The 111,324-nt window shown below is 65.3% G+C and carries 108 protein-coding genes, 1 tRNA gene and 1 pseudogene (1 of these 110 only partly in view); 54 read left to right on the plus strand and 56 right to left on the minus strand.

Features of this window, described 5'->3' with window-relative positions:
- Positions 1-167: 167 nt before the first annotated feature.
- The 4 genes and pseudogenes from P0645_RS04480 to P0645_RS04495 form a co-directional block, all read right to left on the minus strand.
- On the minus strand, positions 168-902 hold the full coding sequence (locus P0645_RS04480) for a TylF/MycF/NovP-related O-methyltransferase (RefSeq protein WP_284163374.1): 735 nt from the start codon (positions 900-902) through the stop codon (positions 168-170).
- Between the two features lie 199 nt (positions 903-1,101).
- Positions 1,102-1,314: pseudogene (locus P0645_RS04485) on the minus strand (integrase core domain-containing protein); the annotation flags it as partial.
- 204 nt (positions 1,315-1,518) lie between these two features.
- A complete protein-coding gene (locus P0645_RS04490; protein ID WP_284163375.1) occupies positions 1,519-2,919 on the minus strand; it encodes an aminotransferase in 1,401 nt (466 codons plus the stop codon).
- 120 nt (positions 2,920-3,039) lie between these two features.
- Complete coding sequence (locus P0645_RS04495) at positions 3,040-4,605, minus strand: helicase HerA-like domain-containing protein (protein ID WP_284163376.1); 1,566 nt, start codon at positions 4,603-4,605, stop codon at positions 3,040-3,042.
- A gap of 474 nt (positions 4,606-5,079) precedes the next feature.
- On the opposite strand from P0645_RS04495, the gene P0645_RS04500 reads away from it, so the two are divergent.
- Entirely contained in the window at positions 5,080-5,709 is a 630-nt protein-coding gene (locus tag P0645_RS04500; RefSeq protein WP_284163377.1) for an invasion associated locus B family protein, read from the plus strand.
- 52 nt (positions 5,710-5,761) lie between these two features.
- On the opposite strand, the gene P0645_RS04505 is transcribed toward P0645_RS04500, so the two are convergent.
- Genes P0645_RS04505 through P0645_RS04520 form a run of 4 tightly spaced genes read right to left on the minus strand, consistent with a single transcriptional unit; the run spans position 5,762 to position 9,983 of the window.
- Positions 5,762-6,952: a beta-ketoacyl-[acyl-carrier-protein] synthase family protein gene (locus tag P0645_RS04505; RefSeq protein ID WP_284163378.1), complete on the minus strand. Its 1,191-nt coding sequence runs from the start codon at positions 6,950-6,952 to the stop codon at positions 5,762-5,764.
- Positions 6,953-6,958: 6 nt separating this feature from the next.
- Positions 6,959-7,222: an acyl carrier protein gene (locus tag P0645_RS04510; RefSeq protein WP_284163379.1), complete on the minus strand. Its 264-nt coding sequence runs from the start codon at positions 7,220-7,222 to the stop codon at positions 6,959-6,961.
- A complete protein-coding gene (locus tag P0645_RS04515) occupies positions 7,212-8,318 on the minus strand; it encodes a UDP-3-O-(3-hydroxymyristoyl)glucosamine N-acyltransferase (RefSeq protein WP_284163380.1) in 1,107 nt (368 codons plus the stop codon). Before P0645_RS04515 ends, P0645_RS04510 begins: the two co-directional genes overlap by 11 nt.
- A 30-nt stretch (positions 8,319-8,348) precedes the next feature.
- Complete coding sequence (locus tag P0645_RS04520) at positions 8,349-9,983, minus strand: L,D-transpeptidase family protein (protein ID WP_284163381.1); 1,635 nt, start codon at positions 9,981-9,983, stop codon at positions 8,349-8,351.
- A 301-nt stretch (positions 9,984-10,284) separates the two neighbouring features.
- Between P0645_RS04520 and mepK the strand changes: the two genes are divergently transcribed.
- Complete coding sequence (mepK, locus tag P0645_RS04525; protein WP_284163382.1) at positions 10,285-10,848, plus strand: peptidoglycan L,D-endopeptidase MepK; 564 nt, start codon at positions 10,285-10,287, stop codon at positions 10,846-10,848.
- Between the two features lie 89 nt (positions 10,849-10,937).
- Here mepK and P0645_RS04530 read toward each other — a convergent pair whose 3' ends face one another.
- Complete coding sequence (locus P0645_RS04530) at positions 10,938-13,025, minus strand: oxidoreductase (RefSeq protein ID WP_284163383.1); 2,088 nt, start codon at positions 13,023-13,025, stop codon at positions 10,938-10,940.
- 147 nt (positions 13,026-13,172) lie between these two features.
- The gene (locus tag P0645_RS04535) at positions 13,173-15,320 is read right to left on the minus strand and encodes a malate synthase G (protein WP_284163384.1); all 2,148 of its coding nucleotides are present in this window, start codon (positions 15,318-15,320) and stop codon (positions 13,173-13,175) included.
- 209 nt (positions 15,321-15,529) lie between these two features.
- On the opposite strand from P0645_RS04535, the gene P0645_RS04540 reads away from it, so the two are divergent.
- The 8 genes from P0645_RS04540 (at position 15,530) to gatB (ending at position 22,770) form a co-directional block, all read left to right on the plus strand.
- The gene (locus P0645_RS04540) at positions 15,530-15,889 is read left to right on the plus strand and encodes an ArsR/SmtB family transcription factor (RefSeq protein WP_284163385.1); all 360 of its coding nucleotides are present in this window, start codon (positions 15,530-15,532) and stop codon (positions 15,887-15,889) included.
- Positions 15,867-16,337, plus strand: a complete 471-nt coding sequence (locus P0645_RS04545; protein WP_284163386.1) for an SRPBCC family protein — start codon at positions 15,867-15,869, stop codon at positions 16,335-16,337. The genes P0645_RS04540 and P0645_RS04545 overlap by 23 nt, the downstream gene beginning before the upstream one ends.
- A 32-nt stretch (positions 16,338-16,369) precedes the next feature.
- On the plus strand, positions 16,370-16,852 hold the full coding sequence (locus tag P0645_RS04550; protein ID WP_284163387.1) for an SRPBCC family protein: 483 nt from the start codon (positions 16,370-16,372) through the stop codon (positions 16,850-16,852).
- Positions 16,852-17,307: an SRPBCC domain-containing protein gene (locus P0645_RS04555; protein ID WP_284163388.1), complete on the plus strand. Its 456-nt coding sequence runs from the start codon at positions 16,852-16,854 to the stop codon at positions 17,305-17,307. Before P0645_RS04550 ends, P0645_RS04555 begins: the two co-directional genes overlap by 1 nt.
- An 87-nt stretch (positions 17,308-17,394) precedes the next feature.
- On the plus strand, positions 17,395-19,977 hold the full coding sequence (gene pepN / locus P0645_RS04560) for an aminopeptidase N (RefSeq protein ID WP_284163389.1): 2,583 nt from the start codon (positions 17,395-17,397) through the stop codon (positions 19,975-19,977).
- Positions 19,978-20,124: 147 nt separating this feature from the next.
- Positions 20,125-20,571, plus strand: a complete 447-nt coding sequence (locus P0645_RS04565; RefSeq protein ID WP_284163390.1) for a hypothetical protein — start codon at positions 20,125-20,127, stop codon at positions 20,569-20,571.
- Between the two features lie 59 nt (positions 20,572-20,630).
- A complete protein-coding gene (locus P0645_RS04570) occupies positions 20,631-21,161 on the plus strand; it encodes a hypothetical protein (RefSeq protein WP_284163391.1) in 531 nt (176 codons plus the stop codon).
- An 85-nt stretch (positions 21,162-21,246) separates the two neighbouring features.
- The gene (gene gatB / locus P0645_RS04575) at positions 21,247-22,770 is read left to right on the plus strand and encodes an Asp-tRNA(Asn)/Glu-tRNA(Gln) amidotransferase subunit GatB (RefSeq protein ID WP_284163392.1); all 1,524 of its coding nucleotides are present in this window, start codon (positions 21,247-21,249) and stop codon (positions 22,768-22,770) included.
- Positions 22,771-22,798: 28 nt separating this feature from the next.
- Here the strand turns inward: gatB and P0645_RS04580 are convergent, their stop codons facing one another.
- The gene (locus P0645_RS04580; RefSeq protein ID WP_284163393.1) at positions 22,799-23,494 is read right to left on the minus strand and encodes a carbohydrate binding domain-containing protein; all 696 of its coding nucleotides are present in this window, start codon (positions 23,492-23,494) and stop codon (positions 22,799-22,801) included.
- Positions 23,495-23,734: 240 nt separating this feature from the next.
- On the opposite strand from P0645_RS04580, the gene P0645_RS04585 reads away from it, so the two are divergent.
- Both P0645_RS04585 and P0645_RS04590 read left to right on the plus strand, forming a co-directional pair.
- Positions 23,735-24,178, plus strand: a complete 444-nt coding sequence (locus P0645_RS04585) for a DUF4177 domain-containing protein (protein ID WP_284163394.1) — start codon at positions 23,735-23,737, stop codon at positions 24,176-24,178.
- Between the two features lie 246 nt (positions 24,179-24,424).
- Complete coding sequence (locus P0645_RS04590) at positions 24,425-24,781, plus strand: hypothetical protein (RefSeq protein ID WP_284163395.1); 357 nt, start codon at positions 24,425-24,427, stop codon at positions 24,779-24,781.
- Here the strand turns inward: P0645_RS04590 and P0645_RS04595 are convergent.
- Positions 24,770-25,063: a BolA family protein gene (locus tag P0645_RS04595; RefSeq protein ID WP_284163396.1), complete on the minus strand. Its 294-nt coding sequence runs from the start codon at positions 25,061-25,063 to the stop codon at positions 24,770-24,772. The two genes, P0645_RS04590 and P0645_RS04595, sit on opposite strands and share 12 nt — an antisense overlap.
- A gap of 83 nt (positions 25,064-25,146) precedes the next feature.
- Here P0645_RS04595 and P0645_RS04600 point away from each other — a divergent pair, with 83 nt between their 5' ends.
- Positions 25,147-25,773: a DnaJ domain-containing protein gene (locus tag P0645_RS04600; RefSeq protein WP_284163397.1), complete on the plus strand. Its 627-nt coding sequence runs from the start codon at positions 25,147-25,149 to the stop codon at positions 25,771-25,773.
- 53 nt (positions 25,774-25,826) lie between these two features.
- On the opposite strand, the gene P0645_RS04605 is transcribed toward P0645_RS04600, so the two are convergent.
- The 3 genes from P0645_RS04605 to msrB form a co-directional block, all read right to left on the minus strand.
- Positions 25,827-26,651: an RNA polymerase sigma factor gene (locus P0645_RS04605; RefSeq protein WP_284163398.1), complete on the minus strand. Its 825-nt coding sequence runs from the start codon at positions 26,649-26,651 to the stop codon at positions 25,827-25,829.
- Positions 26,632-27,063, minus strand: a complete 432-nt coding sequence (locus P0645_RS04610) for a hypothetical protein (protein WP_284163399.1) — start codon at positions 27,061-27,063, stop codon at positions 26,632-26,634. Before P0645_RS04610 ends, P0645_RS04605 begins: the two co-directional genes overlap by 20 nt.
- A gap of 76 nt (positions 27,064-27,139) precedes the next feature.
- Positions 27,140-27,607 carry a peptide-methionine (R)-S-oxide reductase MsrB gene (gene msrB / locus P0645_RS04615; RefSeq protein WP_284163756.1) on the minus strand — a complete coding sequence of 156 codons (468 nt, stop codon included), beginning with the start codon at positions 27,605-27,607 and terminating at the stop codon, positions 27,140-27,142.
- A gap of 242 nt (positions 27,608-27,849) precedes the next feature.
- Here msrB and cobS point away from each other — a divergent pair, with 242 nt between their 5' ends.
- The 4 genes from cobS (at position 27,850) to P0645_RS04635 (ending at position 33,190) form a co-directional block, all read left to right on the plus strand.
- Positions 27,850-28,824, plus strand: a complete 975-nt coding sequence (gene cobS, locus P0645_RS04620; protein ID WP_284163400.1) for a cobaltochelatase subunit CobS — start codon at positions 27,850-27,852, stop codon at positions 28,822-28,824.
- 69 nt (positions 28,825-28,893) lie between these two features.
- Positions 28,894-29,382: an REP-associated tyrosine transposase gene (locus tag P0645_RS04625; protein WP_284163401.1), complete on the plus strand. Its 489-nt coding sequence runs from the start codon at positions 28,894-28,896 to the stop codon at positions 29,380-29,382.
- Between the two features lie 41 nt (positions 29,383-29,423).
- Complete coding sequence (gene cobT / locus P0645_RS04630) at positions 29,424-31,289, plus strand: cobaltochelatase subunit CobT (protein WP_284163402.1); 1,866 nt, start codon at positions 29,424-29,426, stop codon at positions 31,287-31,289.
- A 92-nt stretch (positions 31,290-31,381) separates the two neighbouring features.
- Positions 31,382-33,190 (plus strand): aminopeptidase P family protein, encoded by a 1,809-nt coding sequence (locus P0645_RS04635; protein ID WP_284163403.1) that lies wholly within the window; start codon positions 31,382-31,384, stop codon positions 33,188-33,190.
- A 1-nt stretch (position 33,191) separates the two neighbouring features.
- Here the strand turns inward: P0645_RS04635 and aguB are convergent, their stop codons facing one another.
- A complete protein-coding gene (aguB, locus tag P0645_RS04640; protein ID WP_284163404.1) occupies positions 33,192-34,061 on the minus strand; it encodes an N-carbamoylputrescine amidase in 870 nt (289 codons plus the stop codon).
- A 125-nt stretch (positions 34,062-34,186) separates the two neighbouring features.
- Between aguB and P0645_RS04645 the strand changes: the two genes are divergently transcribed.
- The 4 genes from P0645_RS04645 to modC are packed head-to-tail and all read left to right on the plus strand — an operon-like array spanning position 34,187 to position 37,083.
- Positions 34,187-34,558, plus strand: a complete 372-nt coding sequence (locus P0645_RS04645; RefSeq protein WP_284163405.1) for a winged helix-turn-helix domain-containing protein — start codon at positions 34,187-34,189, stop codon at positions 34,556-34,558.
- 55 nt (positions 34,559-34,613) lie between these two features.
- Entirely contained in the window at positions 34,614-35,345 is a 732-nt protein-coding gene (gene modA / locus P0645_RS04650; RefSeq protein ID WP_284163406.1) for a molybdate ABC transporter substrate-binding protein, read from the plus strand.
- Entirely contained in the window at positions 35,342-36,019 is a 678-nt protein-coding gene (modB, locus tag P0645_RS04655) for a molybdate ABC transporter permease subunit (RefSeq protein WP_284163407.1), read from the plus strand. Before modA ends, modB begins: the two co-directional genes overlap by 4 nt.
- Positions 36,016-37,083: a molybdenum ABC transporter ATP-binding protein gene (gene modC, locus P0645_RS04660; RefSeq protein WP_284163408.1), complete on the plus strand. Its 1,068-nt coding sequence runs from the start codon at positions 36,016-36,018 to the stop codon at positions 37,081-37,083. Before modB ends, modC begins: the two co-directional genes overlap by 4 nt.
- A gap of 73 nt (positions 37,084-37,156) precedes the next feature.
- On the opposite strand, the gene P0645_RS04665 is transcribed toward modC, so the two are convergent.
- Complete coding sequence (locus P0645_RS04665; RefSeq protein WP_284163409.1) at positions 37,157-37,882, minus strand: alpha/beta fold hydrolase; 726 nt, start codon at positions 37,880-37,882, stop codon at positions 37,157-37,159.
- A gap of 89 nt (positions 37,883-37,971) precedes the next feature.
- Between P0645_RS04665 and P0645_RS04670 the strand changes: the two genes are divergently transcribed.
- From P0645_RS04670 to P0645_RS04680, 3 genes are read left to right on the plus strand one after another with little or no spacing between them, the layout of a single operon-like run.
- Entirely contained in the window at positions 37,972-38,424 is a 453-nt protein-coding gene (locus tag P0645_RS04670; protein ID WP_284163410.1) for an NUDIX domain-containing protein, read from the plus strand.
- On the plus strand, positions 38,421-38,915 hold the full coding sequence (locus P0645_RS04675) for a GreA/GreB family elongation factor (protein WP_284163411.1): 495 nt from the start codon (positions 38,421-38,423) through the stop codon (positions 38,913-38,915). The genes P0645_RS04670 and P0645_RS04675 overlap by 4 nt, the downstream gene beginning before the upstream one ends.
- Positions 38,909-39,400 carry a GNAT family N-acetyltransferase gene (locus P0645_RS04680; RefSeq protein WP_284163412.1) on the plus strand — a complete coding sequence of 164 codons (492 nt, stop codon included), beginning with the start codon at positions 38,909-38,911 and terminating at the stop codon, positions 39,398-39,400. The genes P0645_RS04675 and P0645_RS04680 overlap by 7 nt, the downstream gene beginning before the upstream one ends.
- 489 nt (positions 39,401-39,889) lie before the next feature.
- Here the strand turns inward: P0645_RS04680 and groL are convergent, their stop codons facing one another.
- From groL to P0645_RS04695, 3 genes are all read right to left on the minus strand, one after another.
- Positions 39,890-41,530, minus strand: a complete 1,641-nt coding sequence (gene groL / locus P0645_RS04685) for a chaperonin GroEL (protein ID WP_284163413.1) — start codon at positions 41,528-41,530, stop codon at positions 39,890-39,892.
- A gap of 45 nt (positions 41,531-41,575) precedes the next feature.
- Complete coding sequence (gene groES / locus P0645_RS04690) at positions 41,576-41,863, minus strand: co-chaperone GroES (protein ID WP_284163414.1); 288 nt, start codon at positions 41,861-41,863, stop codon at positions 41,576-41,578.
- Positions 41,864-42,005: 142 nt separating this feature from the next.
- Positions 42,006-42,221: a hypothetical protein gene (locus P0645_RS04695; protein WP_284163415.1), complete on the minus strand. Its 216-nt coding sequence runs from the start codon at positions 42,219-42,221 to the stop codon at positions 42,006-42,008.
- Between the two features lie 143 nt (positions 42,222-42,364).
- On the opposite strand from P0645_RS04695, the gene P0645_RS04700 reads away from it, so the two are divergent.
- The 7 genes from P0645_RS04700 (at position 42,365) to P0645_RS04730 (ending at position 49,316) form a co-directional block, all read left to right on the plus strand.
- Entirely contained in the window at positions 42,365-43,363 is a 999-nt protein-coding gene (locus tag P0645_RS04700) for a TraB/GumN family protein (RefSeq protein ID WP_284163416.1), read from the plus strand.
- Positions 43,364-44,117: 754 nt separating this feature from the next.
- The gene (locus P0645_RS04705) at positions 44,118-45,038 is read left to right on the plus strand and encodes a manganese-dependent inorganic pyrophosphatase (RefSeq protein ID WP_284163417.1); all 921 of its coding nucleotides are present in this window, start codon (positions 44,118-44,120) and stop codon (positions 45,036-45,038) included.
- 119 nt (positions 45,039-45,157) lie between these two features.
- Complete coding sequence (locus tag P0645_RS04710) at positions 45,158-46,033, plus strand: TIGR01459 family HAD-type hydrolase (RefSeq protein ID WP_284163418.1); 876 nt, start codon at positions 45,158-45,160, stop codon at positions 46,031-46,033.
- Positions 46,034-46,248: 215 nt separating this feature from the next.
- On the plus strand, positions 46,249-46,692 hold the full coding sequence (locus P0645_RS04715; protein ID WP_284163419.1) for a MaoC family dehydratase: 444 nt from the start codon (positions 46,249-46,251) through the stop codon (positions 46,690-46,692).
- Positions 46,693-46,735: 43 nt separating this feature from the next.
- Positions 46,736-47,665, plus strand: a complete 930-nt coding sequence (locus P0645_RS04720) for a bifunctional riboflavin kinase/FAD synthetase (RefSeq protein WP_284163420.1) — start codon at positions 46,736-46,738, stop codon at positions 47,663-47,665.
- A 143-nt stretch (positions 47,666-47,808) separates the two neighbouring features.
- Positions 47,809-48,261 carry a YcgN family cysteine cluster protein gene (locus P0645_RS04725; RefSeq protein WP_284163421.1) on the plus strand — a complete coding sequence of 151 codons (453 nt, stop codon included), beginning with the start codon at positions 47,809-47,811 and terminating at the stop codon, positions 48,259-48,261.
- A complete protein-coding gene (locus tag P0645_RS04730; protein WP_284163422.1) occupies positions 48,261-49,316 on the plus strand; it encodes a threonine aldolase family protein in 1,056 nt (351 codons plus the stop codon). Before P0645_RS04725 ends, P0645_RS04730 begins: the two co-directional genes overlap by 1 nt.
- Positions 49,317-49,408: 92 nt before the next feature.
- On the opposite strand, the gene P0645_RS04735 is transcribed toward P0645_RS04730, so the two are convergent.
- Positions 49,409-50,212 carry an alpha/beta fold hydrolase gene (locus P0645_RS04735; protein WP_284163423.1) on the minus strand — a complete coding sequence of 268 codons (804 nt, stop codon included), beginning with the start codon at positions 50,210-50,212 and terminating at the stop codon, positions 49,409-49,411.
- Positions 50,213-50,316: 104 nt separating this feature from the next.
- Here P0645_RS04735 and P0645_RS04740 point away from each other — a divergent pair, with 104 nt between their 5' ends.
- Positions 50,317-51,336, plus strand: coding sequence for a ribose-phosphate pyrophosphokinase (locus tag P0645_RS04740; RefSeq protein ID WP_284163424.1), 1,020 nt, complete (start codon positions 50,317-50,319; stop codon positions 51,334-51,336).
- Between the two features lie 461 nt (positions 51,337-51,797).
- Here P0645_RS04740 and P0645_RS04745 read toward each other — a convergent pair whose 3' ends face one another.
- The 5 genes from P0645_RS04745 to P0645_RS04765 form a co-directional block, all read right to left on the minus strand.
- Positions 51,798-54,023 (minus strand): PEP/pyruvate-binding domain-containing protein, encoded by a 2,226-nt coding sequence (locus P0645_RS04745; protein ID WP_284163425.1) that lies wholly within the window; start codon positions 54,021-54,023, stop codon positions 51,798-51,800.
- 88 nt (positions 54,024-54,111) lie between these two features.
- The gene (locus P0645_RS04750) at positions 54,112-55,509 is read right to left on the minus strand and encodes an aminomethyl transferase family protein (protein WP_284163426.1); all 1,398 of its coding nucleotides are present in this window, start codon (positions 55,507-55,509) and stop codon (positions 54,112-54,114) included.
- 68 nt (positions 55,510-55,577) lie between these two features.
- Complete coding sequence (locus tag P0645_RS04755) at positions 55,578-56,375, minus strand: tyrosine-protein phosphatase (protein WP_284163427.1); 798 nt, start codon at positions 56,373-56,375, stop codon at positions 55,578-55,580.
- Positions 56,372-58,036, minus strand: coding sequence for a PEP-utilizing enzyme (locus P0645_RS04760; protein ID WP_284163428.1), 1,665 nt, complete (start codon positions 58,034-58,036; stop codon positions 56,372-56,374). Before P0645_RS04760 ends, P0645_RS04755 begins: the two co-directional genes overlap by 4 nt.
- Before the next feature lie 330 nt (positions 58,037-58,366).
- Entirely contained in the window at positions 58,367-59,578 is a 1,212-nt protein-coding gene (locus tag P0645_RS04765) for a LysR family transcriptional regulator (RefSeq protein WP_284163429.1), read from the minus strand.
- 234 nt (positions 59,579-59,812) lie between these two features.
- Here P0645_RS04765 and torT point away from each other — a divergent pair, with 234 nt between their 5' ends.
- The 3 genes from torT (at position 59,813) to P0645_RS04780 (ending at position 63,511) form a co-directional block, all read left to right on the plus strand.
- Positions 59,813-60,895: a TMAO reductase system periplasmic protein TorT gene (gene torT, locus P0645_RS04770; RefSeq protein ID WP_284163430.1), complete on the plus strand. Its 1,083-nt coding sequence runs from the start codon at positions 59,813-59,815 to the stop codon at positions 60,893-60,895.
- A gap of 116 nt (positions 60,896-61,011) precedes the next feature.
- Positions 61,012-62,487 (plus strand): sugar ABC transporter ATP-binding protein, encoded by a 1,476-nt coding sequence (locus P0645_RS04775; RefSeq protein WP_284163431.1) that lies wholly within the window; start codon positions 61,012-61,014, stop codon positions 62,485-62,487.
- Positions 62,488-62,503: 16 nt separating this feature from the next.
- Positions 62,504-63,511: an ABC transporter permease gene (locus P0645_RS04780; RefSeq protein WP_284163432.1), complete on the plus strand. Its 1,008-nt coding sequence runs from the start codon at positions 62,504-62,506 to the stop codon at positions 63,509-63,511.
- A gap of 105 nt (positions 63,512-63,616) precedes the next feature.
- On the opposite strand, the gene P0645_RS04785 is transcribed toward P0645_RS04780, so the two are convergent.
- Positions 63,617-64,240, minus strand: a complete 624-nt coding sequence (locus P0645_RS04785; protein ID WP_284163433.1) for an NAD(P)-dependent oxidoreductase — start codon at positions 64,238-64,240, stop codon at positions 63,617-63,619.
- Positions 64,241-64,343: 103 nt separating this feature from the next.
- On the opposite strand from P0645_RS04785, the gene P0645_RS04790 reads away from it, so the two are divergent.
- Positions 64,344-64,715, plus strand: a complete 372-nt coding sequence (locus P0645_RS04790) for a winged helix-turn-helix transcriptional regulator (protein WP_284163434.1) — start codon at positions 64,344-64,346, stop codon at positions 64,713-64,715.
- 89 nt (positions 64,716-64,804) lie between these two features.
- Here P0645_RS04790 and P0645_RS04795 read toward each other — a convergent pair whose 3' ends face one another.
- From P0645_RS04795 to P0645_RS04845, 11 genes are all read right to left on the minus strand, one after another.
- Entirely contained in the window at positions 64,805-65,731 is a 927-nt protein-coding gene (locus P0645_RS04795; RefSeq protein ID WP_284163435.1) for a SphA family protein, read from the minus strand.
- Between the two features lie 73 nt (positions 65,732-65,804).
- Positions 65,805-66,518 carry a ribonuclease activity regulator RraA gene (locus P0645_RS04800; protein WP_284163436.1) on the minus strand — a complete coding sequence of 238 codons (714 nt, stop codon included), beginning with the start codon at positions 66,516-66,518 and terminating at the stop codon, positions 65,805-65,807.
- Positions 66,515-67,534 (minus strand): branched-chain amino acid ABC transporter permease, encoded by a 1,020-nt coding sequence (locus P0645_RS04805; protein WP_284163437.1) that lies wholly within the window; start codon positions 67,532-67,534, stop codon positions 66,515-66,517. Before P0645_RS04805 ends, P0645_RS04800 begins: the two co-directional genes overlap by 4 nt.
- Positions 67,531-68,397, minus strand: coding sequence for a branched-chain amino acid ABC transporter permease (locus P0645_RS04810; RefSeq protein ID WP_284163438.1), 867 nt, complete (start codon positions 68,395-68,397; stop codon positions 67,531-67,533). Before P0645_RS04810 ends, P0645_RS04805 begins: the two co-directional genes overlap by 4 nt.
- Positions 68,394-69,098, minus strand: coding sequence for an ABC transporter ATP-binding protein (locus tag P0645_RS04815; RefSeq protein ID WP_284163439.1), 705 nt, complete (start codon positions 69,096-69,098; stop codon positions 68,394-68,396). The genes P0645_RS04810 and P0645_RS04815 overlap by 4 nt, the downstream gene beginning before the upstream one ends.
- Positions 69,095-69,808, minus strand: coding sequence for an ABC transporter ATP-binding protein (locus P0645_RS04820; protein WP_284163440.1), 714 nt, complete (start codon positions 69,806-69,808; stop codon positions 69,095-69,097). The genes P0645_RS04815 and P0645_RS04820 overlap by 4 nt, the downstream gene beginning before the upstream one ends.
- Position 69,809: 1 nt before the next feature.
- On the minus strand, positions 69,810-71,096 hold the full coding sequence (locus P0645_RS04825) for an ABC transporter substrate-binding protein (protein WP_284163441.1): 1,287 nt from the start codon (positions 71,094-71,096) through the stop codon (positions 69,810-69,812).
- Positions 71,097-71,206: 110 nt separating this feature from the next.
- Complete coding sequence (locus P0645_RS04830; protein ID WP_284163442.1) at positions 71,207-72,154, minus strand: VOC family protein; 948 nt, start codon at positions 72,152-72,154, stop codon at positions 71,207-71,209.
- Positions 72,155-72,165: 11 nt separating this feature from the next.
- Positions 72,166-74,565, minus strand: coding sequence for a xanthine dehydrogenase family protein molybdopterin-binding subunit (locus P0645_RS04835; RefSeq protein ID WP_284163443.1), 2,400 nt, complete (start codon positions 74,563-74,565; stop codon positions 72,166-72,168).
- Positions 74,562-75,044: a (2Fe-2S)-binding protein gene (locus P0645_RS04840; RefSeq protein WP_284163444.1), complete on the minus strand. Its 483-nt coding sequence runs from the start codon at positions 75,042-75,044 to the stop codon at positions 74,562-74,564. Before P0645_RS04840 ends, P0645_RS04835 begins: the two co-directional genes overlap by 4 nt.
- Positions 75,041-75,973: an FAD binding domain-containing protein gene (locus P0645_RS04845; protein WP_284163445.1), complete on the minus strand. Its 933-nt coding sequence runs from the start codon at positions 75,971-75,973 to the stop codon at positions 75,041-75,043. Before P0645_RS04845 ends, P0645_RS04840 begins: the two co-directional genes overlap by 4 nt.
- Positions 75,974-76,125: 152 nt before the next feature.
- Here P0645_RS04845 and P0645_RS04850 point away from each other — a divergent pair, with 152 nt between their 5' ends.
- The 13 genes from P0645_RS04850 to P0645_RS04910 all read left to right on the plus strand — a co-directional run bounded on the left by P0645_RS04850 (position 76,126) and on the right by P0645_RS04910 (position 85,583).
- Positions 76,126-76,536 (plus strand): cupin domain-containing protein, encoded by a 411-nt coding sequence (locus P0645_RS04850; RefSeq protein ID WP_284163446.1) that lies wholly within the window; start codon positions 76,126-76,128, stop codon positions 76,534-76,536.
- Positions 76,537-76,558: 22 nt separating this feature from the next.
- Complete coding sequence (locus P0645_RS04855) at positions 76,559-77,416, plus strand: fumarylacetoacetate hydrolase family protein (RefSeq protein WP_284163447.1); 858 nt, start codon at positions 76,559-76,561, stop codon at positions 77,414-77,416.
- Positions 77,413-78,027: an SRPBCC family protein gene (locus tag P0645_RS04860; RefSeq protein ID WP_284163448.1), complete on the plus strand. Its 615-nt coding sequence runs from the start codon at positions 77,413-77,415 to the stop codon at positions 78,025-78,027. Before P0645_RS04855 ends, P0645_RS04860 begins: the two co-directional genes overlap by 4 nt.
- Positions 78,028-78,030: 3 nt before the next feature.
- The gene (locus tag P0645_RS04865) at positions 78,031-78,522 is read left to right on the plus strand and encodes a (2Fe-2S)-binding protein (RefSeq protein ID WP_284163449.1); all 492 of its coding nucleotides are present in this window, start codon (positions 78,031-78,033) and stop codon (positions 78,520-78,522) included.
- The gene (locus tag P0645_RS04870; protein WP_284163450.1) at positions 78,515-79,348 is read left to right on the plus strand and encodes an FAD binding domain-containing protein; all 834 of its coding nucleotides are present in this window, start codon (positions 78,515-78,517) and stop codon (positions 79,346-79,348) included. The genes P0645_RS04865 and P0645_RS04870 overlap by 8 nt, the downstream gene beginning before the upstream one ends.
- Positions 79,349-79,361: 13 nt before the next feature.
- Positions 79,362-80,033 carry a GntR family transcriptional regulator gene (locus P0645_RS04875; RefSeq protein ID WP_284163451.1) on the plus strand — a complete coding sequence of 224 codons (672 nt, stop codon included), beginning with the start codon at positions 79,362-79,364 and terminating at the stop codon, positions 80,031-80,033.
- Positions 80,034-80,038: 5 nt separating this feature from the next.
- A complete protein-coding gene (locus P0645_RS04880) occupies positions 80,039-82,357 on the plus strand; it encodes a xanthine dehydrogenase family protein molybdopterin-binding subunit (RefSeq protein WP_284163757.1) in 2,319 nt (772 codons plus the stop codon).
- On the plus strand, positions 82,354-82,662 hold the full coding sequence (locus P0645_RS04885) for a YciI family protein (RefSeq protein WP_284163452.1): 309 nt from the start codon (positions 82,354-82,356) through the stop codon (positions 82,660-82,662). The genes P0645_RS04880 and P0645_RS04885 overlap by 4 nt, the downstream gene beginning before the upstream one ends.
- Before the next feature lie 158 nt (positions 82,663-82,820).
- Positions 82,821-83,219 carry a RidA family protein gene (locus P0645_RS04890; RefSeq protein WP_284163453.1) on the plus strand — a complete coding sequence of 133 codons (399 nt, stop codon included), beginning with the start codon at positions 82,821-82,823 and terminating at the stop codon, positions 83,217-83,219.
- A 28-nt stretch (positions 83,220-83,247) separates the two neighbouring features.
- Positions 83,248-84,075, plus strand: coding sequence for a hypothetical protein (locus P0645_RS04895; protein WP_284163454.1), 828 nt, complete (start codon positions 83,248-83,250; stop codon positions 84,073-84,075).
- A 46-nt stretch (positions 84,076-84,121) separates the two neighbouring features.
- Positions 84,122-84,502 (plus strand): MoaF-related domain-containing protein, encoded by a 381-nt coding sequence (locus P0645_RS04900; RefSeq protein ID WP_284163455.1) that lies wholly within the window; start codon positions 84,122-84,124, stop codon positions 84,500-84,502.
- Between the two features lie 69 nt (positions 84,503-84,571).
- On the plus strand, positions 84,572-84,958 hold the full coding sequence (locus P0645_RS04905; RefSeq protein WP_284163456.1) for a MoaF-related domain-containing protein: 387 nt from the start codon (positions 84,572-84,574) through the stop codon (positions 84,956-84,958).
- 43 nt (positions 84,959-85,001) lie between these two features.
- The gene (locus P0645_RS04910; RefSeq protein ID WP_284163457.1) at positions 85,002-85,583 is read left to right on the plus strand and encodes a YceI family protein; all 582 of its coding nucleotides are present in this window, start codon (positions 85,002-85,004) and stop codon (positions 85,581-85,583) included.
- Positions 85,584-85,686: 103 nt separating this feature from the next.
- On the opposite strand, the gene P0645_RS04915 is transcribed toward P0645_RS04910, so the two are convergent.
- The 3 genes from P0645_RS04915 to P0645_RS04925 are packed head-to-tail and all read right to left on the minus strand — an operon-like array spanning position 85,687 to position 88,507.
- Entirely contained in the window at positions 85,687-86,007 is a 321-nt protein-coding gene (locus P0645_RS04915) for a 2Fe-2S iron-sulfur cluster-binding protein (RefSeq protein WP_284163458.1), read from the minus strand.
- A 31-nt stretch (positions 86,008-86,038) separates the two neighbouring features.
- Positions 86,039-87,262: an NAD(P)/FAD-dependent oxidoreductase gene (locus tag P0645_RS04920; RefSeq protein ID WP_284163459.1), complete on the minus strand. Its 1,224-nt coding sequence runs from the start codon at positions 87,260-87,262 to the stop codon at positions 86,039-86,041.
- A gap of 60 nt (positions 87,263-87,322) precedes the next feature.
- Positions 87,323-88,507 carry a cytochrome P450 gene (locus P0645_RS04925; protein WP_284163460.1) on the minus strand — a complete coding sequence of 395 codons (1,185 nt, stop codon included), beginning with the start codon at positions 88,505-88,507 and terminating at the stop codon, positions 87,323-87,325.
- A 149-nt stretch (positions 88,508-88,656) separates the two neighbouring features.
- Here P0645_RS04925 and P0645_RS04930 point away from each other — a divergent pair, with 149 nt between their 5' ends.
- On the plus strand, positions 88,657-89,631 hold the full coding sequence (locus tag P0645_RS04930) for a LysR substrate-binding domain-containing protein (protein WP_284163461.1): 975 nt from the start codon (positions 88,657-88,659) through the stop codon (positions 89,629-89,631).
- 119 nt (positions 89,632-89,750) lie between these two features.
- Here P0645_RS04930 and P0645_RS04935 read toward each other — a convergent pair.
- Positions 89,751-89,840: transfer RNA gene (locus tag P0645_RS04935), tRNA-Ser, on the minus strand.
- Positions 89,841-89,995: 155 nt separating this feature from the next.
- Entirely contained in the window at positions 89,996-91,903 is a 1,908-nt protein-coding gene (locus P0645_RS04940; RefSeq protein WP_284163462.1) for a hypothetical protein, read from the minus strand.
- Between the two features lie 267 nt (positions 91,904-92,170).
- On the opposite strand from P0645_RS04940, the gene serS reads away from it, so the two are divergent.
- Both serS and P0645_RS04950 read left to right on the plus strand, forming a co-directional pair.
- Entirely contained in the window at positions 92,171-93,466 is a 1,296-nt protein-coding gene (serS, locus tag P0645_RS04945; protein WP_284163463.1) for a serine--tRNA ligase, read from the plus strand.
- A 205-nt stretch (positions 93,467-93,671) separates the two neighbouring features.
- Entirely contained in the window at positions 93,672-94,700 is a 1,029-nt protein-coding gene (locus tag P0645_RS04950) for a glycosyltransferase family 2 protein (RefSeq protein ID WP_284163464.1), read from the plus strand.
- On the opposite strand, the gene der is transcribed toward P0645_RS04950, so the two are convergent.
- From der to P0645_RS04970, 4 genes are all read right to left on the minus strand, one after another.
- A complete protein-coding gene (gene der, locus P0645_RS04955) occupies positions 94,697-96,172 on the minus strand; it encodes a ribosome biogenesis GTPase Der (RefSeq protein WP_284163465.1) in 1,476 nt (491 codons plus the stop codon). The two genes, P0645_RS04950 and der, sit on opposite strands and share 4 nt — an antisense overlap.
- A 45-nt stretch (positions 96,173-96,217) precedes the next feature.
- Positions 96,218-97,558 carry an outer membrane protein assembly factor BamB family protein gene (locus tag P0645_RS04960; RefSeq protein ID WP_284163466.1) on the minus strand — a complete coding sequence of 447 codons (1,341 nt, stop codon included), beginning with the start codon at positions 97,556-97,558 and terminating at the stop codon, positions 96,218-96,220.
- Positions 97,559-97,620: 62 nt separating this feature from the next.
- Entirely contained in the window at positions 97,621-98,280 is a 660-nt protein-coding gene (locus P0645_RS04965; RefSeq protein WP_284163467.1) for a tetratricopeptide repeat protein, read from the minus strand.
- Positions 98,281-98,449: 169 nt separating this feature from the next.
- On the minus strand, positions 98,450-100,279 hold the full coding sequence (locus P0645_RS04970) for an ABCB family ABC transporter ATP-binding protein/permease (protein WP_284163468.1): 1,830 nt from the start codon (positions 100,277-100,279) through the stop codon (positions 98,450-98,452).
- Positions 100,280-100,365: 86 nt separating this feature from the next.
- Here P0645_RS04970 and P0645_RS04975 point away from each other — a divergent pair, with 86 nt between their 5' ends.
- The gene (locus P0645_RS04975; protein WP_284163469.1) at positions 100,366-100,707 is read left to right on the plus strand and encodes an ArsR/SmtB family transcription factor; all 342 of its coding nucleotides are present in this window, start codon (positions 100,366-100,368) and stop codon (positions 100,705-100,707) included.
- 121 nt (positions 100,708-100,828) lie between these two features.
- Here P0645_RS04975 and P0645_RS04980 read toward each other — a convergent pair whose 3' ends face one another.
- On the minus strand, positions 100,829-102,139 hold the full coding sequence (locus tag P0645_RS04980; RefSeq protein WP_284163470.1) for a LysM peptidoglycan-binding domain-containing protein: 1,311 nt from the start codon (positions 102,137-102,139) through the stop codon (positions 100,829-100,831).
- Positions 102,140-102,283: 144 nt separating this feature from the next.
- Between P0645_RS04980 and P0645_RS04985 the strand changes: the two genes are divergently transcribed.
- The gene (locus tag P0645_RS04985; protein WP_284163471.1) at positions 102,284-102,844 is read left to right on the plus strand and encodes an LOG family protein; all 561 of its coding nucleotides are present in this window, start codon (positions 102,284-102,286) and stop codon (positions 102,842-102,844) included.
- A 3-nt stretch (positions 102,845-102,847) separates the two neighbouring features.
- Here the strand turns inward: P0645_RS04985 and P0645_RS04990 are convergent, their stop codons facing one another.
- From P0645_RS04990 to P0645_RS05025, 8 genes are all read right to left on the minus strand, one after another.
- Entirely contained in the window at positions 102,848-103,885 is a 1,038-nt protein-coding gene (locus tag P0645_RS04990; RefSeq protein ID WP_284163472.1) for a TraB/GumN family protein, read from the minus strand.
- A complete protein-coding gene (locus P0645_RS04995) occupies positions 103,885-104,781 on the minus strand; it encodes a metallophosphoesterase (RefSeq protein ID WP_284163473.1) in 897 nt (298 codons plus the stop codon). Before P0645_RS04995 ends, P0645_RS04990 begins: the two co-directional genes overlap by 1 nt.
- Position 104,782: 1 nt before the next feature.
- Positions 104,783-105,385 carry a superoxide dismutase gene (locus tag P0645_RS05000; protein ID WP_284163474.1) on the minus strand — a complete coding sequence of 201 codons (603 nt, stop codon included), beginning with the start codon at positions 105,383-105,385 and terminating at the stop codon, positions 104,783-104,785.
- Between the two features lie 100 nt (positions 105,386-105,485).
- On the minus strand, positions 105,486-105,887 hold the full coding sequence (locus P0645_RS05005) for a hypothetical protein (RefSeq protein ID WP_284163475.1): 402 nt from the start codon (positions 105,885-105,887) through the stop codon (positions 105,486-105,488).
- Between the two features lie 104 nt (positions 105,888-105,991).
- On the minus strand, positions 105,992-106,546 hold the full coding sequence (locus P0645_RS05010) for a sarcosine oxidase subunit gamma (RefSeq protein WP_284163476.1): 555 nt from the start codon (positions 106,544-106,546) through the stop codon (positions 105,992-105,994).
- A complete protein-coding gene (locus P0645_RS05015; RefSeq protein ID WP_284163477.1) occupies positions 106,539-109,514 on the minus strand; it encodes a sarcosine oxidase subunit alpha family protein in 2,976 nt (991 codons plus the stop codon). The genes P0645_RS05010 and P0645_RS05015 overlap by 8 nt, the downstream gene beginning before the upstream one ends.
- A gap of 130 nt (positions 109,515-109,644) precedes the next feature.
- Positions 109,645-109,968, minus strand: a complete 324-nt coding sequence (locus P0645_RS05020; RefSeq protein ID WP_284163478.1) for a sarcosine oxidase subunit delta — start codon at positions 109,966-109,968, stop codon at positions 109,645-109,647.
- A 428-nt stretch (positions 109,969-110,396) separates the two neighbouring features.
- Positions 110,397-111,324, minus strand: the 3' portion of a protein-coding gene (locus P0645_RS05025; RefSeq protein WP_284163758.1) for a sarcosine oxidase subunit beta family protein. 317 nt of this gene lie beyond the right edge of the window; the window shows 928 of its 1,245 coding nt (coding positions 318-1,245); the start codon falls outside the window, past its right edge — the gene reads right to left on this strand; it ends in the stop codon at positions 110,397-110,399.

Genomic DNA, 111,324 nt, shown 5'->3' on the forward strand with positions numbered 1-111,324 from the left:
GTTTGGGAGCTTGAATCACGCAGGCCGGGCAGCCTCAAGCCGATTAATGGGTCCTGACCCTAATTCCGCGTTCTCGGAGAACACCTCGAAATATGGTTCCGTGAATGAGGACACCGTCCTGGCTGTTCCATTGGAAGTCATCTCATGTTGTCTCTACGATGGTCTAGCTAGATCTTGATGCAAAGTCGTACCTGATCATTAACGCGGTTCAACATTGGCGCCCTGATTCCGGCGAAGTATTCGTCGACAGCCTTGCGTGAACCAGACCAGTAGCCATAGTCGTCAATGATGAGCACTCCGCCGGGAGAAAGTCTTGGATATAGCTGTTCGAGTTCGAGCCTCGTGGATTCGTACCAGTCAGTATCGAGCCGCAGTATGGAGATCTGCTCCGGAACATCTGTCTTGAGCGTTTCCAGCACGTCACCCTTCACGAAATTCACATTGTCTGTGGACAGCCCGGCATCCATGAAATTCTTCTCGACCTGTTCCAGCGAGGCGTAACACCAGCCTGTCTCGTCGCCATAGGTTTCCATGAGCGACGCCGCAGTAGCGCCATTCAAATCAACGTCCAATTCGGTCGGAGCGGTCATCCCTTCGAACGTATCATAAAGCCAGAGGCGACGCGGCGCGCCCAACATCTGGAAGGTTAACCCCGCCAAGATTGCGCTGCCGCCCATCCAAGCTCCGCATTCGACGAATGCCCCCGGAATGCCAACGGTATGTACATACCTGCAGGCGTTGTAGAGCGCAAACATTGCGTCCTTGCCCGTCATGGTATGGTTGCGGGTCTTCATGAAGAGCTCCATGAATGCCTCGTCAGCATCAATGTCGCGGATCGGGTAGTCCACCAACTGCGCATCATGCGTCTGAGAGTAAACGATTTTTCGTGGCTGAAGGGACATTGTGACCTCTTGCATGGTTGTGGCGTTTCCACTTTCCCGAGAGACGCTACACACTCCCCAACGCGATTGGAATCTCGACTTTCGCTGAAAATGATCGCTGACTTCAGACCCAACTTCCCTCCTGCTTGTGGCAGAGTCCGTCGGCTGGTGATCTGATCCCCAACGTTGACCGCCCGACGGCGGAGGTTTCCGGCTTCGCTCAGGGTGACGGGCTGGTGAGTCCCCCCGATTTCGTCAGCATGATCGGGACCTTGTTGCCGATCGCACCGTGCGGCCATTCCTCGTTGCAGTATCTACGCCAAGCCTCCAGCTTTTCGGCGGCATCCGCAAGGGTCATGAACCAGGGCTGGTTCAGGCATTCGGTCCGGAACCAGCCATTGAACGCTTCGATGAACGCATTGTCTGTAGGCTTGTCTGTAGGCTTGTCTGTAGGCTTGTCTGTAGGCTTGTCTGTAGGCTTGGCACCGAGGGCGACCGCAGGGTCTTCAGAAAATGGTTAACGACCGGTCCGGCGACCCGGCAGGCCCACGTCCTGCCATACCCTCAGGCATACGCCCGGACATACGTTGCCAGCGCCACGGTTGTGAATAATTAACCCAGCGTTCGCAAGCACTTGTCAGCCGATCCGGTAGCCTTCCCGCACCAGATCGTCCGTCACCCTGCGGATCGCCTTTTCCAGAGTCTCGGCGACGAAATCGATCTCGTCCTTCGTCACGATCAGGGGGGGCGACATCACGTTCAGATGGCCCATCGGGCGGACCATCAGCCCCATCTCCTCGGCCAGGTCCGAGATGCGCTTGGACTCGTTGGCCTCGTCCGGCAGGACCGCCTTCGTGGCCTTGTCGGCGACATTCTCGACGCAGAGCATCAGCCCCCTGCCCCGGACATTGCCGACGAGCGGCAGGGCCTCCAGTTCGCCCAGGCGGCGCTGGAAGTAGGGGCCGATCTCGCGGACATGCGCCAGAAGGCCCTCACGCTCCATGATCTCGATATTCTTCAGGGCTGCCGCGCAGGCGACCGGATGGCCGGAATAGGTGAAACCGGCGGTGAACCAGCGCTGGCCGCCCTCGGCCATCACGTCCCAGACCTTATCCGACAGGATCATCGCACCAAGCGGCTGATAGCCCGAGGTCAGGCCCTTGGCCGAACAGATCACGTCCGGCTGCACGCCGAATTCATCCAGAGACGCAAACCAGTGGCCCAGGCGCCCGAAGCCCGTCACCACCTCGTCGGCGATGAACAGGATCTCGTGACGCTGGCAGATCTCCCACATCCGTTTCAGGTAACCTTCGGGCGGTATGATGATCCCGCCGGAGGCCTGGATCGGCTCGGCGATGAAACCGCCGATCCGGTCCGCTCCGACCCGGGCGATCAGCGCCTCGAACTCGGCGATGAGGTCATCGCAGAACTCAGCCTCGCTTAAGTGAGCGGGCCTGCGGTAGGGATTGGGACAGGACAGATGATGAATGCCCTCGGTCTTGTAGCGGAACTCCTCGACCCGGTCGCCGGGGCGCTTGCCCACCGACTGCGCAAGATAGGTCGAGCCGTGATAGCTGTAGTCGCGCGCCACAACGTCGGTCTTCGCCGGATAGCCGCGCGCATGCTGGTAATAGGCGACCATCCGGACGGCCGTATCGACGGCGGTCGAGCCGCCCGTGGTGAACATCACCCGGTTGAGGTCACCCGGCGCGATCTCGGCGATCTTGCCCGCGAGCCGCGCGGACGGGTCGTTCGTCATGTCGACGAACGTGTTGGAAAAGCCAAGCTTCATCGCCTGATCGGCGATCGCATCGGCCATCTCGCGGCGACCGAGCCCGATGTTGGTGCACCAGAGCCCGCCCACCGCGTCGAAATATTTCCGCCCCTCGGCGTCCCACAGGTAACAGCCTTCGCCCCGGCTGATCACCAGGGCGCCCTTCTCCTCGAAGGGGCCGAAATTCGTCCAAGGATGCAGGGCGTGGGCACGGTCCGTCTCCCACAGCGCCTCGTTGGACTTCGAGTGCACGGCGTGAGTCATTTTGAATCTCCAGTCAGAATGATTTTGACAGCATAGTCAAAATCACGGCAGAGACAACGAGAATTTTTGATCAAAAATTTTCACCCCCGCCGTCGCGCCTTCGATCCGGCCGATGAGCGATCAGCGCGACTTGAAGAGGCTCCCCAGCACCCCCCGTATCAGGGCGCGGCCGGCGCTGGAACCGACGTGGCGCGCAAGGCTTTTCCCGAAGGTCGCTGCAATGCTGTCGGAGCGCGAGGAAGTGGTCCGGCGCGGCTTCTCCGTGCGCCCCCAGGGGCTTGCATCGTCATAGCGGCGGCCCTTCTTGTAGTCGCGCGCCTCTTCCTTCTCGCGCGCCGCCCGCTCCTCGGCTTCGGCTGCCTCTTTTGCCGCGGCGTCTGCGCGTGCCTTCAGCAGTTCGAAAGCCGATTCCCGGTCGATCGAGCGCTCGTACTTGCCCGCAAGCCCGCCCTCGGCCATCACCTGCGCCCGCTCCTCGGGGCTGATCACGCCAAGGCGGCTTTCCGGTGGACGGATCAAGGTGCGCTCCACCATCCCCGGCACGCCCTTGGCCTCGAGGAACGAGGTCACAGCCTCGCCCGTGCCCACTTCCTTGATCGCGGTCTCGGTATCGAAGCGCGGGTTCGGGCGATAATTCTCGGCCGCGCGGCGCAGGTCCTGCTGGTCCTTCGCCGTGAAGGCGCGCAAGGCATGCTGCACCCGGTTGCCCAACTGGCCCAGCACATCGTCGGGAATGTCGGCCGGATTCTGGGTGACGAAATAGACCCCCACCCCCTTCGACCGGATCAGCCGCGCCACCTGCTCGACCTTGTCCACCAGCGCCTTTGGGGCGTCATCGAACAGAAGATGCGCCTCGTCGAAGAAGAAGACGAATTTCGGCCGGTCGGGATCGCCGACCTCCGGCAATGTCTCGAAGAGTTCCGACAGAAGCCAGAGAAGGAAGGTGGCATAAAGCCGGGGCGAGCCCATCAGCTTGTCGGCGGCAAGGATGTTGATCTGTCCCCGCCCGTCGGGTGCGGTACGCATCATGTCGAAGAGGTCGAGCGCCGGTTCGCCGAACAGCTTCAACCCGCCCTGGTTTTCGAGGACCAAGAGCTGGCGCTGGATCGCGCCGATGGTCGCGGGCGCGACATTTCCGTAGCGTAGCCCGATCTCGGCGGCATTCTGGCCGATCCACACCAGCATCGCCTGCAGGTCCTTCAGGTCCAGCAGCGCCAGCCCTTCCTCGTCGGCGATGCGGAAAGCGATGTTCAGGACGCCCTCCTGCGCATCGGAAAGGTCCATCAGCCGCGCCAGCAGCAGGGGCCCCATCTCGGAAATCGTGGTGCGGACCGGGTGCCCCTGCTCGCCGAATATGTCCCAGAAGACCGTCGGGAAGGCGCGGTAGGAAAGCTCGAACCCGATGGTCGCGGAACGCTTCAGGAAAGCTTCGTGCAGCTTGTGGCTTTCCGAGCCTGCGCGCGCGAGGCCCGCCAGATCGCCCTTCACGTCGGCCATGAAGACCGGCACGCCCGCCGCCGAGAAGCCTTCGGCGAGGATCTGCAAGGTCACCGTCTTGCCGGTGCCCGTCGCCCCGGCGATCAGCCCGTGGCGGTTGCCGTACTTCAGCAGCAGCTCCTGCGGGATGCCATAAGCCTCGCCCCCGCCCCCGGCGAAAAGGCCGTTTTCGGTCAGTTCGGTGGTCACGCGCACATCCTCCAGCGTCTCAAGTGTGGACGGCCGGATCAGCGTCCGCCCGCCGCGATACGGCCGCAGAATACATTCTTAACCTTGCAATGCCATAGTCCCGTCATCCCGGACGCGCCTGTGCGCGCAAGGGATATGACTTCCTCCCTGTCAGACTGGCCGCGCCGCGATCGGCGCGGCTTTTTTCGTGATTTTTCCGTCAACTACCGGTTTACAAGTGCGGCGATTTTTCATGTTGACGAACGGGGGAAAGCCTTCTAGCGTCACGACCAATGAGATAGTCGGCCCGTCCGACAGGGAGCGAGAAATGGACCGGGACCCTTTATCGGGTCCCGTTCTGCTTTGGGTCGCACGCTCTCGAACCTGGCGAATTTCCGCTGCCCCGACCGGCCCGCGCACCGCTTTTGCCCCTGACAGTCGCCGTACCCCGTGCTAAGGCACGCACCAACAGAAACCTTCGACGGACCCGCTCACATGACCGTTGCCGCCCGCTCGCTCCTCCTGCCGCTCGTGCTGAGCCTCTCGCTCGGCCAGATGGCCCTCGCGCAGGAGACCACGACCGAGAATCCGAATGTCACCGAGGCGCCCGCCACCGACCAGCCGGTCACCGGGACCGAACTGAACATGGGAACCGACGTGGCCAATGTGGCCGAACCTTATGTCAAATCGACGCATGGCGACTGGCAGTTGCGCTGCATCCGCACCCAGGACGGTTCCGACCCGTGCGAGATCTATCAGCTTCTGAAGGATGCCAAGGGCAATTCGGTGGCCGAGATCACCATGGTCGCCCTGCCCGACGGCGGCCAGGCGGTGGCCGGCGCCACGGTCATCGTGCCCCTGGAAACGCTCCTGCCGCAGGAATTGCGCCTTGCCATCGACGGCGGCACGCCCAAGAGCTATCCCTACACGTTCTGCGCTGTCGTCGGCTGCTTCTCGCGGATCGGCTTCACCGGCGAAGAGATCGAGAAGATGAAGAAGGGCAACAAGGCCACGATCTCGGTCGTGCCGATCGCCGCGCCGGACAAGATCGTCTCGGTCGATATCTCGCTCAAGGGCTTCACCGATGCGCTGACTGCGGTGAAGGCAGAGATGCCGAAGCCCTGAGGCGGACACGGGAAAAGCTGAAGGACGCCGCCCCACGGGCGGCGTTTTCGTTTCACGCCCGGCGCAGGGCCAGAACCGCGTTGAGGCCACCAAAGGCGAAGGCATTCGCCAGACAGGCGGAAACCTCGGCGGTCCGCGGGGCGCGCTGCACGAGGTCGAGAGCGCAGTCGGGATCGGGATCAGCGAGGCCGACAGTCGGCGCGATCCCCTCGCCCCGAAGCGCCGCGAGGCAGGCAAGCAGTTCCACCGCCCCGGCCGCCCCCATCAGATGGCCATGCGCGCCCTTGGTCGAGGAAACGGCAACGCCGCCCGGAAAGGTCGCGCGGATCGCCTCGGCCTCGGCCCGGTCATTCGCACGCGTGCCGGTCCCGTGGGCCTTCACATAGCCGACCTCGCCGGGCGCGAGGCCCGCATCGGCCAGCGCCCCGCGCATCGCCCTCTCGGCACCTGCCGCCGACGGCAGGACCATGTCCTCGGCATCGGCGCCCATGGAAAAACCGGCGACCTCGGCAAGGACCGGCGCCCCGCGCGCAAGCGCTGCCTCCCGCTCCTCCAATAGATAAATCGCCGCCCCCTCGCCCATCACCAGCCCGTTGCGCATCCGGTCGAACGGCCGACAGCCATCGGGCGAGAGAACCCGCAAGCCCTCCCACGCCTTGAGGCCGCCGAAAGTCAGCATCGCATCCGCACCGCCCGCCAGCATCGCAGGGGCGGCGCCCGAGCGGATCATCTGGAAAGCCAGCCCGATGGCATGATTCGCCGACGCACAGGCGGACGAAACGGCAAAGGTCGGCCCTTTGCAGCCGAACTCGATCCCGATCCGGCTCGCGGGCGCATTCATCATCAGGCGCGGCACGGTGAAAGGATGCACCCTTTCGCGCCCCTCGGCGAAGACCGCGCGATAGGCCGCCTCGGCCGTCTCATGCCCGCCGCCCGCCGTGCCGACGATCACCCCCGCACCGGGCGGCATAGCCGTCAGGCCCGAAGAGGCCACCGCCTGCCGCGCCGACTGAAGGGCGAACTGCGTCGCCCGGTCGAGAAGCGCCAGATCGCGGGGGGGGAAATGCCGGGCAGGATCGAAGTCCGTGACCGGCGCACCGATCCCCACCGTCAGCCGGTCCGCATCGGGCAAGTCGAGCGTCCGGATCGCCGTACGTCCGGCGATCAGACCGGCGATGGTGTCGGCTACCGACTGGCTAAGCGGATTGACCGTGCCCGCCCCGGTGATGACCACCCGCCGCATCGGGCCTCAGCCCCGGGCGCGCACGAGCGCCTCGACCTCGGCGATGATCTCGCCCACGGTCGCGGTGCCGAAGGCGGTCGCCTCGGGCCTGTTGGCATTGAAGGGCACGGTGATGCCGAACCGCTCCTCGATGGCGAAGATCGCCTCGACGAGGCCCAGACTGTCGAGCCCGAGGTCCGAAGCAGGCAGGTCGGCCCGCACTTCAGTAGCATCGAGAAGCGCCTCGCGTGCAAGGATCGCGGTCACTTGGGCGGCGATGTCAGCCGTCATGGCCATCGTCCTTCGCCCCCGACCGCGCCCGAAGCTCGGCCACCTGCGCAAAGAGGCGCGGCAGGCGGCGGATGTTCTTCCAGGCGTCGATATGGGTTTCCATCCTGATCGCGGGATAGCCGAGCAATACCCGACCCGCAGGCGCGTTCGACATGATCTTGGTCGCGCCGCCCGCGATCACGTCGTCGCCGACGAAAAGGTTGTCGCCCACGCCGCACTGCCCGCCCATCACCACCCGGTCGCCAATGCGTGTCGATCCGGCGATGCCGACCTGACCGCAGAGCAGACAGTCGCGCCCGACCGTCACGTTATGGGCGATATGGACGAGGTTATCGAGCTTCGTCCCCGAGCCGATCCGCGTGGCGCGGATCGTACCCCGGTCGATGGCGCAATTGGCACCCACCTCGACATCATCGCCGATCTCGACGGTGCCCAGCGAATGGATGCGCAGCCAGTTCTGGTCCGTCACCTCGCCGCGCTCGCCCAGCGTCTCGCGGATCTGTTCGACGCCGGATTTCTTCTCGGTCACGAAGGAAAAGCCGTCCGATCCGATCACCGCGCCGGGCTGGCAGATGAACCTGTCGCCGATCGTGATCCGCGCGCCGATCTGCGCGCCGGTGTGGATCAGCGCGTCGGCGCCGATCGCGGCCCCTTCGGCGATGGTGACATGGCTGGCGATCCGGGCGTTCGCCCCGATCCGGACCCCTCGGCCGATGACGACAAAGGCACCGATCGCCGCGCCCGGGGCGATGCTGGCACCGGGGTCGATGACCGCGCTTGCATGGATGCCCGGCGCGATCTCGGGCCCCGGATCGAAGAGCCGCGTGAGGCCCGACATCGCCAGCCGCGGCCGCCCGACGAGGATCGCGGTCGTCAGCCCCAGTGCCTGCCAGTCGGCATCGGCCCAAAGGACAGCCGCGCGCGCCCGTCCCAGCGCAAGGCCCGGCGCATATTTCGGGTCCATGGCCAACGCCAGCTGATCCGGCCCCGCCTGCGCCGGCTCCGCCGCGCCCGTCACGCGAAGGCTTGCCTCGCCGACGGCGGCGCCGCCGATGGCACGCGCGATCTCTTCGATAGTATGACCGGTCTCTGCCATGGGTACTCCCGCGCCTCTCAGCGCCGAGATTTACCCCTGAACCGTCGGCAAGGCCACCCCGGCCGCGCGCATCGCCTCGAAGATCGCGCCATCACGCCCGTAGACGTCGCGGCGATAGTCGATATGGCCCTCGGCATTCGGCCAGGCGGTGTAATAGACCAGATGCACCGGCACCGGCTGATCGAGCGTCACCACGGTTTCCTTGCGGGTATCGAGGTGGCTGTGGAACAGCCCTTCGGGATCATCCGTCTGACGCGCGAGCAGCACATAGGCCAGATCGAACGGCCGACCGAGGCGGATGCAGCCATGGCTGAAGGCGCGCACCTCTTTCTGGAAGAGCGGCTTTTGCGGCGTGTCATGCAGGTAGATGTTCCACTGGTTGGGGAACATGAATTTCACCAGGCCGAGCGCATTGCCGTCCGACGGCGCCTGACTCATCGAGAAGGGGAAGTTCCGTTCGGTGAACTGGGTGAAATCGACCGCGGCGCGGTCCACCTGCCGCCCCGACCGGTCGACGATCCTCAGATGCCGGGCCGCATTGGGGTTCTTCTGCAGCATCGGCAGATATTCCTTGACCGTGATCGAGCGTGGCACGTTCCAGGTCGGGTTGATGACCATGAACTCCATCTGGTCGGAAAATTCCGGGCTGCGGGTGTCCTTGCGGTTCTGGCCGACGACCGTCACCGTCTCGAAGGTGACGCGGCCCTCGTCCACCACCTTGGCGGTGAAATCGGGAAGGTTGACCCAGACATGGCGCGCGCCGAGCGGCAGGCCGTTCATCCAGCGCAGCCGCTCCATGGCGACAAGCACCGATTCCAGCCGCTCTTCGGGGCTGCGATTGATCTCGGCAATCGTGCCGTCGCCTGCCACGCCGTCGGGCGTCAGCCCGTTGTCGATCTGGAACCGTTGCAGCGCGCGGCTCAACTCGCCATCGAACGTGGCGTTCGAGTTGGGCGCGAGATAACCAAGCGCGATCAGCCGGTCGCGAAGCGCGATCACGGCCGCCCCTTCGTCGCCCGGCGTCAGCTTGCCGTCGGGAACCTTCGCCCCCCAGCCGCCCGCGTCGATGGCGGCAACCAGATCGAGACGCGCCTTCTGCAGGGCCGCATATTCCGGCGCCGACGGCGGCAGCGCGGCGATGAAGGCGACCGGATCGGCGGCGGCGAACCCGTCAAGCTGGGCGCGCGCCTCCTTGCGCGGCACCTCGCGGACGATGGTCGGGTCGATCGCGGCAGGCGTCAGGAACCCGCTCTGCACGTCGCGCGCATAGGCGAGGAACGTGCGGGTCACATCCACCTCGAGCCGCGCACGCTGCGCCTCGGACTGGACCGCATGGAAGCGCTGCATCAGCGCCTCGGCTTCGTATTTTCCGACGGGCAGACCGTGATCGCCCGCCTCGGCCAGCGCCCGGAACAGCGCCTCGCGGCGCCGGGCGTCGCCCGGGCCGGTCCAGAGCGTCGCATAGCCATGGTCGCGGTAGAAACCGGCGATCGCCGCATCCTCCGCCGCAGCCTCGGACAGGCCCGACCGGAAGGTTGCGGTCTGCGCATGGCTCGCGCCCGACGCGCCCAGCGACAGAAGCGCGGCGAGCGGCAGGGCAAGAAGGACGGACGCGCCGCAAGACAGGCGGCGACGGGCATGGGAAATGGCTCCCGCGGGGATCATCGAAACCTCAAGGACTATGCGTCTTCAGAATACAGGCTTGAAGTGTTTGGCAAAGTACTCCAAGGGCGATTCGGATAAGGGGCCACAAAATCTCGCGGATTGCGGATTTTGGGCCACTAATCCGGCGATCCGTTCACGCGACCGTGATCTGAGCGGGATTCTGCCGAATATCCTTATTTTCCGATCCGTAGACATTTGCGTGGTTGGCAGGCGAATCTTCCCGTGGCATAAAACGCGGGCACTTGGGGATAAGTTGCACCAAGAACCGCGCCTTAAGCGGAACGGGACAGGACGGATGAACATGTCAGGCAAGAACGGGGTCAGCCGCCGCGGGCTGTTGGGTGTATTTGCGGCCACATTGATCACGGCCGCGCCGACCTGTTCGAATGCCTTCGGCTTCCTGCGCGGCGCGGGCGATGTACGCCGCATCCGCATGTATTCCGGCCGGACCGGTGAAAGCCTCGACACGATCTACTGGATCGAGGGCGAATATATCCCCGAAGCGCTGAACGAGATCAGCTATTTCATGCGCGACTGGCGCTCGGATGAGGTCAAATCGATCGACCCGCGCACCATCGATATCGCCGCAGCCTCGCACCGTCTGCTTGAGGTCGACGAACCCTACATGCTGCTGTCCGGCTACCGCACCAAGAAGACCAATGCCATGCTGCGCGAAGGCTCGCGCGGGGTGGCGAAGAATTCGCTGCATATCCAGGCCAAGGCCGCCGACCTGCGGCTGCGCGCGCGCTCGGTCGCGCAGATCTACCGCGCCGCATCGGCCTGCGAGGCCGGCGGCGTCGGCAAATATTCCCGCTCCAACTTCGTCCATATGGATTGCGGCCCGGTCCGCACCTGGGGCGGCTGAACCACTCTTTCCGTCCGTTCGACCGAAGGCACCGATATCTTGAAAAGATATCGGACCGGATTTCTTGAAGAAATCCGGCGGCGCAATATTCATCTGTCCCGGAACAGTCCGACGACCTCGCGGCGGAAGGACGGATCGTCCCCCCATTCCTCGTCCCAGAGCCCGGCATCAAGTTCGCGCGCATAGCGGTGCCCCGCAAAGGTCGCCCAGGCGATCGGCCCCGGCGCGGCCGCGTCGCCGATCAGTCGCACCGACCGGATGGCTGCCGCCTGCCAGTCCGGCCTGCGGGACAGAAGTTCGCGATAAAGCCCGTCCTCCGGCTGGCGGGACGCCACCATCACCAGGGCATCGCAACCGATATGGCCCCGCCCGTCTGTGTAGCTGCAGCAGGTTTCCACCCCGTCGGCGGTGATCGCGGCCAGGCCGGTGTTCAACCGGATGGCGACACCCCTGTCCGCCAGCCTGCGGTGGATTGTCGCCTGTTCCAGCGTGTTGCGCGTCCAGTCCGAGACGAAGGCGGCGGGCGTCACCAATGTCACATCGCAGCCCGTGGCGGCCAGCAGTTCGGCCAGCACTCCGCCCATATAGAAATGATCGTCGTCGAAGAGGACGACGCGGCCCTTGGGCAGCCGTCCCTCCATCAGATCGTCGGGCGTGAAGGTCGGAAGACACCCGTCACGCGGGATCGGCACCACATGCTGGCGCGCGACGCCATCCGCGCGCCAGCGGCTGCCGGTGGCGACGCAGACATGTTCGAAGCCGAAGGCCATCACCTCATCGGCCGTCAGCGCCGAATTGGGATAGAGCGAAACATTGGCCCACTGACGCAATTGATAAAGCCGGTAATCGACCACCCTGCCCCAGGCGCCGAGGCCGGGCAAAAGCCGCTCGCGCGCAACCCGCCCGCCCATGATCCCCCGCGCCTCGGCCACTGCCACCTCATAGCCGCGGAGCGCGGCCGCCCGCGCGGCCTCGAGGCCCGCGGGACCGGAGCCGATGATCAGCACGGACGCGCTCTCGCCCTTCGGCGCGATCCTTTCCGGATGCCAGCCGCGCCGCCATTCCTCCATCCAGGTCGGGTTCTGGGTGCAGCGTCCCATGCCGCCGGTCATGTCGCCGGTGATGCAGATGTTGCAGCCGATACATTCGCGGATATCCTCGATCCGGCCCTCGGCCACTTTCAAGGGCAGGAACGGATCGGCAATCGACGGGCGGGCGCAGCCGATGAAATCCAGGACGCCCTGCCGCACCATGCGCACCATGACATCCGGCGAGGTGAAGCGGCCGACGCCGACGACGGGGCGGTCCGACAACTCCCGGATGCCCTTCACCAAAGCTTCCTGCGCCGCCTCCTCCCTGAAGCGCGAGGGGCCGGAACAATCCTCCCATGTGCCATGGGCCAGGTCCCACAGGTCCGGCAGATCGGCATTCATCGCGATGAAATCGCGGACCTCCGCATTGGAAAACCCCAGATCGCCGATCGTCTCGTCAAGCGAGACACGAAGCGTCAGCGCCATCCTGTCGCCCACCGCGTCGCGCATGTCGGCGATCACCTCGCGCACGAAGCGCGAGCGGTTTTCAAGGCTCCCGCCATATTCGTCCGACCGCTGGTTGGTGGCGCGGCTGAGGAAATGCTGGAAGATGCCGAACCCGTGCGCGCCGTAAAGGCAGATCAGGTCGAAGCCCGCCCGTTCGCAGCGCCTGGCAGCCGTCACGAACCAGCGGCGCAGGTTGCGGATGTCGGACCTGTCCATCGCGCGGGCCTGCACCGGATCATTGGTGAAGGTGCGGATCGGCAGGGCGGAAGGGGCGAGCGGCACTTCCTTGGTGTAGAAATTCGGCCCGTTGATGCCGGAATAGGCCAGCTGGATGCCCGCGAGCGCCCCGTGTTCCTTCATCTTATCGGCCATGCGGGCGATCATCGGAATGTCCTGATCCTCCCATAGCCTCAGTTCGATGAAGGGCGTGATTTCCGAGGTTGGATGCATCTCGGTCTGTTCTGTGAAGATCACGCCCCAGCCCCCTTCGGCCTTCACCCCGCGCATGGCGGCGACGGCCGAGGGGTCACGATAGCCGCCGCCATTGCAATGCGGCACCTGATAGAAGCGGTTGGGCGCGGTCTTCGGGCCGATCCTTTGCGGCTCGAACAGGATATCGTAGCGGGGATCGCGCGCCATGTCCGCACCTCGTCGACGCGGCGCCCGCCGCTTCAGGAGCCCCAGAGGGGCGGCTCTCATCGTGCAAGTAAACTAAGCTTTTTCCAAGCTTCCGTTAGGCATGCGCTACGCCCTGGTCGGAGCCTCTCGCCGCCGGCCCCGGAAGGATCAGCCCTGCAGCGCTGCCTTCACCTCCAGCCGCCGCGCGTGCAGCACCGGCTCGGTATAGCCCGACGGCTGCGTGCGGCCCTTGAAGACCAGATCGCAGGCCGCCTGGAAGGCGATACCGTCATACCCCGGCGCCATCGGCCGGTAGGCGGGGTCGCCCGCATTCTGGCGGTCCACCACTTCGGCCATCTTGCGCAGCGCGGCCATCACCGTCTGGGCATCGACGACGCCGTGATGCAGCCAGTTCGCCACATGCTGGGCCGAGATGCGGCAGGTGGCGCGGTCCTCCATCAGGCCCACATCGTTGATGTCGGGCACCTTGGAACAGCCCACCCCCTGATCGACCCAGCGCACCACATAGCCGAGGATGCCCTGCACGTTGTTTTCCACCTCGCGCGCGACCTGTTCGGGCGTCCATTTGCGATATGTCGCAAGCGGTATGTCGAGGATCGCATCGACATAGGCGCGCCTGCCGCCCTTCCTCAGCCGCGCCTGCACCGCCATCACGTCGACCTTGTGATAGTGGAGCGCATGGAGCGTCGCCGCCGTCGGGCTGGGCACCCAGGCGCAATTGGCACCGGCCTTGGGATGGTCGATCTTCTGTTCCAGCATCGCCGCCATCAGGTCTGGCATCGCCCACATGCCCTTGCCGATCTGGGCGCGGCCCGAGAGGCCGCATTCCAGGCCGATATCGACATTCTGGTTCTCGTAGGCGCCGATCCAGCCCTTGCGCTTGATGAAATCCTTGCGGCTGAAGGGACCCGCCTCCATCGACGTATGGATCTCGTCGCCCGTCCGGTCGAGGAAACCGGTGTTGATGAAGGCCACGCGATGGCGGGCGGCGCGGATACATTCCTTGAGGTTGACGGATGTCCGCCGCTCTTCGTCCATGATCCCGATCTTGACCGTATGGGCGGGCAGGCCCAGCACCTCTTCGACGCGGGCGAAGGTTTCGTCGGCGAAGGCCACCTCTTCGGGTCCGTGCATCTTCGGCTTGACCACATAGACCGAGCCGAGCGTGGAATTGCGGGGGCCTTCGGTCTTCTGCAGATCATGGAGCGCGATCGTGACCGTGATCATCGCATCCATCAGCCCCTCGGGCACCTCCGAGCCGTCGGGCAGAAGGATTGCCGGATTGGTCATCAGATGGCCGACGTTGCGGACCCAGAGGAGCGCGCGGCCCTTGATGGTCAGGTCCGATCCGTCCGGCGCGGTGTAGCTCCGGTCGGGGTTCAAACGCCGGGTCAGGCTGCGCCCAGCCTTCTCGAACGTCTCGGTCAGGTCGCCCTTCATCAGGCCAAGCCAGTTCTCATAGGCCTGCACCTTGTCCTCGGCATCGACGCAGGCGACGGAATCCTCGCAATCCATGATCGCCGACATCGCACTTTCGATCACCACGTCGGCGAGGCAGGCCTGATCGCGCGAGCCGATGAAATGGGCCCGGTCGAAGATCAGTTCGACATGCAGGCCATTGTTCTTCAGAAGCACTGCGTCCGGTGCCCGCGGATTCCCGCGATAGCCCACGAATTTCGCTGGATCGACCAGCGGCAGGTCATCGACCAGCAACTGGCCGTCCTTCACATGATAGCGCCGCACGTCCCCGTGGCTGGCGCCCTGAATGGGAAAAGCCTCGTCCAGAAACACCCGGACCCGCGTCACGACCCGCGCGCCCCTGCCCCGTTCATAGCCACCGGGCGGCGGGGCCGAACCCATCGCATCTGTGCCATAGAGGCAGTCGTAGAGCGAGCCCCAGCGGGCATTCGCGGCATTCAGCGCATAGCGGGCATTGGTGATCGGAACGACCAGTTGCGGCCCGGGAACGCTGGCGATCTCGGGGTCGACATTGGCGGTGTCGATCTGGAAGGGACCGCCCTCGGGTAGGAGATAGCCGATCTCGGAGAGATAGGCCTTGTAGGCCTCGTGATCATGCGGCTGGCCGCGACGGTCGATGTGCCATGCGTCGATCCGGGCGTGAATATCCTCGCGCTTGGCAAGGAGCGCGCGGTTCTTCGGCGCCAGGTCGCCAAGAAGCGCCGCGAACCCGTCCCAGAACCGCTGAGGCGCGATGCCGGTCCCCGGCAGCGCCCGCTCTTCCAGAAAGGCGGCCAGTTCCGCCGCCACCGAAAGCCCGCTCCGCTCGACCCGCATGGTTCGCCTCCTTTGCCGCATACAAAAGTATGCCGTTGTTGAAAGACCTACCGGATGCCGCCCCGCCCGGCAATGTTCCGGTCCACTCCGTTTGCCGGAAAAGCCGAAATCACCTTTCGCAAATAATAGTAAGTCATCTTCCTAACTTTTTACTTGCGCGACTCGACTGACAGGAATAGTTAGGCGATGACATAACTGATGACGGATCGATGAACCTTTCCCCCGGCCAGCTCGACCATCTGTTCCAGGCCCTCGGCGATCCCACTCGCCGTGCGATCCTTGAACGGCTGGCGCGCGGCTCTGCCACGGTCAGCGAGCTGGCCGCGCCCTTCGACATGGCGCTGCCCTCGTTCATGGGCCATGTGCGCCGACTGGAGGAGGCGGGCCTCGTGACCAGCGACAAGGCCGGTCGGGTGCGCACCGTGACGCTGGTGCCCGGCGCCTTTACGCCGGTCAGAAGCTGGCTCGACGAGCAGCGCGCGATCTGGGAGGGGCGGCTCGACCGGCTGGACGATTACGTAACCCGCCTGATGAAGGAGCGCGGCAATGGATCTGGACCCCAAGACTGACCTGAGCTTCACCCGCACGCTCTCCGTCCCCCGTGCGCTCGTCTGGGAATGCTGGACCCAGCCCCGCCACATCCCGCATTTCTTCGTGCCGCGCCCCCACAAGGTCACGGCTTGCGACATCGACCTGCGCGTGGGCGGCCGGTTCAACACGACCTTCGAGGTCGAGGGCAACCTGATGGACAACCACGGCGTCTGGCTAGAGCTGATCGAGAACGAAAAGCTCGTCTTCACCGACGGCTACACCGAAGGCTGGAAGCCCGCGCCAGACCCGTTCATGACCGCGATCCTGATCCTCGGCGATGCGCCGGGCGGCGGCACGACCTATACCGCCATCGCCCGCCACCGGTCCTCGGAGAAGGCCGAGATCCACAAGAACATGGGCTTCTACGACGGCTGGGGCACGGTCGTCACGCAGCTTGAAGACTACGCGCGCGGGCTGATGAAATGACTCCGGCCCCCGAAACAGGGAAAGGACAGAGCATGAAGATCGACCCTGAACGTGACATCGTGATCGAACGCACTCTGAAGGCACCGCCGAACCTCGTCTGGCGCTGCTGGACCGAACCGGAGCTTTTCTGCCAATGGTATCTGCCCCGGCCTTGGTTCGTGGCCGAGGCGGTGTTGGACCTGCGCCCGGGCGGGCGCTTCTTCATGGCGGCGAGCGGGCCCGAGGGGCCGACCGTCAGCAACGAGGGATCGTTCCTCGAGGTCGTGCCGGAACGCAAACTCGTGTTCACCGACCTCTTTGGCGAGGATTACGCCCCGCTGGAGACGCCGGGCGCAGATTTCGGGCCGAACTTCACCGCCATCCTGACCTTCGCGCCGGAAGGCACGGGTACCCGCCACGTCTGCATCGCGCGCCACCGGACGGCAGGCGAGGCGAAGGCAAACCGCGAGATGGGGTTCGATGAGGGCTGGAAGGTGACTGCCGGGCAACTCGATGAACTGGCGGGGACGCTGTGATGGACATCGGGGCCGCAGACCGGACCATGACACTTGAACGGATCATCAACGCGCCCGTCGCCGCCGTCTGGGCCGCCTGGTCCGATCCCGAGGCCTTGCGGCAATGGTGGGGGCCGGACGGGTTTTCCTGCAAGACCCGGCGCATCGACCTGCGCGCGGGCGGAGAATGGGTCTTCGACATGATCGGGCCGGACGGGACGGTCTATCCCAACCACCATCTCTATCACCGCTTCGATCCCGAGGGTGGCATCGACTATGCGCTCCTCTGGGGCGAGAACGGACCGAAGCATGCCGATGCCACCGCGCGGTTCGAGGATCTGGGCGCAAGGACCAGGGTCACCCTGTCGATGATCTTCGTGACCGCCGAAGAGTGCGAAACCGCGAAGGGCTTCGGCGCGGTCGAGCTTGGCCTCCAGACGCTCGGCAAGCTTGCCGCCTTCATCGGCGCAGACTGACCGATCGGACCGGCAGATTGGGCGGGCCTGATTGCGGCGCCGGGACGGACGGCCTAACGTCCGACCCGGATGACCGGGAGGGCCCAGATGAGCGACGCAACGCCTGAGACGATCTATCTCAAGGATTATCAGCCCTTTCCCTTCCAGATCGCTCAGGTCGAGCTGACCTTCCGGCTGAAGCCCCGCGCCACCCGCGTCCTCTCGCGCATCGCCTTCACACCGAACCCGGCCCGTCCCGGGCGGCATGACCTGTTCCTGCATGGCGAGAAGCTGAAACTGATCTCCGCCGCCATCGACGGCAAGCCTTTGCCCGACAGCGCGCTGGCGATCACCGCCGGGGGCCTGACCGTCGCCGCCGCCCATCTGCCCCAAGGCCCCTTCACATGGGAAGCCGAGGTCGAGATCGACCCGGAAGGCAATACCGCCCTTGAGGGGCTTTACATGTCGGGCGGCATCTATTGCACCCAATGCGAGGCCGAGGGCTTTCGCAAGATCACCTATTACCCCGACCGGCCGGACGTGATGGCGCCCTTCCGCGTCAGGATCGAAAGCGAGATGCCCGTGCTTCTGTCAAACGGCAATCCCGAGGGCAGGGGAAAGGGCTGGGCCGAGTGGGACGACCCCTGGCCGAAGCCCGCCTATCTCTTCGCGCTGGTCGCGGGCGATCTGGTGAACCTGCCCGACCGGTTCACAACGCGGTCCGGTCGCGAGGTAGAGCTTAACATCTGGGTCCGGAAGGGCGATCTGGACCGTTGCCACTATGCGATGGACAGCCTCAAACGGTCGATGACCTGGGATGAGGAGGTCTACGGCCGCGAATATGACTTGGACATTTTCAACATCGTCGCCGTCGATGACTTCAATATGGGCGCGATGGAGAACAAGGGCTTGAACATTTTCAACTCGAAGCTCGTTCTCGCCTCGCCCGAGACCGCGACCGACCTCGATTTCGAACGGATCGAAGGCGTGATCGCGCACGAATATTTCCACAACTGGACCGGCAACCGCATCACCTGCCGCGACTGGTTCCAGCTGTGCCTGAAAGAGGGGCTGACGGTCTTCCGCGATCAGGAATTCACCTCCGACATGCGCTCGGCCCCGGTGAAGCGGATCGCGGATGTGCTGACCCTGCGCGCCCGCCAGTTCCGCGAGGATATGGGGCCGCTCGCCCATCCGCCCCGGCCCGATCATTTCGTCGAGATCAACAATTTCTACACAGCGACCGTCTATGAAAAGGGCGCCGAGGTGATCGGCATGCTGAAGCACCTCGTGGGCGACGATGGCTACCGCCGCGCGCTCGCCCTCTACTTCGACCGCCATGACGGCGAGGCGGCCACCATCGAGGACTGGCTGAAGGTCTTCGAGGATGCGACGGGCCGCGACCTCACGCAGTTCAAGCGCTGGTATACCGACGCGGGCACGCCGCGCCTTTCGGTCAGCGAGGCCTGGAACGACGGCACCTATACCCTGACCTTCGCCCAGGCCACCGCCCCCACGCCGGGGCAGGCGGAAAAACCGGCCCGCGTGATCCCGATCGCGGTCGGGCTCCTCAACCCCAACGGCGACGAGATCCTGCCGACCACCATTCTCGAAATGACGGAAGGCACGCAAAGCTTCCGGTTCGAGGGGCTGGCGACCCGGCCCATCCCCTCGATCCTGCGCGGCTTCTCGGCGCCCGTTGTCCTTGACCGCAAGGTGACCCAGGCCGAACGCGCCTTCCTGCTGGCGCATGACACCGACCCGTTCAACAAATGGGAGGCCGGGCGGTCGCTTGCCCGCGATGCGCTTTCCCGGATGATCCTTGAGGGCGAAGACCCCTCGGGTCAGCTGATCTCGGCGCTAGAGGCGATGGCCGGCGACGACAGCCTCGACCCGGCCTTCCGGGCGCTCTGCCTCCACCTGCCCTCGGCCGACGATCTGGCGCAAAGCCTTGCCGATGCCGGTCACGAACCCGACCCCGACCGCATTCACGCCGAACAGAAGCGGCTGGCAAAGGCGATCGCCGCACGGCTTGAGCCGACCTTCGAGCGGTTGTTCGGGGCCATGGAGGTGCACGGCGCCTACGCACCCGATGCGGCGCAATCCGGCGCCCGCGCCTTGCGGCTTGCCGCGCTTTCCTATCTGAACCGGATCGACGGCGGCGCACGCGCGAAGGCGCTCTACGCCAGCGCAACCAACATGACCGTGCGTCAGGGCGCGCTCATTTGCCTGATCGAGAACGGCACAGCAGAGGCGGCCCTTGCCGATTTCCGCGACAGGTTCGGCGCAAACCGGCTGGTGATGGACAAATGGTTCGCCTCGCAGGTCCTGCATGCCCCGCCCGCCGATGCGCCCGGCGTTGCGGCACGCCTTGCGGCCGACCCTGATTTCGACTGGAAGAACCCCAACCGCTTCCGCGCGCTGATGGGCGGGCTTTCTGCCAACCATGCGGGTTTCCACCAATCCTCGGGCGCGGCCTATGATTTCTACGCGGGCTGGCTCATCCGGCTCGATGCGCTGAACCCCCAGACCACGGCGCGCATGTCGACGGCGTTCGAGACCTGGGCGCGCTACGACGCCGGGCGCCGGGCGAAGGCCAGGGCGGCGATAGAGCGGGTCCTCGCCACGCCGGGGCTCAGCCGCGATTCGACCGAGATGCTCGCGCGAATGCTGGCGGCGCGGCAAACGTAAGGCGCGAACCATGGCGCTGGACAATTTCACACTCGTCACCCCAATGTTTCCGGCGCGGGCGAAAATTACGGCGAAATAGTGGCTGTACTATCGGTCTCAACGGTGCGCGGCGATAGTCGCGTTCGGGGAACTGTTGGGTGTTTTGACATGGTCACGGAGATCTTCGAATACCGACGCCAGGCGCGCGGGCCCTGGTCCTACCTGTCGCTCGCGGTCTGGACTGCGGTGATGTACGCGGGCTGGACGCAGGGCTTCGGGCTGATCGCTGCGCTCTTCTCCGGGCCGGCGCTCGGTTACACGCTGGCGCGCATCATCGAGAACGAGGCGGAAGGGTTCCGCATCGGGCCGGATGCGATCAGCCTCTTCCGCGACGCGATGGAAAGCCGCCATGCGCTGCGCGACGTCACTTCGGTGACCATCGGCCATTCGCCCGCATCCGGCACCGTCTGCCACTTGAACCTTGCAAATGGTCGCGTCGTGGAAGTGCCCGCGACATCGGCCTTTGCCCCAGAACGGCTGGCCGAGGAATTCCGGTCACGCGCCATCCCGGTCTGGCGCGACCACCATCGGGAAAACGCGCTCGCCTATGGTTGACATGAATTAGCCCAAAAGCCAGCGTAGCGCTCGCCCGGAACCGGAGAGAGGAAAGCTGGATGCCCTTCATCATCGGCCTGATCGGGATCATTTTCGCCGCCTATTTCTGGGCACAGCGCGCGCGGGCCGCTGGCGACATGGCGCATGAGCTTGCCGATATGGCCAGCGACGTGATGGGCGCCGCGCGCCGCTTCGGCTTCCGCCGCCGGGCGAATGTTCACCCTGTCGACAGCACTGACGATCCAAGGGTCATGGACGGCGCGCTTGCCATTGCCTTTCTCGAACTGGGCGGCCTGCCCTCGGTCGAGACCCAGAATGCCGCCGTGGCGGCGCTCGGTCGTCACCTTGGCTGCGATGTCGAGACAGCACGTGAACTGGCGATCCTTGGCCGTTGGCTGATGAACGAATCGAACGGCCCGGCCCAGTCGATCCCGCGCCTGACCAAGCGGCTTTACCGGCTCTCGGGTCCACAGGGTCTCATGCCGCTGATGGCGATCCTGAAAGATATCGGCGCGGCCGCTGGCGGCGATCTGTCGATCCGACAGAAGGAGGCGCTGGACGAGATCGCGCGGATATTCAAACTGTCCTGACCGTATCGCGCGCCTGCACTCCCGAAACCTTGCCCCGCGCCGCGCTCTCGCCTAGAAAGCCCGGTGAAGATCGAGGACCGGACCCATGCTAGACCATCTTTCCTACAAGACCCCGACGCCCAAGGTCATCCATGGCGCGAAGGAGGATTGGGAGCTTGTGATCGGCCTTGAGGTCCATGCGCAGGTCGCCTCCAAGGCCAAGCTCTTCTCCGGCGCCTCGACCGAATTCGGATCCGAGCCCAATTCCAACGTCGCCTTCGTCGATGCGGCGATGCCGGGGATGCTGCCGGTGATCAATGAATATTGCGTGGCGCAGGCGGTGCGGACCGGGCTGGGGTTGAAGGCCGCGATCAACCTGACCTCGGCCTTCGACCGCAAGAACTATTTCTACCCCGACCTGCCGCAGGGCTATCAGATTTCGCAACTTTACCACCCGATCGTCGGCGAGGGCGAAGTGATCGTCGACATGGGCCCGGGCGTCGCCCGCCGGGTCCGGATCGAACGCATCCACCTCGAACAGGATGCGGGCAAGTCGATCCATGACCTGGACCCGACCATGTCCTTCGTCGACCTCAACCGCACCGGCGTCGCGCTGATGGAGATTGTCTCGCGCCCCGATATCCGGGGCCCCGAGGAAGCGGCGGCCTATGTCGCGAAGCTCAGACAGATCATGCGCTACCTCGGGACCTGCGACGGCAACATGCAGAACGGCAACCTGCGCGCCGACGTCAACGTCTCGGTCTGCCGGCCGGGCGACTACGAGAAATACCAGGCGACGGGCGATCATTCGGTTCTGGGCACCCGCTGCGAGATCAAGAACATGAACTCGCTCAGATTCATTCAGGCGGCGATCGAATACGAGGCGCGCCGCCAGATCGCCATCGTGGAAGATGGCGGCAAGGTCGTGCAGGAAACCCGGCTTTACGATCCCGACAAGGGCGAAACGCGCTCGATGCGGTCGAAGGAAGAGGCGCATGATTACCGCTACTTCCCCTGCCCCGACCTTCTGCCGCTGGAGATCGAACAGGCCTGGGTCGATGATATCGCCGCGACCATGCCCGAACTGCCCGACGAGAAGAAGGCGCGCTTCGTCACCGGTTACGGCATCACCGAATATGACGCCGACGTGCTGACCGCCGAGGCCGAGAATGCGGCTTTCTTCGAAGCTGTGGCCAAGGGCCGCGACGGCAAGCAGGCGGCGAACTGGGTGATCAACGAACTCTTCGGGCGTCTCAACAAGGAGGGGCTGTCGGTCGAAGCCACCCCGGTTTCCGCCGCGCAACTTGGCGGCATGCTCGACCTCATCGCCTCGGGCGAGATCACCACCAAGATGGCCAAGGACCTGTTCGAACTTCTCTGGACGACTGAAAAGGGCCAGAACCCCGCCGAAGTCGCCCAGAAACACGGGATGAAGCAGGTCACGGACACCGGCGCGATCGAAAAGGCGCTGGATGACCTGATCGCGGCCAACCCCGAACAGGTCGAGAAGGCCAAGGTCAACGCCAAGCTCGCTGGCTGGTTCACCGGCCAGGTGCTGAAGGCCACCGGCGGCAAGGCCAATCCGGCGGTCGTCAATCAGATGGTGGCGAAGAAGCTCGGACTCGGCTGAGGGCCCAGGCAAGGACCCGGGCGACAGATCAGGCGGCGCGGCGCTTGCGCCGCTTGACACCCCAGAGCGCGGCAAGCCCGGTCAGGCCCGCGAACCCCGCTGCAGGAGCGGGAACCGTCGTGATAAGCGTCACATCGTCGATGAAGCCGCCGACACCGTCGGCTGCGCCGAGCGCGCCGAAGGACAAGGTATAGCTTCCCGGCGTCAGGATCGCGAAGCGGGTATAGACCTGCGTCCAGACCCCGACCGCCGCACCGTTCGTGCCGACCGTGACCCGGCCGTTCACCACATTGCCGAGGTTGTAGCTGATCGTGTTGGTCGCCGCGTTCCAGTTTTCCGGGCTGTACCAGAACGACAGCGCATAGACCCCCGCCGCCAGCGTCAGCGTCTGGCTGATCGAGGCATTGCGCCCCGGCCCGCCATCGAGCGAGATGAAGTGCGACCCGTCATGGGCATTCAAAGCCGTCGAACGGTTGTTCTGTATCTCCACCCGGCCGCCGCCGCCACCTTTCGACCAGCCCGAAAGCGTCGAATAAGTATCCCAACCCGGCGCTGTACTGCCCAGATTGTTGAAGCGGATGCCGTTCGTACGGCCCGGCTGGTTGCCGTTAGGCCCCGTCTCGAAACTGAAATTCGCGATCGGAATCGTTGCAGCAGACGCAGGCAGGCCTAGACCGGCCAGCCCGGCCAGCACCAGCGCTTGCAATACCCCGCGAAGTCCCATCCGTCTCATCCCGATCGCCGCTACCGGTCGTCCGGTTCGGCTTCTCATCCGCAGATAGACCATCCGTCTTTGGCAATTCTGTGGCATCCGGGCCGAAATGCCGTTGCGTCACGGGCCTTTCGGCGAAAAATTCCCCTCGGAAATCGCGCCGGGCACCGGCATAGGTGGAGGCGCGCCGCGCCTTGGGGTAGTGTGCGCGAATCCGGGCACACGGCTGGGCAGACGAGGGCAAGCTCCATCATGCAGCACTACGAGTACAAGGTCATTCCCGCGCCCGCCGACGGCGAAAAGGCGCGCGGCGCCAAGACGACCGAGGCCCGCATGGCGGTTGCACTCGCTTCCGCGATCAACGCCGAGGCGCGCGAAGGCTGGGAATATGTCCGCTCCGACATGCTGCAGACGACCGAGCGCACCGGCCTGTCGAAGCGTCGGCAGGTCTATGTGAGCCTTCTGGTCTTCCGCCGCCCGGTCGAGGCGGCGGTGGCGGAGGCGGGCACGGCAGAGGCGGCGCCCAAATCCTTCTTCCGCCTCGGGCGCCTGACCGGCCGCGTCGAGGCCGATGCGCCCCCGGCGGCGCCGAGGCTCCTCCTGAATGACGAAAGCGGCGCCGCGCCGAAGCTTGGCCCGGCAGAACCGCCGCCCGAAAGCGCCGCTGAAGGCACGGTCGGCGAAACGCCGTCCTAACTCCACTGGTGCGCTTCTGGCGCCAAAAGTGGAACCTGGCGCAGTTTGTCTGCCGATCAGCCACCAATGCCACCATGGCGCGCGCGACCACAACTCAGCATTGTATCTGTTTTATATCAACAAGATGGGTCACGCATTCGGCGGCACGGCCCCATTATTACCTCTGAATAGACACAATTTAGCCGCAATTGACTTGCCGGGCACCGCCCTGCCCCTCACCCTGAAGCCAGGGTTTGGGGGCTTCACATGACCACGTTCGAATACAAGCTGATTCCAGCGCCCCGGCAGCGCGCCGGTCAGGGCGTGCTTGCCGATGATGGCGCCTCGTTCGCGCCCACCGTTCAACGGCAGATCAACCTCGTCACCTCGGCGGGATGGGAATTTGTCGGGCGCGAGGCGATGCCGGTCGAAAAGCGCGCCTGGCTTGTCCTGCGCCGAACGGTGGACGAGGATTTCCTGGTCTTCCGCCGTCCGGTGACCGGCGCCGCGACGCGACCGGTTCAGCCGCCCAAAGTCCGCCCGAGGCGGGTCCGCCGCGCAGCGGCCCTTCCGGTCAACGTAACGCCCTTCGTCCGCGGCGCGGAACAGCCCTCACCCCGCTGAGGGACGTGCTGAGGGACCTTCGCAGGGGCCGTCAAGATCAAGCGACAGGGCGTGCAGGCGCCCGATGATTCCCGGCCCGAGTGCCTGGTGGATCGCGCGGTGCCGCTCGACCCGCCCAAGACCCGCCATCGCCCCTGCCCGCATCCGCACGCGGAAATGGCTCTCGCCGCCCTCGCGGAAGCCCGCGTGCCCCCGGTGCCGCTCGCTTTCATCCTCGATTTCCAGAAACTCCGGGGCGAAAGCCGCGCGCAGCGTTTCTTCGATTTCTGCCGCCAATCCCATTTTTTTCACCCAAACCCTCTTCAAAGCCCCGGCAAAAGCCCTAAACTCGTGCGCCCGAGTCGGAAAGGTGCCCGAGGATTTCCATGACCAGAAACGACCCGTTCGGTTTCGACATTTCGGCCGCGTCCGACAAGAAGCGCCGCACCAAGGGCAAGCGCGGCATGTCCGGCGCGTTCGAGACGTCTAGCCGCGGCTGCGACCACAAGGGCTGCACCGAGGCCGGCCAGTACCGCGCGCCGAAATCGCCCGACACGCTTGACGATTACTTCTGGTTCTGCCGCGAGCATGTGCGCGAATATAACCTCAAGTGGAACTTCTTTCAGGGCACGACCGAGGAAGAGTTCGAGAAATTCATCGACAAGGACCGGGTCTGGGGCCGTGAGACCAAGCCCTTCGGCAAGAAGGGCGACGAGGACCGCGCCTGGCAGCGCCTCGGCATCGACGATCCGATGGAGCTTCTGGGGGCCAATGCCACGCTGAACCCCGGGCGCGTCGCGGGCCGCAAGCTGCCGCCGACCGAACGGCGGGCGCTGGATATCCTCGAGGCGAAGGACAGCTGGACCAAGACCGAGATTCGCAAGCAATACAAGGGCCTCGTGAAGGATCTTCACCCTGACATGAACGGCGGCGACCGGTCGGACGAGGAGCGCCTGCAAGAGGTTGTCTGGGCCTGGGACCAGATCAAGGACAGCCGGAATTTCAAGGACTGACGGCGTGCCGACGACCTGACCCGCACCGGATCGGCCGTCGGTCCTGGAACCAGTCAGCCGTCCGTGCCGCAGCCGCTGTCGGGCGTGGTCGCCCCAAGGCCCTCAACCTCAATCTCGGCGGTACGGCGCCAGAAGATCGCGTGCAGCGCTTCCATGCTACCCGGCTCGGCGGCCCGCACGATAGCGATACGATCGGCAACCGACGAGACGTCTGGAAACGGCCCGCCCCGGCGGTCCTCGACCGCCAGCATCTGCAAACCCTTGCACTGGTGGCAGATTCCGGTTTTCGAAACCAGCGAGCAGAGACCTTCGAAGCGCTCGGTCATTGCCTGCCGCGCAGCCGACAGCCGGTGGCGAAGGACGGAATCGGATGTGCCAAGCACTGTCGATGCCTCACGCGCCGACAACTCCATCACGTCGCGCAGAACCAGTGCCGCCATTTCGTCCGGCGGCAGCGACCGGCCGACACAGGCAAAGCAATAGGCCACATGTTCCCGCACTTCAAAGGCGAAGTCCGGGGCGCTGGCGGCGGCCATGACCTCGCCCGACAGCTCCTCGGACCCATAGCAGAGGTTGGCATAAGCCACCTGAGCCTCGGCCCGCCAACGCTTGCCGGCGCGCAGATGGTCCAGCGCCGTACGCGTCGCGATCGCCGTCAGCCAAGTCGAAAAGGCAGACTCGCCGCGAAAGCCGTCAAGGCCCCGCCAGGCCTTGACGAGCGTGTCCTGCAGAATGTCGTCGCCATCCTCGACGACCCCAACCAGACGACGCACGACCGACCGCAGTCGCGGCAGGTGGGCGGCCGCCAGCCGATCGAAGGCGGCGCGGTCGCCCTGCCGTGCGCGTTCGACAAGCTCCTCAGCGGGTTGCTGTTGCATCATGCCCTCCCCGGCAGGCAATGCCGCCGAAAGTGATCCCGACCGCGGCCAGAATGAAACCCGGAAGGGCATCGGTAAAGGCAAGATGTCCCGGAACGAGCACGAAGATGATCAGCCCGGCTTCGACGGCCAGCACCAGCAAGCTGTTCACCGCAAGTCCCATCGGGTCATTGCGCCGGTTGGCGAAGATGGCAATCGCCGCTGCGGCCAAACCAAGGGTCACGAACAGGTAGGAAAGATAGCCAAGTATGGCACCCGCAAGCGGTGATTGCGGCCCATCCGCGCTGCGATAGAAGGCAAAGCCCGCCTCTGGGCTCTCGGCCAGACCGGCGAGGATGGCGCCGCCACCCAAGACATGCAAAAGGCCCCAAAGCAGAAAACCGGCGGTGCCGGCATGGGAAAGTCGAGACATCAGATCCTCCATTCGGTTGCTGATGTCTCTTTGACGTTTCGTACAGTGTATTCCGCCAACCCTTTGAAAAGAAAGGTCACGCCGGTCGGAAGACCAGCGCCAGACCGTTCATGCAATAGCGCTTGCCGGTGGGTTCCGGCCCGTCGTTGAAGACATGGCCCAGATGCCCGCCGCAGCGGCGGCAATGGACCTCGGTCCGTTTGCCGAGGAGCCCCCAGTCGGCCTTGGTAGCGATGGCATTCGGCAGGGGTTCAAAGAACGACGGCCATCCGGTGCCGCTGTCGTATTTGGCGTCCGAGGAATAAAGCGCCAGATCGCATCCGGCACAGAAGAAGGTGCCCTTGCGGTGCTCGTCGTTCAACGGGCTCGATCCGGCGCGCTCGGTATCTTCCTCGCGCAGCACGGCATATTGCGCGGGCGTCAGGATCGCGCGCCATTCGGCCTCGGTCTTCGTCACCTCGAATGTCTCCTCGGCCGCCAGGGGCCGTGCGACACCAAGCGCCGCAAGGGCGCTGCCGAGGCTGAGGAGGGTTCGCCGTGTCATCATCGCAGTGTCCTTTCGATGCATCGTTCCAGTGATGCCAGATTTACGGATCACGGCGGGTAAAAGTTGCGTGGGCACGCATCACGGGCAGCGCCGATTTGTCACGAGTACAATTCAGCTGCGTCGCGGCGCCGGTTTTGGCGCGGAAACGACGCCCCCCGACCTTGCACCCCCCCCGATAATCGTCCATCAATCGTCAGGCTCCGGCCGGCCCTGCCGGCCCCTAGAGAACGGCGGACGGTATGTTGGATCATCAGGCAAAACCCACGGAAGAAATCTCGGTCCACGATGTCTTCGGCATCGACACCGAAATGAAGGTCAAGGGTTTTGCCGACCGCACCGACCGCGTGCCGGAGGTGGACCATACCTACAAGTTCGACCCCGACACGACGCTCGCGATCCTTGCAGGCTTCGCCTACAACCGCCGGGTCATGATCCAGGGCTATCACGGCACCGGCAAGTCGACCCATATCGAACAGGTCGCGGCGCGGCTGAACTGGCCCTGTGTCCGGGTGAACCTCGACAGCCACATCAGCCGGATCGACCTCATCGGCAAGGATGCGATCAAGCTGCGCGACGGCAAGCAGGTGACCGAATTCCACGAAGGCATCCTGCCCTGGGCGCTTCGCAACCCCGTCGCCATCGTCTTCGACGAATATGACGCGGGCCGGGCGGACGTGATGTTCGTCATCCAGCGGGTTCTGGAGCATGACGGCAAGCTGACGCTGCTTGATCAGAACGAGATCATAACGCCACACCCCTCCTTCCGCCTCTTCGCCACCTCGAACACCGTGGGCCTGGGCGATACGACCGGGCTTTACCACGGCGTCCAGCAGATCAACCAAGCGCAGATGGACCGCTGGAGCCTCGTCTCGACGCTGAACTACCTCAGCCACGACGCCGAGGCCGCGATCGTGCTGGCCAAGAGCCCGCACTACAATACCGAGAAGGGCCGCAAGCAGATCAGCCAGATGGTGACGGTGGCCGACCTGACGCGCACCGCCTTCATGAACGGCGATCTCTCGACCGTCATGAGCCCGCGGACCGTGATCAACTGGGCCCAGAACGCCGAGATCTTCCGCAATCTCGGCTATGCCTTCCGGCTGACCTTCCTCAACAAGTGCGACGAGCTGGAGCGCCAGACGGTAGCGGAGTTCTACCAGCGCTGCTTCGACGAGGAACTGCCGGAAAGCGCGGCCTCTCAGTCGATCAGGTAGGATGGGCAATATTGCCCATCCTACGCCGGATTTAACGCGCCCTTAACCAAGTCACGCGAGTTTGTCGCAATGACAAACTACCGCCGCCTCCGCCTGCCCGGCGCCACATATTTCTTCACGCTCTGCCTCCAGGAACGGGGCGGGACCACGCTGACCGACAATATCGCCTGCCTGCGCGAAGCCTATCGCAAGACGATCGCCGAACGTCCGGTCACCTGCCCGGCCATCGTCATCCTGCCCGATCATTTACATGCCATCTGGACCGAGCCCGCCGACTGCGTCCAGTTTTCCGAACGCTGGCGCCGCATCAAGGCACGTTTCTCCCATGCGCTCTGCGACCAATTCGACCCGTGTGACAGCAAACGGCGCAAACGCGAGCGTGGGCTCTGGCAGCGTCGTTTCTGGGAGCATGCCATCCGCAGCGAGAAGGATTTCATCGCCGCGATGGATTATTGCCGAACCAACCCGGTAAGACACGGGCTGGTAGAAGAGCCCGAGCACTGGCCCTATTCGAGCTTCACCCGTAGGATGGGCAATACTGCCCATCCTACGTCATGAACCCCTTGCGGCACCCAGGCTGTAATGGTTGAGTGCCGCTCATGACCCAACGCTCCGACAACCCCGCCGATCCGTTCAAGAAGGCGCTCGCCGAGGCGACAAAGACCCTCGCCGACGAGCCCGAACTGACCGTCACCTATTCGGTCGATCCGCCCGGCATGACCGGCGATACGATGCGGCTGCCGCAGGTCTCTCGCCGGCTGACGCGGGACGAGGTGTTGATCGCGCGCGGCACGGCGGATGCTTTCGCGCTGCGTCGCCGTCATCATAGTGAGGCAGTCGCGGCGAAATACATGCCCCAGGGCCAGATGGCGCGCGACCTCTATGATGCGATGGAAACCGCGCGCTGCGAGGCGGTGGGCGCGCGCGACATGCCCGGCACGCTTGGCAATATCGATGCCAAGATCGCCAACGAGGCCGAGCGGCGTGGCTATGCGCAGATCAGGACCGCGCAGGAGGCGCCGCTGGCGCAGGCCGCGGGTTATCTTGTCCGCCATCTGGCGACGGGGCGCCCGATGCCCGGCGGTGCGGGCCATGTGATGGAGCTTTGGCGGCCGTTCATCGAACAGCAGGCTGGCGGCAGCCTTGAAACGCTGGAAGAGGCGCTCGCCGATCAGGCCGCCTTCGCCCGCCTCGCCCGCCAGATAATCAAGGATCTGGGCTATGGCGACCAGCTGGGCGAGGACCCGGACGAAGGCGAGGAGGATCAGGGCGACGAGGCCGAGCCCGAGGATCAGCCCGACACCGAGGGCCAGGAGGAAAGCGAAAGCCAGGAGGAGGATGCCTCGCCCGAGCAATCCCAGGAGGATCAGCAGGACGCGGCCGAGAGCAAGGTCTCCATGGACGACATGGCCGACATGGAGCAGGGCGAGGAAGCCGAACTGCCGGAATCGGACGCGCCGCTGGAACCGCCGCCGCCCGCGCCCCATTCCGACGCCGATCCGAATTACAGCGTCTATGCGACCGAGTTCGACGAGGAGATCAAGGCCGAGGATCTGGCCGAACCGGCGGAACTGGAACGGCTGCGCGCCTATCTCGACCAGCAGCTGGAGCCCTTGAAGGGCGCGGTGTCGCGGCTCGCGAACAAGCTGCAGCGGCGCCTTCAGGCCCAGCAGAACCGGTCGTGGCTCTTCGACCTCGAGGAAGGCATCCTCGATGCCGGGCGGCTTGCCCGCGTGGTGGCTAACCCGACGACGCCCCTCTCGTTCAAGGTCGAGAAGGATACCGAGTTCCGCGATACCTGCGTGACTTTGCTTCTGGACAATTCGGGCTCGATGCGCGGGCGCCCGATCTCGATCGCGGCGATCTGCGCCGATGTTCTGGCGCGCACGCTCGAACGCTGCCAGGTGAAGGTCGAGATCCTCGGCTTCACCACCCGCGCCTGGAAGGGCGGGCAGGCGCGCGAGAAATGGCTGGCGGCGGGCCGCGCCGCCCATCCCGGCCGCCTGAACGACCTGCGCCATATCATCTACAAGAGCGCCGATGCGCCCTGGCGGCGGGTGCGCTCGAACCTCGGGCTGATGATGAAAGAGGGCCTCCTCAAGGAAAACATCGACGGCGAGGCGCTGGAATGGGCGCACCGGCGGATGGTGCACCGGCCCGAGCAGAGGAAGATCCTGATGGTGATCTCCGACGGCGCGCCGGTCGACGATTCCACCCTGTCGGTCAATCCGGCGAACTATCTGGAAAAGCACCTGCGCGACGTGATCGCCATGGTGGAGCGGCGCAAGGCGGTGGAGCTGATCGCCATCGGCATCGGCCATGACGTGACGCGCTATTACCAGCGCGCGGTGACGATCACCGATGTCGAGCAGCTGGCGGGCGCGATGACCGAACAATTGGCGAGCCTCTTCGACGCCGACCCGCGCCTGCGGGCGCGGGTTCTGGGGATGCGGAAGGTGGCGTGATATCGTCCGGGCTCCGCCCGGCCGATCCGTGCGAGGGGGCTTTGCGCCCCCTCGCGCTCCCCCGCAGGATATTTGGAAACGGAAGAGACGCGATGTTTCAGACTTTCGAGGTGACGGCGGCGCCCGGGCACGGGGCGGCGCGACTGGCCGGGCTTCGCGCCGCGCTGACGGCGGCCGACCTTCAGGGCTTCATCGTGCCGCGCGCCGATGTGCATCAGGGGGAATATGTCGCTGACTGCGATGCGCGGCTGCAATGGCTGACCGGTTTCACCGGATCGGCGGGCTTTTGCGTCGTCTTGCCGGAGGTCGCGGGCGTTTTCGTCGATGGCCGCTACCGCACGCAGGTGAAGGGGCAGGTCGACCTCTCGGTCTATACGCCCGTCGACTGGCCCGAGATGAAGGCGGGCGACTGGATCGCGGAAAGGGCCCCGGCGGGGGCGCGGATCGGCTATGACCCCTGGCTGCACACCGCGCGCGAGATCGAGGAGATCGAGGCGCGGCTGGCCGGGACCGGCATCCTGCTTGTGGCGTCCTCAAATTTCGTCGATGCGGTCTGGACCGGGCGGCCGGCGCCACCTTGCGGCAGGGTTGCCATTCACCCCCTTGAATTTGCGGGGGAACCATCTTCGGGCAAGCGGCGGCGGCTGGGCGAGGGGCTGGCCCGCGACGCTCAGGCGGCGGCGGTCCTGACGCTTCCCGACTCTCTTTCCTGGCTTCTCAACATCCGTGGCGCCGATATTCCGCGCAATCCGGTCGTGCAATGCCTCGGGCTGCTGCTTGCCGATGGCAGCGTCGATCTGTTCATCGATCAGGCCAAGCTTGGTCCAGAGGTCCTGGCCCATCTCGGCCCCGATGTGCGGATCGCGGCGCCCAAGGCTTTCGAGGCCGCGCTCAGGGACCTTCGCGGCAGGATCCGCGTCGACCGGGCGACCGCGCCGGTGGCCGTGTCCCGTATCCTCGCCGACGCGGGTGCCGAGGTCGTCTGGGGGCAGGATCCCTGCCTTCTGCCCAAGGCGCGCAAGAATGCGGCCGAGGTCGCGGGCATGGTCGAGGCGCATCTGCGCGACGGGGCGGCGATGGTCGAGTTCCTCGCCTGGCTTGATCGGGACGTGCCGAAGGGCGGCATGACCGAGATCCGCGCGGTGACGGCGCTTGAAGGGTTCCGCCGCGCCTCGAACGCGCTTCAGGACATCAGTTTCGAGACGATCTGCGGATCGGGACCGAATGGCGCGATCATGCACTACCGGGTGAGCGAGGCAAGCGACCGGCCCTTCGCGGCGGGCGAGATCGTGGTGATCGATTCTGGCGGGCAGTATCTTGACGGGACGACCGACATCACCCGGACGGTGGCCATCGGTGAGCCCGGGCAGGTGGAAAAGGAGTGCTTCACCCGTGTCCTTCAGGGCATGATCGCCATTTCGCGGCTGCGCTGGCCGAAGGGCCTCGCGGGCAGCCATCTCGATGCGATCGCGCGCTATCCCCTGTGGCTCGCCCATCAGGACTACAACCATGGCACCGGCCATGGTGTCGGCGCCTATCTCTCGGTTCATGAGGGCCCGGCGGGCCTGTCGCGGCGTTATGACGTGCCGATCGAGGCGGGCATGATCCTGTCGAACGAACCCGGCTATTACCGGGAGGGCGCCTTCGGCATCAGGATCGAGAATCTGGTGCTGGTCGAGGCGGCGGAGGTGCTTGAGGGCGGCGATGCCGAGCGCGAGATGCTTCGCATGCGCACGCTCACCTTCGTGCCGATCGACCGGCGGCTGATCGCCACGGGTCTTCTGACGCGGGCCGAGGTCGACTGGGTCGATGCCTATCATGCCGAGGTGGCGCGGAAGATCGGGCCGCGCCTGTCGGACGGGGCGCGGCGCTGGCTGGATGCGGCAACGGCGCCGCTTTAGGTCAGGCGCGCCCGTCGAGGCTGATGAGCGGGCGGTAGAGCTCGGGCCGCCGGTCGCGGAAAAGGCCCCAGCTGCGGCGCAGGTCGCGGATCGCGTCGAGGTCGAAGGTGGCGGTCAGGACGGCTTCCTCCTCGCGCCCCGCCTGTGCAACCAGCTGCCCGCATTGGTCGGCGATGAAGGACGAGCCGTAGAAGGTCACGAACCTGTCCCCCTGTTCCTCGCGCCCGATCCGGTTCGAGGCGATCACCGGCAGGATGTTGGCGGCCGCGTGGCCGCGCATGACCATTTCCCAATGGGGCTGACTGTCATAGCCGGGCGCGGGCGGTTCGGAACCTATTGCCGTCGGATAGAGGAGCATTTCCGCGCCCTGCAGCGCCATGGCGCGGGCGGCCTCGGGAAACCACTGGTCCCAGCAGATGCCGACCCCGATCCGCCCGACGGCCGTATCCCAGACGCGAAAGCCGCTGTCGCCGGGAGAGAAGTAGAATTTCTCCTCATAGCCCGGCCCCTGCGGGATGTGGCTCTTGCGATAGCGGCCGAGCGTGCGTCCATCGGCATCGATCATGGCGAGCGAGTTGAAATGCGCCATCCCTGAGCGTTCGAAGAAGCTGACCGGCAGCACGACGCCCAGTTCGCGCGCAAGCGCACCGAAGCGGGCAAGGACCGGATTGCCGTCGAACGGCAGCGCATGGGCGAAATGGGCGGGATCTTCGGTGATGCAGAAATAGGGGGTTGCGAACAGTTCCTGGAGAAGGACGATCTGTGCGCCTTTGCCGACCGCCTGGCGGATGAGGCTTTCGGCGCGGTCGAGGTTTGCAGGCAGGTTCCAGGAGCAGGCGAACTGGGTCGCGGCGACGGTGACTGTGCTCATTCCTTCTCCTTTGCCGGTTCTGGGAGACGCCGGTCAGCGAGGGGGCCTTGCGCCCCCTCGCGCTCCCCCGCAGGATATTTGAGAACGAAAGAGGGGAAAGGGGCATTTTGAGCAGGGGCCGCCATATGGAAGAGAAGGACCTCTATCCCCGCCTGCGGTTGAAGGTGGTGATGGGCCCCGGCCTGTGGATCGGGCCGGGCAAGGCCGATCTGCTGGAAGGGATCGCCGCGACCGGCTCGATCTCGGCTGCCGGGCGGCGGATGGGGATGAGCTACAAGCGCGCCTGGGGGCTGGTCGAAGTGCTGAATGCAATGTTCGACGCGCCCCTGGTCGCCGCATCGCGCGGCGGGGCGGAGCGCGGCGGGGCGGCGTTGACGGCGCGGGGGGCAGAGGTGCTGGCACTCTATCGCCGGGCGGAGGCTGCGAGCCGTGCGGCGAGTGCCGCCGAGATCGGGGGTTTGGCGGCCCTGAGGCGCGATATGTCCGACGAGAAATAACGGTTGCCGCAGGGCGGGCTCCGTTATATCCGTTCGGAAACAACGGAGCCCGGTCATGGCGCGCCTTCTCCTGCTGCTCTGCTTCCTTCTTCCCTCCGCGCTTGCCGCGGAAACAGCGCTTGTCGCGGTCGCGACGAATTTCGCGCCGGTGGCCGAGGCGCTTGCGGATGCCTATTCGGAAGCCTCGGGCGACGACATCCGCATCACGGCGGGGGCGACCGGGAAGCTTGCCGCCCAGATTGCCGCCGGCGCACCGTTCGACGCTTTCCTGTCGGCAGACAGCGCCACTCCGGCCCGGCTTGCTGGCGACGGGCTGGCCGTCGGGGGTACGGCGCGGCCCTACGCGCTCGGCCGCCTCGCGCTCTGGTCCGCCGATCCGGCCCGCGACCTCGGCGATCCGGCCGCCGCCCTGCGCGCCGCGCGCCATGTGGCCATCGCCAATCCCGATCTCGCCCCCTACGGTCAGGCGGCGATGGAGGTGCTGGACCATCTGGGCCTGACCGGGGAGGTCGCACCGAAACTGGTGACCGGCGAGAATGTCGGCCAGGCGTTCGGCATGGTGGCGAGCGGTGCGGCGGATCTGGGCTTCGTCGCCGCCGCCGCGCTGACGGCGGAGACGGGCGGCAGCGTCTGGACGGTGCCCGAGGAGGATCATGCGCCGATCGTCCAGTCTTCTGTCCTTCTGGCCCATGGCGCCCGGAACAGGGCGGCGGCGGGCTTTCTGGCCTACCTGGCCAGCCCGACGGCACGCGAAGCGATCGGCGCGGCGGGCTACGGCCTGCCATGAGCGCCCTGCCCGACCTCGCCCCCCTTTGGCTGACCCTGCGCCTCGCGGCGCTGGTGACGGCGCTTCTTCTTCTTCTCGGCACGCCGCTCGCCTGGTGGCTCGCGCGGAGCCGCGCGCGGCTTGTGCCGCTGGTCGAGGCGCTGACCGCCCTGCCGCTCGTCCTGCCGCCGACGGTGCTGGGTTTCTACCTGCTCCTCGCCTTCAACCCGCAGGCGCCCCTTGGGGCAAGCTGGCTCGCCCTGACCGGCCAGACGCTGACCTTTTCCTTCGCGGGGCTCGTTCTGGCCTCGCTCCTCTATTCGCTGCCCTTCACCGTCCAGCCCTTGCAGGCCGCCTTCTCCGCGCTCGGGCCTGCACCCCTTGAGACCGCCGCGAGCCTCGGTGCCCGGCCGTTCGATGCCTTCCTCACCGTGGCGCTTCCCCTGTCGCTGCGCGGCTACCTGACCGCCGCCGTCCTGACCTTCGCCCATACTTTGGGCGAATTTGGCGTGGTCCTGATGGTCGGCGGCAATATCCCGGGCGAGACGCGGCTCATTTCCATCGCAATCTATGAACAGGTCGAGCGTGCAGATTACCCCGCCGCGCATGCCCTCTCGGCCCTTCTCGTGGCCCTGTCCTTCGCCGTGCTTCTGGCCCTCTACGCGGTCAACCGCCGCGCCGGGCGCCCGGCATGACCGGGCTCGACCTGGCCTTCCGCCTGCCGCACGGGCCCCGGGGGATCGAGATCGACCTCACCCTGCCCGCCACAGGCCTCACCGCGATCTTCGGGCCCTCCGGCGCGGGCAAGAGCTCGATCCTGCGCGCGATCGCCGGGTTCGAGCGCACCGGCGGCCTGATCCGCTTCGGTGAGGAGACATGGGAAGACGGGCGCCGCTTCACCCCGCCCCACCGGCGCCGCATCGGCATGGTCTTTCAGTCCCCGCGCCTCTTCGACCACCTCGACGTGGCGGGCAACCTCGCCTATGCCGCCCGGCGCGCCGGATGCCTGCAGGACCTGAGACCCACCGCCGAGGCGTTCGGGCTAACCCCGCTCCTCTCCCGCCGTCCCGCGACGCTTTCGGGCGGCGAGGCGCAGCGCGTGGCGCTCGTGCGCACACTCCTCTCCCGCCCGCGCCTTCTTCTGATGGACGAACCGCTGTCGGCCCTCGACGCCGCAAGCCGCGCCGCGATCCTGCCGCTGATCGAACGGTTGCGCGACGAGGCGCGCCTGCCGATCCTCTATGTCAGCCATTCGCTTGCCGAGGTGGCCCGTCTCGCCACCCGCACCGTAGCACTTGCCGAAGGCCGGGTGCGGGCCCAAGGCGCCACCGCCGAGGTCCTGGCCGATCCACGCGCCGCCCCCGCCTTCGGCAGCGAGGAACCGGGCAGCCTGATCGAGGCCCGCTATGCGGGCGCGGAACCGCAAGGCCTCTGCCGCCTTTCCCTCTCCGACGGAAGCCTGATCCTGCCCGCTCTGACCCCCGAGCCCGCCCCGGGCGAAATCTTGCGGCTCATGATCCGCGCCCGCGACGTGATGATCGCGACCGTGCCGCCCATGGGCCTCAGCGCGCTGAACATCCTGCCCGCCCGGGTCGTTTCCCTGACCGATCTCGATCCGGCCACCGTCGATGTCCATCTGACGGCGGCTGGCGCCGCGCTCCGCGCTCGCCTCACCCGCCGCTCGGTCGAAGGGCTCGGTCTCGCGCCCGGCGCGCCCTGCCATGCAATCGTGAAATCCGTGGCTCTCGCGCGCGACTGACGGTCTGCCCGGGGCCCGAGAGGGACAGAGCGAAGAGAGCACGCAGGGCTCGATGAGCGGCCCGGCCGCGGGCTCAGGGCAGGAACTGCCCCAGCGCCTGCCAGTAGGTCAGGCTGCGGTCGAACCGGCCATTGGCAAGGAATGCCTCGACCTGGGCTATCACCAGGGGATTGTTCATCATGAACGTGTGGGTCACCGGCAGCACGATATGATCGTTCATCCCCCGGACCTTCGTCGCCTCGACCGAGACCTTGCCGTCATCCGCCCCCCCGATCACATAGGAATAGACCGGGTTGAGCGACCGGTCGCCCGCGATCACCCCCAGATCGAAGCGCGCCATGCCAAGCCGGTTCGGCACGCTCGCGGGATCGGTCCCAAGTTCCAGCCCCGCCGGGCCGTTCACCCAGTCGAAAAGCGTGAGCCCACCGAAGGCATCTACCAGTTCCGACCCTTTGTTGGGCGGCGCGAGCATCACCACGCGGCCCATATGCTTCGGCCGGTGATCCACCAGCCAGGCGCGGGCAAGAATGCCGCCCATCGAATGGGTCACGAAATCCACCCGTTCCTCGCCGCAGGCGGCAACGGCGGGCGTCACGTAGAAGCGCACCAGATCCTCGATCGGCGCCTCGGTCGAGGGATAGGCGGAATTCACCACCCGGTAGCCCTGCTCCTCCAGCGCCCGCTCCATGATCCTCAGCGAGGCATCGGTGCGCGCCAGCCCATGCAGCAGAACCACGCAATCGGCCCGCGCCACGGGCGCGGCAAGAAGCAGGAACAACAGGATCAGGGCACGGAACATGGCCCTGAAATAATCTCCCCGCGCGCCGCGCGCCAGCCTTTCGCACCACGCCCTTGCGTCACCGGCGGCCGACAGGCACTCTCCCGCCCATGAAGCACCGCTCGCCCCGCCTCGCCGTCCGCGCCATCCTCGTGCAGGAGCAGAGACTCCTCCTCGTCAACGCCTATCCCGGTACCCGGTCGGACCTCTGGTGCGCCCCGGGCGGCGGGGTCGAGCCCGGCCTGTCCTTGCCTGACAACCTGCGTCGCGAGCTGCACGAGGAATGCGGCATCGAGGTCGCGGTCGGTCCGCTCGCGCTCGTGAACGAATTCCACGATCCGAAATCGGGCTTCCACCAGGTCGACCTCTTCTTCCGCTGCAGCTTCGCGGGCGCGGGCCTGCCGACCGGCTGGCGCGATCCCGAAGGGGTCGTCTCGCGCCGGCGCTTCTTCGAACGGCAAGAACTGGCCGGGATAAGGCTGAAGCCCGACAGCCTCGCTGCAATCGCCTTTTCCGAAGGCACCGCCGCCCACTACGACCCGCTCGAGGAAATCGTGCCATGAGCCGCGCCTTCGTGAAGGAGGACGGGCCGGACACTGAACCCCTCCCCGACCTGCCTCTCTCGCCGCATCCGAATTACGTGACCCCGCGCGGGCTGGCCGCGCTGCACAGACGCCTCGCCGAAACCCAGGCCGCCCTCGCCGCCCTGAAGGCCCGCCCCGACCGGCTCGACCGCCTGCCCGAACGCGCCGCCGAACGCGACATCCGCTACCTCACGGCCCGCCTCGCCAGCGCGATCCCCACCCCGCCGCCCGCAGCGCCCGGCGAAGCCGCCTTCGCCACGCGCGTTACGGTCGCCGACGACGAGGGCCGGGAAAGCAGCTACGAAATCACCGGCGAGGACGAGGCCGACGCGAGCCTCGGCCGCATCGCCCCGCAATCCCCCCTCGCCCGCGCGCTCATCGGCGCGCGGGTGGGCGAGCTTGTCACCTGGCGCCGCCCGGCAGGCGCGACCCAGCTCGAGGTCGTGAAGATCGAGCCCCTGCCATGTTGATCCGCCCACTCGACCCTGTGACCGACCGCGTGCGCGTCGATCGCTTCTTCCTCGACGCGGCGGATTATGTCCGCCTCGAACGCGGCGCCGATCCCGACACCGAGGTGACAGAAGAATATTTCACGGACCACCCGCCCGGCACCGACCCCGCCACCAGCTACCGCGTCGGCCTCTTCGAGCAGGACCAGCTCGCGGGCCTCGCCGACCTCGCCTTCGGCTATCCCGAAGCCACCGATGCCTTCCTCGGCCTGATGATGTTCACCCCCGCCGCGCGTGGCCGCGGCCTCGGGCAAGCCTTCCTCCGCCATCTCGAGACCGAGGCGCGCCGCCGGGGCGCCACGCAGATCTACATAGCGGTCCTCGACGCCAATCCGCGCGGCCGCGCCTTCTGGGAGCGTGAAGGCTTCCGCCTGGCGCTCGCCAACCGCCCCGTCACGCTCGGCCGGAAAACCCAGATCGCCCACCGGATGGTGAAACAGCTCTGACCGCTTTCATCTTGGCCCAAATACCTCCGCCGGAGGCACCCGAGCCGCCCCGGCCCCTGTCGGGGCGGCGAGAGATGTCCTGACCCCGCGCCTTGCGCGCGGGGTCTCCGCCGGATCAGACGGCTCCGCCGCGCACCGGTGGGGAAGTAGGCGCCCCCCAAGCACCGGACGCGCGGCCGCCGCACGCTCCGACGCACCGGGGTCAGGCGGCCGAGCATGGCCGCCCCGGCGCCAGCCACACCGCGGCGAAGGCGGGCAGGGTCAGCGACGTGAGCCGGAAAGGCAGAGGGCCCGGACGCTGGGCGCCCGCCCTTCCAGGAGGAAGCAGGAGTTTGCCGCCAACCGGATTTCGGCACGAAATCCGGCCGGACCCTTCGGAAGGGTCCGGCGCGAAATCTTTGAAGATTTCGGACAGGCCCGACGCAGCGGTCCGGAACGAAAAAGGGCGGCCCGAAGGCCGCCCTCTGGGTCCGTCGACCGGAGCGATGATTACATCATCCCGTCCATGCCGCCCATGCCGCCCGGCATGCCGCCGGCGGGCGAGGAGTCCTTCGGACGCTCGGCGATCATCGCTTCGGTGGTGATGAGAAGACCGGCAACCGAGGCCGCATCCTCAAGCGCGGTGCGCACGACCTTCGCCGGGTCGATGACGCCGAACTTGAACATGTCGCCATATTCTTCGGTCTGGGCGTTGAAGCCGAAAGTCTTGTCGTTCGACTCGCGGACCTTGCCGGCCACGACCGATCCGTCGACACCGGCATTCTCGGCGATCTGGCGCAGCGGCGCTTCCAGCGCCTTGCGGACGATCGCGATGCCGTTGTCCTGGTCGGAGTTCGCGCCCTTCAGGCCTTCAAGCGTCTTGGCCGCCTGGATCAGCGCCACGCCGCCGCCGACGACGATGCCTTCCTGAACCGCCGCACGGGTGGCGTTCAGCGCGTCATCCACACGGTCCTTGCGCTCTTTCACTTCCACTTCGGTCATGCCGCCGACGCGGATCACCGCGACGCCGCCCGCGAGTTTGGCCACACGTTCCTGCAGCTTTTCGCGGTCATAGTCCGACGAGGTTTCCTCGATCTGGGCGCGGATCTGGCTGACGCGCGCCTCGATTTCGGCCTTCTCACCGGCGCCGTCGATGACGGTCGTGTCGTCCTTCTTGATCAGCACGCGCTTGGCGCGGCCGAGCATGTCGAGCCCGACATTTTCAAGCTTCATGCCGAGGTCTTCCGAGATCACCTGCCCGCCGGTCAGGATCGCGATGTCCTGCAGCATGGCCTTGCGGCGATCGCCGAAGCCCGGCGCCTTGACGGCGGCGATCTTCAGGCCGCCGCGCAGCTTGTTCACCACGAGCGTGGCAAGCGCTTCGCCTTCCACGTCTTCCGCGATGATCAGCAGCGGCTTCTGCGACTGGATGACCGACTCGAGCAGCGGCACCATCGGCTGCAGCGACGAGAGTTTCTTCTCGTGCAGGAGGATGAGGCAGTCGTCGAGTTCCGCCGTCATCTTGTCGGCGTTCGTCACGAAATAGGGCGAGAGGTAGCCGCGGTCGAACTGCATGCCTTCGACGACCTCGGTCGAGGTCTCAAGGCCCTTGTTCTCCTCGACGGTGATCACGCCCTCATTGCCGACCTTCTGCATCGCGTCGGCGATCTGGCGGCCGATCTCGGCTTCGCCGTTCGCGGAGATGGTGCCGACCTGTGCCACTTCGGCCGAGTCGGTGACCTTCCGGGCAGCCGCCTTGATCGCTTCGACGACGCGCGCGGTGGCGAGATCGACGCCGCGCTTGAGATCCATCGGGTTCATGCCGGCGGCAACCGCCTTCATGCCTTCCTTGACGATCGCCTGGGCGAGAACGGTGGCGGTGGTGGTGCCGTCGCCCGCCTCGTCATTGGTGCGGGAAGCGACTTCCTTCACCATCTGGGCGCCCATGTTCTCGAACTTGTCGGCCAGCTCGATTTCCTTGGCGACAGACACGCCGTCCTTGGTGATGCGGGGCGCGCCGAACGATTTCTCGATCACCACGTTGCGGCCTTTCGGGCCGAGGGTGACTTTGACGGCATCGGCGAGGATGTTCACGCCGCGCAGCATGCGGTCGCGGGCATCGGTATCGAATTTGACGTCCTTAGCAGCCATCTGGCTTCTCCTTCGGATGTATGTGGATGTGGGGAAAGGTCAGTCTCAGGCGATGACGCCGAGAATGTCCGATTCCTTCATGATCAGCAGTTCTTCGCCGTTCAGCGTGACTTCGGTGCCCGACCATTTGCCAAAGAGGATGCGGTCGCCCGCCTTCACCGACATCGGGATCAGCTCGCCCGAATCCTTGCGCGCGCCCTCGCCCACGGCGACAACCTCGCCCTCGGCCGGCTTTTCCTTGGCGCTGTCGGGGATGATCAGCCCGCCCTTGGTCTTGTCCTCGGACTGGATGCGCTTGACGACAACGCGGTCATGCAGCGGTTTGAAAGCCATCTGGTAACACTCCCTTGGGTTTCCAGGTTCAAATGAGAATTAGCACTCATGTTGGCTGAGTGCTAACGCGCCGTAGTTAGGCGTCACGCGGGCGTGAGTCAACGGCATTCGCCCGGAAAATTTTCGGGATGGGATCTGCCGCTCAGGGCTTGATGGCGCCGCGCAGGCCGATCCCGACAAGACCGGCATTGATCAGGAGGTAGGGGGAGGTGTTGCCAAAGGTGGTGCTGACCGCCTTCGCCCAGTCGCTCAGGTGGTGAACAGGTTCGAAGGCGATGAAAAGCCCGGCGATGACCGGCGCGGCCGAGGCCAGCCAGGTGAGCGAGGTGGGCTTGAAGTAGCGGGGTCTCTGCGCCATCGGGTCCTCCGGTATCGCCCCATCTGATCACCGGACCGTTGCCCGCGGGTGAAGGCGCCGAACGCCCGACCGTTGGCGTTCGCACTGGTCATCCCCCGGAACCCGTGGCAGTCTCGCCCGACCCCCGAACCGCAAGGCCCTTCATGCTCCGTTCCCTCCTCGCCGCCTTCTCGCTTCTCCTCGCGCCCGCAGCCGCCAGCGCCGCCGCGCTCACCTGCGCGGGCCAGGACCTGATCGCCGCCCTGCCGCCGGACGACCGCGCGGAACTGGATGGGGCCACCGCCAGCGCCCCCTATCCCACCGGCAACCACTGGCGCGCCACGAAGGCCGACAGCGTGATCGACGTGATCGGCACCATGCATGTCCACGATCCGCGCATGGATGCCCCCGTCCAGCGCCTTCTGCCGCTGATCCGTGCCGCCGATGCCATCTATCTGGAAGCCACCGACAAGGAGATGGCGGAAATCGAGTCCGCGATGGCCACCCGCCCCGACCTGATGGTCTCGACCGGCCCCACCCTGCCCGAACGGCTGAGCGAGCCCGACTGGCAGGCGCTGTCCGCCGCCATGACCGAACGCGGCATTCCCCCCTTCATGGCCGCGAAGATGCAGCCCTGGTATGTCTCTGTCCTTCTGTCGATGCCGCCCTGCGCCATGGGCGCCTTGGCGAACGGAGCCGACGGGCTCGACCATCTGATCGGCGAGGCGGCGAAGGCCGAAGGCAAGCCCCTTCACGCGCTCGAGCCCTATGACACGATCTTCAGGATCTTCAGCTCGATCCCGCCCGAGGAACAGATCGACATGCTGCGCACCGCCCTGCCGACCGCGAACCAGTCCGAGGACATGCTGCGCACCATGATGGAAAGCTATTTCCGCGAGGACCATCGCCAGATCATGCAATTCGCCCGCCTCGCGGCGATCCGCGCCCTGCCCGATCAGACCGATACCCTGGACCGGGAGTTCACCGAGATGGAGGAAGCGCTGCTCTATGGCCGCAACCGCGCCTGGATCGAGGTCCTGCGCGAGGCCGCACCCGGCAAGACACTGGTCGTCGCGGTCGGCGCGGGGCATCTGTCCGGCGAGGACGGGCTGCTGAAGCTTCTGGAGCGCGAGGGCTACAGCCTCGAACGCCGCCCGTTCTAGCGGGAAGCGGCCCGGGCCTTGCCGCCCGGACCGCCCCCTGTCAGCCGCGCGGTCCACTGGCCTTGCCGGGCAGGAACCTTGGCTTCAGCCGGGGGGCGCCCTTCGCCGCGCGTCCGGTCTTTCCGCCCAATGCGGATTTCAGATCAAAGCGCGTCGTCGCGGGCGGATTGGACAAGCGCTTTCCTAGGCCAACCGCCGTCAGCGGTGGCATCTTGGTCTTTTTCGGCATTCATGTGCCTCATGTGGAAAATGGCAGACTGGCCTGCGACAGCAGGCCGCGACCGGCCCGAAGGCTCAGGCGGAAAGATCCATTCTCGGGGCACTCCTCATGATCGCTGTTGGTGCGGCGGCGCATCCGGCGCCGCCCGGCTCACACCCGCAAGGGGATCAGCGCTTCAGGTCCATGTCACGACACGCCTCATGAGAGGCCGTGATCGTCAGGCGACTGGCGACGAAAGTCAAGTGGCGGACAGAAACGAGACAGGACGGCACGGCATCATGGCGGGTCCGCCCACCGGACCGGGATGGCCTCGGCCCCGGGCAGTATGCGCGCACCGCCCTGCCACTTACTAGAAAACATCTTACACCACTCACAGGTCCAGCAGAACTGTCCCTGTCGTCATTTGACCATACGGCAGGCATGAGTCAACAATTTCGCACAGCATAGGCGATTTTTCGCACATCCCCATGGCGCCGTGACAACAGGCGCGAAGCTGCCTATAAGGCGGCCGATTTCCCATGAACGGACCCAGCCATGACCACCCTCGTTTTCGGCCACAAGTCGCCCGACACCGATTCCACCGGCTCGCCCATCATCTGGGCCTGGTATCTCTCTGAGATGAAAGGCACCCCGGCCAAACCCGTCCTCCTCGGCGAACCCAACACCGAAGCCGCATTCATGCTGAAGCATTGGGGGCTCGAGAAACCCGCGATCATCTCGGATGTCTCCGAAGGCGACAGCGTCGTCATCGTTGACACCAACAACCCCGCCGAACTGCCGCCCTCGGTCAACGACGCGAAGATTGAGGGCATCATCGACCACCACATGCTGGTGGGCGGCCTGAAGACGCGCAGCCCGATCGACATCACCATCCGCCCGCTGGCCTGCACCGCGACGATCATGCACGACCTGATCGGCCCCGACCTTGCGAAGGCCCCGAAGGCGATCAAGGGCGCGATGCTCTCCTGCATCCTCTCCGATACGCTGGAATTCCGTTCGCCCACCACGACCGCGCATGACAAGGCCGTGGCCGAGACACTCGCGGCCGACCTCGGCGTGAACATCGCCGATTACGCATCCGAAATGTTCGCCGCCAAATCCGACGTCTCGGCCTTCTCGGACGCGGAACTCCTGCGAATGGATTCGAAGGAATACAACATCGACGGCAAGGAACTGCGCGTCTCGGTTCTGGAAACCACCTCGCCCAAGGCCGTCCTCGACCGCAAGGCCTCGCTCATGGCCTCGATGGAGGGCGTCGCGAAAGAAGACGGCGCCGATCAAGTCCTTCTGTTCGTCGTCGATATCCTGAAGGAGGAGGCGACGCTGCTCGTCCCCAACGACCTCGTCAAGCGCATCGCGGAAGCCTCCTTTGGCGCCAAGGTCTCGGGCGACACCGTCGTTCTGCCGGGCATCATGAGCCGCAAGAAGCAGATCATCCCGGCGCTGAAGATGTAATCGACCGCCGCCGCCCCGCCCCGGGGCGGCGGCCGATGTGTCGGGACGCTGTCGGGACGGATGCCATACGCAAGACCGACGCGTGCCAGACGCCCGTTTCCAGCCCAGGAGCCCGCCCCATGACCCGCATCATCCACTCCCTGGCCGAGGTCTCCGAAGGCTATGACGCGCTCTTCTGTGACCTCTGGGGCTGTGTCCATGACGGTATCCGCCCCTTCCCCGCCGCCGTGGACGCCCTGCGCGCCTTCCGCGCCCGCGGCGGCAAGGTGGTGCTCGTCACCAACTCCCCCCGCCCCCGCGCCTCCGTGGCCGGACAACTCGACCGGATCGGCGTTCCCCGCGACTGCTGGGACACGATCGCCTCCTCCGGCGACAGCGCCCGCGCAGCGATGTTTCAGGGCGTCGTCGGGCAGAAGGTCTATTTCATCGGCGATGGAGAAACCGACGCCGGCTTCTTCAGCCCGTTGAAAATCCTGGACAATCCGGTCGAGATCACCAAGGTCCCGCTCAATGAGGCCGAAGGCATCGTCTGCACCGGCCCGTTCGATCCGATGGCCGCCCCCTCGGTCTACCGCGCCGATTTCCTCTATGCCAGGACCAAGCGCATGAAGCTTCTCTGCGCCAATCCCGACATCGTCGTCGACCGCGGCGAGGTGCGCGAATGGTGCGCGGGCGCGCTCGCGCAGCTCTACACCGAGATGGGCGGCGAAAGCCTCTACTTCGGCAAGCCCCATCCGCCGATCTACGACCTCGCCCGCCGCCGCCTCGCCGCGCTCTGCGATGTCGAGGACCCGCGCATCCTCGCCGTCGGCGACGGCATCGCCACCGACATCCAGGGCGCGATGGGCGAAGGGATCGACGCGCTCTTCATCACCGGCGGCCTCGCCGCGACCGAATTCGGCGCGGACGTCGAAAACCCCGATTCCGGACTTCTCGGAAGCTGGCTCGACGCCGCCCAGATGTCGCCCCGCTACGCCATCGGCCGCCTGCGCTGATCCTTCTTCATCTTGGCACAAATACCTCGGGAGGGGTCCGGGGAGGGCAGCGCCCTCCCCGGCGGGTCGCCCGCAACGCGGGCGAAACATCCGCCCGCACAGAAGCAACATTGTTGCATCGCGCGCCGAAAAATCAGTCTTAAATTACCAGACCGATTGCGCCGCATCGCAGCATCCTCTATGCTGCGCCGCAATCAACTCCGGGACTCATGATGATGCTCGACAATCAGCCGCGCGGAACGATCTGCATCGAGGATCTCGAGATCGGGATGAGCCGCTATCTGCAAAAGACCATCACCGACCGCGACATAGAGATGTTCGCCGAGGTCTCGACCGACCGCAACCCCGTCCACCTCGACGAGGCCTATGCCCGCGACACGATCTTCGAGGGTCGCATCGCCCATGGCATGCTGACAGCGGGCCTTATCTCTGCGGTCATCGGCGAACAGCTGCCCGGCCACGGCACGGTCTATCTCGGCCAGACGCTGAAGTTCATGGCCCCCGTCCGCCCCGGCGACACGGTCCATGCCGAAGTCAAGGTTATGGCCATCGACCACGCCAAGCGGCGCGTGACCCTTGAAACCCACTGCGCCGTGGGCGATAGGGTGGTCCTCAAGGGCGAGGCGGTCGTACTGGCGCCAAGCCGCAAGTTCGACTGAACGCCGAATGTAACGGGGGCGGGCCATCCGCCGACAGGGGCAGATGCGCACGCATACCGACTGGCAAGGGATCGACCCGTCCGCCCGCGGCGCGACCGTCGCCATGGGCAATTTCGATGGCGTCCATCTCGGTCATCAGGCAGTCATCGACCAGGCCCGGGCGGCGGCCCGCGCCCCCCTCGGCATTCTCACCTTCGAACCCCATCCCCGCCAGTTCTTCGCCCCCGCCGCGCCGCCTTTCCGGCTGATGAATGCCGAGGCGCGCGCGCACCGGCTGGAAAAGCTCGGCGTTGCCCAGCTTTACGAACTGCCCTTCGATCGCCGTCTCGCGGGGATGGAGGCGGAAACCTTCGCCGAAGAGGTCCTGTCGCAGGGTCTTGGGGTCTCCCATGTAACCGTCGGCGCCGATTTCTGTTTCGGCAAGGGCCGCAAGGGCACTGCCGAGACGCTGAGGGCGCTCGGCCAGCGCTTCGGCTTCGGCGTCACGATAGCCGAGATCCTGCGCTTCGCGGGGCTCGACATTTCCTCGACCAATATCCGCGCTGCCCTCACCGAAGGACGCCCCCGCGACGCCCAGGCCATGCTCGGCCACTGGCACCGGATCGAAGGCGAGGTCGTACATGGCGAAAAGCGCGGGCGCGACCTGGGCTTTCCCACTGCCAACATGGCGCTCGACGGGCTGCATCTGCCGAAGCTTGGTGTCTATGCCGTGAAGGTCGATGTGCTGACCGGCCCCCATACCGGCAGCTACGATGGCGCGGCGAGCCTTGGCGTGCGGCCGATGTTCGGGGAAAACCAGCCCAATCTGGAAACCTTCCTTTTCGATTTCGCGGGCGACCTTTACGGCCAGCATCTGTCGGTAGCACTCGTCGATTACCTCCGCCCCGAAATGCGCTTTGACGGGCTGCCCGCGCTCATCACCCAGATGACTGCCGACTGCGGCCGCGCCCGCACGATCCTCGCCGGCCTTTGACCCGCCGTCCGGTCCTGGGCAGATTTTTCGCGAAAAATCTGCGCCCGCGGGGCGGGGGCGGCGCCTGCGGCGCCGCGGCAAATTCTTCGGGAAGAATTTGCCCCCCTTCCCTTCACGCGCCGGGTTCGCCAGAGTGACAAGTCATGACCGCTCCGCCTCTCCGCCCCGAATTCTGGACACTGCCGCTCTCCCGCCTCACATCGGCGGAATGGGAGGCGCTGTGCGACGGCTGCGGCAAATGCTGCCTGAACAAGCTCGAGGATGAGGAGACGGGCGAGGTGCATTTCACCAATGTCGCCTGCCGCCTGCTTGATGCCGAGAGCTGCCGCTGCACCCAGTACCGGACGCGCAAGACCTTCGTGCCCGAATGTGTGGTGCTGACCAAGGGCGGCATCGACAAGGTCGCCTACTGGCTGCCCCAGACCTGCGCCTACAAGCTCCGCGCCGAGGACCGGCCGCTCGAACCCTGGCATCCGCTGATCTCGGGCGATCCCGAAAGCGTGCATGCGGCGGGCCAGTCGGTCAGGGGCTGGACAGTATCGGAGTTCACCGTCCATGAGGACGACTGGGAAGATCATATCATCGAGGATCTGTGATGGAATTCGCCTCCGACAATACATCGGGCGCCGCGCCCGAAGTGATGGCCGCCCTTGCGACCGCGAACGCGGGCTACGCGCCCTCCTACGGCACCGATCCGGCCATGGACCGGGTGCGCGCGCTGATCCGCGAGACGTTCGAGGCGCCCGAGGCCGCGGTCTATCTGGTTCCGACCGGCACGGCGGCCAATGCGCTGGCGTTGTCGCTCGCCTGCCCGGTCTGGGGCAATGTCTATGCCCATGAAGAGGCCCATATCGTCGTGGACGAATGCGGCGCGCCGGAGTTCTACATCGGCGGCGGCCGTATCGCCGGGATCGCGGGCGCACATGGCAAGATCACGCCCGAGGCGCTCGCCGCGCGTCTCGCGCAGACGCCGCAGGGCGGTGTCCACCATCATCAACATGGCGCACTTTCGCTGACGAACCTCACCGAAGCGGGCACTTTCTACCGCCCGGCCGAGGTCGCCACCCTGACCGCGCTCGCCCGCGCCGAAGGCATGGCGAGCCATATGGACGGCGCGCGCTTCGCCAATGCGCTGGTGGCCTCGGGCGCGGCACCGGCCGACCTGACCTGGAGGGCGGGCATCGACCTTTTCTCCTTCGGCGCCACCAAGAACGGCTGTCTCGGCGTCGAGGCTTTGGTGATCTTCGATCCCGCCAAGGCCTGGGAGTTCGAACTGAGGCGCAAGCGGGGCGGGCATCTCTTTTCCAAGCACCGCTACCTCTCGGCGCAGATGGAGGCCTATCTGACCGACGGCCTCTGGCTGCATCTGGCGCGCCAGTCGAACCGGATGGCCGCGCGCCTGTCGGAAGGCCTCGCCGCGCTGCCGGGCGGCAGCCTCGTGCATCCGACCGAAGGCAATATTGTCTTTGCCCGCCTGCCGCGCGGGCTGCATCGCAAGGCGATGGCGGCGGGCGGGCATTATTACCTCTGGCCCTTCGACCAGTCGCTTGACGGTCCGGACGACATGGCCCTTTCGGCGCGGTTCGTCTGTTCCTGGTCGACGACCGAGGCAGAGGTCGAGGCCTTTCTCGACCTTTTGCGGGCGGGCTGACGGGCCGCTCATCGGTCCGTGCCGTCCCTCTTCGCTGACGGCGCGGCGCGACGAGCGCCGAAGGCGACGAGGAGCAGCCCGGGAGCCAGGCTTCAGTCGCGCGAAAGGTTGATGTCGATGAGCCCCGCCGCCTGAGCGGGATGGGTGATCGGCAGCATATGGCCCGCCCCCGGCACTTCGGCGAGGCCGACATCGGGCAGGCGCGCGGCGATCGCCTCGGCGATCGCGCCGATCACCGGTGGGCTTGCCCCACCGACGATGATCATCACCGGCAGGTCGAGCATTTCGAGCCGACCTTCGTCGAGGATGCCGCAATTGTCATCGATCAGCCCCGGATCGCCCGCCGCGATCAGGTGGATACGGTCGGCCATATAGGCGCGGGTCCGGGGCTCGATCTCTTCCCACGCCGTGCCCGTGCCCCATATCCGGGTAAAGCTCTCGGCCGCTTCCATCCGCGCGCCCTTTGCAAGGGCCGCCACATAGGGTGACATCGCCTCTACCCAGGCCTCGTATTCCGGCGTGCCCCGCGCGGCGGCAAACAGCACCGGCTCGATCAGGGTCAATGTCCGGACGAGGCCGGGCCGGTCGAGCGCCAGCTGCAGCGCTGCCACCGCCCCGCCGGAATGGCCGATAAGATCGACGGGTTCCTCGCCTATCAGCTCTTCGGCGACCGAGCGGCAAAGCGCGACGTAATCGGACTGGCCATCCCAGCCGGATGACTTACCGTGACCGGGCAGGTCGAAAGCATCGATCGCGATCTCCTCCTCCAGCGCCGCGAAACAGCCCTTCCAGGCGCCGGAATGGGCAAGCGAGCAATGCAGGGCGACCCCGCGCCGCGCCCCCGCGCCGTAGGTCACCTGATAAATTTGCGCGCTTTGCACAACGTCCCTGGCCATATGCCCTCCAACAAATTGCCGCGACCCTATCCGGGTGATAGAGGCAGTGCAACGCGCCCGAATCCCTCCACTCACACCGACCGGCCCCACGAGAAGGACGACCGATGCCCGTGATGACCGAACCGAAGCTCATTTCCGGCAATGCCAACCGCCCGCTCGCCAGCGCCATCGCCCGGCGCATGTCGATGCACCGGGGGGTGAATGTGGGCCTCGTCGACGCGCGGGTCGAACGGTTCAACGATCAGGAGATTTTCGTCGAGGTCTTCGAGAATGTCCGCGGCGAGGACATGTACATCATCCAGCCGACCTCGAACCCGGCGAACGACAATCTGATGGAACTTCTGATCATGACCGACGCGCTGCGCCGGTCATCGGCCAGCCGCATCACCGCCGTGATCCCCTATTTCGGCTATGCCCGCCAGGACCGCCGCGCCAAGGCGCGTACGCCGATCTCGGCGAAACTGGTGGCGAACCTCCTGACCGAGGCGGGCGTGGACCGCGTCCTGACGCTCGACCTGCATGCCGCGCAAATCCAGGGCTTCTTCGATATTCCGGTGGACAATCTCTATGCCAGCCCGGTCTTCACGCTGGATATCGAGCATCATTTCAAGGGCAAGATGGACGAATTGATGATCGTCTCGCCCGATGTGGGCGGCGTCGCGCGCGCCCGCGAGATCGCCAAGCGCATCAACGCCCCCCTCGCCATCGTCGACAAGCGGCGCGAGAAGGCGGGCGAAGTGGCGGGCATGACCGTCATCGGCTCGGTCGAAGGGAAAAGCTGCATCATCGTCGACGATATCTGCGATACGGCCGGCACTTTGTGCAAGGCGGCAGAGACGCTGATGGAGGCGGGCGCGAAGGAGGTTCATTCCTACATCACCCACGGCGTCCTGTCCGGCCCGGCGGTCGAGCGGATCGAGAAATCGGTGATGAAATCGCTGGTGATCACGGATTCGATCCAGCCGACCGACCCGGTGAAGAAGGCCCGCAACATCCGCATCGTGCCGACCGCGCCGATGTTCGCGCAGGCGATCATGAATATCTGGAACGGCACGTCCGTCTCCTCGCTTTTCGAGGTCGAGACGCTGACGCCGATCTACGAAGGCATGTACAGCCGCACATAAGGCGCTCTGTCGCGGCCCTGGACACCGGATCTCCGCCGCGCGCCCGGCAGCGGCCCCTCAGCGCGACAGGCCGGTCGTGGTTTCGCACCCAGGACCCGGCAGGACCAGACCAGCGGACGGCACGCGATGGGTTGCCTGCGGGGCAGGGGCGATGCTGCCGCCTTGCGGACGATCTCAGGCTTCTCTGAGGCTGGGTATCTCAAGCGTCGTCCTCCCCTTCACCGATCACGCTTTTCCCGGGCCAACGCTTCGGATCGTAGGTCCCTGACCTCGGGCACCATCGCCCGGCGGTTGGCATGACCCGCAAGCCGGTTCTTCCCGGCGTCGCGGAATTTCGTCGACCGGAAAAGATGCGGGCTTTCGGCACTCCCTACTCGGCGGCAAAGCGCGGCGATCCTCTTTTGGCGCCGCAGACCAGCGGGGACCATCCCGGCGACGGACATGCGACAAAACCACGGGTCCTATTCGGTCCGCTTGCGACCCGTCAGACGTATCAGTTCCTCATGGAGTTCGAACCAGACGGTATGATAGCTGTCTTTCAGCGGGTGGGCGACCATGTCTTGGTTGCCCCTTCTCATTTCCGAAAGCGCCGCGTCAAGCCGGCAGAGATAGCGGATCAGCCGGGGTTCGGCGGCGGCGATGTTGCGGATCACCGGGGCGATCCCTTCGTGAACCTCGCCCGCGATGCGCCCGATCACCCCGGCATCGTGGCTCGGGTCACTATGGTCGTTGAGTGCCAGAACCCCGCCGATCATGCGCATCTGCCAGTCGGTGATGAGCCCCTTGAACAGATCGTTCAGCTTGTGAAACGCCGCCATTTCCGGTTCGATCCGCTCCTTGATCCGGTCCGCTGCGGCGGCAAAGGCGTCGTCCATCCTTTGCGCCAGGTCGGGTGTCGGGCGGACGCGTCCGCGCGGCATTTCCGTCACGTCGCCAAGGGCCTTGAGTTCGTCAAGAACCGTTTCGACCGCATCGACCTCTGCGCCCAGAACAGAGGCGATGGCAGCCGCATCGCCCATGCCCTTGAGGGCAAGGGCCCGCGATACGGTCTCGCGCGTGGCGTCTTCGGCAAACTGTCCTGCCGGCAGGGCGGCGATGCCGGTGCCGCTGCCCCGCTGCCAGGCACGAAGCACCGCCACTTCCGGCGCCTCGACCTCGGCCGTGTTGTGCGCGCCGAGCAGGACCTGGCCACTGGTCCCGTCAAGCGTGATTTCGGAGCCTGTCGGCACCATCCGGTCGCCGATCCGGATACCGTCTTCCAGCACCTCCACTCCCTCGGCCCCGACCACTGCAGGCAAGCCCCAGCCGCGCGCCACGACGGCGGCATGGCTGACATGACCGCCAAGGGTGGTGAGGATGCCGCGCGACGCGGCCATTCCGGCAATGTCGGCTGGCGAGGTCTCGCGCCTGACCAGGATCACCGCCTCGCCCCTGCCCTCGGCGGCCACCGCCGCGTCGACGCTGGTACAAAGCGCCCCGATCGCGCGGCCGGGCGAGGCGGCCAGACCGGTCACCAGAACCTCTGCCTCACCCGACCCGGCATCGTCGCATGGCAGCATCGGCGGATCATTCAGAATGTCCCTGACACGGTCTAGCGCCTCGTCTCGGGTCAGGGGAAAACCGGCATCCTCGGCCATGTCGATTGCCATGCGCAGGGCGGCGCGCGGACTGTGCTTGCCCCGGCGGCATTGCAGCATCCAGAACCGGCCATTCTCGACCGTGAACTCGATATCGGCCAGATGGCGCAGGTCGCGTTCCAGCAGATGCGCCGTATGTTCCATCTGGTCGGCAACGTCGGGCCACAACCGGCGAAGCGCCGATATCGGCAGGGTCCGGTGGGTTCCGGCGACCACATCCTCGCCCTGCGCGCCTTTCAGGAAATCGCCCACAAGACGCGGCGCACCGCTGGACGGGTCGCGGGAAAAGGCAACCCCGGTGCCCGACCGGTCGCCCAGATTGCCGAAGGCCATCATCTGCACGGTGGCGGCGGTATAAAGATCGTCGGCAATGCCTTCGAGGCGCCGGTAGGTGCGGGCCCTGTCCCCGGCCCATGAGGCGAAGACCGCACCCACTGCATTCCGCACCTGGTCGAGCGGATCGGCCGGAACGCCATGGCCCGCTGCGTCCAGCGCCGTTCGCAGGGCGGCGGTGGCGCGGGCCAGCTGATCCGGTGCCAGACCGGCGCCATCGTCGGCGCCGAGGCATTCGCCGCTGATGGCGCGAACGCGGTCGGCGGGCGCGCCGCCGACGACCGAGACATAGGCCTGAATGAACCGGCGCAGACTGTCCCAGCCAAAGCGCGGATCGCCGCTCGCCTCGCCAAGTCTTTGGGCGATCTCGTCCGTCATGCCGACATTCAGGACCGTGTCCATCATGCCGGGCATCGAAATCGCCGCCCCGGAACGGACGCTGAGCAGCAATGGCCTGAGCGGGTCGCCAAGTTTCTTTCCCGTTTCCGTTTCAAGCGCGGCCAGGCAATCGGAAAGCGCCGACTCCAGAGACGGCGTCCAGCCCGCCGCCAGATAGGACCGGCAGGCTTTGGTGGAAAGGGTAAAGCCCGGAGGAACCGGCAGGCCAAGCTGCACCATGCGGGCAAGCCCCGCGCCCTTGCCGCCGAAGAGCCGGGTCTGATCGTCCCGGTCCAGCGCGGCGCAGTCGGTGAAACTCATCCCCAGCGGTTCAACCATTTCTCCCTCCCCTTGTCTGGCGACCGATCCCGTCGGCCCCGGATTCGCCCGACCGAACGGGCGCATCCGGGGCCGGGGCCGGACCACCTTACGCCAGCGTGTTGATCGGCGCCGGTGCGACGGTGACGCCGACACTCACCTGACGATGCGGCTCCAGCCATGGATGGCTCTTGGCGCCGCCGTCCGGCTCGCCCCAGAGGAGGCTCAGCCTTGTCCCCGGTTCGGCATGATCGGCGTCGATGACCGCGACCGAGACCTGCTTGCGCTCGTTCCAGCTGAACCCGGAATAGACGGCTGCGCCGACGGTCGTACCGTCTGCCGACCTGACGGCATCGTACTGCCAGGTCGCATAGGTCGAGACAGGCATGTTCAGGTAAAGCGGCGGCGTTTCGCCCGGGGCCATATAGCCGCCGACGATATCTGTTACATCCTTGGCATCCCAGATCAGCGTCACCCGGCGGCGGTGCTTTTTGCCGGCGATGCGCTCAAGCGCCGCGCGGCCGACAAAGTCGTGGTCGAACTTCACCAGATGGCCATAGCCGAGTTCGTAGGGGTTGAAATAGTAATCCTCGATATTGGGCGAATAGAGGCTGCCCCCCAAGGCCCAGCGAACCTCGTTGCTGCTGGCCGGGAGCCATTCCCGGAAGGGCCGCATCTCCTCGCTGGTATAGATGGCGTGCATCGGCCGGGCGATCCATCCCAGTTCCAGGGCGGTCGAGTAATAGGCGAACGAGCCGACCTGACGCAGGCCAAACTCCGGCCCCGCGCCCAGAATGGCCGCCTTGACATCCTCACCCTCGTCCCAGGCCCCCCAGATTTCGTAGCCCGGGCCGCCCGCCATCGCCATGCGGAACCCCCAGACCTTGTGACCGGCGATGGTCATCCCGACGATGGTGGTTCTGGGCACGTCGGGCAGCGCAGCCCCGTTCAGCTTCTCCAGAAGCGAAGCCGCATTCGGCCCCTCGACCTGATAGCGATAGAACCGCCTGCGCTGGTTCGGGTTCAGCGAGAATATGTCGTCGCATTCCAGCTCGACATCCCAGTTACCGTTGAGGGCGTTGAATTCAAGCCATTTGTGCCCGGCTGCGCGCCCGATCAGTTCGATCTCGTTCTTCGCCTGGCATGTCAGGATGCCATCGCCGACCACGTTGCCGTCATGGCCGCAGGCGATATAGTGGCGTGCCTTGCCGACGCCGAATTTCTCAAGGTTGTTGACCGCCAGCGACTGGAACAGCGCCTTGGCGTCCTTTCCCCGCACGACGGTTGAAATCATGTGAAACGACTGGTTGTAGAAAGCCACGCCCTCGCGCCATGCCCTCTGCTCGTCCCGCCAGGAGGTGTATTCCGGCTGTACGCGCGGGGGCGGCTGGCGCAGCACCGCATCGCGCGCGGGCGACCCCTTCTGGTTGGCGTAAAGGTAGTCGACAATACTGGGTACAGTGTCCAGCTTGTCCTGCAACGACCCTGTCGAGGCGTGTATGTTCATGTTCTTTCTCCAGTAAATAGAAACGGGTTGGGGTGACTTCGGCCAAGCAGGCGCTTTGCCGGCAGCTGTCAGAGGGCGGGCGCGCCGGTCAGACGCGCGCGCGCCATGGCGATCAGGTCGTCGTCGATGCCGTGATCGCGCGCCCAGGCCTGCGGCGTGGACCATTCGGCGCGCAGACGGTCCAGCATCGCGGTAATACCCGTTGCCGATGGCTTGTCGCGTGCATATGCCGGGGCCTGCGGCGGTACCGGCATGCCTGCGGCTTCCAGATTGGCCATCATCCTGTCGAAGATCGGCACGCTCATGACGTAGTCGGCGACAATATCGCGGTCGCGCACACCGGACAGGGCGAGCGTCAGTGCGATGATAAACCCGGTCCGGTCCTTTCCCGTATGGCAATGGACCAGAACCGGGGTCATCGTACCGGCGAAGCTTGCGAGAAACGCCGTCAGGGGTCTGGCGCCGCAATCGAGCAGGCTGGGCAGGAACCCGTCTGGCGACGGGTCCATGGCGTCGATACCCCCGGCCAGTTCCAGAAAGTCGATGTTGACGCCCCGGCTGTCGGCGCCGATCGGCCCCGAACCGCCCAGATCCCTGTCCTGAAAGCGCGCGCCCCGCAGATCGATGACGCGGCCAATCCCCAGATCCTCGCAGGCCCGGCGTACGTCCGACGGGGTCATGAGCTGAGGAGTCTCGCTGCGGTAAAGGACGCCGTAGCGGGTCACGCCGCCTTGTTCGAGCGGCAGGCCTCCGACATCCCGACAATTGACCAGGCCCTCAAAGCCGATCATCTGCCGGATCGGAGCGTCGGCCGACGCAGCGCCATTGTGACCTTCAGCCAAAGCGATCTTGCCCTGTTCAGTCATAGCGCGCGGCCGTCCAGATAGACGTTTCCATTGGTCCCGTCGACGGTGACCACCTGGCCGGTCTTGATCCTCACCGTCCCGTCGACCGCGCCAACCACGGCGGGAAGGCCGAATTCGCGGGCGACGATGGCACAGTGGCCCATGACTCCGCCGACATCTGCGACCACGGCACCGGCGATGGCGAACATCGGCACCCAGGGCGGCAGGGTCATTTCGCAGACCATGACCTCGCCGTCCTTCAGTTCGCCCGCCTCTTCAAGCGAGCGCACGACCCGCGCCGTACCGGTGTAGCAACCCGGCGAACCGGCGACGCCGTCGATCACATCGGGGTCCTGTTCGCCCTCCGGCGGCGGCTTGACGCCAAGCAGGCGGGTCACCATCGCGTCCATGAACGGGTCGACAAAGGCGCCCGGTACCGGCGGCGGCGGGGGCGTACCGAGGAAGGGCGCCGGTTCAAGCTTCGAACAGGCCTCGAAATCGGCTTTGCGCGCGACCACCAGAGCGCGGTGATCGGTATCGTTGGCCATCGCGCCGCGCACCTCGCGGTCGTAGAGGTAGAAGATGTCGTCGCCCGTCTCCAGACAGCCGCGCGCGGCCAGACGCTCGCCCAGAACCCGGACAAACCGGCGCATCAGCGATACCCCCATCTGGTCGATATAGAAGGCGTGATCCTCGGTCAGCGGATAGGCATATTTAGCGGAAGCGAAGAGTTCCTCGAATTTGGCGAGTTTCGCGCTGTCACCGGCCAAACGCTGGCGGATCGCGGCGGTGCGTTCCTCGCGGCGCCTGACGGAGTCGTTGAAGGCGATCATCGGATCGTCGCCCTCGCCCTTGGCCACATACCGCGCGATGACCCCCAGCGGAATTGCCGGGTTCTCACGCCAGGGAACATCGGCCAGATCGTAGACGGCATCGGTGCGCCAGCCGAAATCGTAGAGATATTCGTCAAGCTGAACCAGGAAGTCCCTGCCCCGCTCTGACCCTTCCAGCACCGCTTTCAGGTCGCGGGGGTGGTTTTCGTCAAACGCCTTGCTCAGCAACGGGTCGGACTTGACGGCGCGGCTCAGTTTCCACAGGCCATGGGCGGCATCAACGGGCCGGGTATGGTAACCCTGAAGGATCTGATAGGCCTCGGTCGGGTCTTCGGGGCGCATCACCTCGTCGTAGAAATCGCTCAGCGCCGAGCCGCTGACGAGGGCAAAGTTGATGTGACCATGGATGTACCACATCTGCTCCATCCACCGGATCATCTCGAAATAGCGGGCGAAAATCTCTTCGTCGGACATGGCCGAATAGTCGCGGTCGCGTTCCGCCTCGTTGCGCTCACGAACCATCGGCAGCCACTCGTCAGTCCAGCGCTTGCCGATTGTCGGGACCGTCCGTTCGATAAAACCCATATAGCGGCTCATGCGATCTTCGATGACCGCCGGATCGGGGTGCGGATTGAAGCCGACATAGGAATAGTAGTTGGCGGTCTTGCACCCGGTGACCAGCGGGCTGTCATATTCCGCCTGAGCCCTTGTGAACCCTTCGGCAAGCGGCTTGACCACCAGATCGCTGGCAAGGGGACGCAGCGGCCTTGGCGAATGCATCTTGTCGAACACGAAGAATCCAGCGGTTTCTTCGGCTGGCGGAAAGCGTATTTCGCTTGCAATTGTCATTGTTCTCTCCCTGTGCGTGCGCTTGACGGTTCCTTGGCATGACCCTTGAATGGCCTTGGCAATACCCGGTTCCGACGCTTCGACCCGTTGATGACGGCCCTGACCGGCCTTGCGATCGCGTACGGGTCATCGGGCTGAAAACAATCTGAACAGTCCGGCGGCGCCTGGACACTCCATTCTGGTTATTTCTCTGCCCTTCTGCTTATACCGCTGGTTATATCCTTCGACGTCAGACCGGTATAGGCGCCCGGGAAAGCGGCTTCGGGAAATGGTCCGGAGAGTCTTCTGGCGGGCGCGGGCAGTCGAGCGGGGTGCCGGATGGCAAGGGGATCAGATAAGCCCGCGCGCCTTGATCTGATCGTTCAGCAGGGCCAGAAACAGCCTGACCGGCGCGCTAGCCTCTTCGCCCTTCCGCATGGTCGTGCCGACCGCGATTTCCGGTTCGGGCAGGTCGAAATCCAGCGGCTTCAGATCCGGCCTTAGCCTGGCCAGGGCGAACGGGGTGTAGTGCAGTATTCCGATCGCCTGGCTGCTGGCGAGGAACTCCTCGGCCATCGCAAGTGAATTGGTTTCGATCATTGGTCTTGGCGGTTGGACCGAGCCGTCGCCGAAAAGCTTGTCGAAACAGCGCCGGGTCGGCGTTGCGTGCGGCGCCATCCATTGGAACCGGGACAGGGCTTCGATCGTCACCGGCCCGGCATGGCAGGGGTGATCCCGCCGCGCGACAAGCGTGAAGCGTTCCGAGTAGAGCTTTCGGACGTCGAACTGTGTCTGCGGCACGGGCCGTCCCAGCAATCCGATGAACAGATCCAGATCCCGCATCATCAGACCGTCCGTGAGGGCCGGCGGGCTGGCAGAGACAGCGTGAAGGCGGACATTGGGATGCTGCCGCGCCATCTTGCCAAGGGCGCGCAGGACAAGGTCCTGGTCGGAAAAGGGCAGCAAGCCTACCGCGACCCGGCCGACCAGATTGTCGGCGTCCGGCTCCATTTGCGCAGGAAGGTTCGACAATTCGCGGTAGATGTCGCCCCACAGGCCGGCGAACTTGACCGCAAGTGGCGTTGCGTCCAGCCCGTCGGGGCGGCGTTTGAACAGGGGGCGTCCGACGAATTCCCCGATTCCGGCCAGCGACCGGCTGACGGCGGGCTGGCTGATGCCGAGTTCACGGCCCGCCGCGCTGGCGCTGCCGGTGCGGAACACCGCGAAAATAGCGTCGAGGTGGGACCATTGCAGGTAGATCGGCAACCGCAGAGGACCGTCGCGATTGCCCAGTTCGCTGCGTTCGAACTGATGAATCAAGGCAAGCACACGCCGGAAATGGGTGGCGACGACCCCGCCTTGGATCGTGACATCGGTGCCGAACCAGCTGCGCTGGAACAACGGTGCGTCGATGGCCTCTTCGGCCGCGGCAATGCAGCGGATGAAGGCCGTCTGGCTCATGTTAAGCCGGTCGGCGGCTTTCTGGACGTTCTGAGTTTCCGCCAGGGCCGATATGGCCCGGACCTGCTTCAGCGAGGGAATTCGTGCAGAATGTGTCAGCATATCAGATATGACCGCACCGACAGAAGGCGTTCCACTGACGCATATGAAACCCCAGGCGCGCGCAGGTTTCTATCTGTTTTTTCCGCCGGCACGGGCTTGCCAAGAAGCGCCAGGGCCAAGAGATAAACATAACTTTTAGGTTATGTTGAGGCATTATTCTTATCATTTGACTTATACCTAATTTCACCCAAGCCTTGTGCAGCGCGTTCGGCAACAAACAAGGGAACGGGGAACATGACTGGAATTTCGACATACAGATGCTGCGTCCTGGCGGGTTTGCTCACGACCGCCCTGTCTGGCGCGTCACTCGCGGCGGACGACTGGTATCCTCTGACGGTCAATGCCACCAAGGTGGACGGAAGCAAGGGGCAGTTCGACTACATACCCTTGTCGGCAAGCGGCAAGGCCAGCAAGAAGTGGTCGATCTGCAGTTCCTTTCCGCACCTCAAGGACCCGGTCTTTGTCTCGGTCAACTACGGCATGGTCGAAGAGGCCAGGCGTCTGGGTGTTGACCTGAAGACCTACGATGCCGGTGGCTATGGCGCCCTGGCAAACCAGATTTCGCAGATCGAGAACTGCGTCGCCGCCGGTGCGGATGCCGTGATCATGGTGGCGATCGCCGAGGACGGCATGAACAATCTGCTGATGGAGCTGAAGGAAAAGGGCATTCCCGTCATCGACGCCTTCAACGGCGTCAACTCACCCAACGTCGCCGCCCGCGTGCTGACCAATCCCCGCGATCAGGGTTTCCGGGCCGGCGAATACCTGGCCGCGCAACATCCTGCCGGAACACAGGAGGTCAAGGTCGCATGGCTTCCCGGCCCGGCCGGCGCCGGTTTCGTGACCGCCTTCGACGACGGCTTCAAGGCGGGCATCGCCGGGAGCGCCGTCACCATCGTCGAAACCAAGAACGGCGATCTCGGCAAGGAAATCCAGTCGACGCTGGTCGAGGATATCCTGCAAACGCACGACGATCTGGACTACATAGCCGGGACCGCCGTGATGGCCGAGGCCGCCGTGCCCATCCTCAAGGCGCGCGGCATCGCCGACAAGATCAAGCTGGTGTCGGTCTACACGACCCCCGGTGTCTATGAATATGTCAAGAACGGCGATGTCGAGATTGCGGATGGGTCCACGGTCACCCTGACCGCCCGCATCATGCTGGACGAGGCGGTTCGCGCGCTTGAGGACAAGATCGAATATACCGAGGTCTACACGATCGGGAAGGTCTACACGACCGAAAGCGCCGGGTCGCTCGATCTGGAAACGATCCTGGCCCCGGCCGATTTCGCACCGGTGTTCAACCTCAGCAACTAGGGCAGGTCATCTACGGGCAACATCCCGCATCCGAACCGGCAAGGTGTCATATGCAGACGGCGTCGCAAGACCTCCGTGCAGCCCCTGTTCCGGGCGGCCAGCCCCCTGTCCTTCGGGTGCGGGACCTGACCAAGCGCTACGACAAGAACATCGCGCTTGATCATGTCTCGCTGGATTTCCTGCCGGGCGAGGTCCATGTCCTTTTCGGCGAGAACGGCGCGGGCAAGTCCACGCTGATCTCGATCGTCGCGGGGGCAAACGCGCCCTCGGACGGATACCTGGAAATCGGCGACAAGAAGGGCGCGTTCCAGTCGGTCGGCGAATCGCAGGCTTGCGGGATTCGGGCGGTCTTTCAGGAATTCTCCCTGATCCCGTACCGTACGGTCGCCGAGAACATCGTGCTGGGCGCGGAGCCTCTTGGACGATTTGGCCTGCTGTCCAAATCCGCGGCGCGCGACGAGGCGCGGCAACTGATCGCCGATCTGGGCTTCAACCTCGATGTCGATGCGCGCATCGCCTCGCTGACCCGCGGCAAGCAGCAGATGGTCGAAATCTGCAAGGCCTTCCGGCGCCCGCCCCGGCTTCTGATCCTCGACGAGCCCACCGCCTCGCTGTCCGAGCAGGATTCGCTGGCGCTTCTGGAGCTTTTGCGGCGGTTTCGCGCCAACGGGACGGCGGTCATCTATGTCACGCACCGCATGCACGAGATACCGGCGATCGGCGACAAGGTGTCCGTCCTGCGCGACGGGCAGCTGATCGCAACCGTCGGCGCCGATACCGAAGAGGATGAGCTGATCCGGCTGATGACCGGCCGCCAGATGTCGAAGATCTACCCCAAACCGCGCGATCCGGTGGGCGACGTTGGGCTGGCTCTCGAAAACGTCACGCTTGCGGCGGAACGCGGCGTCACGCAGGTCAGGAATGCAAGCGTTTCGGTGCGGGCGGGAGAGATCGTCGGCATCGCCGGTCTGGTCGGCTGCGGGAAAAGCGAGCTGGCGCAAGCCTGTTTCGGCCTGCGCAAGATCACGGGCGGAACGCTCAGGATCAAGGATGAGGAGGTCCGCATTGCGACCCCCGGGCAGGCGATCGACAGGGGCCTTTGGTACAGCCCATCCGACCGCCGGCAGGAGGGGCTGGCGCTGAATCGCAGCGTGCGCGAAAACATCTCCCTGTCCTCCTACAGTTTCGGGCCGCTCAAGGGATGGTGGAACAAGCCCGCGCGCGAGAGCCAGCTGCTTGCCGACCTTGCCGGTCAGGTCGAGCTTGACCCCGGACGCCTGAACCATGCGGTCGGCGACCTTTCGGGCGGCAATCAGCAAAAGGTCCTGTTTGCCAAGAGCCTTGGCCAGGAGATCGACGTCTTCGTCTTCGACGAACCGACGGTCGGCGTGGATATCGGCGCCTGCCTGTCCATCTATAAGTGCCTGGCGGCCCTGAGCGCCAAGGGTGCGGCGATCCTTCTGGTGTCATCGAACCTTCCGGAACTGATGGGGTTGACGCATCGGATGCTGGTGATGAGCGAGGGCCGTTTCGTCGCCGAGTTCCAGCGCGACGACTATGACGAGCACCGCATTCTGGAACAATTCTTCTGAAGAAGGGGCCTGAGGCATGAATAGCTCAACCGCAGCAGAGATCGAGGGTGCCGGCGCGCGATGGGGTCAGGCCCTGTCCTGGCTGATCCGCAACAGACAGTCGCTGGCCCTACCGGTCATGTTCCTGGCGGCGCTTGTCATCTTCTCGCTGGGGTCCGAGAGGTTTCTGACCGCCGACAACCTGACCAATGTCGGGCGCCAGTCGGTCTATCTTCTGATCGTGTCTCTCGGGCAGTTCATCGTCATCGTCAACGGCGGCCTCGATCTGTCCGTCGGCAGCGTTGTGTCGCTGACCTCTGTCGTCGGCAGTCTCGTCATGGCCGCGGTCTTCGCCGCTTTTCCCGATGCCCCGATGCTGGCCATCGCGGCCGGTTTTGCCATGAGCGTGGTGATCGGCACAGGTGCCGGCGTCCTCAATGGCCTTGGGGTCAGTTTCCTGCGCATTCCGCCCTTCATGATGACGCTTGGCATGTCGTCTGTCCTGTTCGGGGTCACGCTTTTCATGTCGGCCGGCCGGCCGATCTATGGCATGCCACCCCTCTTGGGCGAGATTTTCGGATTTGGCCGCCTCGGCGGCTTTCCGGTCCCGGTTCTGGCCGCCATCGCGCTGGTCGTCATCGTCTATGTCGTGATGGAATGGACGCGGTTCGGGCGACACATCTATGCCGCCGGCGGCAATCCCCGCGCGGCTGCCCTTTCGGGGGTCCGGACCGGCCGTGTCACGATCGCGGGGTTCGTCCTGTGCGGTCTTCTGGCGGCGGTTTCGGGCTTTCTGTTGACGGCGCGTCTTGGGACGGGCGAGGCCAATGTGGGGTCGAGCCTGCCGCTGGAATCGATTGCCGCCTGCGTGATCTCCGGCGTGGCGCTGGCCGGGGGGCAGGGCAGGACGTTTTCTGTGATGATCGGAACGCTTCTGATCCTGCTTGTGCAGAACGGCCTGAACCTGATGGAGGTCGGCGCCTATGCCCAGACCATGGCAACCGGTGCCATCCTGATCTTCGCCATGGCCATCGCGCGGCACTGAGGCGCGGTCGCGCAGGCCCGTGGCCCTCCCCACGCCCTACGGGATCGACCGAAAGGCCGATCCCGTGCGGGTGAGGTACAGTCTTTCCTGCGCCCACGGGCCGCTTCAGTTCGCAACCTGAAAGATCTGGCCGCGGCGCTGTCCGGTTTCGATCTCGTCCAGGACCGCGATGGCATAATCCTCGGCGCTGATCGTGCTTGGACCGCCATCCGTCGCGGTAAGAACCTGACGTCCGCCCGCGCGGTACGAACCGGTTCTTGCCCCGGGCGCGATGATGCTGGCCGGTGCGATGAAGGTATAGTCAAAGCCTTTCGGGGCCAGACGTTCATAGGCCTTGCGCATCGCCTGCGCCTCGGCGCGGTATATTTCGGGCACGACATCGGCAACCGGCGAGCCGTCGGGAAGGTTCATCGAACCCGCCCCGCCGACGTGAATCAGGCGCGTGCCGGTGGGCGCAATCACTTGTTCGATCGCATCCGCAATCTGGCCGATATCGGCAGAAACATCGCCCGTGCTGCGTGGCGAAATCGCGATCACCACCACGTCGGCCGCCGCTGCCAGTCCCGCCAGGCCGTCCGGCCTTGAGATATCAAGGGCGACCCCGTTCGCCTTTTCGTCGATATTGCCGGGGTTGCGCGCCGTGCCCGTCACCTTGTGTCCGCGGGACAGGGCCTCGGCCGTGATGCGGCTTCCGATCATCCCCGATGCGCCAAGTATCAGTATCTGCATGACCTCTTCCTTTCATACGCTATCAGATATATAGTAGCTATATGAAAGTACCTCCGGCCGGAATACGGCGGGCAAGGTCAATTAGTTACTTGAAGGGAAGTCCATGCCGGCAAAGCGAACTCAAAGCCACGACTGCCCGATCCGGGATGTGCTGGATCGTGTGGGCGACGCCTGGTCGGTGCTGGTGATCAAGGAGTTGTCGCAGGCGCCCTGCCGGTTCAACGCCCTGCAACGCGTGATCGACCCGATTTCCCCGCGCATGCTTGCAGCGACGCTGAAGCATCTTGAGCGTGATGGCCTGGTCACGCGGCATGTCATGGACCAGTCGCCGCCACAGGTCGAATACCGGCTGACGCAGATGGGGTGTTCGCTGCATAATGCGCTGGAATCCCTGTCCGATTGGGCGAATGAGAACCAGCCGCATGTGCGCGCCGCGCGGAAGACATACGACTTGATGCGGGACGGTGCAGGCTAGCCGGGCATGGCGGGGCTGCCGGCGGCCGCAGCGGAAATCCGGACGCGGCCGCCAAACCTGTCTTGGGGCATTCAGCCGATGGCCCGGCTTTACTTTCGCCCCAGGGGAACCGAGAAATCGACCTTGAGGCTGGTGCCACCAAGGGTATTTTCCGCCTTGATGTCATGCGTCAGACGCATGTTCACGGCCGTCTTCCCGATATTGGTCGTCAGCCCAAGCCCGATTGCGAATTGCTCGGACTTTCCGACCGTCGCGCCCCCGAATGCACTGCCGTTGTTGGTGTCGGCGGTCAGCTGTTTGCGGTAGTATGCGACCGGACCGATGCTGAAATCGCCGACGTTCTTGAGTGCGGTAAAGTTGACCAGAACTTCGTCACCGGACTTGTAACCGTTGGTCTTGTTCTCGGTGTTGACGAAATATTGCAGATGCACCGACGCATTCCATCCATTGTTCAGATAGCTGTAGCCAAGTGACGGTGCAAAGGTCCAGAAATTGCCGGCCGTGTTGACCGGGTCCGACGCGTTCCATTTGCCGGTCGGGGCGATGAACCCCAGATCGGCGCTGACGAACTGACCCGGCGCCACCGCCCAGGACACGCCCAGCGGCGAGATGTGCGTGTTGCCCAGCGCGAATTCCGTACCGCTCGGGATCGCCCCGATGCTGGAATTCTGGTCGACATGCAGAAGCGGCTGCAGGATGAACGCGCGGTAATCGCCACCCAACAGCTTGAAGCCGGGCACCCACAGAAGCTGGACCGCGGTGTCGGCGATAGTCACATCAAGACCGACATCGTCGCCATTGGCATCTTTCAGCTCGAGGGAACTGTACCCGTTCAGGCTGTTGAGATAGAAACCCGGTGGCGGGTTGGCGCCAATCGGCACGCCGGTTGTATTGCCAGGTGGGACTGAGGGGGGAACTCCGGGCTCGCGGGCGTCTGCTGCAGTGCCGACCAAAGCAATGAATGCAGTACAGACGCCCCCCGCTTTCAGAAACTCTCGGATCTTCCTTGAGCGCATCATCTTTCTCCCTTTGATGGTTGCGGAATTGACTATGGCTGACGGGGAGCGGAAAGTTTGCCGTGCGATCCCGCTAGGGCCGACCGGCCTTCCATATCTCGAACTCCCGCAAGCTTTCGCTGTCGGGTGGAAACAGACCGAAGATCGAGCGGCCCTCGGCCACTTTCTCGGTCACGAAATCCTCGTACTGCGTCTGGTTGATGGCCTCGTCCGCGATCTCGTCGGCGATCCCGGCGGGGATGACGACCACGCCGTCGCCGTCGCCCACCACGATGTCGCCGGGAAAGACCGCGACGCCGCCGCAGCCGACCGGACGATCCAGGTCGGCGGGGTGGAGCGCGATCGGGCTTGACGGCACGGCGGGCTGGCGCTGGAACACCGGAAATCCCAGCGCCCGGATATCGGGCGTATCGCGAAAGCCGCCATCGGTGACGGCGGCCACGACGCCGCGCTGCTGAAGCCGGGCGATCATGATGTCACCGGCTGAGGCTGCGCGGCATTCGTTCCCTGTTGAGATAACCAGCACCGCGCCGGGTGGGCATTCCTCGATGGCGCGCCGCTGGACGTGGTCGGCGCTGGCATAACGTTCCATCGTGTCGATGTCCTCGCGCGCAGGGATGAAGCGCAGGGTGAAGGCCGGGCCTGCGAAACGGGCGCAGGCAGGATCAAGCGGCAGCACGCCGGAGATATAGCGTGTGCGCAGCCCCCGCCTGAAGAGCACGGTGGTCAGCGTGCCCGACGAGACCGTCATCAACTTTTCTCTGGTTAAGGGTGACAGCACGGTCATGACATTGCCCGTCCCTTGGGCGGACAGATGTCGCGCCGCATCGGGAACAGTTCGATCCCGGTCCGCTCATGCAGGAAACCCCAGATGCCTTGCGGCATCCTCAGCATGACGACAATCGCGATGGCACCCATGGCCATCAGGTACCAGGCGCCGAAATCGGCAAGGAAACCGCGCAAGACGAAGAAGATCAGCGTCCCCAGGATCGCGCCTTCCAGCCGCCCCAGCCCGCCGATCACGACGATGAAGATGATGCTCGCCGTCCATTCGTTGATGTCATAGGCGGCGGCAGGCGATATGCGCAGCTTGCCGAGGAAGAGGACCGCGCCCACCATGCCCGCGACGCCCGCCGCCAGCAGGTAGACCGCAAGCCGGTTGCGCTTCGTATCCACACCCAGCCCGGCGGCCGCTTCCGCATCGTCGCGCATCGCGGTCAACGCGAGCCCGCGCGAGGATCGCAGCCACAGATAGGCGACCCCGACAGACAGAAGCACGATCGAAAGGGCGATCCACCAGAAAAGCGCCGCCCTCTCGGTTGCGGTTCCGAAGGATTTCGCGACCCCGGCCGGAAAGCTCAGCCCCGCCCCCGCGCCCAGCGTCTGGGATTGCGCGGTGAGCAGCAGGAAAATCTCGGCGACGACCCAGGTGCCGATGGCGAAATAGGCCCCGTTGAGGCGGAAGAGGATCAGCCCCACGGGGATCGAGAGAAGCGTAGTCAACAGACCGGCCGCAATGATGGCGGGTATCAGCGGCAGCCCCATGGTCCCGCACAAGACGAACAGCGCATAGGCCCCGACGCCGACAAAGGCCTGCTGGCCGATGGACATGACGCCCGCATAGCCCGCCAGGAGGTTCCACATGACCGCAAGCGCCATGTAGCCCGCCATTTCGGTTGCGATCCGCAGCGCGGCCTTGCCGGCGAAGGCGGGAAGTGCTGCCAACACCAGCACCGATAGAAGCGCGAGCACTCCGATCCAGATGTGATGCTGGCCGTAACGTCTGACGGTATAGCCGGTCATTGGCGGCGCCCCCCCATGATGCCTTGCGGTCTGAGGGCCAGGATCGCGATGAAGGAGATATGCCCCGCCAATGTCTGCCAGGCGGGGTCGAAATACCCGCCCAGGGCCTGCGCCACGCCAAGTACGACACCGCCGATCAGCGTGCCCCAGATCGACCCCAGCCCGCCGATCACGACCACCTCGAACGCGATCAGCAGGCGCGATGGTCCGGACAGCGGCGTGAAGCTGGTCCAGGCCGAAAGAAGCACCCCCGCGATGCCGCAGATGACCAGCGCGATGGCCATGGCGATGCCGAAGACATGTTCGGTGCGCACGCCCATGACGCGGGCGACTTCCGGATCGTCCGTCGTCGCCCGCAAGACACGGCCCAGCCGGGTGTGAAACGACAGGACTTGCAGCCCCCAGATTGTGGCTACCGACACCGCGAAGACCAGGATCGCGTACCACCCGACCGAGATCGGCCCTGCCTTGAGGCTCATCACCTCGATGGCGCCGAAATCAAGCTTGCGGTTGTCGGCGGTGAAAAGCTGCAAGAGCCCGTTCTGCAAAATGATCGAGATGCCGAACGTCACCAGGAGCGGCGGCAGCACATTCGTGCCGATGGTGTGATTGATCAGGGAGCGTTGCAGCCCGTAACCCAGAAGCGCCATCACCGGCAGGACGAGAAGCGCCGCCACCCAGATCGGCAGGCCAAGGACCGAGGCGGCGCTGTACATCAGGAAGGATCCCGCGACGATCAGGTCGCCATGGGCGAGGTTGACGATCCGCATGATCCCGAAGACCAGCGACAACCCGGCGGCGAAAAGCGCGTAAAGCCCGCCGATCAGGATGCCCTGGATGATCGAATTGAGAAGCTCTGTCATGCCGCCTCTCCGAAAAAGGATTTCTCGATATCGCCGAATTCGAGCTCGCCGCTCGGGCCTTGCAGGTTGATCCGGCCTTCGAGGATGCAATAGGCGTAGTCCGACAGGCTCAGCGCCCGGCGCACATCCTGTTCCACCAGCATGATGCTGACGCCGGTTTCGCGGATGCGGGGCAGTGCGCGGGCGATGTCGTTGACCACCGTCGGCGCAAGGCCGAGGCTCAGTTCGTCGACCAGCAGGACGCGGGGATTGGCCATCAGCGCACGGCCGATGGCCACCATCTGCTGCTGTCCGCCCGAAAGGCCGGAACCGAGATGCCCCCGCCGGCCTCTCAGCGACGGAAACAGATCGTATATGCCGTCAAGCGTCCAGGCGCCTCTTCGCCCCGATTCCCTGCCCATGATAAGGTTTTCGTCCACCGTGAGGCTTGGAAACAGGCGGCGGCCTTCGGGAACTGAGGCGATACCCATGGCGACAGTTCGGTCGGGCGAGGCGCCGCCGATCTGGTGGCCGTCGAACAGGACCATGCCCTCTGCAACCGGTACCCAGCCCATGAGGGCACGCAGAAGTGTCGTCTTGCCCGCACCGTTGGGGCCGATCAGTGCCACGCATTGACCCTCTTCCAGCGCGACATTCACACCGTAAAGCGCCTGAAAGTCGCCGTAGAAGGCGTCAAGGCCGTGTGTCGACAAGAGGCTCATGCCGGGGTTCCCATGTAGATTTCCCTGACCTTGTCGGCCTGGATCACCTCCTGCGGGTCGCCGTCGGCGATCTGCGCGCCCTGGTCGATCACGCAAAGCCGGTTCACCACGGCAAGAAGGGCGTGGACGATATGTTCGATCCAGACGATCGCGACGCCCGAGGCGCTGACGCCGCGGATCGTCTCGATCAGGCTTTTGCATTCCATGTCGGTCAGCCCGCCGGCCACCTCGTCGAGCAGCAGCAGACGTGGCTTTGTCGCCAGCGCGCGCGCCAGTTCCAGCCGCTTGCGGTCCAGAAGCCGCAGCGTGCTGGCCGGTTCCCGTGCGTGACCGATCAGGCCGGTCTGTTCGAGGACGCCGAAACAGAGGTCGTAGGAAGCACGCTCATTCCGGCGCCCGCCGCCGGTCGCGCCGACCAGAACGTTTTCGAACACGGTCATGCCGTGGAAGGGGCGCGGCACCTGAAAGGCGCGCGCAATGCCGAGGCCCGCGCGCTTTTGTGCCGGCATCCGGGTGATGTCGCGCCCGTCGAAAGTAATGCGCCCTTCCGCCGGCAGTTTTGTGCCCATCATCAGGTCGAGAAGGGTCGATTTGCCTGCCCCGTTCGGGCCGATGATGCCAAGCGCCTCACCCTGCCCGACCGAAAGCGACACGCCGTCCGTGACGGTCAGCGTGCCGTAGCGAAAGGAAACGTCGCTGAGGTCCAGCATCTCAGATGTCGCGCAGGTTTCTGAGATCGGCGGTCAGCGGCACGTCGGGCAGGAAGTCGTTGGCGACGATATCGACCTTGATGCCGTGATCGCCACCCATCGCCCATTGCCCACCGACCAGGGGCGTGATCGAGACATTGCGCCCGAACGGCCCCTTGGAGAAGTTGACAGGCCCCATCGTGGTCACGATGTCGGTGGCGGCCAGCGCCGCATTAACGGATTCCGCGTCGTCGGGATCGGATGCCGTGGCAAGCGCGTTGATGCCGACGTCGAAGATGGCCTGCGTCCAGCCCAGGGGCGGCGTCCAGGCCTTGCCCGAGGCGGCGGTCCAGTCGGCGGCGAGCTGCGCCGAACTGCGCCCGGTCAGGCCCGAGGCGAAGGGGAAGTTCGGCGCCCAGACGATTTCCATGGTCAGCCCGTCGGCCAGATCGCCCAGCGTCTGCACCGCGGCCGGGAAGACCAGCGCCTTGCCGATGGTCGCGGCCTTGGGGCGCAGCCCCTGCTGCCTGGCCTGACGCCAGAACGTGTTCCAGTCGGGCGGGTTCAGCACCCCTGTCAGGATCTCTGCCTCCGCCTCGTTGAAGGCACTGATATGGGCGGTGAAATTGTCCGTCCCGTTCTGGAAGGTGCCGGGGTTGATCAGATCGTAGCCAAGGCCGGGCAGAAGGCCGGGCGCGCCCACCTTCGGGTCGGCCCAGGCCGCGCCGTCGGCATCGTTGGGGAAGAGGCCGCCAACGACCTTGTTGCTGTCCAGCCGGTTCCACATCGCCGCATAGGTGTTCAGCGCCTCGGCCAGACCGAAGAAGAAGTGGTAGGTATAGTCAAAGCCGGCATCGGGTGTGCCACCCCGGCCGAAATACCACGCCTCCCACGGGGCGGCGGTCGAGGCGCAGGGAATTTCGGCCAGTTCGCACTGGTCGGCCACCGGGTTGGTGGTGTCGGGCGTGGCCGTCACCAGCATCAGGTTGACGCCGTCGCTTTCGATCAGTTCGGCGGCAACGCTTGCGGCCCGGCTGGACGAGGACTGGCTGTCCTTGACGATGATCTCGACCTCGCGCGTCCTGCCACCGGCCTGAATGCCGCCCGCCAGCGCCTTGCGCACGCCGTCGAGGATGAAGTTGTCAGTCTCGCCAAAGACCGCCAGCGGCCCGGTCTGGGGCGAGACATAACCGACCTTCAGCGGGCGGTCCTGCGCATAAAGCGGCAGCGGAAAGGCCGATGCGGCAGTGGCGGCAAGACCCCCCTTCAGAAGCGTGCGGCGGTTTGGCTGAATGAGTTTGTTCGTCATCTTCCGTCTCCCATCCTGGTCCCGCTCTTGCGGACCCGTTTAGACATTTCATTTAACATTTCAGTTGGAGCAGCAAAATTTTTTGCCTGCTTGTGCGGGTTGCGTTCCTCTCAGTCGAAGAAGGACGGCGGCGGGGCCATGCCCCATTGGGTCGTCTCGTCGGCGGTGCCCACGAAATAGACCGGCTCGTAATCGTCGTTGATCAGGTCGGTATCGGTATAGTGCTCCACCCGGTTGCCGAACGGGTCCTTCCAGTAATCGTAGATGAGCGAGCCCAGATAGTGCCGCCCGACACCGGCATCGAGGTGCCAGCCCTTCTCGACCAGATAGTCATGCCCGGAGGTTACGGCGTCGAGGTCCAGCACCTCGTAGGACGAATGGTGGCAGCCGAAATTGACCGACTGCGTGATAAGCATGCAGTGATGTTCGACATAGTCCTGCCCGCGGTCGTAGCGCAGGAAGGTGCCGACGACCTTGGGGTCGGGTTCGTCGGAATGGGCGCAGATATAGTCGGAGGGGACAAGGTCGAAATGCTGCCGGAACCAGGCGATTTCCTTCGGCGCATCGGCGACCCAAAGCACGAAATGGCCGATGCGCAGGATCGGGGTGATATCGGCGCGCTGACGCACCGCCGTGTTGAACCGCAGATGCGAGGAGGCGAAGTTCATCTGGTAGACGCGCCGCGCGGGCAGTTCCGGCACCGTTTCCGCCCCGTATTCCAGCCAGAGGTTGTGGCCGTTCGGCGTCTTCAGCGAAACCCGCTCGCCGCCGCCCGGTTCGGTGATCCGCTCGATGGCCGAGGCGCCGGGGATGCGCGCGGCCTTTTCCAGTTCGGCCCTGGACCGGACCCGGAAAGCACCGCCGAGGAACTTGTTCTCGGCCCCTTTCCGCGTGACATGGATATGATGCGCCGAGCCGGTGCCGCGCATGTAAAGCGCGCCGTCGGTCCGGGCAGAGCGCTTCATGCCGAAATCGGTCAGGAATCGCTCCATCAGGTCCAGATCGTCGGCCATGTAGGCGGTGTAGGCCACGTCATCGAGCAGTATTCGGTCGGACATCGTCATTTCCCTTACAAGCGTTGACCAGAGACGCAGGAGGACCCTGCGGGGTTCTCGGCGCCGCCAGATTGCAGCATCGCCAGGACCTTTTCCGGTGTCATCGGTACGGAGTGCAGGCGCACGCCGATCGCATCATAGATCGCGTTGGCGACGGCGGCGGCGGGGTTGACCACCCCGGCCTCGCCCACGCCCTTCGCACCCAAGGGGCCCTTTTCGAACGGATCCTCGATCATCAGCGTCTCCAGCTCGGGGACATCCATGACCGTCGGCGCAAGGTAGGTCAGCAGCGTGTCGTTCAGCACCTCGCCGGTCTTCTGATCCAGCACGAAATCTTCCTTCAGCGCAAATCCCAGCCCCTGCACCGCAGCACCCTGCATCTGCGATTCGACCAGCAGCGGGTTGATCGCGCGGCCGATATCGTGCGCGGCCAGGTAGCGCAGCACGCTGACATGGCCGGTTTCGGTATCCACCTCGACCTCGGCGAAGGCGGCCTGATGATTGGGGTGGTGCGAGGTCGAGAGGTAAGAGCCGGAGGCGGTGATCTGCGCGCCGGCATCCGAGAAGTTGTAGATCTCGTCATGCGCCACTTCGCCGATCGGGATGGCCTTGTCGGGCTGGCCCTCGGGATAGATCTCTCCGCCCTTCGCCACCAGCTGATCCGGCGTGACCTTGATCTGGCGTTTCTCGAAATGCGGCACCGCCCGTTCGCGGATGATGGCGTTGATCTTGCGGGCGCAATCGGCCACCGCATTGCCGACAACGAACATCGACCGGCTGGCATGCGACCCGATGTCGAACAGCGTCACATCGGTATCACCGGTCACGATGCGGATCTTGTCATAGGGGACGCCCGAGAGTTCCGCCGCCACCTGCGCCAGCGCGCCAAGGATCCCCTGCCCCATCTCGCACGGCGAGATGACCAGATTGGCCGACCCGTCCGCCTGCACCTTCATGATGGCGCTGGAATGTTCCAGCAGGAACCCCCCTGCCCCGGAAGCGTGATTGAGGATCGACATGCCGACCCCGCGCTTGAAGCGGCCTTCGTCCTTCTGGCGGTCCCAGCCACGGAACTTGTTTGCCCAGTCGAACGCCTTCGCGCCTTCGTCGATGCATTCCTGCAGACGCGAATGCTCCAGCTTGCAGGGGATGAAAAAGCTCTGCTCGCCCTCCTTGCGGATGTTCTTCGCGCGTATCTCGATCGGGTCCATGCCCAGCCGCTCGGCCAGCATGTCGATGGCCTGTTGCAGGACGAACGCCCCTTCGGCATTGCCGTAGCCGCGAAAACCCGCCGTGACGGGGGTGTTGGTGTAGACCACCTTCACATGCCCATAGACATTCTCGCAGCGGAAAAGGCCGAGGCTTTTCTGCATGTTCACCAGCGATGTGGTGGCCGAATGCGACAGATAGGCCCCCGCATCCGAAACGATATGCTGTTCGATCCCGATCACCGTGCCGTCCGACTTCGCGGCCAGACGCACCGTCTGGTGCTGGTCGGTGCGCGAGGAATAGCCGTTGAAATCCTCCTCCCGGGTCGAGGTCACGCGGATGGGGCGGCCGGTATGGCGCGCCAGCAGCACCGCGACCGGCTCCAGCCCCAGCGCCAGCCGCGCACCGAAGCCGCCGCCGATCGCGGGCGAAATCCAGCGGATGTCACCATCGTTCAGGTCGGGAAAGACTCGTTCCGACAGATGCTTCTTGCCAAGATGAGGCCCCTGCGACGGGCTGATGACCGTCAGCCGCCCGGTTTCATCGAAATGGGCGATGGCGCTGTCGGTTTCCATGTGCAGGTGCTTCTGCCGTGAATTGACGCCGGAAAACTCCACCACCACATCGGCCTCATCGAAGGCTTTTCCGGTGTCGCCCATGTTGAACGGGTGATCCATCTCGAAGGCGATGTTGTTCTTCACATCGTCATGGACCGCGACCGCGCCGGGCTTCATCGCCTCGAACGGGTCGAAGACCGGCTGCAACAGCTCATATTCGACCTCGATCAGGTCCAGCGCCTGTTCGGCGACATAGATATCCTCGGCGGCGACAGCGGCGACGCAATCGCCGCGATAGCGGCAAAGGTCTGTCAGGATACGCTGGTCCTGCCGTTCGCCATCGAAAGCGAAACTCGGCAGAGCCTCGGCCATGGTGGAGCGTGAGAACCGCGCCTCGGGCGCATCCTTCGCCGTCAGCACGGCCAGCACGCCGGGCAGCGCCTCGGCCTTGCTGGTGTCGATCCGCTTCACGCGGGCGAAGGGATGGGGGCAGTGCAAGAGCCGCCCTTCGGCGAGGCCGGGCATGTCGATATCCTCGGTATAGACGGCCTGGCCCGTGACCTTTTTCTTCACATCGGGCTTTTGCAGGTCGCGGCCCACATAGAGCAGGTCGTCGGTATCCGCCGGGGAAAGCCTGACCGTCTTCATTCTGCCGCCTCCTGCGCCGCTGCCGTCGCCTCCATGATCGCATCAACGATCTTCACATAGCCGGTGCAGCGGCAGATATTGCCCGAGATCGCCACCTTCACCTCTTCGCGCGTGGGCCGGGGATTGCTGCGCAAGAGCGCCTCGGCGGTCATCAGCATGCCCGAGGTGCAAAAGCCGCATTGCGCCGCGTTGTTGCGGGCGAACGCTTCCTGCAGGGCGGACAGGTCTCCGCCCGGCTTCGCCAGCCCCTCGACTGTCTCGATCTTCCTGTCGCGGGCGTTGACGGCCAGCTGGATGCAGGAACAGACCGGCACCCCGTCCATCAGCACGGTGCAGGCGCCGCAATTGCCGCCGGTGCAGGCGCGCTTGGTGCCGGTCAGGCGCAGCTGGTCGCGCAATACGTCGGCCAGCGTCATATGGGGCGCGATGACCGTATCGCGGTCGCGGCCGTTCACGTTGAATGTGGCGAGCATTTTCATGATGCATCCTCCAGAATCTCGGCGGCATCCTCGAACGGGTCGTGGCGCGACTTCGCCCGGCTGGCAGCCTGTGCGATGGTGTCGCGCAGAAGGACACGGCACTGCGCGAAGCGGGTCTTTTCGACCCATGCCAGATCGGTGACCGGATCAAGCTCCGCCAGGACCGCATCCGCCGCCTGTTCAAACAGGTCGAAGTTCGGCGCCTCGCCCACCAGTACCGCCTCGGCGGCCCTGTAGCGATGGGGGCGGAAGCTCCAGCTGCCCAGCACCACGCGGGCGTCGATGATTCTTGCCCGGTCCTCGTCCAGCGTGACCATGGCGGCGGCGTTGAGCTTGTGCAGGTCGTCGATGGTCCGGCGCGAGCGGTAGATCTTCTTGAAACTGCTGCCCGAATCCGCCTTGTGCGGCGGGCAGAAGACCTGCGTCACCACTTCGCCGCGCGACAGGACCGTCTGAAACTTCGCCGTGTAGAAGTCTTCCAGCTTCACCACGCGATCCCCGCCCTGCCCCGTCACATGCAGTTCGGCATCCAGCGCCATGGCCGCAGTCGGCAGATCGAAATAGGGCACGCCGCTGCAGAGGTTGCCGACGATGCTGCCCATGTTGCCGATATGGGGCGGGTAAAGCTGTTCGCAGGCTTCGTGAAGCGCCGCGAACCGCTTGCCGGCCCAAATATGCGGCAAGAGCGCCGAAGCGACGACCTTGGCGCCCAGCCGCATGCCGGTCCTGGGATGGATGCTGAAATCATCAAGCCCCGGGATGCGGGCCAGGCTGACAAGGCAGGGCTCGCGCCTTTGACGCCGACGCAAGGAGGGGACCAATGTGCAACCGCCCATGATGAACGGCGCCGAGTGGCGGCGCGCAAGGTCGATCGCTTCGGCCACGCTTTCCGGCTCGTAGAATTCAAAGGGCAACAGCACCCTACCCATGTAGCCTCCCTGTCTGCCGACTCGTTCCAGCTTTCCGCAAAGCTAGCAGGTCCGTTCGGCTTTGTAAAATGTTAGATGACATTTTTTTGCTTGCAAGCCCTTCCTTCCCATGCAACCCTTGGGATGAAAATTGGCCGGCACGGAGAACGAACATGACGTTAGAGATCCACACTGACTGGCGGAAGGTTCTTGAAGACAGCGCGGCGGACCCCGATGGCTGGATCGTCTTCCCCAACGGGCTGCGCCAGTATTTCTTGTGGAAGAACGAGGAAACCGGCGCCTCCATCGCGATTCTCGACTTTCCGAAAGGCGTGGGCGTCCCCGAAAAACACTCGCACGCCTCCAACCAGGCGATGATCTGCATGGAAGGCGAATATCACTATACCGACAGCAATATCGCGCTGACGCCAGGCTCTTTCTACTGCAATCCCAAGGGGCACCCGCACGGGCCGACGATGGCGGTCGAGCGGTCGGTGCTGATCGAATTCTATGACGGTCCGCATTATGCGGAAAAGCCGTCCTTCCATTCGGACGAAACCTACAAGACCACGCTCACCAGATAAGCCTGACACCGAAGAGACCAGTATGAAACTAGCAAGATATGGTGCTGCGGGCCGGGAACGGCCGACCGTCCTTGACGGGGCGGGCAGGCTGCGCGACCTCTCGGGCCTGGTGGCTGACGTTGATGGCGCGTCCCTTTCGGACGGCCTGATCGAACGCCTGAAGGGGGTCGATCTTTCCACCCTGCCCCTGGTGGACGAGGGCGAGAGGCTCGGCCCCTGCGTCGGCCGGGTCGGAAAGATCGTGGCGGTCGGCCTGAACTATGCCGAACACGCGCGCGAAGGGGGCCGCGACATCCCTCAGGAGCCGCTCCTGTTCATGAAGGCGACCAGCTCGATCTCTGGCCCCGACGATCCGATCGTCCTGCCACGCGGCTCCGAAAAGACGGACTGGGAAGTCGAACTTGCCGTCGTGATCGGCCGCACGGCCCGCTATGTCGAGGAAGATGCGGCCCTTGGCCATGTCGCGGGCTACGCCCTTTTCAACGATCTTTCCGAACGTGACCACCAGCTGAACCGGGGCGGCCAATGGACCAAGGGCAAGGGCCATGACAGTTTCGGCCCGCTCGGTCCCTGGCTCGTCACCGCCGACGAACTGGGCGACCCCGGCGATATCGACCTCTGGCTTGAGGTCGACGGCGAACGGCATCAGGCGGCGAACACCTCTGACATGATCTTCTGCGTCGCCCGGCTGGTGTCCTATATCAGCACCTACATGACGCTCGATCCCGGTGACGTGATCATCACCGGCACACCCTCGGGCGTCGGCAACGGCATCCGCCCCGAACCCAAATTCCTGCGCGCGGGCCAGACCGTGCGGCTGGGCGGCACCCGCCTTGGCATTCAGACCCATACCGTCGTGGCCGAAGGTGGCGTGGCATGAAGTTTTCCCGCAGTGTGGACCTGCCCTTTGACCGGCGCACGGTGTGGGCGGGGCTGAACAACCCCGACATCCTGCGCGACTGCATCCCGGGCTGCGAAAGCTTCGACGCGCCGCAGCCCGACCATTTCGATGTCGTTTCGGTCATCAAGATCGGCATGATCAAGGCGCGATTCGAGGGTGCGGTGGACCTGACCGATATCGACGCGCCGAACGGCTACCGCATCACCGGCGCGGGCAAGGGCGGCGTCGCCGGCTATGCCTCGGGCGCGGCGACCGTCCGGCTGGATGAGAGCGACACAGGCACGCGGCTGCATTACGAGGCCGAGGCCAAGGTGGGCGGCAAGATCGCGCAGCTGGGCAGCCGGCTGATCGACACGGTCGCAAACCAGATGGCGGATCAGTTCTTCCGCCGCTTCGCCGAGGCGCTGGAGCGGCAGGAGAGCGGTGGCGCGGCTCCATCGGCCCCAGCCACCGCGACACCTCCGGGCCCTGCCCGCTCGCCTTCGCGCCCGCCCGCACAGGCACGGTCAGCCGACTGGCTGCTGCCGTATGTCGTCGGTCTTGCCTCCGGCATCCTGATCGGCGCGTTCGCGGTGATGGCGCTGGGGTAGATCATGGGACAGCACAGCCTGACATTCCGCATCAACGGCCACGACCGACAGGCGCGGGTCGCGTCCAACACCCTGCTTGTGGACCTGTTGCGCCGCGACTTCGGCCTGACGGGGACCCATGTCGGCTGCGACACGACCCAATGCGGCTGCTGCACCGTGCATGTCGATGGCGAGGCGGTGAAATCCTGCACCATGCTTGCCGTTCAGGCCGCCGGACGCGAGATCACGACGATCGAGGGGCTGTCCGGGCCCGACGGCCCGCTGCATCCGGTGCAGGAGGCGATGCGCGCCCGCCACGGTCTGCAATGCGGCTTCTGCACGCCGGGCATCGTGATGCTGCTGGCCGATTTCCTGGCCCGCCATCCTGCGGCCGACGAAAAGGCGATCCGCGAGGCGCTTGACGGCAACCTGTGCCGCTGCACCGGCTATCAGCATATCGTCGACGCGGCGCTTGCGGTGCTGCAACCGTCGGACAGGGGCGGTGCGGATGTATGACTTCACTTATCTCCGCCCCCGTTCGGTGGACGAGGCCGTGGCCGCCTTGCGCGACGGCTTTGACGCGCGCCCGCTTGCGGGGGGCATGACGCTTCTGCCGACGATGAAGGCGCGGCTGTCGTCGCCCGGCACGCTGGTCGACCTGAGCGGGATCGCCGCGCTGAAGGGCATCGAGGTCGCAGACGACCGGATCGAGGTCGGCGCCATGACCCGCCATGCCGATGTGGCCGGCGACGACAGGGTGCGCCGGACGATACCGGCCCTGTCCGAACTGGCCGGCAGCATCGGCGACCGGCAGGTGCGCAACCGCGGCACGATGGGCGGGGCGCTGTCCAACGCCGATCCCTCGGCCGACTATCCCGCCGCCGCGCTGGCGCTGGACGCGCGCCTGACGACAAGCACGCGCACAGTCGGGGTCGAGGACTTCTTCCTCGGCACCTTCACGACCTGTCTTGAGGAAGACGAACTGCTCTGCCGGATCGGCTTCCGCATTCCGCGCGCTGCGGCCTATGTCAAAGTCTGCAATCCCTCCTCGGGCTATGCGATGACCGGCGTCTTCATCGCCCGCTTCGACGCGGGGTATCGTGTCGCCGTCACCGGCGCCGCCAGCCGGTATTTCCGCCACACCGCACTGGAAGCCGCGCTCGACGCGGGCGCCGACGCCGCGGCGGCGCTGAAAATCGATCCCCCGCAGCAGGAGTACCTTTCCGATCTGCACGCGCCCGGCCAATATCGGCGGAATCTGGTGCGGGTCGTCGGCGCGCGGGCTGTGGAACGGCTGCACGCCACGCAGGCAGAGACACCGCACCCGAACGATGCCGACTGAAAAGGTGAAACCGATGCCCAAAGGCCCCGACAGCGTCCGCAAGGCCAAAGACGAGCCCAACCGGTCGCTCTCTGACCTCGCCTATGACGAGATCAAGTGGCGGATCATCTCGGACGAGATCAAGTCCGGCGTGCTTCTGACCGAGAACGACCTCTGCGACATCACCGGTTACGGCAAGGCGCCGATACGTTCGGCCTTGCTGGAGCTAAAGCACGACAAGCTGGTCGATGTCGTCCGCCGCAAGGGATTCTTCGTCCGCCCCTGGTCGGCGGACGAGGCGGGGCACCTCTTGTTCATGCGCCGCCTGATCGAACCGGCGCTTGCCGCGGAGGCGGCACGACAGGCCGGACGCGAAGACATCGCCCGACTTGGAAAGATCGTGTCCGACGCCCGCAAGAATGTGGCAAAGGCCAACCGCAGGGCGCTTATTCAGGGCGACAACGACTTTCACATCGCCATCGCCCGGGCTTCCGGCAACCCGATCGCGGCCGAGGTGGTGGAAAGGCTGAAGCTGCGGTCGCACTATCTCTGGCATGTTTCGATTTCCAACCAGTCGCAGCTCGAAGCCGTGCAGACGCAGCACGAAGCGATCTTCGCGGCCATCGAAGCGCACGACCCCGAGGCCGCGGAGGCCACTTTCAAGAAGCACCTGAACCTTCTCGATGCCAACCGGAGCAGCGTGTGACGAAGATGACCGAAATCGGCGCGCCCCGCATGCGCAAGGAAGATGCGCGCTTCCTGCGCGGTCAGGGCAGCTTTACCGACGACTTCGTTGAGGTCGGGCAGTGCACGGTTGCCATGGTCCGCTCCGCCCATGCCAGCGGCCGGTGCACCGCGCTTGATACGGAAGCGGCGCGGAATGCGCCCGGCGTGATCGCGGTGCTGACCGGCGCCGATTATCGCGCCGATGGCCTTGGCCCGCTGGTCTGCACCTCGCTGCCGCCTGCGCTGGTGACCCATCGGCCCAACCTCGGGGATTTCATGCCCATCGCGGGGGAGCGTATCCGCTGCGTGGGCGACATACTGGCCGTTGTGATCGCCGAGACCGCTCAGGACGCGCGCGACGCGGCCGAGCTTGTCAGCTACGAGGTCGCCGAAGACCGCCCGGTCGTCACCATCGACGACGCGCTGCAAGGGGTCGCGCAGGTGGTGCCGGGGCTGGACAATATCGCCTTCACCGCCGAGGCGGGCGACCGCGCCGCCACCGACGCGGCCTTTGCCGCAGCCGCGCATGTGGCGGAAGCGGACGTGACCGTGCCGCGCCTTCTGGCCTGCGCGATGGAGCCGCGCGCGATCCGCGCCCGCTACAGCCCCGCCGACAGCCGCTTTCACCTGATCACCAGTACGCAGAGCCCCCATCGCCTGAAACAGGCGCTGGCATCCCTTTTCGGACGGTCCGAGGCCGATTTCCACGTCATCGCTCCCGACGTCGGCGGCGGCTTCGGCTCGAAAGGCAATCTTTCACCGGAAGAGGTGCTGCTCTGCTGGGCGGCGGAGAAGATCCGCCGCCCACTTTCCTGGTGTCCGCTGCGGTCTGAGGCGTTCATCGCCGACTTTCATGGCCGCGACATGCGGGGCCGCGCACGGCTGGCGCTGGACGCGGACAGGCGGGTCACCGCCGCCGAGTTCGACATCGCCTACAACATGGGCTTCGCGGTCGGACCCTCGGGCGGTGTCTCGCCGCTTTTGTGCATGCGCATGGTGCAGGGCGTCTATGACATACCGGTCGCCCATTCCAGGGTGACCGGGGTGCTCAGCAACCTGCGGCCCACCACCTCCTATCGCGGGGCGGGCCGCCCCGAGGCGACGCTCATGATCGAGAGCGCGATGGACGAGGCGGCGCGCCGGATCGGCGAGGACACGCTGGAATTCCGCCGTCGGCATCTGGTTCCCGCCGGCCGCATGCCCTACCGCACCGCCCTTCTCGACACCTATGACAGCGGCGATTATCCGGCGTTGCTGGCCCGCGCCGAGACGCTCTTTGACTGGGCCGGGTTCGACGCAAGACGCGCCGAGGCCGCAGGCCGCGGCAAGCTTCTGGGCCGGGGCCTTGCCACCTATGTCGAGGTCTGCGGCGTCTTTTCCGAACGTATGGAAATCGCAGTCGAGGCGACGGGCAACGTGCGCGTCACGGCGGGCACCTCGTCCCACGGGCAGGGGCACGAGACGGTCTTTGCGCAGATGGTGGCGGATTGGCTGGGCGTCGCGGTCGAGGACGTGACACTTGTTCAGGGCGACACCGACCGCGTGCATTTCGGGCGGGGCACCTGGGGGTCGCGGTCCATCGCCATTGGCGGCAGTGCGCTCAGGCGCGCGGCCGATGCGCTGATCGGCCGCGCCACGCGGCTTGCGGCACTTTACCTGAAGGTCGATCCGGGCGCGGTTCGCTTCGATGCCGGGCTTTTCAGCGCCGAGACGACCAACGACACGCTGAGCCTGAAGGATCTGGCGCGGATGAGCTACAGCCGCGCGGATACGCCGATGGAAATCGGGCTGGGGCTGGAGGGGGTCGGCTATTTCGACGCGAAACCGCAGAACTATCCCTCGGGCTGCCACATGGCCGAGGTCGAGATCGACCCGCAGACCGGCTTCACCGAGATCCGCCGATTCCTTTGCGTCGACGATGTCGGCACGGTGATCAACCCCCTGCTTCTGGACGGTCAGGTGCACGGCGGCTTCGCGCAGGCGATGGGAGAGGTGTTCAAGGAAGAGGCGATCCATGATGCCGCAGGGCAGCTTCTGACCTCGTCCTTCATGGATTACGGCCTGCCAAAGGCGCAAGAGGTGCCGCGGATCGAAACCCTGTTCCAGGGCACGCCGACCGACACCAACCCTCTGGGCGCAAAGGGCGGGGCCGAAGTCGGCATCGTCGGCGGGGTCAGCGCGCTGAAACTGGCGCTGCGCGACGCGCTCGCGCCCCTTGGCATTTCCGACATTCCCATGCCTGCGACGCCGGCCCGGCTCTGGGCGCTGATCGACGCGGCACAATCGACGGACCCACCCGCATGACCCTCTTCATCGCCTTCAATCTGGATGCCGCCGGAATGGCAGAACGCCGGACAGAGCTTCTGCCTGCCCACCGCGCCTATATGGCCGTTCTGGGCGACAAGGTGCTTTGGGGCGGGCCGCTTCTGGACAGCGACGGCGAGACCAAGCTGGGCGGCATGTATGTCTTCCGCGCCGCCACACTGGCTGACGCCAGGGCAATCACCGCCGCCGACCCGTTCGTGTCGGGCGGCGTCTACCGGCAATGCGAAACCCATCGCTGGCGCTGGCAAAGCGGCCCGCCGGTGGTGACGCGACCGGGTAACTGACACCCCTGACCCCGCCGGATCCCCGTTGCAGGGCAAGGGTGGGCGTTTCGGGCAATAACTAAAATGTTATGTGACGTTTTATTTAAAATCACACAAGAAGGAAGCCGACGAAGTCGGCGTGGGATCGAGAAAGACAACGGCCGAAAAGGACCACCGCGATGCGCAAACGGATCTACACCGAAAACGTTTCGGAACCGCCCGAGAAGACCTGGTCGAACATGCTCGTCTCGGACGACCTTTTCTTCATCTCGGGCTTCACGTCGCGGGCCAATGACGGCGTCACCATCGAGGGCGCAAACGCCTATGAGCAGGCCCGCGTCATCTTCCGGAAGATGGTTCACTACACCGAGGCGGCCGGGGCGTCGATGAACGACATCCTCAAGCTGACGATCTTCGTGACCGACATTGCCGACAACAAGGAGGTCTGGCGCGCCCGGGCGGAAGTCTTCCAGGGTGACTTCCCTGCCTGTTCGCTGGTTCAGGTCGCCGCCCTCGCCACCCCGGAAATCCTGGTCGAAATCGAGGGCATGGGCCGGATCGGCTGCAGCGCCGGCTGAGCCCGGCCAATCGCGAAGGGACAGTCCCATGGGTGCCATCCTGATGTCGTCCGCCATCATCCCGCTGGTCGCCGGGCTGGCCTTCGCCGCGGTCGTCTTCGCCGCCCGGCCAGGTCCGGCGGTGATGGTCCTCGCCGCTGCAGCAGCGGTCCTGATCGTCACCTGCGGGCTTGAGGGTCTGCCCCCCCTGCCCCCGGTCTCGTCCAAGCACAAGCTGCCCTACATCTTCGCCGGTCTCGGCCTGCTGACCGCGCTCGCCGCGCGGCAGGGCCGCGCGCCGCATCCCGCCCTCGCGGCGCTGTTCGGGCTGGCGGCACTGGCCTGGATCGGCGAGCGGAAGCTTCTTGCCGACCCGCTGCAACCGGAACTCGCGCTCGTGCTCTTGCCGGTGGCGGGTATGGCCATTGCCGCAAAGGCAGCGGGATCGGCGCGCCACAGGCCGCTCCTGTGGCCAGGCTTCACGATCCTCACCGCTCTGGCGGGATCGTACATATCCGTGACCGGCGGCTATATCGGACTTGCGCAGTTCCTGGGGGCGCTGGCCGCGCTGGTCGGCGCCTATGCGCTTGTCCTCTATGTCCGGCAGCTGACCGGACGGGACACTGCGGTTGCCGGAACAGGCGCGGTCGGCTGGTTCCTTGTCGCGGTCCTGTCCGTCGTCCTCGGGTCCATAGCCATGTTTGCCTCCCGGCTCAGCACGCCCGCCTTCGTCATCCTCAGCCTCGCCTACCTGACGCCACCGCTTGCGGCCCGGTCCGTCAAATCCGCCTCCTGGTGGGCACCCGTGGCCCAGGGCGCGGTAACGCTGGCCGTCGTTCTGGCCGCCGCCTGCGTCGCGGCCTTTTCCACTGCCTGACCCGAAACGACACCAAACCTGACCATCAACATCGAAAGGGACTGACATGAGACTGCAATCAATGATCGCAACCGCCGCGGCCCTGATGGCTTTCGCGCTGCCGACCCTGGCCGAGACCCCCTATCCCGCCATCGGCCACACCTACAAGTCCGACTATGGCGACATGGTTTTCCGCACCGCCTTCGATGCGGATGGCAAGACGATGCGCACCGCACCCTTCGACGCCGAGAATTTCGAGGATACCCCACCGGTGGCCTACAAGGCGACCTATATCCGCCCGGGCGTCTTCCTGGTGACCTGGCAGGAGGCTGACGGCATCACCGTCACGCATGTCGAGGATTTCGAGAATGACACGGTGCATTCCGCGCTGACACTTCCCGACACCCAGTTCTTCACCTTCACCGGAAAGTGGACGCGCCTGGACTGAGGTCGCGCTCCATATCGGACCGCTGCCGAAAGCGGTCCAACCCGGCAAACCAGATCAAAAGGACACATCATGACACTCAGATCGAGCCTCGCGGCCGCCGCGACCCTGATGGCGCTTGCCCTTCCGGCCTTGGCCGAGGAGGCCCCCTATCCCGCGGTCGGCCATGTCTACAAGGCCGACTTTGGCGATCCTGTCTTCCGGGTCGCCTTCGACGCCGATGGCACGACCTTCCGCTGGGCGCCGTTCGCCGCCGAGGATTTCGATGCCGTCGCCAAGACCGAAACCTATCAGGCAACCTATATCCGCCCCGGCGTCTACATGGTGACCTGGCGCGAGGCCGACGGCCTGACCGTCACCCATGTCGAGGATTTCGAGAATGACACGCTCTATTCCTCCATCACGCTTCCGGACCGGACCTTCCTGAACCTCACTGGAACCTGGACGCGTCTCGACTGACACCCGGCACCACGCCCTCACAACGGAAATCGAAAGGAAGACCATGAAACCTCTATCAACACTCGCAATCGCAGCCGCCCTTGCGGCATTCACCCTGCCCGCGATCGCCGCAGACAGCTACAAGGTCGATCCCCGACATGCCTGGGTGACCTTCTCGACCAATCATGCAGGCTGGTCCTCGGCCCACGGGATTTTCCGCACTGTCAGCGGCGAGATCGTCTTCGATCAGGATGACGTCACCAACAGTTCCGTCAGCTTCGAAATCGACGCCGCCAGCGTCGACACAAATCTGGCGGACCGGGACGAACACCTGCGCAGCCCCGACTTCCTCAATGTCGAGGAATTCCCGACGATCACCTTCAAATCGAGCTCAGTCGAAAAGACCGGCGAACGGACCGGCCGGGTCACCGGCGATCTCACCCTCGTCGGCATGACGAAAGAAGTGGTGCTGGACGTGACCTGGAATGCCGAACAGCCGCTGCCCTGGGACCCCAATGTTGTCGTCTCGGGGTTCTCGACGGCGGTCGACATCAACGGGACGGACTTCGGCATCACCAAGATGACCGAATTCGGCCTCGGTCCCGGTATCGCCGTCAAGATCGACGTTGAGGCCGTCCGCCAGTAAGGCCCCCGCACCAAGCGCCCCGCAGGCGGAACTCCTGCGGGGCGCAACCCGGATCGGGTACCGGTCGTGAAGCTGAAAGGTTTCGCAAATGCCGGGAAGGGGCCTATTCCTCTGGCGCGATCATCACTTCGATGCCGTTCAGAGCGGCCGAAAAGGGGATCTGGCAGGCAAGCCGCGACTCGGGCTTGCGAAAATCCAGCCCGTCGAGAAAATTCCGCTCGTCTCTCGACAGGTCCGGCAGGCTCGCTCCGGCCGGAATGCTCTCGACATAGATGTGGCAGGTTGCACAGGACAGGCAACCGCCGCACATCGCCAGCAATTCCTCATGTCCGCTGTTGCGGATGTTCTCCATCAGTGAAAGGCCTATCGTTCCTTCGAACTGATTGCGCGTTCCGTCACGCGTCTTGACATTGATCGTAGCCATTCCGTGTCGATCTCCTTCCGATATCTTGCGCCTAGGCATCGTGCAAAAGCAGTTCCTTCAATGTCTCCACCGTCGCCAGGACGGCAGGCGCGGCGCCAAGCCCGGCCTCCACCAGCTTGCGGCCCTGCATGCAGTCCTTCGGCGAATTGATGCAGTCGAGGGCGATCACCGTACCGCGCCTGAGATAGACGACGCTGAAGCGTCGCTCTTCCGGATTGCCGCGGATCACGGTTTCATCATGCCCGGCACTCAGCCCCACGGTTTGCAGCCGCAGATCGTACTGGTTGGACCAGAACCAGGGCGTTGCACGGTAAGGCACCGCGTTCCCGGCAATGGCCTTTGCGGCGACGGTCGCCTGATCATTGGCGTTTTGCAGCGACTCGATCCGCAGACCCTGCCCGATGCGCATGCAGGCGCAGTCGCCGACGCAATAGACGTCGGGCAGGCTGGTGCGGCAAAACTCATCCACATCGACACCGTTCCCGCCCTCGGCGCCAGCGGCCAGCAGCGGCTGGACGGCCGGAATGATGCCGACCCCGACAATTGCCAGATCGGCAGGCAGGATCTCGCCCGTGTCCAGCACCAGGCCTTCCAGACGGCCTGCCCTGCCGGTGAAATGCGAAAGCCCCGTGCCCAGCTTGATGTGCACGCCATGCCGGCGATGCTCCGCTTCATAGAAGCGAGAGATGTATTCCCCCGCGACGCGCGCCAGCACGCGGTCCTTGGCCTCGACCAGCGTCACGTCCTTGCCAAGTTCGCGCAGTACCGCCGCCGCTTCCAGGCCGATATAGCCCCCTCCCACGACGACCGTCTTGCGGGCATATGGCAACGCCGCCATCAGCGCGTCGCAGTCGGCCTTGTTGCGGATATAGAAGATGCCCGACAGGTCGCTGCCGACGCAGGTCAGCCGGCGCGGCTCGCCGCCCGTCGCCCAGATCAGTCGGTCGTAGGAATAGATGGAGCTGTCAGCGGTCGCGACGGTCTTTCTCACCGCATCGACGGCTGTCACCCGCCGGTCCGGCAGAAGGTCGATACTGCGGCTTTCCCAGAAGTCGGTCGGCCGAAGCTGCATCCGTTCAAAGCTTTTCTTCCCGGCCAGGTATTCCTTCGACAGGGACGGCCGGTCGTACGGAACCTCCGGTTCCGCGCCGATCAGCGCAATCGACCCCGAATAGCCGGCATCGCGCAATGCGACCGCGGATTGCGCGCCGCCATGGCCCGCACCGACGATGATGCAATCGTAATGACTAGGCATCGCAAAAGACCCGCTGCGGCGCCGTCGTGCAACGGCCGGAACGACAGACAATCGAAGGCATCACGCATCCCATTTTGCCGGCAGAACGCTGACCCCGCGGAAGCGCCAGCCCTTGCCCTGAACTTCCTTGTCGGGGTCGAGGCGGAGATTCGGCAGCTGCCTGAAGGTTTCTTCCAGCGCGATTTCGCCCATCGCCCGCGACAGGAAGTGGCCCGAACAGAAATGCGGGCGGAAGCCGAAGCTGACATGCTGCTTCTTCTTGCGGAACATGTCGAACCGATCGGCGTTCTCGAACCGGCTTTCGTCCCGGTTCGCCGACCCCATGACTATGGCGACGGACGACCCGGCCGGGATCTTCACGCCCGCAAGCTCGAAATCCTCTCGGGAGACGCGCGGCGTGACGCCGATGGGGGCAATCCAGCGCAGGCCTTCATCGAAGGCGGTCAGCGCATGTTCGGACGGATTGTCCGCCATGGCCTTTGCCTGGTCGGGGCTGGACAGCAGACCCGCGCAGGCATTTGCCGCTGCATGCCCCGGCTCTTGCAGGCCGCCCAGAATGATGACGCGCATCGTCGGCGCGATCTCTTGCAGGGTACGGACCTTACCCTCCGGCATTCCGCCGAACATGACATGGCTCATCAGCGTATTGTTCGGCTTTTCCAGCGCCGCGTCGTAAAGCTTCGCCAATTGCGTGTTGATGTCTTCCAGCGCCGCGTCCATCCGGTCCCACACGGCCTGATCGTTCGAGGCGTTGTGCAGGCCAAGCGCCATGGCGTGAAACCATTCGACCAGGTTTTCGTTGGTCGTTTCGGTCAGGCCGATCACATCGCCGATACAGCGAACCGAGATCGGCTCGAACAGCTCTGCCGTAAGATTGGCTTCGCCGCGTTCCCTGATCGTGTCGATAAAGCGCTGGACGACCGGGCGTGTCAGCTTGTCCACATAGGACCGCACCCGTTCCGGCGTCAGGTTCGCGTCGATCCCCTCGCGCAGGCAGGTGTGTTCCTCCCCCGACATGCTCAGAACATTGGGCAGGCCCATGACGCGCGCTTCCGGACGATTGGGCGACGCGGAGGGCCCGAATATCTTGTCTTTCGAACCGACGGTCCGGCAGTCGTCGAACCGGGTTACCAGATATTCCTTGGTGTCCTCGAAATAGGCGACCGGATCATCCCTGCGCAGCCGCGCATAGACGGGAAACGGATCGTCATAAAGGTTTGCGTCGGTCAGCGCGTCGTTTGCCATGTCTTCCTCCCCTCGCCCTTCCCATGCAACGGTTTCGTGGGCATGACGCTAGCCTTGGCGGCGAAGAGTTATAAGTCAATTGACAAGATTTGCGGCAAAACATAACTTTATGGTTATATCCATACCCGTTCGTTCCGCGGCAGGAGACCATGGAAGACATCGAGAAATTCTTCCGGCACGGCCTGAACATCCGGCACCTGAGGCTTCTGGTGGCGCTGGACGATCATCGCAGCGTGCGGCGGGTGTCGGCCTACCTCAACATCTCGCAGCCGGCAGTGTCGAAAACCCTCGCCAGTCTTGAGACCGGGCTGGGCGTATTGCTCTTTCATCGGCGGAACACCGGAATTGAACCGACCATGACCGGAGCAGCGCTGATCCGCAATGCGCGCAAGGTCCTGTCCCAGCTTTACGACGCGCAAAGCGAATTGCTCGACATCAATCAAAACCGCGTCGGCCGGCTTTCGCTTGGCATTCTGCCAGTGGCGGCGGTGCTTCTGGTGCCAAGGCTCGTCAGCCGGATCGAGGAAATCGCATCCTCGGCAACGATCAAGATAACCGAGGGCACGATGGCCACGCTTCTTCCCGCCTTGCGGGCAGGCGACATCGATCTGGCAATCGGCCTTCTGCCTTACGGACCGCTTGCCGCCGAATTCGACAGTGAGCTTTTGATCGAGGATCCGATGGTTGCGGCCACACGTCAGGGCCATCCGCTGACCCGAGAGGCCAGTCCGACCTGGGAAGACCTCGCACAGTTCCCGATGGTCCTGCCGCCGGGCAGCGCCAACACCCGCCTTCCCATCGATTCCATACTGGCCGCGCATCGCCTGACGCCATCTGCGCGTCGCGTCGAAACCGTGTCGACCATGGCAAGTGTGGGAACATTGCAGTTCACCGATTCCGTGGCCTTCATTGCTCAGTCGCTTGCACGGCATTTCGCCGATCTGGGAGTGGCGTCGATCCTGCCGCTTGAGATTCCCGATGTGACAATCCGCATCGGCATGATCTGGCTGAAGGCGCAACGCTTCACCGAAGCCCACGCCATAGCGCAGAGGCTGCTGCGGGAGATTGCGTCAGACATGGACCGGAACCGACCGGCCGGATCGGCAACCCGAAGCGCCGGTTGACCGACCTCCTGTCGCGAACCCGCCCAACGGGTCATCTGCAATCCAACACCATCGGCCCTGGCCCGACGTACCGGCACAGTGGGTGTGCCGGAAAATCATTCAGTATCAATTCACTATTGTGGCGGAGTGGAAGGGATTCGAACCCTCGAGACGGTTTCCCGCCTGCACCCTTAGCAGGGGTGTGCCTTCGACCACTCGGCCACCACTCCGCTGACCCGTTTAGCGGGCCGGTTCGGGCGGGGCAAGAGGCAAGCGCCTCATCATCGCAATATGAGTGGCCAGAGGCGCCGTTGAGGAAAGGTCCGCCCCTGGACCGGGCTTCCCGAGCCGGGGGCGGGGAAGGTGCATTGTGGCGATCCGCCCGTCAGCCTACCGGGATATCCTCGGGATAGGCCATGACATTTCCGGCATGCAGGAGCGAGAGATCGACGCCCGCGAGCAATATCGACGCGCCGCTGGCGTAGGTCAGCACCGCCCCTTCGCTCGACTGGCTCAGATCGGCGAGCGGGTCGTAGGTCTCGGTGTAGGGGTTGTAGCCGATGATCAGCCGGTCGGCGAGCGGGTCGAAATCCTCGATCCGGTCCTGGCCGCCGTCGGCGCCCCAGCTGGCGCCATGGCGGCTGGCGAAATAGACGTCGGCCCCCTCGCCGAGGAAGATGAGGTCATCGCCGAGCATACCGGTGACGACATCGTCGCCGGTACCTGCGTAGACGGTGTCATTGGCGTCCGAGCCGCTGATCGTATCCGCACCCTCGCCCGCCTCGACCAGCGTCAGATCGGTGCGGGCGGCAACGATATAGTCGCCGAAGGCGCTGCCGCGCAGCGCCTCGACCCCTTGCAGGGTCTGGGTGTCGGCGACCACAGCGGTATCGCGGGCGCCATATCCGGCCTCCATGATCTGGACCTGCACCTCGCCGTTCTGCTCGTAGAGGAGCAGACCGCCCGTCGCGGCGGCATAGTCGATCAGGTCGGAACCCGCCCCGCCGTCGACCCGGTCATCGCCCGCGCTCGCGACGATCGTATCGTTGCCAGCGAGCGCGAAGATCAGATCGTCGGCGCCGGTGCCGAACAGCAGATCGTCGGCGCCGGTCCCCGAAATATCGCCGCCGACGAGGCTGACCGTCACTGCGGCGCTGTTGTCGGCCATGTCGAGGTCGGGATAGGCGGGCGTGGTTCCGGTCGCAGGACCGACGACAGCAACCACCTGCCAGTCGCCGACGGCGACCGTTGCCGGTATGGCAAGATAATGACGCAGGTTCGCGGTCTGGCCTGAGCCGAGCGTCAGGTCGATACTCTCGACCAGGATCATCGCCGACGGCGCCGACGGATCGCCCTGACGAAGATAGAAGCTCACGCTCGCCGCGCCGCTGCCCACATTGCCTTCGTTCGCGATCGTTACATCGACCGCGACGGTGGCGCCGCCGTTGCGGTCGAAATCCGAGCCATAGGCATCGACCGAGAGAGAGCTGATGGCGAGGTCGAAGACCGGCGCCTCGACCGAAAAGGCCGCCCAGACGGTCGCATTGTCGGTTTCGCTGGTCTCGGCGAGGGTCTGGGCGGGGTCGACGACGCCCCGGACAAGATAATCGCCCGGCGCAAGGCTAAGGCCCGCGAGGTCGAAGCTGCGGGTGAGGCTTGCACCGGCGGCAAGGCCCTCGATATCGGCCAGCGGAACCGTCGCGACCAGCGCACCGTCGCCCGCCCGCATGATTTCGAGCACAAGCCCGGCGCTGGCCGACGTTTCGCCGTCCGACAGGACCGAGATGTTGACGACACCGCTCTCGCCCGGGGCAAGTGAACTGTCGGACAGGCTAATCGAACCCGCTGCCAGGTTCGGGACCGGAACATAAGTCAGTTGCGCAAAATCGAGCGTGCCATCGGCGAAAGTGAAATATTCGACGTTGGTCAGGACCGTCGTTCCATTGACGCCGGTCAGGCGGACGGTTGTCGCGTCGATCTGCTCGACCGACCAGTCGCCTTGCGACCCGGCCAGAATTGCCGTGTCGGTGCCCGCTCCGCCATCGACCGTGTCATTGCCGGTGCCCGCGTCCAGCCGGTCGTCGCCTGCATCGCCGAACAGCCGGTCATCGCCCGAACCGCCGAAGAGCTGGTCGTTGCCGTCACCGCCATAAAGCGTGTCGTTGCCCGCAAGGCCGGACAGCGTGTCGTTGCCGCCAAGGCCCGAGATCAGATCGGCGCTGCTGCCACCCGTCAACAGGTTGTTCTTGAAGTTGCCTGTCAACCCGCCGCCGGGTTTGCCGTTTGATGCCATGTTCTTCTCCTCACTCTGGAAGCGTGAAGATAGAGATCTCACGAACAAAAACAACCGGACATTGTTAATTAATTCGTTTCCAATCAGATGGTTATCCGTTTTCGCCGTGACAGCCTGACGCGAAGCCACCCGATCGCGGAAGGGCCTTGCCTCAACGAAGGTTCGAAGGTCATCATGTCCGCGACCGCCCGGACTGGGCGTCTTTTTGGCGGTTTTCAACCGGGCCGCCATCGGGCATATATCGGGCCGCAATCGACAGGTGATCCCATGCACGACATCCGCGCCATCCGCGACAATCCCGCCGAGTTCGACCGCCGCCTGACGCGGCGCCCGGGGTCGCAGGCGATGTCGCAAGCGATCCTCGCGATCGACGAGGCGCGGCGGGCGCAAATCCTCGCAGCCGAAACCGCACAGGCGGCGCAGAACGCGGCGTCCAAGGATGTGGGCGCGGCCAAGGCGCGGGGCGATGACGCAGAGTTCGAGCGGCTGCGCGCGCTTGTCGCCGACAAGAAGGCCGAGATCGCGCGACTGGGCGAAGAGGCGGGCGCCAAGGACGAGGAACTTCGCCAGCTTCTGCTGACCATTCCCAACCTGCCGCTGGACGAGGTCCCCGACGGCAAGGACGAGCAGGACAACAGGGAAATCCGCCGCTGGGGTACGCCCGGCAGCTTCGCCTTTCAGCCGCGCGAACATTTCGACATTGCGGGCGTGAAGGCCGGGATGGATTTCGAGACAGCCGCCAAGCTTTCCGGCAGCCGCTTCGTCGTCCTGAAGGGCGCGGTCGCGCGTCTCCACCGGGCGCTCGCGCAGTTCATGCTCGACCTGCACACGACCGAACATGGCCTGACCGAGACGATGACCCCGGTCCTCGTCAAGGAAGAGGCGATGTATGGCACCAACCAGCTGCCGAAATTCGCCGAGGACAGCTATCAGACGACCAACGGCTGGTGGCTGATCCCGACGTCGGAAGTCACGCTGACCAACACGGTGGCGGGCGATATCCTTGACGAGGCGGTGCTGCCGATCCGGATGACCTCGCACACCCAGTGCTTCCGGTCGGAGGCAGGCAGCGCGGGCAAGGATACGGCCGGCATGCTGCGCCAGCACCAGTTCGAGAAGGTCGAGATGGTGTCGATCACCACGCCCGACACCTCGCTCGCCGAACATGAGCGGATGACGAAATGCGCCGAAGCGGTGCTCGAACGGCTGGGCCTGCCCTACCGCACCATCGTCCTTTGCGCCGGCGACATGGGGTTTGGCGCGCAGAAGACCCATGATCTGGAGGTTTGGCTGCCTGGCCAGAACTGCTACCGCGAGATTTCCTCCGTTTCGGTCTGCGGCGATTTCCAGGCGCGGCGGATGAATGCGCGCTTCCGGCCGCAGGGCGGCGGCAAGCCGGAGTTCGTCCATACCCTGAACGGCTCGGGCCTTGCCGTCGGGCGCTGCCTGATCGCGGTTCTGGAAAACGGCCAGACCGAGGATGGCGGCGTGGTGCTGCCGCAGGCGCTGTCACCCTGGCTGGGCGGCAAGACACGGCTTACACCCGATGGACAGCTTGTCTGAGCCTGCGCGCGACTGCCGCTTGACCGGGAGCATCTTCCGTCGGACAGTTCCGTCGGCTCGGTCTTCTTGGGGAAAATGGTGGTGACGGGTTGCAACATGATCGGAGCTGCGATCACGGCGAGCGCGCCGGACGCCGCGCGCAGACACACTGCGCGTCCGTTCGGGCGATGCGATCGGCAGGCGTGCGCGTGATGAAAGACAACTGATGCAGTCAATGCTTCCCGACCGGAGCTTCCGGACATGGCCGATCGCGGCGCCCCGCACCCTGATCGCCACCTGCATGAAGGACGAAGGCCCCTTCATCCTCGAGTGGCTCGCCTGGCATAAGTCCATCGGCGTGACCGATTTCGTCGTCTTCACCAACGATTGCACTGACGGCACCGACCGGCTGCTGGACCGGCTGCATGACATGGGCGAACTGCTCCATCTGCCCAACCCGGCCGTGTCCACCGGCGAAACCGCCTTCCAGCCGACCGCGCTGAACTATGCCCATCATCTGAAGCAAATGCGCGAGGCGGATTTCTTCATCTCGATGGATGTCGACGAGTTTCTGAACATCCGCGTCGGCGAAGGATGGCTGGCCGATCTCTTCGCTGCGGTCGGTGCGTTCGACGCGCTATCGGTCTCCGAAGTCAATCACGGCGCCAACGGCCAGAAAGGCTATGAGCGCGGCTGGCTTCTCGATCTCTTCCCGATGCATCAGACAATGCGCCCGGGCAAGATGAAGTCGCGCCGCGGGGTCAAGAGCATCGTGCGATTGTCGGACAAGGTCGAACGGCTGCGCAATCACCGCCCCGACATGTTCACCGATCGAGGGCCGCTGCGCTGGCTTGACGGATCGGGGCGCGACCAGAAGACGCTGCCCGCGGACCGAAGCGAGAACGGCCTTGATTGCCGCGGTACCTATGATCTGGTGCGGCTGGAGCATTTTGCGCTGCGTTCGCTGAACAGCTATCTTGCCAAGATGTACCGGGGCGACGTGGTGGTGGCAAAGAAGCAGGTTTCGCGCACCTACTGGCGTGTCCGCAACAAGAACGAGGAAGCGTCAGGCGATTATGGCGCACGCCTCAGCCGCGCCAAGACCTATCACCGCGACCGCTACGAAAGCGACGCGGGCCTGATGGCCCTGCATGAGGCCTGCTGCAATGCCCATGCAGCGCGGATCGAGGAGCTTCTGCAGAAGAACGAGTTCATCGAGCGCCGCGACTGGATCCTGGCCGAGGCCTGGCCCTAACCCTTGCGGTAATCGGGGCGGTTCGTGCCTTCCTTGTGTTTCCGCAGCCGCGAGGGCGTGTGGAACTTCTTGTTCTTGTAGGGATTCTTGTCGCCCTGATCGCGGAAGGTCAGCCGGATCGGCGTGCCCGGCATGTCGAAATCGGTGCGCAAGCCATTCACCAGATAACGTGAATAGCTTTCCGGCAGGTCCTCGGCATGGTTGGTCATCACCACGAAGGCCGGGGGCCGTGTCTTCACCTGCGTCATGTAGCGCAGCTTGATCCGCTTGCCGCCCGGCGCGGGCGGCGGGTGCGCCTCGGTCATGGCGCCCAGCCACTGGTTCAGCTTCGCGGTCGAGATGCGGCGGTTCCAGACGTCATAGGCCTTCAGGATCGCCGCATGCAGCCGGTCGAGCCCCTTGCCGGTCTTGGCCGAGACGGTGACGAGCGGGGCGCCCCGAAGCTGCGGCAGAAGCCGTTCGAACGCCTCGCGCAGTTCCTTCAGCTTCTCGGTCTTGTCGTCCTCGAGGTCCCACTTGTTGGCAGCGACCACCACGGCGCGACCCTCCGTCTCGGCGAAGTCGGCGATGCGCAGGTCCTGCTGCTCGAACGGGATGCCGACGTCGAGAAGCACCACGACAACCTCGGCGAAGCGCACGGCGCGCAGCCCGTCAGAGACCGAAAGCTTTTCCAGCTTCTCCGTCACCCGCGCCTTCTTCCGCATACCTGCCGTATCGAAGATCCTGACCGGCGTGCCCATGAAGCTCGACTTGACCGAGATCGCATCGCGGGTGATCCCGGCCTCGGGCCCGGTCAGAAGCCGGTCCTCGCCGATGATCTTGTTGATCAGCGTCGATTTCCCGGCGTTCGGCCGACCGATCACCGCGATCTGCAGCGGTTTCGCCTCGGTCGGCATCCGGACGGGCGCGTCCTCGCCTTCGTCCTCGGCAATATCGACATCCACCTCCGGCGCATCCGCTGCGGCGCGTTCGGCGAAGGCGTCGGCATGGGGTCGCAGGATATGGTAAAGCTCGTCCATCCCCTCGCCATGCTCGGCAGAGAGGCGGACAGGTTCGCCAAGCCCCAGCTCCCAGGCCTCGATCACGCCCGCATCCGCCGCGCGGCCCTCGGCCTTGTTGGCGGCGAGGATGACATGGGCATTCTTCTTGCGCAGGATATCGGCAAAGACCCGGTCGGTCGCGGTGATGCCTGCACGGGAGTCGACGAGGAAAAGGCAGATGTCCGCCATCTCGACCGCGCGCTCGGTCAGACGCCGCATCCGGCCCTGCAGGCTGTCGTCGGTCACATCCTCAAGCCCCGCGCTGTCGATCACGGTAAAGCGCAGATCGCCCAGCCGCGCCTCGCCCTCGCGCAGGTCGCGCGTCACGCCCGGCGTGTCATCGACCAGCGCGAGCTTCTTACCAACCAGCCGGTTGAACAGGGTGGATTTGCCGACATTGGGCCGGCCGACGATGGCAAGCGTGAAACTCATGGCGCGTTCTTTCTTCGGAAGGCGCCCCCATACACGGCTTTCTTCTCAGCGGAAAGCGTGAAGCGTGCCGGATTTCGACAGGACATACAGCGTCCCACCCGCGACGACCGGGCCGGATGCGGCGCCGCCCGAAATCTCAGCCGTGCCGACGAGCTTGCCCGAGGCAGGATCGAAGGCGCGGATCAACCCGTCGGTCGAGGCGGTGATCAACCGCCCGCCCGCCAGAACCGGCCCGTGATGGGCGTAAATCGCCCGGCGGCGCTTGTCCTTGTCCTTGGTGAAATAGGGCAGGTCCACGCGCCAGACTTCGGCACCGCTCGCGGCCTCGAGCCTGACCAGCTGATCTTCGTCATTGACGAAGAAGACCGACCCGCCTGCGACGACCGCTGCCCCCGTCGCGCCGTCCGGCGCCGACCAGAGCACCTTGCCGGTTTCCATCTCGATGGCGCCGAGCCGCCCGGCGGCGCTGCCCGCGACCAGCGTTCCGCCCGCGATCACCGGATCGCCGGTCAGGTCGGAATAGGAGGCATAGGCCCGCCCCACCCGCTTGCCCGCCACATAGCCCTGCCATTTCGGCGTGCCTTCGGCGATGTCGATGGCCAGAAGCTGGCCGGTCGCGAAGGGGAAGACCACGGTATCGCCCGACACTGCCGGCGCAGACCCGTCGACGATGCCCGCACGGGCGGAAGACCCCGGTATCTGCCAGGCGACCTTGCCGTTTGCCGCATCGACCGCCCAGGCCGACCCGTCACGCGCAACGGCGAAGACCTTGCCACCCGCCGCCGCCGGGGCACCCGCCACCGGCGATTCGAAGCGCTGGCGCCAGGCGACAGCCCCGGTCGCGGGATCAAGCGCCAGAAGCTCGCCGAAACCTGTCGTCACGAACAGCCGCCCGTCAGCGAACGCCAGACCACCGCCTGCCGCGTCGCCCGCCCGTTCGCCCGCTGGCGTAAGGTCGACCTGCCAGACGACGCCCCCGTTGGTACCGGTCGCCGTCACATGTTCCTCTGAGTCGAGAGTGAAGATGCGTCCGCCCGCCACGACGGGCGCCGCCGTGATCCGGTTCTTGCGGCTCTCGCCCGACCCGACCTTGGCCGACCATGCAGGGGTCAGCGCGCCGGAATAGGCGGCATTGCCGCCCGCATGGCTCGCATTGCCGCCGACCTGCGTCCAGTCGCCGCCGCTTTGCCCGGGCAGCGCGATCGCGACCGGGGCCGCACCCGCGCCAAGGGGCGCTGCATCCTCGGCCACCGTCGCCTCGCCGCCGATCACCGCCTCGCGCGGCACCTGGCGGTGGCCTTCAAGCACCAGTTCCTTCTCGGCGCAGCCCGCGAGAAGCGCCCCAAGCGCCAGAACCGCGGTCGTGGTTTTCAATGTCGCGGCCATCCGCCCTCTCCTGCCCGTCCGTCCGATGCTGCGGGGCGCGCCGAAGGCCGCCCCGGCCCGGACTATCCCTGTTGGTCCCCGGCGCCGAGCGCCGTCAATATCTGCCCGACCCGGCCGATCTGCGCACTGGTCGCCTCCGCATCCTCGGCCACCGATTTCAGAAGCGTCACCGCCTCGTCCTGCCTGCCCGCCTCCAGCAATACCATCGCCTGTTGTTCCACCGCCAGCGTCCGGAACGGCGCGCCGGGCTGGGCCAGCTCGGCCAGCGTCGCATCACGCTGCGCCGCGTCCATGGCGGAACCGGCAAGGAGGACCGATTTCAGCTTCGCGAGCTGGCGGTAAGTGTCGGGAACCGCCGCATCCTCGGCAATCGGGCGCAGCACGTCCAACGCGCGCGCCCTGTCGCCCGCCGCTTCGGCCTCGGACGCGACGAGAAAGGCCTTGAGAGCGGCGCGCGTCGCGCCGTCGCCCGCATCGACGGAAGCAAGCGCATCCGCCCGCCCGGCGGCTTCGTTCTGGCCGAGCGCCGCCACCAGCGCATCGCCGAACGATTGCGAGGCGGCTTCCGCCCGCGCCTTCTGCCATTCGCGCCAGGAAGCGCCGCCGACAAGGATCAGGATCGCCAGGATGCCGATCCAGCCATATGTGCGGAAAAGGGCGAACAACCGGTCGCGGCGGACTTCCTCGGTCACCTCGTCGATGAAACTGTCGGTCTCGCTCACGGTCCGCCCTCGTACATGCCTCGCCCCGTCTTACACGCAAGCGCGCGAGATTGCCAAGAGCGGGCGGGGCCAGCACAGGCGGCTCGTCGAGCACTTCGTGCACTCCTCGTCCGCCGGGGCGCGCGGCGACGAGAAACGAAGTGCCCGAGGAGGCGCGCTCGCGCCCGGGCTAGCCCGCCCGGACCTCGGCTTCCTCTGCTTCGCCCTCGGCCGATTGCCGCGCCCACATCGCCGCATAGCGGCCGCCCCGCGCCAGCAGCTCCTCATGCCGCCCCATTTCGGCCACCTCGCCCTTGTCCAGAACCACGATCCGGTCGGCGTCTGCGATGGTGGAGAGCCTGTGGGCGATGGTGATCACCGTCCGCCCCTGCCCCATCGCCGCCAGACTGTCCTGGATATCGCGCTCGGTCTGGGTGTCGAGCGCGCTCGTCGCCTCGTCCAGCAGCAGGATCGGCGGATTCTTGAGGATCGTGCGGGCGATGCCCACCCGCTGCTTCTCGCCCCCCGACAGTTTCAGCCCGCGCTCGCCGACCTTCGTCTCATAGCCATCGGGAAGCGACATGATGAAATCATGGATCTTCGCCGCCTGCGCCGCCGCGATCAGCTCTTGCCGGTCTGCCCCGGGGCGGCCGTAAGCGATGTTGTAAAGGATCGTGTCGTTGAAAAGCACCGTATCCTGCGGCACGACGCCGATCTGATGATGCAGGCTGTCCTGCGTGACCTCGCGCACATCCTGCCCGTCAATGCGAAGCGCCCCGCCGGTCACGTCATAGAAGCGGAAGAGCAGCCGCCCGATCGTCGATTTGCCCGAGCCCGAGGGCCCGACAATCGCCACCGTCTCGCCCGCGCCGATCTTTAGGCTGACGCCCTTCAGGATCGGCCGCGCCGCCTCGTAGCCGAAGCACACATTGTCCAGCACGACCTCGCCGCCCCTGACCTGCAAGGCGGGCGCGCCGGGCCGGTCGACGATCTCGGCCGGCTGGTCGAGAAGATCGAACATCTCGCCCATGTCGGTCAGCGCCTGCCTTATCTCGCGGTAGACCGTCCCGAGGAAGTTCAGGGGCATGGTGATCTGGATCATATAGGCGTTGACCATCACGAAATCGCCGACCGTCAGCGCGCCCGCCCGGACGCCCATCGCCGCCATCACCATCACGATGACAAGGCCGGTGGTGATGATCAGCGACTGGCCGAAATTCAAGGCCGAGAGCGAGAGGCCTGTCTTGACCGCCGCCTTCTCATAGCCCTCCATCGCCCGATCATAGCGCGCCGCTTCCCAGGCCTCTGCGCCGAAATATTTCACCGTCTCGAAGTTCAGAAGGCTGTCGATCGCCTTCTGGTTCGCATCCGTGTCCTGTTCGTTCATCTGGCGGCGGATCTTCACCCGCCATTCGGTGATCTTGAACGTATAGGTCACATAGAGCGCGATCGTGATCACCACGACCGCCGCATAGCGCCAGTCGAAGAGAAGCGCGAAGATCACGGTGACCATGCTGAGTTCGAGGATCAAGGGCCCGATCGACAGAAGCATGAAGCGCAGAAGGAATTCGACGCCCTTCACCCCCCGCTCGATGATGCGCGAGAGGCCGCCGGTCTTGCGGGTGATGTGATAGCGCATCGACAGGCGGTGGATGTGGGTGAAGGTCTCGAGCGCGAGCTTCCGCAGCGCCCGCTGCCCGACCCGCACGAAGATCGCATCCCTGAGTTCGTTGAACCCGACCGAGCCGAGCCGGGCGAGGCCATAGGCGATGGTCAGCCCGACCGCGCCGAAGGCCAGAAGCCAGGACGGGTCGCCCTTTGACGCCCCATTCAGGGCATCGACCGCCGCTTTGTAGAAGAACGGCGTGGAAACGGACACGACCTTTGCCAGAACCAGCGACAGAAGCGACAGAACGATGCGCCGCTTCACCCAGGCCTCGCCATCGGGCCAGAGGTAAGGTGCGACGCGCCGCAAGGTCCGTGCCGCGCTTCGCCGCTCCGCTCTGCGGGTATCCGTCATTCTTCTCTCCGCTGCCTGCGCCGGTTGATTACCCGGCGCCCGGTTGCTATCAAGGATCAATTCAACGATTCATGAGTAGTTGAGCGATGGAGGAAAGTCGAGCCCTTGCGGCCATACAGGCCCTCGGTCACGAGACGCGGCTTTCGCTCGTGCGGATTCTCGTCGGCGCGGGCCGCGCGGGCCTCACGCAGGGCGATCTCGCCCGCCGCCTCGGCGCGACACCCTCGCGCCTGGCCTTCCATCTCGGTCTTCTCGAACAGGCAGGCCTGATCGCCGCCCGCCGCGAAAGCCGCAATGTCTTCTACGCTGCCGATACCGCAGGCCTCGGCCGCCTGATCGGCTATGTGCTGAACGACTGCTGCGCTGCCCATCCCGAAGTCGCGGCCTGCTGTCGCCATCCGGAAAGGCATTCCCGGCACCAGAACTGATCACGCAACCGCGCCAACGCAGGTTCCGTTTTCCCCTTCATCTTGGCTGAAATACCTCGGGTGGGTCCGGGAGGGCAGAGCCCTCCCGGCGGGTCGGCCCGCCTCTGGCGGGACGAAACAGTCAGCCGCCGTCGGCCGGAACCGTGAAGACCTGACCGGGATAGATCAGGTCGGGATCGCGGATCTGGTCCTTGTTGGCCTCATACACCCGGACATAAAGCACGCCGTCGCCGTAGTTCTCGCGCGCTATCTGCCAGAGCGTGAAGCCGGGCTGGACGGTGACGCGCACCTCGGTCACCGGTGGCGGCGCGGCGGGCGCCGGTTCGGCTGGCGCCTCGGTGGCAACCGATGCCGTCGCAGGGGCGGGCGCCTCGGCCGGGGCCTCCGGCGCGGGCGGCTCCGCCGAGGCATCTGCGCCCGCCGGAGCCTCGGGCACATCGGTCGCGGCAGCGACCTTGGCGGGCGCCTCGCGCTGGAACGGCAGTTCCAGCCGTGAGGTCACCTTGCCCGTCCCGTCGATCTGGTCGATGCGCAGATCATGCACGCCCGCGTCGATCCCCGACATCTTGACCCGCCATTTGCCCTTGTCCGAGACCGGCGCGGTCACCTGAAAGTCATTGTCCACATAGATGCGCACGAACTGGCCCGCCTCGCCACGACCGGCGATGTCGACATTGCCGATCACGTCATAACCAACCGTGTCGAGGATGACCCCCTGGACCGGCATTTCGGGCGTGAGCTTCGTCACACCCTCGGCATCGGCGACCAGCACATCCACACTGCCCGCGCCCGATTCGGTCGCCTCGGCCACCGTCGTTTCGGTTCCAGGCTGTTCGGCGGCAGGTTCGGCCGGTGGTTCGGTGGCACCCGGCGCTTCGGCGACGGCGGCCGGCGCGGCCTCAGGCGTCGGTTCGAGGATCACGCTCGCGGCAGAGGCGATCTGCGTGCCGTCGGGCAGCACGGACATCAGCGTCAGCACACGCGGCTTTTCCGAAGGCCCGAGCGACAGGAACGCGGCGAACTTGCCCTGGGTGTCGGCGTCCGCCGTCCCTGCTGCAGTGGCATCGACCATGACCTCGACCCGCGCACCGGGCTCCGCCGCGCCCGCGACCAGAACGGTTCCATCCGTCTCCGCGCGCACGGTATCGAAACTGGGCGCGACCTTCACCGCCTCCGGGGCGGCGGCGGTTTCCTCTGCGTTCTCCTCGACCGGTTGCGCCTCGGTCGCGGTCTGCTCGGTGGCGGTCTGCTCGGTGGCGGTCTGCTCGGTGGCGGTCTGCTCGGTGGCGGGAGGGTCGGCGACCGGCGCCTCCGGTTGCCGCTGAAGCGCAAAGAGCCAGACGAGCGCGCCCACCCCAAGCCCGGCCGCCGCGCCGATCAGCCATCCCCAGCCGCCAAAGCGCGATCCGCCCGCGCCGTTTCCGTCCGTCATCGATCCGTCTCCCCTGTCAACCGGCCGGGGGTTCGTCCGCCCCCGCTCCAAACGCCCCCGGCCAAACGCCAGCCCGGCGCTTGAGCAAGACTAGCAACGCCGCTATCAGGGGTCAAAGCGGCCTTCCGCCGATCCGGAAATCTCATGCCCCCTGTTGCAAAATCCGTCTGCGTCTATTGCGGCTCCCGTTTCGGCGCCAATCCTCGCTACAGGGCCGATGCGGATGCGGTCGGGCGGATGCTCGCCCGGAAGGGCTGGCGGCTCGTCTATGGCGCGGGCGACGTGGGCCTGATGGGCGAGGTCGCACGCGCCGCCCAGACGGCGGGCGGCGAGACGTTCGGCGTCATCCCCACCCATCTTCTGGCGCGCGAAGTGGGCAAGCGCGATCTCTCAAGTTTCGTCGTCACCGAGACGATGCACGAACGCAAGAAGGTCATGTTCATGAATGCCGATGCGGTCGTGGTGCTGCCCGGCGGCGGCGGGTCGCTGGACGAGTTCTTCGAGGTGCTGACATGGCGCCAGCTCGGACTGCATGAGAAGCCGATCTTCATCCTCAACAGCGCCGGTTACTGGGACCCGCTTCTTTCGCTCATCGACCGGATCGTCGCGGAAGGGTTCGCGGATGCGAGCCTGAAGGGCTTCGTGACCGTCGTCGCCGATCCCGGGGCGCTAGAGGCCGCGCTCTCGAACGCGCTTGGGAGCTGAGCGTCAGTCCGCCTCGCCCCTGACGGCGACCCGTTCGACCCTGTACCCTGCCTCCCGCAGCCGCGCGACCAGCCCGGTTTCACCCGGCAGGTGAAAGGCCCCCACGGCAACCAGCGCCCCGCCCGGCGCCAGGAATTTCTGCATCCGTCGCAGGAACAGGTCGTTCCGCTCGCCAATCAGATAGCCGTCGGCGCGGGCCAGGAGCGTTGCGGCAGCGTCCGCGCCGAAGACACCGGACAGATAGCGCCGGTTCCATTCCATCAGCTCGCCGATACGGCCCTCGCGGTAGAGCCGGAACGCCAGGGCGCGGGCCTCGCTGAACCCTTCCGGGTTGAGATAGGCGCCCTGGATCAGGACGATGGCCTGTGCCGTCTCCCGCCGGTCGGGCTGGCTCAGCTCGACCGGCAGCGCATCCCAGCTTTCCAGCGCGCCGACCTCCGCCCCCGCTTCGACGGCGGAAAGAAGAAGCCGGTGGTCCTGCACCGGCAGGGCGCCCGCCGCGAAATCCTCGCAAGGGTCCGTCATCAGATAGGAAGCGAGGCCTGCGTCGCTCAGGGCATCAAAGGCCTCGGCGCCATGGAATATCCCCGCGATCCGCGCTTCGACCCAGGCCCGCTCCGCCCCGTCGAGATAGGGCTTGCCATAGGGCATATGTTCGGGCGCGAGCCAGAGACCCGCCTGCAGGAAACGCTCTTCAAGCTCGGTCCGGCTTTTCGCGCGCGGGTCGGATTCGAGGACGATTGTGCGCGCCGCGTCGAGAACGGCCTCAAGCTCGGGCGGCAGGTCGAGGATCGCGGGATCGGACGAATGGAGCGTGCCCCAAAGATGCGATACCGCACCTTCGGGCGTCGTGATGCGCCAGAGCCGCCCCTGCCCGTTCGGTATGAGTGCGGCGGCCTCGGCAACTGCGCCCGCCTCTGGCGAAACGGCGGTTTCCTGCGTGGCGACCCGGCAGGTTTCGGGGGTGATCCAGTCTTGCGCGACGGCAGCTGAAAACCGGCTGGCGACCACAAGACAAAGGAAAACTCGACCAAGCCGCATCATTGCCCCGACGACACTTCAACCAAGGTGATTTCCGGCATCGCGCCGAAGCGGACCGGCAGGATCGAACAGCCGATGCCGCCGGAGACGACCAGATCGCGTCCATCCTCGCGGACGTGACCATAGGCATAGCGGTTTCCATAGCGCGAGGGAACGACGGGCGACCAGCCGAAGAACCGCACCTGCCCGCCGTGGGTATGGCCCGAGAGCGTAAGGCAGACGCGACCGGGCACCTTCGGGAATATGTCGGGCTCGTGCGCCAGAAGGATGACCGGCGCATCGTCGGTCACCTGCGCGAGCGTGCCGTCCAGATCGTCGAGCCCGCGAAACTGGCCCCTGCCGATCCCGATGGCAAGCTGATCCTCCAGCCCGGCGAGCCAGAAATCGCCACCTTCGCGCGCGATCCTTACGGCCCGGTTGGACAGAACCGGAATCCCCGCCGCCTCGAGCTCCGTACCGGCGATGGTCGGGCCGTGGCCGCGCCGCTGTGCCCCCCGGTCGTCCCACCAGTCGTGATTGCCAAGGATCGCATGGACACCCAGGGGCGCCTTGAGGCCGGCCAGAACGCGTGCTGTCTCCGCAACAGGTATCTTCGCCGTCACAAAGTGATGACCTGCAGCCAGGTCGCCCAGCACCACGATCATGTCGGCGCCAAGCGCATTGGTCCGGGCGACGATCCGCTCAAGCCGCGCCAGGCTGACGAAAGGCTCGCCCATATGCAGATCGGCAAGTATGGCGACCTTCAGCGGCGCGCCCCGCCAGCCGACGGGCGACAGCGACCAGCGGCGCACGCGCAACCGCAGCGCCGGTTCGATGAAAAACCCGTAGGCCGCAACGAAAAGGCCCGCCAGGACGGTTCCCAGCAGGCCCTTCAGAAGCGTTCGCCGCGTGATCACGTCAGAGGCGCGAGGCGACGTTTTCCCAGTTCACCAGCTTGTCAAGGAAGTTCGTGAGGTAAGCGGGGCGCTTGTTGCGGAAGTCGATGTAGTAGGAATGTTCCCACACGTCACAGCCCAGAAGCGCGGTCTGGCCGAAGCACAGCGGATTGACGCCGTTCTCGGTCTTGGTGACCTTCAAGGCGCCGTCCTTGTCCTTGACCAGCCAGCACCAGCCCGAACCGAACTGGCCCGCACCAGCCGCCGCAAAATCGTCCTTGAACTTCTGGACGGACCCGAACGACTCGGTCAGCGCCTTTTCCAGATCGCCCGGCATCTTCTTCGCCTCGCCCGGCCCCATCATCTCCCAGAACTGGTTGTGGTTCCAATGCTGGCTGGCATTGTTGAAGATGCCGTTCTGGGCGACCGCCCCGGCAGAGTAGGTGCCGCGCACGATATCCTCAAGCGACTTGCCTTCCCACTCGGTCCCGGCGATCAGCTTGTTGCCGTTGTCGACATAGGCCTTGTGGTGCAGGTCGTGGTGATATTCCAGCGTTTCCTTCGACATGCCGAGGGATGCCAGCGCATCGTGGGCATAGGGAAGATCGGGAAGGGTGAAGGCCATGGGTCTATCCTTTCGCGCGTGAGTCATTGCCCCGGCACTAAGGGCCGGGGGAGAGTAAAGGTCAAGTCCGGGAGGGGCCGGATGGTTCCCTTGCGCCGTGTTATTCGACCTTGCAGGTCCCAAAGCCGCTGGTCGAATCGCCGTAGCCGAAACTCACGGTGGCATGGGCCTCGCGCGATGCCTTGATGATCGACAGCTTCACGCGCACGCGCGGAATGTTCGGTCCCTCGGTCGAGGCGATATTCTCGAAGTTCCAGGCAAAGGTCGTGCGTTTTGCATTATCGGCCACAATCTGCGCGGGGATGGGCTTGCCATAATAGTGCTTGATATAGGGATCGATCGCCATGGCTTCGCCCTTCGCGGCGTCATGCTCGATCAGGATGATCTCGGGAATGACGTCATTGCTGCCGCCCACCTTCATGTGACACTCGTAATTCGCAGCCATTGCCGCGCCGCCGCTGATCACCGCGCCGACAAAGGCAACCACGACCATCCTCACCATTCTCGCCTCCAGCAGATTTCACTCGCCGAGTGGTTTCACGGCCAGGGAAGACGGTCAACCGGAAAGAATCTTCGCCCGGACAGAAAAGTCCCTGCGACAGCGGCTCAGCAGATCTCGCTGCCGGGCCGCGCCGATAGCTCGAGTGCGCCGAAGACATAGCCCGCGACCGACCGGAAGGAGACGAGCGTGAATTCGTCCGTCTCCGATTTCCACAGCGCCGCCGCAACCTGCGCGGCGCGCGTCCGGCGCAGTTCGCCGTCCGCGAGGGTCGCGATATCGACGGGGCAAAGCTTCATCAGCACCTGATCCGCCTTCGCGCCCTTCACCCGGAACATGGCACGGGCGTCAGAGACGTCGGCCACCAGATGATGCTCGCCGTCCAGGGCCTTGGTCAGGGCCTCGACGGTCGCGCGCGCGTCCGCATAGGGCACGAGAATGAGAAGCTCATCGGGGCTCATCCAGCCCGCGCCCTTGTCGCCCTTAATGGCAATTCGGCGCTGGGCGGGCACATCGACGCCCGTCGCGGCCTTGACCGCCTTCTTCAGCTTGGCCGACTTAAGGTCCCCCCTGAGCGTGATCATGCCCTGAAGCCCGGCCTCGGATACCGTGGCGAAACCGCTGGAGCTTTTGCCGTTAAGTGCGCTGACAGCCTCAGACATTCTGCTTCGCCCCTTCCTTGTCGTAGAAGACCTGATCGACGATCCGCGCCTTGATGACCTTGCCGCCGTCGGCCGGGAAATCGATCACCTCGCCCATCCGGTCGGGCCCGTGTTTGACCAGACCCATCGCGATGCCTTTCTTCAGCGTCGGCGAATAGTAGGTCGAGGTGACGCGGCCCTGCACATTGCGCTGACCGTTGGCGTTCACGCCATCGGCCACCGCATAGACACCATCCGGCAGCACCGAACCATCGAGCGTTTCCAGCCCCACCAGCTTCCAGCGGTCGGGCGAGGCCATGTGGCTGCGTTCCTGCGCGCGCTTGCCGAGGTAATCGGCCTTCTTCTTGGAAATCGCCCAGTTCAGGTTCAGGTCCTGCGGGATCACCGTCCCATCAGTCTCATCCCCGATCATGATGAAGCCCTTCTCGGCCCGCATGATATGCATGGCCTCGGTGCCATAGGGCATAACGCCGAATTCCTCGCCCGCCGCGATCAGCGCCTTCCAGAGGGCAAGCCCTTCGGAAGCCGGGACAGCGATTTCGTAGGAAAGCTCCCCTGAGAAGGAGATGCGGTAGATCCGTGCGCGGAGGCCGCCGAGCAAGCCTTCGCGCCATTCCATCGCGGGTAGGCCCTCGGCCGAGACATCCATGCCGCCGAGCTTTTCCAGAACCTTGCGCGCGTTCGGCCCGGCGACGGCGATCTGGGCATATTCCTCGGTCACATTGGCGGTATAGACCTTCCAGTCCCACCATTCGCATTGCAACCAGTCTTCCATCCAGCCGTGGATGCGGTCGGCCCCGCCGGAGGTCGTGTGGCACAGCCAGGTATCCTCTGACAGGCGCACGACGACGCCGTCATCCGACAGGAAGCCGTTTTCGTTGCACATGAGCCCATAGCGGCATTTGCCGACCGGCAGGGTCGACATGACACCGGTATAGAGCATGTCGAGGAAGCGGCCCGCGTCCGATCCCTTGACGATGAGCTTGCCGAGGGTGGAGGCATCGAGCATGCCCACCTTGCTCCGCGCATTCACGATCTCGCGGTTTACGGCATCATGCACGCTCTCGCCCGGGCGCTGGTAGCAGTAGGTCCGCCGCCAGAGGCCCACCGGTTCGAAATAGGCGCCGTTCGCCCCATGCCATTCGTCCATCGGGGTCTTGCGCAGCGGCTGGAAGATATCGCCGCGTGCCTCGCCCGCGATCGCCCCCATCGAAATCGGCGTGTAGGGCGGACGGAAGGTGGTGGTGCCGGTCTGGGGAATCGCCTGGCTGAGCGCATCCGAAAGCACCGCCAAGCCGTTGATGTTCGAGAGTTTCCCCTGATCGGTCGCCATGCCGAGCGTCGTGTAGCGCTTGGTATGCTCGACCGAGTGGTAACCCTCGCGCGCGGCCAGTTGAACGTCGGAGACCTTCACATCGTTCTGATAGTCGAGCCACATCTTCATCTTCAGCTGCGGCCCCGCGCCCTGCGGCATGATCCAGACGGGCTCCAGCGGCGCCTCGGCAACCGTGTTGGTCTTCGCGGCCTTGCCGCCGATCTGGCTGGCGACATCCGCCAGCACCTCGTCCGCCGTCAGCGCGCCGTTGGCGCTACCCACGGCCGTCACCATCGCCTCGCCCTGGTCGCCGGTCGGCGGCTTCGCCGCATCCGGGCGGAACATCGCGCGGGCATCGTCCCAGATGAGCTTGCCGCCGCAATGCGACCAGAGATGGACGACCGGCGACCAGCCGCCCGACATGGCAACCGCATCGCAGGTGATGGCCTCGATCTCGCCCCCCTCGCCCGCCTGGGTACATACGGAAACGCCGGTAACCCGTTTTGATCCCTTCACTTTCGCGATCCCGCGGCCTTCGAGCACCCGGATGCCCTTGGCCCGCACGGCGTCAGGCAGCGCGCCCTTGACCGAAGTGCGGGCGTCGATGACGGCCACCACGATCAGCCCCGCATCGGCGAGCGCCAGCGCAGTGCGATAGGCGTCGTCATTGTTCGTGACCACGACGGTGCGGTCGCCGGGGCTGACCGCCCAGTTCACCACATAATCGCGGACCGCACCCGCCAGCATCACGCCGGGAATATCGTTGCCCGCGAAAGAGAGGGGGCGCTCGATCGCACCCGTCGCCGTCACCACATGGCCCGCGCGGATGCGCCACAGCCGGTGGCGCGGGCGCCCGTCGCCGGGAGTATGGTCGGCGATGCGTTCGTAGGCCAGAAGGTAGCCGTGATCGTAAAGGCCCGAGGCCATGGTGCGCAGGCGCAGCGTGACATTCGCCATCTTGCCAAGGGCTTCGACGGTCTTCTTCACCCATTCGTCGGCGGGCTTGCCGTCGATCTCGACCCCGTCGACCGGCGCGCGGCCACCCCACTGGGCGGTCTGTTCGATCAGCAATACCCGCTTGCCCTCCTTGCCCGCCTGCAGGGCGGCGGCCAGACCTGCGATGCCACCGCCGACGATGACCAGATCGGCGAAGCCATAGGCATATTCATAACGGTCGGCGTCGCGGTCCTGCGGCACCTTGCCGAGGCCCGCCGAGCGGCGGATCACCGGCTCGAACAGATGTTTCCAGGCGAAACGCGGGAACATGAAGGTCTTGTAGTAGAAGCCCCCCGGCAGGAAGCGGCCGAACGTGTTGTTGATGGCGCCCACGTCGAACTCGAGGCTCGGCCAGTGGTTCTGGCTGGCGGCCGAGGCGCCTTCGAAAAGCTCGGTAGTGGTCACCCGCTGGTTCGGTTCGAACCGGCTGCCCTCGCCAAGCCCGACAAGCGCGTTCGGCTCCTCCGCCCCGGAGGCCACCAGCCCGCGCGGGCGGTGGTACTTGAACGACCGGCCGAGCAGCATCTGGTCGGCGCCGAGAAGCGCCGAAGCAAGCGTGTCGCCCCGGTAGCCCTGCATCCGGCGGCCGTTGAAGGTGAAGTTGAGGGGCTTCGTCCGGTCGATCAGACGGCCGCCCCTGGCAAGACGGGTGCTCATATCGTGGCCTCGTCGGAAGTGATTGAAAGTGTGCCGCCCGATATACGCGCCCCGGACTTGATCCGGGGCCTCGTGTCGAGGCAGAGGCCCCGGATCAAGTCCGGGGCGCGGGGCGTGCGGGGCGGAAAGCTCACTTGTAGCCCCCCCAAGTGGGGCGCTTGGCCTTGATGCGGGCCTGCAACTCGGCGGGCGGCTCGGAGGTCTGGGCCGGATAGGTACCGAAGACTTCGAGCGTGGCCGTGCAGCGCGCGGCGAGGAACCATTTGCCGCAGCCGTAGCTGTGGCGCCAGCGTTCGAAATGCACGCCCTTGGGGTTCTTGCGCATGAACATGTAGCCGTCGAAATCCTCGTCCGACGAGCCCGGCCCGAACCGCTTCAGATGCGCCTCGCCACCGGCCTGCAGTTCGGTTTCCTCGGCCTTCACGCCGCAGTAGGGGCATTCAAGGGTTAGCATTTATTCGTCCCTCAAGAAGGTGAGCACGATTGGCACGGCGCGATCGTAATCACTGAACCAGGAAAACGACAAAGTCAGCGTGTCGGCGTCTGGTGCATATGCCAAATTCGCGCGAAGATTGTAGTGAAGAGGCCGTGAAGGCGGGAACTCCACTGGCTCGGCGAGTGACAGCTCATTGCTTGAGGCTTTGTAGCCCCATTTCCCGCGCAGCGACTCTGGAAATTCATTTGAACCAGGATTTGCCCGCCACTCAAACCGGCCGTTGCTTCGCAATTCCAGCCGCGCCCCGACTAAAGCCGGACTCTCGGTTGAAGCTATGCAGGTCCATTTCCCGACAAGGTCAGCTCTGACTTCACCCAGTTTGAGGGGCAAACTACATCCGGCCAGCAAAGCGACCGATCCTACAACAAATTCACGGCGAGAACCCATCAATGCGCCACCCCGGCCGCGACGCTTTCGTCGATGAACTTCCCTTCCCGGAAGCGGTACATGGAAAATTCCTCGGTCAGCGGCGAATGCCCCCGGGCCATCAGTTCGGCCATGGCCCAGCCCGAGCCCGGGATGGCCTTGAAGCCCCCCGTCCCCCAGCCGCAGTTGACGAAGAGGCCCTCGACCGGCGTCTTCGACAGGATGGGCGAGCGGTCGCCGGTCATGTCGACGATGCCGCCCCACTGGCGCAGCATCTTCAGGCGCGAGATCATCGGGAAGGTCTCGATCAGTGCCCGCACCGTTTCCTCAACATGGTGGAAGCTGCCCCGCTGGGTATAGTTGTTGAACCCGTCGGTGCCGCCGCCGATCACCATCTCGCCCTTGTCGGACTGCGACATGTAGCCATGCACGGTGTTGGCCATCACCACCACATCCATGCAGGGTTTTATCGGCTCGGAAACCAGCGCCTGAAGCGCGAGAGATTCAATCGGCAGGCGGAAGCCCGCCATGTCGGCCAGCACCGACGAATGGCCCGCCGCCACGAGGCCAAGCTTGCCGCAGCCGATGAAGCCCTTGGTCGTCTCGACGCCCGTGACCTTGCCGCCCTCGCGGCGGATGCCGGTCACTTCGGTCTGCTGGATGATGTCCATGCCCATGGCCGAGCAGGCCCGCGCATAGCCCCAGGCGACCGCATCGTGCCGTGCCGTGCCGCCGCGCGCCTGATAAAGCGCGCCGAGGACGGGGTAGCGGGGGCCGCCCAGGTTGATGATCGGCACGAGTTCCTTGACCCGCGCAGGCTCGATCCATTCGGTCGCCACGCCCTGCAGGTTGTTGGCATAGACCGTGCGGCGGTAGCCGCGCACCTCGTGATGGGTCTGGGCGAGCATGAGGAGGCCACGGGGGCTGAACATCACGTTGTAGTTCAGG

Origin of the sequence: Frigidibacter sp. SD6-1 (assembly GCF_030143255.1) — a bacterium.
Lineage (GTDB): Bacteria > Pseudomonadota > Alphaproteobacteria > Rhodobacterales > Rhodobacteraceae > TMP-24.

Excerpts from the sequence above, each read along its gene's own strand:
- der (WP_284163465.1), bottom strand. The coding sequence starts at position 96,172 with ATGAGTTTCACGCTTGCCATCGTCGGCCGGCCCAATGTCGGCAAATCC.
- P0645_RS04780 (WP_284163432.1), top strand. The coding sequence starts at position 62,504 with ATGAATAGCTCAACCGCAGCAGAGATCGAGGGTGCCGGCGCGCGATGG.
- P0645_RS04695 (WP_284163415.1), bottom strand. The coding sequence starts at position 42,221 with ATGGCGCAGAGACCCCGCTACTTCAAGCCCACCTCGCTCACCTGGCTG.
- P0645_RS04870 (WP_284163450.1), top strand. The coding sequence starts at position 78,515 with ATGTATGACTTCACTTATCTCCGCCCCCGTTCGGTGGACGAGGCCGTG.
- P0645_RS04835 (WP_284163443.1), bottom strand. The coding sequence starts at position 74,565 with ATGAAGACGGTCAGGCTTTCCCCGGCGGATACCGACGACCTGCTCTAT.
- P0645_RS04755 (WP_284163427.1), bottom strand. The coding sequence starts at position 56,375 with ATGACTGAACAGGGCAAGATCGCTTTGGCTGAAGGTCACAATGGCGCT.
- P0645_RS04595 (WP_284163396.1), bottom strand. The coding sequence starts at position 25,063 with ATGGGATTGGCGGCAGAAATCGAAGAAACGCTGCGCGCGGCTTTCGCC.
- P0645_RS04760 (WP_284163428.1), bottom strand. The coding sequence starts at position 58,036 with ATGACAATTGCAAGCGAAATACGCTTTCCGCCAGCCGAAGAAACCGCT.
- P0645_RS04805 (WP_284163437.1), bottom strand. The coding sequence starts at position 67,534 with ATGACCGGCTATACCGTCAGACGTTACGGCCAGCATCACATCTGGATC.
- cobT (WP_284163402.1), top strand. The coding sequence starts at position 29,424 with ATGACCCAACGCTCCGACAACCCCGCCGATCCGTTCAAGAAGGCGCTC.
- P0645_RS04550 (WP_284163387.1), top strand. The coding sequence starts at position 16,370 with ATGAAGATCGACCCTGAACGTGACATCGTGATCGAACGCACTCTGAAG.
- aguB (WP_284163404.1), bottom strand. The coding sequence starts at position 34,061 with ATGAGCACAGTCACCGTCGCCGCGACCCAGTTCGCCTGCTCCTGGAAC.
- P0645_RS04545 (WP_284163386.1), top strand. The coding sequence starts at position 15,867 with ATGGATCTGGACCCCAAGACTGACCTGAGCTTCACCCGCACGCTCTCC.
- P0645_RS04600 (WP_284163397.1), top strand. The coding sequence starts at position 25,147 with ATGACCAGAAACGACCCGTTCGGTTTCGACATTTCGGCCGCGTCCGAC.
- P0645_RS04670 (WP_284163410.1), top strand. The coding sequence starts at position 37,972 with ATGAAGCACCGCTCGCCCCGCCTCGCCGTCCGCGCCATCCTCGTGCAG.
- P0645_RS04705 (WP_284163417.1), top strand. The coding sequence starts at position 44,118 with ATGACCACCCTCGTTTTCGGCCACAAGTCGCCCGACACCGATTCCACC.
- modC (WP_284163408.1), top strand. The coding sequence starts at position 36,016 with ATGACCGGGCTCGACCTGGCCTTCCGCCTGCCGCACGGGCCCCGGGGG.
- P0645_RS04585 (WP_284163394.1), top strand. The coding sequence starts at position 23,735 with ATGCAGCACTACGAGTACAAGGTCATTCCCGCGCCCGCCGACGGCGAA.
- P0645_RS04930 (WP_284163461.1), top strand. The coding sequence starts at position 88,657 with ATGGAAGACATCGAGAAATTCTTCCGGCACGGCCTGAACATCCGGCAC.
- groL (WP_284163413.1), bottom strand. The coding sequence starts at position 41,530 with ATGGCTGCTAAGGACGTCAAATTCGATACCGATGCCCGCGACCGCATG.
- P0645_RS04580 (WP_284163393.1), bottom strand. The coding sequence starts at position 23,494 with ATGGGACTTCGCGGGGTATTGCAAGCGCTGGTGCTGGCCGGGCTGGCC.
- P0645_RS04480 (WP_284163374.1), bottom strand. The coding sequence starts at position 902 with ATGTCCCTTCAGCCACGAAAAATCGTTTACTCTCAGACGCATGATGCG.
- P0645_RS04830 (WP_284163442.1), bottom strand. The coding sequence starts at position 72,154 with ATGTCCGACCGAATACTGCTCGATGACGTGGCCTACACCGCCTACATG.
- P0645_RS04980 (WP_284163470.1), bottom strand. The coding sequence starts at position 102,139 with ATGACGGACGGAAACGGCGCGGGCGGATCGCGCTTTGGCGGCTGGGGA.
- P0645_RS04920 (WP_284163459.1), bottom strand. The coding sequence starts at position 87,262 with ATGCCTAGTCATTACGATTGCATCATCGTCGGTGCGGGCCATGGCGGC.
- P0645_RS04635 (WP_284163403.1), top strand. The coding sequence starts at position 31,382 with ATGTTTCAGACTTTCGAGGTGACGGCGGCGCCCGGGCACGGGGCGGCG.
- P0645_RS04645 (WP_284163405.1), top strand. The coding sequence starts at position 34,187 with ATGGAAGAGAAGGACCTCTATCCCCGCCTGCGGTTGAAGGTGGTGATG.
- P0645_RS04860 (WP_284163448.1), top strand. The coding sequence starts at position 77,413 with ATGAAGTTTTCCCGCAGTGTGGACCTGCCCTTTGACCGGCGCACGGTG.
- P0645_RS04535 (WP_284163384.1), bottom strand. The coding sequence starts at position 15,320 with ATGCGGGTCGAGCGGAGCGGGCTTTCGGTGGCGGCGGAACTGGCCGCC.
- P0645_RS04875 (WP_284163451.1), top strand. The coding sequence starts at position 79,362 with ATGCCCAAAGGCCCCGACAGCGTCCGCAAGGCCAAAGACGAGCCCAAC.
- P0645_RS04500 (WP_284163377.1), top strand. The coding sequence starts at position 5,080 with ATGACCGTTGCCGCCCGCTCGCTCCTCCTGCCGCTCGTGCTGAGCCTC.
- P0645_RS04520 (WP_284163381.1), bottom strand. The coding sequence starts at position 9,983 with ATGATCCCCGCGGGAGCCATTTCCCATGCCCGTCGCCGCCTGTCTTGC.
- P0645_RS04750 (WP_284163426.1), bottom strand. The coding sequence starts at position 55,509 with ATGAACATACACGCCTCGACAGGGTCGTTGCAGGACAAGCTGGACACT.
- P0645_RS04735 (WP_284163423.1), bottom strand. The coding sequence starts at position 50,212 with ATGGCCAGGGACGTTGTGCAAAGCGCGCAAATTTATCAGGTGACCTAC.
- P0645_RS04985 (WP_284163471.1), top strand. The coding sequence starts at position 102,284 with ATGCCCCCTGTTGCAAAATCCGTCTGCGTCTATTGCGGCTCCCGTTTC.
- P0645_RS04715 (WP_284163419.1), top strand. The coding sequence starts at position 46,249 with ATGCTCGACAATCAGCCGCGCGGAACGATCTGCATCGAGGATCTCGAG.
- P0645_RS04490 (WP_284163375.1), bottom strand. The coding sequence starts at position 2,919 with ATGACTCACGCCGTGCACTCGAAGTCCAACGAGGCGCTGTGGGAGACG.
- P0645_RS04675 (WP_284163411.1), top strand. The coding sequence starts at position 38,421 with ATGAGCCGCGCCTTCGTGAAGGAGGACGGGCCGGACACTGAACCCCTC.
- msrB (WP_284163756.1), bottom strand. The coding sequence starts at position 27,607 with ATGACACGGCGAACCCTCCTCAGCCTCGGCAGCGCCCTTGCGGCGCTT.
- P0645_RS04730 (WP_284163422.1), top strand. The coding sequence starts at position 48,261 with ATGGAATTCGCCTCCGACAATACATCGGGCGCCGCGCCCGAAGTGATG.
- modB (WP_284163407.1), top strand. The coding sequence starts at position 35,342 with ATGAGCGCCCTGCCCGACCTCGCCCCCCTTTGGCTGACCCTGCGCCTC.
- P0645_RS04970 (WP_284163468.1), bottom strand. The coding sequence starts at position 100,279 with ATGACGGATACCCGCAGAGCGGAGCGGCGAAGCGCGGCACGGACCTTG.
- P0645_RS04880 (WP_284163757.1), top strand. The coding sequence starts at position 80,039 with ATGACCGAAATCGGCGCGCCCCGCATGCGCAAGGAAGATGCGCGCTTC.
- P0645_RS04790 (WP_284163434.1), top strand. The coding sequence starts at position 64,344 with ATGCCGGCAAAGCGAACTCAAAGCCACGACTGCCCGATCCGGGATGTG.
- P0645_RS04530 (WP_284163383.1), bottom strand. The coding sequence starts at position 13,025 with ATGGCGCGCGATCCCCGCTACGATATCCTGTTCGAGCCGCAAAGGATC.
- P0645_RS04940 (WP_284163462.1), bottom strand. The coding sequence starts at position 91,903 with ATGGCATCAAACGGCAAACCCGGCGGCGGGTTGACAGGCAACTTCAAG.
- P0645_RS05015 (WP_284163477.1), bottom strand. The coding sequence starts at position 109,514 with ATGAGCACCCGTCTTGCCAGGGGCGGCCGTCTGATCGACCGGACGAAG.
- P0645_RS04845 (WP_284163445.1), bottom strand. The coding sequence starts at position 75,973 with ATGGGTAGGGTGCTGTTGCCCTTTGAATTCTACGAGCCGGAAAGCGTG.
- P0645_RS04850 (WP_284163446.1), top strand. The coding sequence starts at position 76,126 with ATGACGTTAGAGATCCACACTGACTGGCGGAAGGTTCTTGAAGACAGC.
- P0645_RS04865 (WP_284163449.1), top strand. The coding sequence starts at position 78,031 with ATGGGACAGCACAGCCTGACATTCCGCATCAACGGCCACGACCGACAG.
- P0645_RS04885 (WP_284163452.1), top strand. The coding sequence starts at position 82,354 with ATGACCCTCTTCATCGCCTTCAATCTGGATGCCGCCGGAATGGCAGAA.
- P0645_RS04590 (WP_284163395.1), top strand. The coding sequence starts at position 24,425 with ATGACCACGTTCGAATACAAGCTGATTCCAGCGCCCCGGCAGCGCGCC.
- P0645_RS04825 (WP_284163441.1), bottom strand. The coding sequence starts at position 71,096 with ATGACGAACAAACTCATTCAGCCAAACCGCCGCACGCTTCTGAAGGGG.
- P0645_RS04855 (WP_284163447.1), top strand. The coding sequence starts at position 76,559 with ATGAAACTAGCAAGATATGGTGCTGCGGGCCGGGAACGGCCGACCGTC.
- P0645_RS04975 (WP_284163469.1), top strand. The coding sequence starts at position 100,366 with ATGGAGGAAAGTCGAGCCCTTGCGGCCATACAGGCCCTCGGTCACGAG.
- cobS (WP_284163400.1), top strand. The coding sequence starts at position 27,850 with ATGTTGGATCATCAGGCAAAACCCACGGAAGAAATCTCGGTCCACGAT.
- P0645_RS05005 (WP_284163475.1), bottom strand. The coding sequence starts at position 105,887 with ATGGTGAGGATGGTCGTGGTTGCCTTTGTCGGCGCGGTGATCAGCGGC.
- gatB (WP_284163392.1), top strand. The coding sequence starts at position 21,247 with ATGCTAGACCATCTTTCCTACAAGACCCCGACGCCCAAGGTCATCCAT.
- modA (WP_284163406.1), top strand. The coding sequence starts at position 34,614 with ATGGCGCGCCTTCTCCTGCTGCTCTGCTTCCTTCTTCCCTCCGCGCTT.
- P0645_RS05020 (WP_284163478.1), bottom strand. The coding sequence starts at position 109,968 with ATGCTAACCCTTGAATGCCCCTACTGCGGCGTGAAGGCCGAGGAAACC.
- P0645_RS04900 (WP_284163455.1), top strand. The coding sequence starts at position 84,122 with ATGAGACTGCAATCAATGATCGCAACCGCCGCGGCCCTGATGGCTTTC.
- P0645_RS04680 (WP_284163412.1), top strand. The coding sequence starts at position 38,909 with ATGTTGATCCGCCCACTCGACCCTGTGACCGACCGCGTGCGCGTCGAT.
- P0645_RS04890 (WP_284163453.1), top strand. The coding sequence starts at position 82,821 with ATGCGCAAACGGATCTACACCGAAAACGTTTCGGAACCGCCCGAGAAG.
- P0645_RS04515 (WP_284163380.1), bottom strand. The coding sequence starts at position 8,318 with ATGGCAGAGACCGGTCATACTATCGAAGAGATCGCGCGTGCCATCGGC.
- P0645_RS04820 (WP_284163440.1), bottom strand. The coding sequence starts at position 69,808 with ATGCTGGACCTCAGCGACGTTTCCTTTCGCTACGGCACGCTGACCGTC.
- P0645_RS04605 (WP_284163398.1), bottom strand. The coding sequence starts at position 26,651 with ATGCAACAGCAACCCGCTGAGGAGCTTGTCGAACGCGCACGGCAGGGC.
- P0645_RS05000 (WP_284163474.1), bottom strand. The coding sequence starts at position 105,385 with ATGGCCTTCACCCTTCCCGATCTTCCCTATGCCCACGATGCGCTGGCA.
- P0645_RS04915 (WP_284163458.1), bottom strand. The coding sequence starts at position 86,007 with ATGGCTACGATCAATGTCAAGACGCGTGACGGAACGCGCAATCAGTTC.
- P0645_RS04840 (WP_284163444.1), bottom strand. The coding sequence starts at position 75,044 with ATGAAAATGCTCGCCACATTCAACGTGAACGGCCGCGACCGCGATACG.
- P0645_RS04540 (WP_284163385.1), top strand. The coding sequence starts at position 15,530 with ATGAACCTTTCCCCCGGCCAGCTCGACCATCTGTTCCAGGCCCTCGGC.
- P0645_RS04905 (WP_284163456.1), top strand. The coding sequence starts at position 84,572 with ATGACACTCAGATCGAGCCTCGCGGCCGCCGCGACCCTGATGGCGCTT.
- P0645_RS04810 (WP_284163438.1), bottom strand. The coding sequence starts at position 68,397 with ATGACAGAGCTTCTCAATTCGATCATCCAGGGCATCCTGATCGGCGGG.
- P0645_RS04565 (WP_284163390.1), top strand. The coding sequence starts at position 20,125 with ATGGTCACGGAGATCTTCGAATACCGACGCCAGGCGCGCGGGCCCTGG.
- torT (WP_284163430.1), top strand. The coding sequence starts at position 59,813 with ATGACTGGAATTTCGACATACAGATGCTGCGTCCTGGCGGGTTTGCTC.
- P0645_RS04510 (WP_284163379.1), bottom strand. The coding sequence starts at position 7,222 with ATGACGGCTGACATCGCCGCCCAAGTGACCGCGATCCTTGCACGCGAG.
- P0645_RS04765 (WP_284163429.1), bottom strand. The coding sequence starts at position 59,578 with ATGCTGACACATTCTGCACGAATTCCCTCGCTGAAGCAGGTCCGGGCC.
- P0645_RS04720 (WP_284163420.1), top strand. The coding sequence starts at position 46,736 with ATGCGCACGCATACCGACTGGCAAGGGATCGACCCGTCCGCCCGCGGC.
- mepK (WP_284163382.1), top strand. The coding sequence starts at position 10,285 with ATGTCAGGCAAGAACGGGGTCAGCCGCCGCGGGCTGTTGGGTGTATTT.
- P0645_RS04625 (WP_284163401.1), top strand. The coding sequence starts at position 28,894 with ATGACAAACTACCGCCGCCTCCGCCTGCCCGGCGCCACATATTTCTTC.
- groES (WP_284163414.1), bottom strand. The coding sequence starts at position 41,863 with ATGGCTTTCAAACCGCTGCATGACCGCGTTGTCGTCAAGCGCATCCAG.
- P0645_RS04700 (WP_284163416.1), top strand. The coding sequence starts at position 42,365 with ATGCTCCGTTCCCTCCTCGCCGCCTTCTCGCTTCTCCTCGCGCCCGCA.
- P0645_RS04800 (WP_284163436.1), bottom strand. The coding sequence starts at position 66,518 with ATGACCGTGCTGTCACCCTTAACCAGAGAAAAGTTGATGACGGTCTCG.
- P0645_RS04505 (WP_284163378.1), bottom strand. The coding sequence starts at position 6,952 with ATGCGGCGGGTGGTCATCACCGGGGCGGGCACGGTCAATCCGCTTAGC.
- P0645_RS05010 (WP_284163476.1), bottom strand. The coding sequence starts at position 106,546 with ATGTCTGAGGCTGTCAGCGCACTTAACGGCAAAAGCTCCAGCGGTTTC.
- P0645_RS04910 (WP_284163457.1), top strand. The coding sequence starts at position 85,002 with ATGAAACCTCTATCAACACTCGCAATCGCAGCCGCCCTTGCGGCATTC.
- P0645_RS04710 (WP_284163418.1), top strand. The coding sequence starts at position 45,158 with ATGACCCGCATCATCCACTCCCTGGCCGAGGTCTCCGAAGGCTATGAC.
- P0645_RS04570 (WP_284163391.1), top strand. The coding sequence starts at position 20,631 with ATGCCCTTCATCATCGGCCTGATCGGGATCATTTTCGCCGCCTATTTC.
- P0645_RS04895 (WP_284163454.1), top strand. The coding sequence starts at position 83,248 with ATGGGTGCCATCCTGATGTCGTCCGCCATCATCCCGCTGGTCGCCGGG.
- P0645_RS04960 (WP_284163466.1), bottom strand. The coding sequence starts at position 97,558 with ATGGCCGCGACATTGAAAACCACGACCGCGGTTCTGGCGCTTGGGGCG.
- serS (WP_284163463.1), top strand. The coding sequence starts at position 92,171 with ATGCACGACATCCGCGCCATCCGCGACAATCCCGCCGAGTTCGACCGC.
- P0645_RS04925 (WP_284163460.1), bottom strand. The coding sequence starts at position 88,507 with ATGGCAAACGACGCGCTGACCGACGCAAACCTTTATGACGATCCGTTT.
- P0645_RS04785 (WP_284163433.1), bottom strand. The coding sequence starts at position 64,240 with ATGCAGATACTGATACTTGGCGCATCGGGGATGATCGGAAGCCGCATC.
- P0645_RS04950 (WP_284163464.1), top strand. The coding sequence starts at position 93,672 with ATGCAGTCAATGCTTCCCGACCGGAGCTTCCGGACATGGCCGATCGCG.
- P0645_RS04665 (WP_284163409.1), bottom strand. The coding sequence starts at position 37,882 with ATGTTCCGTGCCCTGATCCTGTTGTTCCTGCTTCTTGCCGCGCCCGTG.
- P0645_RS04555 (WP_284163388.1), top strand. The coding sequence starts at position 16,852 with ATGGACATCGGGGCCGCAGACCGGACCATGACACTTGAACGGATCATC.
- P0645_RS04795 (WP_284163435.1), bottom strand. The coding sequence starts at position 65,731 with ATGCGCTCAAGGAAGATCCGAGAGTTTCTGAAAGCGGGGGGCGTCTGT.
- P0645_RS04725 (WP_284163421.1), top strand. The coding sequence starts at position 47,809 with ATGACCGCTCCGCCTCTCCGCCCCGAATTCTGGACACTGCCGCTCTCC.
- P0645_RS04740 (WP_284163424.1), top strand. The coding sequence starts at position 50,317 with ATGCCCGTGATGACCGAACCGAAGCTCATTTCCGGCAATGCCAACCGC.
- P0645_RS04745 (WP_284163425.1), bottom strand. The coding sequence starts at position 54,023 with ATGGTTGAACCGCTGGGGATGAGTTTCACCGACTGCGCCGCGCTGGAC.
- P0645_RS04610 (WP_284163399.1), bottom strand. The coding sequence starts at position 27,063 with ATGTCTCGACTTTCCCATGCCGGCACCGCCGGTTTTCTGCTTTGGGGC.
- P0645_RS04990 (WP_284163472.1), bottom strand. The coding sequence starts at position 103,885 with ATGCGGCTTGGTCGAGTTTTCCTTTGTCTTGTGGTCGCCAGCCGGTTT.
- P0645_RS04815 (WP_284163439.1), bottom strand. The coding sequence starts at position 69,098 with ATGAGCCTCTTGTCGACACACGGCCTTGACGCCTTCTACGGCGACTTT.
- pepN (WP_284163389.1), top strand. The coding sequence starts at position 17,395 with ATGAGCGACGCAACGCCTGAGACGATCTATCTCAAGGATTATCAGCCC.